Genomic DNA, 114,435 nt, shown 5'->3' on the forward strand with positions numbered 1-114,435 from the left:
GCCGCGGCCGTCGCGCTGCCGGAGCCGTTCCGGTTCGGCGCACCGGAGTTCCAGCCCGCCGCGATCGTCTCGCTCTGCCTGGTGATGCTGGTGCTGATGACCGAGAGCTCGGCCGGCATGCTGGCCGTCGGCGAGATCTGCGACCGCCCCGCCGACCGCGCCACCATCACCCGGGGCCTGCGCACCGACGCCTTCGCCACCCTCCTCGGCCCGCTCTTCGGCTCCTTCGCCACCAGCGCCTTCGCGCAGAACGTCGGCGTGGTCTCGCTCACCCGGGTCCGCAGCCGCTTCGTGGTCGCCGCCGCCGGCGCCACCCTGGTCGTGCTCGGCCTCTTCCCCAAGCTCGGCGCGGCCGTCTCGCTCGTCCCGATGCCCGTGCTCGGCGGAGCCGGCCTCGTGCTCTTCGGCACCATCGCGGTCGGCGGCATCCGCTCGCTGGTCCGCACCGACCTCGACTCGGCCCCCAACATCGTGATCATCGCCGTCTCGCTCGCCGTCGGCCTGGTCCCGCTGGTCGCCCCGGACGTCCGGGACGCCCACGGCACCCTGATCACCCCCGGCATCTACCACGACTTCCCCGCCTGGGCGCAGACCATCCTGGGCAGCGGGATCAGCGCGGGCGCCCTGACCGCCGTCCTGCTCAACCTCCTCTTCCACCACCTCGGCGCCCGCCGCCCGACCCCGATCCCGACCCCGGCCTTGGCCCCGGAGCAGGCCGTCGCCGTCCCCTGACGCCCGGTCTGCTCAGCCCTGGCGCAGCGGCGGCATCGGCACCCCGAAGGCCGTCGCCCCGGCGCCCACCCCGCCCTCGCAGCTGTTCGGCGGATCCGTGGTCACGCCCCGGGTGGACGGCCGCTCGGCCGCCCAGAACATGTAGCCCAGCAGCCCGGGCGTACTGCCCGCCCCGGCCGGGGCGGCCGACCTGGTCCAGCCCGCGGTGGCGTTCTGCACCGAACCGGCGAAGTTCGTGCACTCCGGCCGGATCTGCGAGCCCTCGGCGATGTACAGCCCGCCGGTGAACTTGGCCGGCGCCAGCGGCGGGATCGGCGGGCTGTAGGTCGGCTTGCCGGTCAGGTGCTCCTGCCAGTTGGACTCCGCGGTGGCCGCCGAGGGCTGCTTGCTCGGCACCATCGCGTTCGCGTAGTCGAGCACCGGCGCAGCGGTGGTGAGCCAGTTGGCCGTGGCGTACTGGTCGATGCCGGTCAGCCACCGGTCCCCGGCCGCCACGTCGATGGTGAACCGCGCCGTCGGGTCGGCCCCGCTCGGGTCGTACGGGTGGGCGGCCCGGTAGGCCGACACGAAGGCCTGCAGCCCGCTCAGGTTCGGGTTGGCGGCGTTCTCGTAGTCGATCTCGATCCCCACCCCGAGGCTGCCCGCCAGCGCCGCCGCCTTCTGCCCGAGCAGCGCGGCGTTCTGCCCCAGCGCGGTGTCCCAGTCATTCGCCGCTCCGGCTCACCGCCTCGCCCTCCCGCTCGGCGCCGAGTGCCCCCGGCGACGGTTTGGGCAGTCGCGGCTCCCGATCGCCGGACTCCCCGCCTCCGGTGTCACCGGGCGGCGGCGAGTCCGGTGCCGCATCAACAGGAGCTCCGGGCCGGAACTCGACCACCAGGGAACCCCGGTAGCGCATGGCCGAGCCGGGCGCGGGGTGCTGGGCCGTCACGGTCCACTGCCCGGGCCAGGTCAGTGCGCGCAGCGAGGGGCCGTCCGGGTCCGGCGGGGCCAGGACGACCCCGGCCTTCCCCGCCACCTCCCGTGCGGCGTCGATCTCCAGCCCGACCACGTCGGGCACCCGGACCAGCCTCGCGTTCTCCGGCCCCAGCCATGTCATGTCGACGCCCCCGTCCGAGTGTCGGCTCGACAGCCCCCGTGGGTCGGAGCGCACCGGGCGGGTACCCGGACGCCGCTGAGCAAGAGCCGAACCTCTGGACGATACCCAGCACCGGCCGTTTCAGTGCGAACACCGCCCACCACGACCTCAGGTCGACGCCCTCGCGGCCCAGCCGGCGCGGGTCAGGCCGTACTCCACGTCGCCGTGCTCGGCACCCGGGATCGGGTCGGGCCAGGTCTCGAAGAAGGTGCGGACCAGGGTGAGGCCGGCCTTCTCCATCACCCGTCTGGAGGAGGTGTTGACCGTCATCGTGGTGGCCACCACCCGATCGGCCGCCAGGGTGGTGAAAGCGTGGGCGACCATCGCCCTGGCCCCCTCGGTGGCCAGGCCCCGGCCCCAGGCCACCGGCAGCAGGCGGTAGCCGAGCTCGGTGCCGCCGCTCAGGCCGAGGCTGTGGGCCGGGCGGAGCGAGAACCACCCCAGGAACTCGCCCCCGGCCCGGGCCTCGGCGGCGAAACAGCCCTGGCCCGGCGGGAGTTCGGCGTACTCGTGCAGGATCGCCGGCAGCTGTCGCCCCGCCACCACGGCCCGCGGCACCGGCCGCCCGTCGTCGATGTACCGCATCACCTCCGGGCACCCGTGCAGCTGCGCCAGGCCGTCCAGGTCCGCCTCGGTGAAGCGGCGCAGCAGCATCCGCTCGGTCGTCAGCAAGGTCTCGTTCGCCACGCCACCGATTCGATCAACGCGCACCTCACCCTGGCAACCGGGTTTCCGTCGGCCCCACTGACCCCCCGTCGGCCCCGGCCGACGCGCCGTCAGCGTCGACCGCTGGCACTGTGGGGAGGAACGGCCCGACACAGCGCAGGGCCGAGCGCGGAGTAAGGAGCGGTCCATGACGACGGCAGGCAGCTGGAGCGTGCCCTCGGCGGGCGTGTCGGGTGAGGTGCTGCCCGAGGTGGACATCCCCGGCCCCAAGCAGCAGCGGCGCTGGACGGTGCTGCTGCGCCTGCTGCTGCTCATCCCGCACTACATCGGCCTCTTCGTGCTGGGCATCGTCGCCTGGTTCGTCACCGTCTTCGGCTGGTTCGCCGCCCTGGTGCTGGGCCGGCTGCCCGAGCCCTGCGCGCAGTACCTCACCGGGTACGTCGGATACGCCACCCGGCTGACGGCCAGCGGGATGCTGCTGGTGGACGAGTACCCGCCGTTCGCGCTCCAGGCCCCGCCGGAGTACCCGGTGCAGGTGAGCCTGCACCCGGGGCAGCTGAACCGGCTGGCGGTCTTCTTCCGGCTGATCCTGCTGATCCCGGCGGCGGTCGTGAACAGCCTGCTGACGGCCGGCTGGGGCGTGCTGGCCTTCTTCTTCTGGCTGATCACCCTGGTGCTCGGCCGGGTGCCGCAGCCGGTCTTCGAGGCGAGCGCGGCCACCCTGCGGTACGGGATGCGCTACACCTCGTACGTGCTGATGGTGACCTCGGCCTACCCCAAGCGGCTGTTCGGCGACGACCTCGCGCTCGGTGCGCTGGAGTCGCGCTCGGCCACCCGCCCGCTGCGGGTGGGCACGGCGGGCAAGGTGCTGATCGTGGTCTTCCTGCTGCTCGGCCTGGCGGGCAACGTCACCAGCAGTGTCTTCCGGGACGGCTACGACGACGGCAACACCACCGTCCAGTACTGAACCCCTCGGCGGGCCGCCGCCCAGCTGGCATACTCCGCGCATGACCGATCATCACACCGAGGGACCACGACTGACCCGGGGTGACCGCGACCCCGAGCTCAAGCAGCGGCTGAGTGACGAGCTCACCGCCTTCAACTCCGCCGCCTCCGGGGCCGGGGAGTACGGCTCCTTCTCGCTCAAGGTGACCGACGGGGCGGGTGAGCTGGTCGGCGGCCTGACGGCCTGGACCTGGGGCGGGCTCTGCGGGATCGAGCTGCTCTGGGTGCGGGCCGAGAGCCGCCGGGACGGCTGGGGGTCGAAGCTGCTGGAGGCGGCCGAGGAGGAGGCCCGCGCGCGCGGCTGCGACCGCGTCGCGGTCTCCTCCTTCACCTTCCAGGCGCCGGGTTTCTACCAGCGCCACGGCTTCGTGGAGACCGGCCGGATGCAGGGCATTCCCGGTGGTCACGCCGACGTCCACCTTTTCAAGCGGCTCGACTGGGGCACCGGCTCGGCACCCGCTGCCAACTGAAGTGGAATCAAGTGCTGGAAATCTTCACACCAGCTGACGTATCCTTGCCAAATCGGAGGGACCGGCGAGAGCCCCGCTGGTGAACCCCGGCGGTGCTCTCACCCCGGCCGGTCCACCTCCCCCGCCCGCCCTGCCCGGCGCATCCCACCCGGGCCGGGCGGGATGCGCCAGGTTCACGCCCCCTACGCGTCGACCTCCGCGAGGGCACTCCGCATCCGCCGCCGCACCTCCGCCACCACCGGCGAGCTGCCGAAGGCCGCCGCGATCTGCTCCAACCGCTCGGCCTCCTGGGCGAGTTCGGCCGACATCTCGGGCGCCCGGTAGCCGCTGTCGGGGTAACTGCGGCCGACGGCCGACGCCGCCAGCGCCACCGCGATCACCGCGGCCTCCAGCTCCGCGGAACCCGCCGCCGGACCCGCCCAGGCCATGACCTCGGGGTGGACGTGCCCGCGCAGCGCCAACTGGCCGTCCCGGATCTCGATCACCCGCCGGTAGAGCGCCAGTTGGGCGCTGCCCCGCCAGCCGGGCGGAGTCAGCGCGATGTCCGGCCGGGCCTCGTGCAGGGCGGCCCAGAGCGGGCCGAGCCGCCGGTAGCTGCGCCAGGAGCGCAGCCACCGCATCGGGGCCGCGGCCTGTCGCCCCCAGATCGCCAGCGTGGCCCCGCCCAGCCCGAGGGTCAGGGTCAGCACCCCGAACGGTGCCGAGTACGCGTCCTCGGCGTACTCCTGACGGCCGGTGAAGAGCTGGGAGAGCAGCGGGATGACCGAGAGCGCCGTCCAGACCAGCCCGGCCGCCCCGCCCGCCGCGACCAGCCGCATGCCCACCCGCAGCACACCGGGCGGCACTTGGCGCACCGAGCGGTGCATCACCAGCGTGAAGAGGCTCACGCACCAGATGCTGTAGACCAGGAAGAAGAGGTCGTACGCGACCAGCGCGGCCCGGCTGCCCGGGTCGGGGGCGGCCAGTTCGCTGCCCGTGGGGTCGACCCCAGCCGCCAGGTAGCTGACCGCCTCGACCGTGATCACCGCCGCCAGCAGCGCGAGTTGGCGCCGCTCCCGGCGGGCCGGGCCGCCACCCCGCACGCTGTACGCCATCAGCGCCACGCAGCAGAGCCCGGCGTTGCGGAACTCCAGGCCGAGCAGCGGCAGCACCCGGCAGAGCGGCTCCCAGAACTCGGCCGCCTCGGTGACCGCCGGGGAGAGCAGCGCCGAGGAGAGCGCCATGCAGACCGCGAACCCGAAGACCAGGCCGGGTCGGGCCCCCTTGCTCACCCAGAGCCGGCAGCCTGCGGCGGCCACCGCGATCACCACGGCCAACAGGCCGGCGAAGTCGATCACTGCTCGAAGTCCGGCCGTGCCGACGGGAGTTCACCATCGAGAGCACCACCGGGCACGGCACCGGGAGGGCCGCCGAGCACGCCCTCCACCCCGAGCAGCCAGCCGAACCGGTCGGCCGTGTCGTCGAGCGGCGCGGGCAGCGGCGCCCCGCCCCGGGAGCTGCGAGCGGCGACCAAGGTGGCGAACAGCTCCGCCTCCTGCTCCTGCGGCTCGGTGTAGCCGTCCCGGCCGAGCACCCGCCGCACCAGCTCCCCCGACAGGTGCGGCAGCAGGGTCCGCTCGGTGGCCGGGGCCAGCGCCGCCGCACCCCGGTGGCCGCAGAGCAGGTGGCCCACCTCGTGCAGCACGATGTGCCGCTGGTGCAGCGGCGTGGTGTCGGCCGGGTACCCGATGTACTCGGCCCGGTCGGTGCTGACCAGCACCCCGCAGGAGCCGAACGCCCCGGACGGCAGCGGCAGGAACTCCACCGGCCGGCCCAGCCGCTCGGTGAGCACCGCGGTCAGCGCCGCCGGCTCGAACGGCTCCGGCAGCGCCAGCTCCTTGGCCAACCGTCGGCACCGCCGCCACTGGGCCCCCCGGCCCCACCCCAGAAGTGTCACCTAGGACCTCTGCTCCGTCCTCTGCCGTTCGGCGGCCTCCCGTTCGCGCCGGGCGATCGCCTCGATCATGTCGGTGATCGTGCCCAGGCCGTCCGGCGACAGGGTCACGGCGCGCAGCGCCACCTCCCGCACACCCGCATCGCGCAGCGCCCCGAGCAGCGTCAGCTCCTCGGCGATCCTGTCCGCCGGGCCGTCCTCGAAGAAGTACGCGGGCGGCACCTCGAAGTACTGGGCCAGTGCCTCCAGGTGGCGCTTGGTCGGGTTGTCCCGCCGACCGGTGCGCAGCTGCCAGAGATAGGTGGTGGAGAAGCTCTCCCCACTCGCCTCGCGGCAGGCGCGGGCCACCTCCTCGTTGCTGTAGGCGTCGCCGTTCGGCCTCCGGACGATCTGGAACAGCCGCTCGATCCGAGCGGCGAGCGAGCCTCCCTCGGGCCCCTGGTTGGTCACCACGCGTCTCCCCGTCTGTCTGGTCCGCTCATCGTAGTGGCCAGCCCCGAGAAGGTGCAGTGGCCCGCCCCGGGAAGCCGCTCCCGCATCCCCAACGCCTCCAGGAACTTCGCCGGCAACTGCACCCGCCCGCCCAGCCCGCCTATGCTGGAACAGCGGTATCAGGCAGGCTGGTCATCGGGCATCTCCCGCTCTCAACTCGGTAGTGATCTGTCGCCGGCCGAACACAGCCGCCTCCGCCAACACCGCCAATGTGCACAACCCGGCCAAACCCAGCGCCTGCTGAAGCACCGGCATGACAGCCGGAGCCAACCCGGTGGCCACCGGAGAACCCACCATGGTGCTGAGGTCGACCGCAGGGCCGAGCAGCAGGACGGCGACGGCGGCTCCGGCAGCACCGACGGCCGTCGCGGTGAAGGCCTGCGGCAGCGCCTCGACCATGATCAGGGCCACCCCCTCACGCGGCTTCAACCCCATCGTCCGCAGCCGGGCCAGCAGCGCCGCCCGATCGGGCGCAGCCCGGACCAGCGCGAGCAGCACCGCCAGCAACGCGAAGCCGGAGGCGGCCAGCACCGAGGTCCAGAACATGGTCTCGGCGGCGTGCTGGAGCGGGTCGTGCGCGAGCACGTCGGCCGTCGCGGCGCTGGTGTGGATGGAGAGCGCGGTGTCGCTGCCGAGCAGGGGTCTCACCTGGGGTTCCGTCACCGGGCCGAGCGCGAACCACTGGTTGGGCTTGCGCACGTCCGGCGCCTGGGCCTTGGCGGGCTCGGCCGGGACGATCACCGTGGGGGCGGAGCCGCCGAGCACGGTGGGCGCGTGGTCCACCACGCCCTTGGCGACCACCCGCAGGTCCGGGCCCTCCTGGGTGCGGACGCCGAAGGTCCGGCCGTCCAGCCAGGCGAGGTCGGCGGTCACCAGGACAGGCACCGGATCGGCCGGGGTCCACCCCGCCGGGGTGGCGAGCACGGCCGGGTCGAACCGCCCGCGGCCGTCCGCTGCGGCCAGCGCGGCGTACCGGACCGGGTCGGCGACCACTGCGGTGACCCTGGGGACGGAGGTGTGGTCGGTGTCGGTCAGGGTCAGCTCGTCCTCGGACCAGGCGGTCATGCCGGTCCGGACCCCGGGCAGCGCGTCGGCCTTGGCCGCGAAGTCGGCCGGCAGCAGCGCGCCGTTGGTGCCGACCACGGCGACATCGGCCCCGACCGCCTGGCGCGCGGCCTGGTGCCGGGTACTGCGGACCCCGTCGATCAGGGTGGCGCCGAAGCCGGCCGTGGTGACGGCGAGCACCAGGGCCAGCAGCGGCAGCACCGACGGTCGGGCCTGCCCGCCGATGCCCCGGGCGGCCCGGGCCAGGCCCAGGAAGCCGATCACCCCGGGCCGGCGACCGGCCCAGCGGGCCAGCCCGCCGACCACCACCGGCTGCAGCCGGGCGAGCAGCAGGGAGGCGCAGAGCGCGACCATCAGTGGGGCGGAGACCAGCAGGAGGTCCAATCCCTGCCCGGCCGGAGCCACGCCTCGGCGGCGCAGCTCGTAGACGGCGGCGGCCGTGATCGCCAGCACCGTCAGCTCGCCCACGGCGCGCCGACGGCCGGGCCGCTTGCCCCGGCTCAGCCCCATGACGGCCACCCGGAGCGGGAAGGCCAGCAGGGCGACCAGCCCGACCAGCACGCCCAGCTCCACAGCGCCGCCCCAGCGCGAGGTGGGCAGCAGGAGCAGGGCCAGCCCGATGCCGAGCAGAGCGCCGGGCACCGTGGTGACCAGGCCCTCACCGAGCAGGCGGCGCAGCAGCCCGGTGCGGGAGGCACCCCGGGCGCTGAGCAACGTCAGCTCGGCGGCCCGCCGGTCGGCGGAGAGCGCGGCGGCCAGGCAGAGCAGCAGGGCGGCCACCCCGCCCGCCCCGGCCGGGCCGATGGCGGCCAGTGGGGCGGCGGCGGCCTGCCGGGCCCGGGCCTGGTTGAACAGGTCGGGCAGGGTGGAGGTGAAGCGCAGGTCCTCGCGGCCGGTCGCACCGCTCAGTCGGATGTTGGTGGTGCCGCCGAGGTAGGCGGCGGCCTGGGCCGCGAGCTGGTCGAGCTGGTCGGCCCGCAGCCCGGCGATTCGGGCCGGCAGCCGCCAGAAGTTCTCGGTGTTCTGGCTCCAGGCCCCGATCCTGCTGAGGCTTCCCACGTCCACCACCGGGGCGACCTCCCAGTACTGGAAAGGCGGCCGGTCGTCGGTGAACTCCCGGCACGCCTCGGTCAGGCAGCCCAGCCCGGCGAAGTACGGATCGGTCGGATCGGCCGTGTAGAGGCCGGTGACCACCAGCCGGTTCGCCGGGTCACCGCTCTCGAGCACCATGCCGATCTTGGCCTTGATGGTGCGGGCCCCGTCCTCGGAGATCGCCACCGGGATCGGAGCGCCCGGGGTGGCCACGCCGGGCCAGGCGCCGGCGGTGAGCTTGGCGTGCTCGGCGAAGTCGTGCAGGTAGTAGAGGTCGGCCCTGGGCGGGATGTCGTCCGGTCTGTCCAGCTCGGGGTTGATCAGCGGGCGAGGCTGTAGGCCGTGCCGGCCGTAGACCGGGCCGGTCGGACCGGGTGTGATCGGCCCTTGCATGCTGCTCGTGAGGATCGAGACGGTCTCGTCCAGCTCCTTGCCGGTCTCCGGTCCGCCGTTCCTGGCCTCCCCGATCGGGGAGCTGGCCATCAGGCTGGTGGCGGTCGGTCCGTTGGCGGTGAGGTACCGCTGGAGCGCCTGGTCGGCGCCCCGGTCGAGGGCGCGCGGCAGAGCGGTGGCCAGCAGCACCGTCACGAAGGCCAGCAGGAAGGCGACCACGGCGGCGGGCCGGGCGGCCCTCAACCGGGTACGGGTCCAGGGGGCACCGGGCCCCGGGGTGGTGGTCACATCTCCTCCGTGAACCGGAGTCGGGCGACGAGGTCGCGCTGACGGCGGCCACCGAACACGGCGGCGAGCAGGGGAACGACGGCGATCGCCAACGTGACGGCGAGAGCCTGACCGAGCGGGAGCGAGATGACGGCCTCCGGAACGGGCCGGCGCGCGGCCGGAGTGAGCAGGATCAACGGAATCACCAGGTGGAGCAGCACCGTGCCAAGACCGAGCCCCACGGCCGAACCGAGCACGACCAGCAAGCCCTGCTCCGCCGTGACCGTGCGGGCGAGCCCCCTGCGCGGTGCACCCATCGCGAGCAGCACCGCGAACTCCGCCGCCCGCTCGGCCCGGGCCGCGGCCGAGGCAGCCGCGAAGCCGATCGCGGCGAGCACCGCGGCGGCCACCCCCAGCGCGGCCAGCGCACTCTGCGGCGCAGCACTGACCGGGTCACTCAACAGCACCTCGGCGGTCTCCCGGTCGAGCTGCAGGGTCTGGGCGGCGGGCGAGCTCCGCAGTGCGGCGGCGGCCTGCCCGGGTACCGGATCCTCCGGTCCGGTGCCCGGCAGCCACCACTCGTTCGGCGCGGGCACGTCCTGGCCGTAGGTCGTCGAGACGCGTTCCAGGGTGGCCAGGTCCACCGCGATGCCGGTGCCGCCGACCACCGGGAGGGCCTTCACGGCAGCGACGATCCGCACGTCCACCCGGCCGTCGCCGAGCGGCAGCCGGAGGGTGGCACCGACGCCGGCGCCGACGGCCTCGAGGTAGTCCTCGGTGGCCACGGCGGGCGGCAGCGAGGCGGGGGCCGCCGCCGTCAGCACGTCGATGGCGTTGCCCAGGACGAGGTCGCCCTCGCCCGGTTCGTAGTCCAGCCGGACCAGCTGTCCGCCGGTCGCGGCCTCCTTGCCGAGCTTCACCAGCCTGTCCTGGCGGGCGTACTCGGCGCCGGTGTGGCTCTGCCAGGTGAGCCCGGCGGGCGGGCTCACGGGGCTGCCGGGGCCGTCCGTGGTCTGCGCGGCCGAGATCCCGTGCACCACCAGACCGCCGGGGACCAGACCGCCCTGGTCGCCGAAGGAGACCACCAGTCCGGCCAGCGTGAGTGGGGTCGCCGCCGATCCGAGCGGCTCGTCCAGGTACGAGCTGAGGTCCACCGAGAGGGTGGCGTCGCCGTCCTGCGGCAGCGGGGGCAGCGTCACGTGGTAGGTCACGCCGAACCGGTCCCGGATCAGCAGCATCAGGTCCGGCGGTCGCGACGGGACGACGAACCCTCGGGGAGAGACCTTAGGCGGAGCCTGATGGAGCGTCAGACCGACGTCCAACCGCGCCGGGTGGCCCGGCAGCGGCACCCCGGCCGCGGCCGGCGCGGGCTCCGCGAGCGGGGCGAACACCTCCCGGACCGTCCGGCCGTTCAGCAGGTCGGCGCGGAGGCTCAGGTGCTCGGCGGCCGTGGGTGCGGCGAGCGCGAGCAGCCGGCCACCGGACCGGCCGGGCAGCCGGATCTCGCTGTCCACCACCGGGATCAGCCGGTCCCCGCCGGGCAGGGCGCCGTAGAGGCCGCCCTGGCCCATCGAGGCCACCGAGGAGGCGGTGATCCGCAGACCGCCCGCCGTGCCGAACTCGGCCTGGTCCTGCTGCGAGGTCGACCAGGCACTCCGCTGACCGATCGCCAGCACCCCCATCGCCACCGCGAGCACCAACAGCAGCAGCGGACCACTCGCCCGGCCGGGCCGTCGCGCCAACTGCCAGCCGACCAGCGCACCCGTGAGCCCACTGCCCCGCGCGGCCAACCGGCCGCCGAGCCGGGCCGCCAGCGGCAGCAACCGCAGCACCAGCACCGTCCCGGCACAGAGCGCCAGCGTCGGCGCGGCCACCAACACGGGATCCACACTGAGCTGTCCACCGGAGCTGCCGGACAGACCCCCGGTGTAATGCGCGAGCTGCTGGTAGGCGAGCACCGCGAGCACCAGCAGCGCGAGGTCCCCACCGGAGCGGACGACGCCCGCGACCAGCGCCTGCCGACGGCCCGCCCGGCGCAGCGTCGCCGCCCCGACGCCGCGCAGCAGCGTCGGCACGGCGGTGAGCAGCACGCAGGCCAGCGCGCAGGCGGCGGCCACCGGCCAGGCGATCGCGGGCAGGCCGGTGTCCAACCGCACCCGGGCCAGCGGACCGTAGTGACCGAGCGCGGTGAGCAGTGGCGGGGTGAACAGCGGAGCGAGAGCAGCGGCGGGCAGCGCCAGCAGCAGGCTCTCCGAGGTGGTGAACGCGCCGAGCCGGCGGCGGGTGGCGCCGCGCGCGGTGAGCAGCGCGTTCTCCCCGGCCTGCCGGTCCGTCATCAGGTGGACGACCAGCAGCAGCGCCGCCCCGGCCAGCACCGTGAGCTGCAGCGCGCCGATCAACAGCGTGGAACGGGCCACCAGCTCGGCCGACTTGAGCTCGTCCAGCACCGGTATCAGATCACTGGTGCTCTGGATCTGGGTGGCCTTGAGGAAGGCGTTCTGCACCGGGTCGATCCGCTGTCGGAGCGCCTCGGCCTCGGCGGGGGTGATCTGGTGAAAGTCGGCCTCCAGCAGCCACGCCCGGCCGGCCTGCGGCAGCAGGCCGGCGGTGAAGACGGTGTCGTCGACCAGCATCGGGCCGTACGTGGTGAAGCCCATCACCTGCATCTCGCGGCCGCCCAGCGGGTCGAGCCGCCAGTACGGGTCGTCGCGGTCCTCGGCGCGGTAGACCCCGGTGATCCGCACCGTGACGGGCGAGCCGCCGAAGCGGTCGTCCAGGCGCAGGTCGGCGGGCAGCTTGGCGGCGGTGAGGCCGAGCCGCCCGAGCAGGCTCTGCGGCACGGCGGCCTCCGGCAGGCTGCCGGGAGTGGCGGCCGTGGGCCACTGACCGGCCAGCAGCTTGGTCCGGCTCCGGTCCACGCCGGCCAGCTGGGTCAGGTCCGGCTCCCTGCCGGACCTGACCCCGGGCAGACCGTAGGACCGACTCCGGGACAACTCCCTGACCGTGTGCGGCAGTTCTCCGTAGAGCTGGTCGGCGTAGCCGACCGCCGCGGCGTCGTCCTTGGCTCGGGCCGCCAGGTCGTGGTCGGCGGCGGCCACCATCAAGGTGCGGCCGTGGCCAGGGCCTTGCAAGGCCTCGCGCAGGCCGGCTTGGCCGACCGTGCGGTCGAAGGCGGCCAGGGCGGTCAGGGCCGCCGTGGTGATCAGCACCGTGAGCAGAACGGCCGCCGCCAAGGCCAGCCGTCCGCGCAGACGGTGCAGGACAAATCGGAGCATACGGTATCTCCCCGATCCCGGACTCTCCCGTCCGGGGATCAGTTGATCAGGCACAATCAAACATATGTGCGAATGGGAAGGCGTGAGCCGCACCTCAGGCGGCTGTTCAAGAGGAAAGTGCGCAGCGCTGCGCGAGTGTGGGGGTCCGTGCCCGGAAGGTGCGGACCCCCACCGACTCAGTGCTGGTCCGGATGCACCTTGATGTGATCAGGAGCCAGCTCCATCGCTACCCGCTCCCTCATCCCGAGCGCCTCCAGGAACTTCGCCGGCAACTGCACCCGACCCGTCCGATCCAGCATCACGTACTCCCGCTCGCTCACCTGCTCCTCACCGTGCTCGTCCGTCACCATCCGGCGCAGCACCTCACTGCTCGTGCGCCCGTCCCGGATCGCGACCGTGCGCCGCACCTCCCCCGCCACCATCGGATCGTGCGTCACGATCACCACCGTCGCCCCGAGCTCCCGATTCACCGTGCGGAACGCCTCGAAGATCCCCGCAGCGGTCTCCGAATCCAACTCACCCGTCGGCTCGTCAGCCAGCACCACCGCCGGGTTGTTCGCCATCGCCACCGCGATCGCCACCCGCTGCTGCTGACCACCCGACAACTGAGCCGGACGACGATGCGCCAGATCACCGATGTCCAACGCCTCCAGCAACTCCCCCACCCGAGCCGCCTGCCTCGCCGTCGTGGCCCTCGTCTTCCGACCCTGGGACAACTGCATCGGCAACGCGATGTTCTGCGCAGCCGTCAGGAACGGCAGCAGATTGCGGGCCGTCTGCTGCCAGATGAAACCCACCACCTCCCGCCGATACCGCAATCGCTCCTTCGCACCCATCGCCAACAGATCCCGACCAGCCACCGTCGCCCGACCAGCCGTCGGACTGTCCAAACCCGCCAGGATGTTCAACAACGTCGACTTCCCGCTACCGGAAGCACCCACCAGCGCGATCAGATCCCCCTGATCCACCAGCAGATCAAGCCCCTGCAGCGCCTGCACCTCGATCCGGTCCGCGGAGAAGATCCGCACCAACCGATCACAGGCAATCACCGCATCAGCCCCATACGAACTCGGCGCGGCAGCAGCCAACGCCCGCTCACGCAACTGCGCCAACGTCGGCTCGGCAACAGCAGTCTTGACATCAGGAAGGCTGGTCATCGGGCATCTCCCGCTCTCAACTCGGTAGTGATCTGTCGTCGGCCGAACACAGCCGCCTCCGCAAGCACCGCCAACGTGCACAACCCCGCTAGTGCCAGAGCCTGTTGGAGCACGGGTGCGGTGGCGAGGGCAAGCCCGGTGGGGACCGGGGAGCCGACCATGGTGGTGAGGTCGATGGCGGGTCCGACCAGCGACACGGCGAGCGCCGCGCCCACCGCGCCGATCGCCGTCGCGGTGAAGGCCTGTGGCAGCGCCTCCACCATGATCAGGGCCACCCCCTCACGCGGCTTCAACCCCATCGTCCGCAGCCGGGCCAGCAGCGCCGCCCGGTCGGGCGCAGCCCGCACCAGCGCGAGCAGCACGGAGAGCAGGGCGAACGCCATGGCGGCCAGCACCGAGGCCCAGAAGAGCAGTTCGGCGGCGTGCTGGAGCGGGTCGTGGGCCATCGCGCTCCCGATGGTGGCGCTGCTGCGGTAGAGCGCCTTGGCTCCGCCGAGCAGCGCCCGCACCTGCGGCTCGGTCGTCCCGCCCATCGCGTACCACGCGTTGGGCCGGCCGAGCACGTCCAGTTGGGCGGTGCCCGGCCCGACCGGGACGAGCACCGCCGGGGCGTCCCGGCCCAACACGGTGGGCGTGCCGTCGACCAATCCCCGGGCGGTGACGCGCAGTTCGCCGCCCTCCTGGGTCCGCATCCCGAAGGTCCGGCCGTTCAGGTAGGCGAGGTCGGCGGTCACCAGGACCGGCACCGGATCGGCCGGGGTCCAGCCCGCCGGGGTGGCCAGCAGGGCCGGGTCGAACCGCCCGCGCCCCACCGCTGCGGCCAGCGCGGCGTACTGGGCGGGGTCGGCGGCCACCCCGGTCACCCGGGGCACGGAGGTGTGGTCGGTGTCGAGCAGGTTGATCTCGTCCTCGGACCAGACGGCGGTGGCCTGCCGGGTGCCGGGCAGGGCGGCGGCCTTGGCGGCGAAGCCCGCCGGCAGCGGTCCGCCGTCGGCGCCGATCACCGCGGTGTCGCCGCCGACCGCCAGGCGGGAGACTTGGATCCGGGCCGCGTCGACCCCGGCGATCACGGTGGCGCCGAAGCCTGCCGTGGTGACGGCCAGCACCAGGGCCAGCAGCGGCAGCACCGACGGTCGGGCCTGCCCACCGGTCCCCCGGGCGGCCCGGGCCAGGCCCAGGAAGCCGACCACTCCGGGCCGGCGACCGGCCCAGCGGGCCAACCCGCCGACCACCACCGGCTGCAGCCGGGCGAGCACCAGCGCGCCGGTGAGCGCGACCGTCAGCGGGGCGGAGACCAGCAGCGTGTCCAGGCCCTCCCCGGTGGGGGCCACGCCTCGGCGGCGCAGCTCGTACACGGCCGCAGCGGTGACGGCGAAGACCAGCAGCTCGGCCATGGCCCGGCGGCGGCCGGGCCGCTTGCCCCGGCTCAGCCCCGCGACGGCCACCCGGAGCGGGAAGGCCAGCAGCGCGCACAGTCCGACCACGGTGCCCAGCAGCACGGCGCCGCCCCAACGCGGGGTGGGCAGCAGGAGCAGGGCCAGACCGATGCCGAGCACCGCGCCCGGCAGGCTGGTGACCAGGGCCTCGGTGAGCAGGCGGCGCAGCAGCCCGGTGCGAGAGGCACCCCGGGCGCTGAGCAGCGCGAGTTCGCCGGCCCGGCGGTCGGCGGTCAGCGCGGCGGCCAGGCAGAGCAGCACCACGGCCACCCCGATCGCCCCAGCCGGGCCGATCGCGGCCAGGGGGGCGGCGGCGGCCTGCCGGGCCCGGGCCAGCTCCAGCAGGCTGGGCAGGTCGGAGGTGAAGGTCAGGCTGGGCCGGCCGGTCGCCCCGACCATGTCCACCGCCGTGGTGCCGCCGAGGAAGCCCGTCACCGCCGCCTCGATCTCCTCCAGCCGGTCGGCCCGCAGGCTCTCGGCGCGCAGCGGCAGCCGCCAGAAGTCCTCGGTCGGCTGGGACCAGGCGGCGAGGTGGTCCATGGCGAGGTCCGAGAGGACGGCGGCGACCTCCCAGTACCGGGCGGGCGGGGAGCCGGGGGTGGTGGCCTGGCAGGCCTCGAGCGTGCAGCCGAGGCCGCTGAAGAACGGGTCCCCCGGGTCGTCGGCGCTGTAGAGGCCGACGATCACCAGCCTGACCGTCGAGTCGGCGCGGTACAGCTCCATGCCGAGCTTGGCGTGCAGGGTGCGGGCGCCGCTCTCGGAGATCGCGATCGGGACGGCACCGTCGGCTGCGGTGACCCTGCCGGGCCAGGTCCCGGCGGTGAGCTTGGCGTGCTCGGCGAAGGCGTGCACGTAGAGCAGGTCCAACCTGGGCTGGATCCCGTCCGGCTGGTCCAGCCCGGGGGTGGCCACGCTCCGCCCCTGCACGGTGCGCTTGCCGTACACCACACCCCGCCCGGCGAGGGCGAGCGGGTCGTGCAGGCTCTTGCCCAGGGTGTCGGCGGTCTCGGTCAATTCCTTGTCGCCCTCCGGCTCCTCACCCACACCCCGCGCGGGCCCGGCGGTGCCGAGCAGGCTGGCGGCGGTCGGGCTGTAGTCGGTGAGGTACCGCTGGAGCGCCTGGTCGGCGCCCCGGTCGAGGGCGCGCGGCAGAGCGGTGGCCAGCAGCACCGTCACGAAGGCCAGCAGGAAGGCGACCACGGCGGCGGGCCGGGCGGCCCTCAACCGGGTACGGGTCCAGGGGGCACCGGGCCCCGGGGTGGTGGTCACATCTCCTCCGTGAACCGGAGTCGGGCGACGAGGTCGCGCTGACGGCGGCCACCGAACACGGCGGCGAGCAGGGGAACGACGGCGATCGCCAACGTGACGGCGAGAGCCTGACCGAGCGGGAGCGAGATGACGGCCTCCGGAACGGGCCGGCGCGCGGCCGGAGTGAGCAGAATCAACGGAATCACCAGGTGGAGCAGCACCGTGCCCAGGCCGAGCCCCACGGCCGAACCGAGCACCACCAGCAGGCCCTGCTCCGCCGTGACCGTGCGGGCGAGCCCCCTGCGCGGTGCACCCATCGCCAGCAGCACCGCGAACTCCGCCGCCCGCTCGGCCCGGGCCGCGGCCGAGGCAGCCGCGAAGCCGATCGCCGCGAGCACCGCGGCGGCCACCCCCAACGCGGCCAGCGCACTCTGCGGCGCAGCACTGACCGGGTCACTCAACAGCACCTCGGCGGTCTCCGAGCTGAGTTGGACGTTCTGCGCGCCGGCCGAGCCGCGCAGTGCGGCGGCGGCCCGGGCGGGCACCGGGTCACCGGGGCCGGTCGCGGGCAGCCACCACTCGTTCGGGGCGGGCGGGTCCTCCCCGTAGCTGGTCATGGCCCGTTCCAGGGTGGCCAGGTCCAGCGCGATGCCGGTGCCGCCGACCACCGGGAGGGCCTTCACGGCAGCGATGATCCGCACGTCCACCAGGGATTCCCCGAGCGGCAGGCGGACGGTGGCGCCGACCTGGGCACCGGCGCCCTTGAGGTAGTCCTCGGTGGCCACGGCGGCCGGCACCAGCCGGGGCTCGGCGGCGGTCAGGGTCGCGTTGGCGCCGGCCAGCGAGATCTCTCCCGCGGCCTCCTTGTAGTCCAGCCGGAGCAGCTCGGTGGCGGTCGCGGGGTCCTTGCCCAGGGTCAGCAGTCGGTCCTGGGGGGCTCCTTCGGCTCCGGTGTGGCTCTGCCAGGTGAGCCCGGCGGGCGGGGTGACGGGAGTGCCGGGGCCGTCCGGGGTGTCGGAGACGGCGATCCGGTGCACCTGCAGGCTGCCGGGCACCTGGAGGCCGGACTGGCCGCTGAAGGTGATCGTCATCCCGGCCAGGGTGAGCGGCGTCGCCGCCGAGCCGAGCGGCGCGTCCAGGAACGGGGCGAGGTCCACCGAGACGGTGGCGTCGCCGTCCTTGGGCAGTTGGGTCGCCACCGCCCGGTACGTCACCCCGTTCCGGTCCCGGAGCAGCAGCAGGACGGCGGGCGGCAGGACCGCGTCGGACCCCATCCAGGCGAGCTCGGGCGGCATGGGCGACGGCTGCTGCTGCTGGATCGTCAGGCTGAGGTCCACCCGCACCGGGCGGCCCGGCAGTGGCACCCCGGCCACGGTCGGCGCGGGCGAGACGAGCGGCCCGAACACCTCGTTCGACTGTCGGCCGTTCAGCAGGTCGCTGCGGACGTGCAGGTGCGCGGCGGCCGCGGCCGCGTCCAGGGCGAGCACCTTGGCATCGGCCCGGTTGGGCAGCGAGACCGGGGCGGCCAGCACCGGGATCAACCGGTCGCCGCCGGGCAGCGCGGCGTAGTGGCCGCCCTGGCCCATCGAGGCGATCCCGGAGGAGGTGATCCGCAGGCCGCCCGCCGTGGCGAAGTCTGCCTGGTCGCGCTGCGAGGTCGACCAGGCACTGCGCTGGCCCACGGCCAGCACGCCCATCGCCACCGCGAGCACCAACAGCAGCAGCGGACCACTCGCCCGGCCGGGCCGCCGGGCCAGCTGCCAGCCGACCAGCGCACCCGTCAGCCCGCTGCCCCGCGCGGCCAACCGGCCGCCGAGCCGGGCGGCCAGCGGCAGCAACCGCAGCACCAGCACCGTCCCGGCGCAGAGCGCCAGGGTCGGCGCGGCCACCAGGACCGGGTCGACGCCGAGTCCGCCTTCGGAGCTGCCGGAGAGACCTCCGGTGTAGTGCGCGAGCTGCTGGTAGGCGAGCACCGCGAGCACCAGCAGCGCGAGGTCCGCGCCGGAGCGGGCGGCCCCGGCGACCAGCGCCTGGCGGCGCCCGGCCCGGCGCAGCGTGGCCGCCCCGGCGCTGCGCAGCAGCGTCGGCAGGGCGGTCAGCGCCACGCTGGCCAGCGCGCAGGCGGCGGCCACCGGCCAGGCGAAGGCGGGCAGGCTGGTGTCCAACCGCACCCGGGCCAGCGGGCCGTAGTGACCGAGCGCGGTGAGCAGCGGCGGGGTGAGCAGGGGGGCGAGAGCGGCGGCGGGGATCGCCAGCAGCAGGCTCTCGGTGGCGGTGAAGGCGCCGAGCCGGCGGCGGGTGGCGCCGCGTGCGGTGAGCAGCGCGTTCTCCCCGGCCTGGCGGTCGCTCATCAGGTGGACGACCAGCAGCAGCGCCGCCCCGGCCAGCACCGTGAGCTGCAGCGCGCCGATCAACAGCGTGGAACGGGCCACCAGCTCGGCCGACTTGAGCTCGTCCAGCACCGGGCCGAGTTCGCTGTTGGTCTGCAGGCCGCTGGCCTGGCGGAACGCGGCGTCCATGCCGTCCAGCCGGTCGCGCAGCGCCTGCGCCTCGCCGGTGCCGATGTCGTGGAAGTCGGCCTCCAGCAGCCAGGCCCGGCTCGCCTGGGGCACCAGGCCGGCGGTGAAGACGGTGTCGTCGACGAGCATCGGGCCGTAGGTGGTGAAGCTCATCACCTGGACCTCCCGGCCGTGCAGCGGGTCGAGCCGCCAGTACGGGTCGTCGCGGTCCTCGGCGCGGTAGACCCCGGTGATCCGCACCGTGACGGGCGAGCCGCCGTAGCGGTCGTCCAGGCGCAGGTCGGCGGGCAGCTTGGCGGCGGTGAGGCCGAGCCGCCCGAGCAGGCTCTGCGGCACGGCGGCCTCGGGCACGCTGCCGGGAGTGGCGGCCTTGGGCCACTGACCGGCCGTCAGCTTGGTCCGGCTCCGGTCCACGGCCGCGACCTGGGTCAGGTCCGCGTCCTTGCCCGCCCCGTGGCCGGGCAGGCCGTAGGACCGGCTCCGGGCCAGGGCCTGCACGGTGTGCGGCAGCCGGCCGAACAGCGTGGTGCCGTAGTCGGCCACCGTCTTGTCGTCCTTCGCCCGGGCAGCCAGCTCGTGGTCGCCGGTGGCCAGCACCACGGTACGGCTGTGGCCGGGCCCCTGCAGGGCCTCGCGCAGGCCGGCCCGGCCGACCGTGCGGTCGAAGGCGGCCAGGGCGGTCAGGGCCGCCGTGGTGATGAGCACCGTGAGCAGAACGGCCGCCGCCAAGGGCAACCGTCCGCGCAACCGGCGCAGCACAAATCCGAGCATTCGGTGTCTCCCCCGACCCCGGACTCTCCCGCACCGGGTATCAACTGATCAGGCACAATCAAACATATGTGCGAGTAAGGTGGTGTCAACCGCAGGTCAGGCGGCTCACTCTCGAAGAACTGCCAAGTACACGCGCCTCGGCCCCAGGGGGTTTCACGATGACGGCAGAAATTTTGGACCGGTCCGAAACGGCCGCTCCGATGGTGGTGGTGACGGAGCTCCAGCGCAGCTTCGGCGAAGGTGCGCAGGCCGTGCACGCGCTGCGCGGGCTCTCCTTCACCGCCCGGCGCGGTGAGCTCACCGCGGTCAAGGGCCGCTCCGGCTCCGGCAAGACCACCTTGCTCAACCTGGTCGGCGGCCTGGACACGCCCACCGGCGGCAGCATCTCGATCGACGGCCTCGAGCTCGCCGGCCTCGACGAGGCCGGGCGGCTCGCGCTGCGGCGCGAGCGGATCGGCTTCGTCTTCCAGTCCTTCGGGCTGATCCCGGTGCTCACCGCCGCCGAGAACGTCGGCGTGCCGATGCGGCTGCGCCGGGTGCCCGCCAAGGAGCGGGAGGAGCGCGTGCGCACCCTGCTCGCGCTGGTCGGCCTGGCCGACCACGCCGAGCAGCGCCCCGGCGAGCTCTCCGGCGGTCAGCAGCAACGCGTCGCCCTGGCCAGGGCGTTGGCCAACGAGCCGGCCCTGATCATCGCCGACGAGCCCACCGGCCAGCTCGACTCCGAGACCGGCCGCGCCGTCATGGAGCTGCTCCGCGCCGTGGTCCGCAGCGAGGGCGTCACCGCCCTGGTCGCCACCCACGACCCCAACCTGATGACCCTGGCCGACCAGGTCGTCGAACTCCACGACGGCCGCATCGCGGAGTGACCCCGCGGGCGCGCGGCCCGGCCCCACCACCCCCGCGCGCCCGCCCTCCCGCCCCACTCGCCTTGCCCACCGGGCCCGCATCCACTGCCCGGCGGGCCCACCCGCACGGCCCACGCGACGGCCCGGCGGGCCCTTCCCCTCGCGACCCGCGCGGAGTCCCCGTCGGGCCCGCCCTCGCGATCCGCCCAGCCGCCCCTGCAGGGCCGCCCGGCCTGCCTCGCCCGGGCCCACCCCCGCCCTCGTGAGCCCCCGTCGCCCGGCCCGCTCCGCCGCTCTTCTCTCCCTCTCCCTCTCCCCCTACTCCGCGAGCAGCGGCAGCAGCAGCGCCGCCGACCAGCTGAAGTTGGTCGAGTTGAGCGCCTGGCCGGTCAGCGGGTCGTAGTTCTCCATGATCGGCCCCTCCCCCGCCAGCCCCGCCGCGTTCGCCAGCAGCCGGTCCGTCAGCTCGGCGGCCTCCCGCCGGTAGCCGTACGCCCGCAGGCCCTCGATGCCGAAGTACGCCTGGTCGAGCCAGACCGGTCCGCGCCAGTACTCCTGGGCCGCGAAGTACGGCGAGCTCTTGGCCACCGTCGGGAACGGCACGGGGGTGGCGAACTCCCCCGGGTCGGTCAGGTGGGCGCGCGCGGCCGCCGCCTGCTGCGGCGTGGCCACCCGGGCCCAGAGCGGGACCACCCCCTCGATCCCCCGCCCGCGCGCCACCAGCGGTCCGCCGCCCGGTGCGGCGTCGTGGAACCACCCGCTCGCCGGGTCGAAGAACCGCTGCCGCACCTTCGCCGCCAACTCCTCCGCCGAGGCGGTCCAGCGCGCGGCCTCCGCTGCCAGGCCGAGCCGCCCGGCGATCAACGCGAGGTGGCGGCGGTCGGCCACCAGGTAGGCGTTCAGGTCCACCGACTCCTGGCCGAGCGAGTAGCCGACCTGCCTGCCCCCCGCGTCCCGGTTCTCCACCACCGTGGTGCCCAGCGCCGCGTCGAACCGCGGCGCGTTGTCCATCCCGCTCTCCCAGGCGGCGGCCTGCCGGGTGTCCTCGGTGTTGTCGTTGCCCGGGTCCACCGTGGCGCCGTACTCGGCCACCCCGTTCCCGTCGTGGTCCCGGCAGCGCGCCCACCAGGCCTGGTAGGCGGTCAACTTGGGGTAGAACTCGCGCAGCAGCGCGCCGTCCCCGCCGCGCAGGTAGACCTGCCAGACGGCCCAGGCGGCCAGCGGCGGCTTGGAGTTGCGCTCGTTCCAGTTGCCCCCGCCCTGCGCCGGGGCGTTGTAGAAGACGCAGTCCGGGATCATCCCGGCATCCTGCGGACGCTCCGCCGAGTCGGGCCGGATCTGGTGGTCGAAGACGGACCGCAGCTGCGAGGCCGCGAGCGCCGGGTCGAACCGGGCCGTGCCCACCGCCTGCTTCCAGGTGTCCCAGGCCCAGAGCCCGCCGGTGAACCACTTGTACGAGATCGAGGGTATGATCCCGTCGTGCTTCAACTGACCGGCCGCACTGCGCCAGTTGGTCACCAGGGTCTGCACGGCCTTGACCGCGAGCCGCCGCCGCCCTGCCGGCACCCCGGCGGTGGCGGAGGCCACGTACCGCCGCCAGCGCGCCGCGCCGGCGGCCAGCACCGGCTCGGGGCGGCGCAACAGCTCGGCCACGGCCGGCCGCTCGGCCGCCCGCTCGGCCTCGGTGAAGGTGTAGCTCTCCGCCCAGCCGAACCGCTGCCGCGCTCCGGGGGCGAGCTGCAGCGGCGCGGCCGTCTCGGTGCGGTAGGAGTCGCCGTCCACCGTGACCCGCACCGGCCGGTCGTGGCTGACCTCGAACCGCTCGGTGCCGTCGGTCAGGTAGCTCCAGGTGTTGCGCACCCGCCCGAACGCGACGGCAACCCCGCTCCCGGTCGCGCTCAGCACCGGTGCGCCGTGCATCGGTTCGGCGGCCGGCCGCAGCAGGGTGCCGCGCCAACCCACCGTGATCCGCCGGGCGTTGCCGCCCGCATTGGTCAGCTCCCCCCGCACGTAGGCCGTCCGGTGGCTGGTGAACCGCAGCTCCAGGCTCAGCCGCAGGCCGCCGCCCAGGTCGTACCGCTGCCGCAACAGGCCAGGCAGCGCGGTGAGTTCGGGCCTGCCACCGGCGGCCAGGTCGAGCACCCGGCCGCCCTCGGCCAGCTCCACCCGGGTGAACTGGCGGGCCAGCCACCAGGGGTACTCCTGAGCGATGTAGAGCGGGCCGGTGAAGCCGCCGTAGCCGGTCGGGTCCTCCGCCTTCGGCAGCGCGTACGCGTGCCAGGCGCCCTGGTCGGCGAAGACGTTCACCGGGTTGAGCTCGCCGGTCTCGGCGGCGGTCGGCGCGCCGTGCAGGTCGAGCACGTCGGCGTAGTCCTCGGCCCCAGCGGCCAGCGCGGGCGGGGCCACGGTCCAAGCGGCGGCCGGCACGAGGCTGGCAGCGGCGGCCCGTAGGAGGGTGCGGCGGTCGGTCACGGGGGAGTCCTCTGCTCAGAAGGGGTGGGGGGTCAGGGGTCGGGGGTCTACCGTCGGAGCACGGCCACGCCGAGCGGGTCGAGCCGCAGGGCGGGGTCGGGGGTACGAGCGGGGTCGAGCAGGTCGGCGGCCCGCTGCCAGCCCTCGGGGAGGGCCAACTCGACCGGTTCGTCGGTGTGGTTGAGCAGGAAGAGGTGCTCGGCCCCGTCGGGCGTGCGCCGCAGCGTGGCCTCCACCCCCTCGGGGGCGGCCAGCACCGGGGTGACGCCGGCCCGGTCGAGGATCGGGTCGAGCACGGCGCCGGTCTGCGGGCCGAGGTCGCAGCTCAGGTACCAGGCGGTGCCGTGCCGGGTCACGGCGGGACGGCCGGCCAGCGGGCCGGAACCGTAGCGGCCCACGGTCTCGGCGCCCTCGGTCTCCAGCCACTCCGTCCACCGGGTGGCCGTCACCCGCGCCCCGCCTTCGAGCACCACTTCGGCCTCGGCGCCCTCGGGCAGCGGCCACCACTCGTCCACCACCACTCCGAGCGCCTCGCGCAGCGGCGCCGGGTAGCCGCCGAGGTGGATGTGGTCGTGCTCGTCCACCACCCCGCTGAACGGGCCGCAGACCAGGTGGCCGCCGGCCGCCGCGTAGGCGGTCAGCCGCCGGGCGGTCGCCGTCCGCAGCAGGTACAGGTTGGGCGCCAACACCGCCTGGTAGTAGCCGAGTTCGCCATCGGGCGGCAGGAAGTCCACCGCGATGTTGCGCCGGTGCAGCGCCGCGTACCAGGGCCGCAGCAGCTCGCTCCAGCGCATCCGCGCCGAGGGGTGGTCCTCCAGCTCCAGCGCCCACCAGGAGTCCCAGTCCAGCACGATCGCCACCTGGGCGGTGCTGCGCCCGCCCACCACCGGGGCCAGCCGCCGGAGTTCGGCGCCGAACCGGACGGTCTCGCGCCAGCCGCGCGAGTCGGTGCCCCGGTGCGGCAGCAGCGCGCTGTGGTGCTTCTCGGCGCCCGCCCGGGAGGCCCGCCACTGGAAGTACAGGACGGCGTCGGCACCCCTCGCCACCGCCTGGAGCGACCAGAGCCGCTGCAGGCCGGGGCGCTTGGGCACGTTCACCGCCCGCCAACTCACCGCCGAGGGAGCCTGTTCGAGCAGCATCCACGGCGCTCCGCCCTTGAGCGAGCGCATCAGGTCGTAGTTGAGCGCGGCGCCCACCTGCGCCGTCGGATCGGCCGGGTCGGGGTAGGCGTCGTCGGCGACCACGTCCTCCTCGGCGGCCCAGGCCCAGTAGTCCAGCGCCTTGAACATCGACATGAAGTTGGTGGTCACCGGCGTGCCGGGGGCGAGCTCGTCCAGCACCACCTTCTCCGCCCGGTAACACTCCAGGAGCGCGTCCGAGCAGAACCGCCGCCAATCCAGCACCTGGGTCGGGTTGACCGGGCCGGGCGCGGTGCGCGGCGGCTCGATCTCGGTCCAGTCGCGGTAGTGCTGCGACCAGAAGCCGGTGCCCCAAGCCGAGTTGAGCTGCTCGACGGTGCCGTACCGGGTACCGAGCCAGCGCCGGAAGTGGGCGGCCGACTCCGCGCAGAAGCACTCGGTGACGTGGTCGCCGTACTCGTTGTGCACGTGCCAGAGCGCCACGGCCGGGTGCCGGCCGTACCGCTCGGCCAGCGCGCGGGCCAGCCGGACGGCGGCGGCCCGGTAGACCGGCGAGGAGGGGCAGTAGTGCTGACGGGAGCCGAACTCCAGCCGCACGCCGTCCGCCGTCACCGGCAGCAGCTCGGGGTGGGCCCGCACCAGCCAGGCCGGCGGCGAGGCGGTGGCGGTGGCCAGGTCGACGGCCACCCCGTGGGCGTGCAGCTGGTCGAGCAGGACGTCCAGCCAGCCGAAGTCCCACTCCTGCGGGCCGGGTTGGAGCCGCGCCCAGGCGAAGACGCCGAGCGTCACCATGGTGACCCCGGCCTCCCGCATCAGCTTGACGTCCTCGGCCCAGACCTCCTCGGGCCACTGCTCGGGGTTGTAGTCCCCGCCGTACCACAGGCCGCTCGCGCTCATCCCTTCACCGCCCCGCCGAGCAGGCCGGCGACGAACTGCCGCTGGAAGAAGGCGAACAGCAGGATCAGCGGCAGGGTGGCCAGCAGGGAGCCGAGCATCAGGCCGGAGTAGTCGACCCGGCTCAGACCGGTCAGGGTGTTCAGGGCTACGGGCACGGTGTACCTGTCTTCGGAGTTCAGCATCAGGAGGGGCCAGATGAAGCCGTTCCACTGGCCCATGAAGGTGAAGATCACCAGAGCACCCAACTGCGGCCGGACGCAAGGGAGCACCACCCGGTAGAAGGTGCGCAGATCGCCCGCGCCGTCGATCCGGGCCGATTCGATCAGCTCGTCGGGGAAGTCCAGGAAGGCCTGGCGCATCAGCAGGATGCCGAAGGAGTTGGCCAGGAAGGGCACGATGATCGCCTGGTAGCTGTCGATCCAGCCGAGGCCGGCCATCATCTGGAACAGCGGCACCAGCAGCACCTGGAACGGGATCATCATCGTCGCCAGCACCGCCCCCAGCAGCAAACCCCGCCCCCGGAACCGGTACTTGGCCAGCCCGTACCCGCACATCGCCGAGAGCAGCGCACTCCCGGCCGTGTACACCAGCGCGGTGGCCACGCTGTTGAGCAGCACCCGCCCGATGCCCACGCTCGCCTGCAGCCCGGCGATGTTGCGCAGCAGCCGCCCGCCCGGCAGGAACGGCGGCGGGGAGCGGAAGAGTTCGCTGGTGTCGTGGGTCGCGGCCACCGCCATCCAGAAGAACGGCAGCAGGCTCAACCCGGCCCCGACGGCGAGCGCGAGCAGGGCCAGACCCCGCAGCGGGAAGCGCCTCACCGGCCCCACCCCTTCCCGAGCAGCCGGTACTGCACGAGCGACACCACCCCGGTGAGCAGCACCACGGCCCAGGCGATCGCCGCGGCGTACCCGAAGTCGCTCTGCTGGAAGCCCACCTTGTAGAGGTAGAGCACCGGCGTCAGCGTGGCGTCACCCGGGCCGCCGCGCGTCAACACGTAGTTCTCGTCGAAGAGTTGCAGTGTCCCGATGGTCGAGGTGATCACGCAGAACAGCAGCACCGGCCGCAACTGCGGCAGGATCACCGACACATGGGTCCGCACCCCGCCCGCGCCGTCCACGGCGGCGGCCTCGTACTGCTCGCGGCCGATCGCCTGGAGCCCGGCCAGCAGGATCACGGCGTTGTAGCCCGTCCAGCGCCAGGTGATCGAGCCGATCAGCGCGATCCGGGCCCAGGTCGGGTCGTTCAGCCAGTCCACCGGGTGCAGGCCGACCAGGCCGAGCGCCTGGTTGGCCAGGCCGCCGTCGGTCTTGAGCAGCACCTGGAAGACCACGGCGTAGGCCACCAGCGTGGTGATGCCCGGCAGGAAGTAGAGCGCCCGCCAGGTGCCCCGGAAGCGGAGCCAGGACTGGTTGAGCAGGAAGGCCAGCGCGAGGGCCAGTCCGATCATCACCGGCACCTGGACGGCCAGCACCAGCGCGGTGTTGACCAGCGAGCGCAGGAAGACCGGGTCGGCCACCAGCCGGCGGTACTGGGCCAGGCCGACGAAGCTGGTGACGCCCTCGCTCTGGCTGGTGAAGCTCTGGTAGAGGCTGGCCACCAGCGGGTAGGCGAAGAAGGCGGTGAGCAGGGCGGCGGCCGGGCCCGCGAAGATCCAGCCGGAGCGCCGGAAGTCCGCGACCTGACGGGTCGTCATGCGCCGAGGACGGTGCGGCCGGTGGCGGTGGCGATCTGCTGGGCCGCCGAGGCCAGCGCCTTGGCCGGGTCCTGCCCGCGCAGCAGCACGCCGGAGACGGTGGAGTCCATGATGTCGCCCGCCTTGGCGCCGTCCTTGGTCTGCTCCACCGGCGGGATGGACTTGGCCAGGTCGGCGAAGACCCGGAAGGCCGGCCGGCCGCCGTAGTACTCCTGCGGGGCGTCCACGAACGGGTCGGCCAGCGCGGGCAGGTAGGCCGGGAAGAGGCCCTCGTTCTTCAGCATCGACACCTGGTTGGCCACCTCGGCCAGCATGAACTCGGCGAAAGCCCAGGCCAGTTGCGGGTTCTTGCTCTGCGCGGTGACGGCCAGCGTGGAGCCGCCCTGGTTGGAGGTGCGCACCCCGCCGGGCTCGAAGGCGGGCAGCGGCAGCACGTCGAACTTGCCCTTGAGCTCGGGCATTTCGCCGGTCAGCGTGCCCGACCACCAGGCGGCGGTGGGAGCGGTGGCGGCCCTGCCGGTCTTGGTGGCGGTGACCAGGCCGTCCCACCCCTTCTCGTAGTCCACCAGCCCCTGGTCGGAGAGCGTCTTGAGCAGGGTGAGCGCCCGCACGGCCTGCGGAGTGTCCACGGCCACCTTGCCGCCGCCCGCGAACAGCGACTGGCCCTGCTGCTGGAGCAGCATCCCGAGGGTGGAGTCCTGCACCGAGTCGAGCACCAGCAGCTTCTGCCCGGTGGCCGCCTTCAGCCGCACCCCGGCCTTCACGTAGTCGTCCCAGGTGGCGATCGCGGCGGGGTCGATCCCGGCCTGCCGGAACAGGTCGGAGCGGTAGAACAGCCCGCAGGGCCCGATGTCCCAGGGCAGCCCCCGCACCCGCCCCTGCGGGTCGGTCACCGTGCCCCAGGCGGCGGGCGCGTACTGCGCCCGGTACCGGCCGGCCAGCGCGGTCAGGTCGAAGAACCCGGCGGGGAAGCTGCCCAGGTACGAGGGCAGCCGGCTGCCCTCCACGGTGAGCAGGTCGGGCAGGCCGGTGCCCGCCTGCAGCCCGACGGTGATCTTGTCGTACGCGCTGTCGTACCCGATGTCCACCACCTGCACGGTGGTGCCCGGGTGCTGCTGCTGGAAGACCGGCGCCAGGCGCTTCATGGCCTGCGCGGCCACGTCCCAGGACCAGACGGTGACGGTGCCGGTCAGCGGCGCGGCACTGCCCGGCGCGAGGCTGCGCACCGGCTTGGCAGTGCCACCGGTGGCGCACCCGGTCAAGCCCAACAGGCTTGTGCCGGCCGCGAGTCCGGCGGTGAGGACGGATCGACGAGTGGGTCCGGTGAGCACTCTTGCCTCCGGGGGAAGTGATGCTGAATGCTGTATACAGCACACTGAATCCAGAGCGCGGCCGTCAAGAGTCCTGCGGCACAAAGCTCGAAAGCACCCGGCTCTGCGGCACCGCCAAGTAGCTTGCGAAGGATGGAAGATGACGCCCACTGGCCCGTCCGTCCACCCCTACGTCCCGAACTCCGTCCCGGCCGTCCGGGCCGCGATGCTGGCCGCCCTCGGCGCCTCGGACATCGAGGAGTTCTACGCCGACATCCCCGCCGCCCTCCGGCTCGGCCGGCCGCTCGACCTCCCGGCCCCGCTCCGCTCGGAGGCCGAACTCGTCCGGCACATGGACGAGTTGCTCGGCCGCAACACCAGCACCCGGCAGGCCCTCAGCTTCCTCGGGGCCGGCTGCTACCCGCACCACGTCCCGGCCGTGGTGAACGAGATCGTGGGCCGCAGCGAGTTCCTCACCGCCTACGCCGGCGAGCCCTACGAGGACCACGGCCGGTTCCAGGCGCTCTGGGAGTACCAGTCGCTGATGGCCGAGCTGCTGGCCACCGACATCGTCAACGTGCCGGTCTACGACGGCTTCCAGGCCGCCGCCACCGCCCTGCGGATGGCCGCCCGGCTCACCGGGCGGCCCGAGGTGGTGATCGCCGGCGCCGTCGACCCGGACAAGCTGGCCAAGCTCGCCGACTACCTGCGGCCCGACCACCGGCTCCTCCTCGTGCCGGTCGACCCGGCCACCGGTCTGGCCGACCTCCCGGCCGTCCGCGCCGCCCTCGGCCCCGGGACCGCCGCGGTCTACGCCGACGCGCCCTCCTACCTCGGCCTGGTCGACCCCGCCCTGCCCGAACTCGGCGCCCTGGCCCACGCGGTGGGCGCGCGCTACGTGGTCGGCTGCAACCCGGCTTCCCTCGGCGTGCTCAGCCCGCCCAGCGCGTACGGCGCCGACCTCACCTGCGGCGACCTGCAGCCGCTCGGCCTGCCGATGAGCTTCGGCGGCAGCCACGCCGGGTTCATCGCCAGTGCCGACGACCCCGTGCTGGTCGCCGAGTACCCCTCCCGCCTGTTCGGCCTGGTGCCCACCGAGGTGCCCGGCGAGCTCGGCTTCGGCGACGTGGCCTACGACCGCACCTCCTTCGCCCTGCGCGAGCAGGGCAAGGAGTGGGTGGGCACCGCCGCCGCCCTGCACGGCATCGCCGCCGGGGTCTACCTCGCCCTGATGGGCCCGGCCGGGATGCGCGAACTGGGCACCACCGTGCTCGCCCGCACCGCCTACGCGCTCCGGCGGCTCACCGAGGTCCCCGGCGTCGAGGCGCCGTACGCGGGCGCGGCGCACTTCGCCGACTTCTGCCTGCGCTTCACCGGCTCGCTCGGCGCCGCCGAGGTCAACCGCGAGCTGCTCGCCCGGGGCATCTTCGGCGGCAAGGTGCTCGGCGCCACCGACGCCCTCTACTGCGTGAGCGAGACGCACACCAAGGCCGACATCGACCGGCTCGCCGACACCCTTCAGGAGATCGTCAAGTGACCGCCCGTCAGGCCGTGCCCACCTCGGCCGCCGATGCCCTGATCGCCCCCAAACCCGCGCTGCGCCGCTACCACCAGGCCCGCTGGGACGAGCCCGCGATCTTCGACCTGCACACCCCCGGCGCCCGCGGCCTGCTCGTCCCGCTCCCCGAACCCGAGCTCGCCGAGGCCGTCGGCGACCCGCTCGCCGCCCTGCCCGCCGGCCTGGCCCGCGAGACCCCGCTGGCCCTGCCCGAGCTCTCCCAACTCCACGTGCTCCGGCACTACTTGCGGCTCTCCCAGGAGAACCTCGGGGTCGACCTCAACATCGACGTCGGCCAGGGCACCTGCACCATGAAGTACAGCCCCAAGGTGAACGACACCTTCGTCCGCGACCCGGCCGTCGCCGACCTGCACCCGCTGCAGGACGAATCCACCGTCCAGGGCGTGCTGGCGGTCATCCACCGGCTCGAACGGATGCTGGCCGAGATCTCCGGGATGGACCGGGTCAGCCTCCAGCCCGGGGCCGGCTCCGCCGCGATCTACACCAACATCGCGATGATCCGCGCCTACTTCGCCGCCCGCGGCGAGCTCGACCAGCGCGACGAGGTGATCACCACCATCTTCTCCCACCCCTCCAACGCCGCCTGCGCGGCCACCGCGGGCTTCCGGGTGGTCACCCTGCACCCCGACCCGGACGGCTACCCGGACCTGGCGGCCCTGCGCGCGGCCGTCGGCCCCCGGACGGCCGCGCTGCTGATCACCAACCCCGAGGACACCGGCATCTACAACCCCCGGATCGCCGAGTTCGTCGACCTGGTGCACCAAGCGGGCGGCCTGGCCTGCTACGACCAGGCGAACGCCAACGGCATCCTCGGCATCACCCGAGCCCGCGAGGCCGGCTTCGACCTCTGCCACTTCAACCTGCACAAGACCTTCTCCACCCCGCACGCCTGCGGCGGCCCGGCCGCCGGCGCCTGCGCCGTCACCGAGGCCCTGGCCCCCTACCTTCCGCGCCCCACCGTGGAGTTCGACGGCGAGCGGTACCGCCTGGACGACGACCGCCCCGACTCGATCGGCAAGATCCGCCCGTTCTACGGCGTGGTGCCCAACCTGGTCCGCGCCTACGCCTGGATCATGTCGCTCGGCCCGGAGGGCCTGCGCACGGCCGCCGAGACGGCCGTGCTCAACAACAACTACTTGATGCACCAGGTCAGTCGGATCCGCGGCGTCTGTGTCCCGTACGCCGCCGGCCGCCCCCGGCTGGAGCAGGCCCGCTACAGCTGGGCGCAGCTGGCCGCCGAGACCGGCGTGCACAGCGAGGAACTCGGCTACCGGGCGGCCGACTTCGGCACCCACTACTGGACCAGCCACCACCCGTACGTGGTGCCCGAACCGATGACCCTGGAGCCCACCGAGTCCTACTCCCGCGCCGACCTCGACGAGTACGCGGCCATCCTCGCCGAGGTGGCCCGCGAGGCCTACGAGGACCCCGACACCGTCCACACCGCACCCCACCGCTCCGCCGTCCACCGCGCCCGCCCCGCCACCCTCGACGCCCCCGCCCACTGGGCCGTCACCTGGCGCGCCTACCGCCGCAAGATCCTCGGCGAGCAGCTGTGACGCCGCCGGCGGGGGGCCCGCCCCCGGTCCTCGGGCTGATCGTCAACCCGGTGGCCGGGCTCGGCGGGCCCGTCGGCCTCGGCGGCAGCGACGGCGCGGCCGTGCAGCGGATGGCCCAGCACCTCGGCGCCCAGCCCCGGGCGGGCGAGCGGGCCGCGCTCGCGCTCGCCGAGCTCCGCTACCGCCACCCCGAGCCGTTCCGTCTCCTCACCCCCGCCGGCCCGATGGGTGCCGAGGCGGCCCACTCGGCCGGCCTCACACCCCTCCTGGTCCACCACCCGGCGGCCGAAACCTCCTCCGCCGACACGGCCGCCGCCGTCCGGGCGCTGCGGGCCGCCGGCGCGCAGCTGATCCTCTTCGCCGGCGGTGACGGCACCGCCCGCGACCTGCTCGACGCCGACCCGGGCTGCCCGGTGCTCGGCGTCCCGACGGGGGTCAAGATGCACTCGGCCGTGTTCGCCGTCCACCCCCGGGCCGCGGGCGAGACGGCCGCCGCCTATCTGCACGGCCTCGCCGCCACCGCCCCACCCGTCCCGACCCCCGAGCGCGAGATCCTCGACCTCGACGAGGAGGCCCACCGGGCCGGCCACCTCGGCGCCCGACTGCACGGCCAACTCCGTGTGCCTGAGCTCCCGTTGCGAATCCAGCAGCGCAAGACCGGCACCAGCGCGCCCGACCCGCCGAGCACCGGCGGCATCGCCGCCGAACTCCGCACCTTCCTCCCCCCGGGCGCCCTGCTCGTGCTCGGCCCGGGCTCCACCACCCAGGCCGTGGCCGCCGCGCTGGGCGCCGAGACCTCCCTGCTCGGGGTCGACCTGCTCCGCCGTGAGGGCGAGGGCCTGCAGACCCTCGCCACCGGCCTCGGCGTCGATCACCTGCGCCAGCAACTCGCCGGCCAGGCCCCCTGGATCGCCCTCTCCCCCACCGGTGGGCAGGGCTTCCTGCTCGGCCGGGGCAACCAGCAGCTCTCCCCGCCGCTGCTCCGCGCCGCCGGGCGCGAACGCCTGCTGATCCTCGCCACCGAGGCCAAACTCGCCGCCCTCGGCGGCCGCCCGCTCCTGCTCGACACCGGCGACGAGGCCCTCGACGCCGAACTCTCCGGCCACCACCCGGTGATCACCGGTTTCCGCCGCCGTACCGTCTACCGCGCCCAGTAGCCCAACACCCCATCTTCCGAGAGGAATCACCGTGATCGACCTCACCGGCCGCCGGGCCATCGTCACCGGCGGAGCCGCCGGCATCGGCCGCGCCACCGCCACCCTGTTCGCCGAGCTCGGGGCCCAGGTGGTGATCGCCGATCTGGACGCCGAGCAGGGCGAGCACACCGCCAAGGAGATCGGCGCCACCTTCATCCGCTGCGACGTGGCCAGCCGCGCCGACTGCGAGGCGGTGGTGGCCGCCGCCGTCGAGCTGCACGGCGGGGTGGACGTGCTGTTCAACAACGCGGGCATCATCCGCCGGTCCACCGTCTGCGAGATCACCGACGCCGACTGGGACCTGGTGATGGCGGTCAACGTCCGCTCGGTGATGGTGCTGAGCGGGCTGGTCATCCCGCTGATGGCGGCGAACGGCGGTGGCAGCATCGTCAACACCGGCTCCGGCTGGGGCATCAAGGGCGGCGAGCGGGCCGCCTCGTACTGCGCCTCCAAGGGCGCGGTGGTCAACCTGACCCGGGCGATGGCCATCGACCACGGGCCGCAGGGCATCCGGGTCAACTGCGTCTGCCCGGGCGACACCGCCACCGGCATGCTGGCCGAGGAGGCCCGCCAACTCGGCGCCAGCGTCGACTCGTTCTACAGCGACGCCGCCGACCGACCGCTCGGGAGGATCGGCCAGCCGCTGGACATCGCCCGCACGGTGGCCTTCCTCGCCAGCGAGGCCGCCGCCTTCGTCAGCGGCGCCGTGCTCGCGGTGGACGGCGCCGGGACGGCCTGAGCCACTGCGATACTGACGAGAGCCACGATGGGGAGAGGGAGCAGCGTCATGCCGATCGAGCGGCGTCCACTGCGCGAGCAGGTCAAGGACGAACTCCTGGAGCGCCTGGCCCGGGGCGAGTTCACCGCCGGGGAGCCGATCAACGAGGTCCACCTGGCGGCCGAGCTGGGGGTGAGCCGCACCCCGCTGCGCGAGGCGATGATCTCGCTCGAACGCGAGGGCGTCATCACCAGCGAGCGCGGCAAGGGCTTCCGCTTCGCGCTGCTGAGCGCCCAGGAGTTCCGCGATCTGACCACCATCGTGGCCGCCCTCGAGTCACTGGCCCTCGAACTCTCCGACCCGGCCCACCTGCGCGCCATCGCCCCGCGCCTGCTGGCCGAGGCCCGGGCGTTCAGCGCCCCGCAGGCGCCGTACGACGTGATAGAGCGCTACGACGACGCCTGGCACGACCTGCTGCTCTCCGGCTGCCGCAACGAGCGGCTGATGGACCTGATCACCTCGCTCAAGCTCACCATGCACCGCTACGAGCGCCTCGCCGTGGGCGATCAGGACGTGCTGGAGCGCACCGCCGCCGAGCACGAGCGGATCGCCGAGTGCCTGCTCACCGAGGGCGCCGGGGGCACCGAGGCCGCCGTGCTCGCGCTGCGCCACAACTGGACCAGCGGCATGGAGCGCATCCTGGAGCGCCTGCCCACCCCGTGAGCCCCACCCGGCCGACGGGCGGGCTCAGGCCCGCCCGTCGGCCAGCCGCTTCTCCAGGTCCGCCGTCCGCGCCTCGACCAGCTCCATCATCCGGACGGTCTCGTAGCCGAGGGTGTGGTTGACGCTGATCATGTGGGTGTTGACGGCCGCGGTCGAGGTCAGCACCCGGCTCAACTCCGGCCGCTCCACGGTGAGGTGCCGCATCATCGCGGCCTTCATCGCCCGCCCGAGCCCGTGCCCGCGGTGCGCGGCCACCACGGAGGTGTCGTAGACGAAGCCGAACTCCCTTCGGTAGGGCAACAGATGGACCACGTGCGTGCCGACCACGGCGCCGGTGCTCTGCTCCACCGCGACCACCACCCGCTGCTCCACTCCGTTCCCGGCCAGCTCCCGGTCGGCCTCCCGCACCCGCTCGGCCGTCCAGGCCGTGGCGCGGAAGCTGCTCCGGCCGCGCGGGGCGTCCTCGATCGCCTGCCGGGCCACCGCGTACGAGTCCACCAACTCCTCGGGCGTCGCCCCGGACCAGTCGGCCAGCCGGTAGCCGGCGGCCACCTGCACCTCCCACATCCGGGCCGGGGTGGCCGCGACCAGCAGCGCCTGCATCACCATCCGCTGGGTCACCTCGAACCCGTGCCGGGCGGCCCAACTCGCCGCCGCCGCTTCCGGCTTCATCGGCAGCCCGACCACCGTCTCCCGCCCGGACTCCCGGACGGCGCCCAGCACCGTGCGGAGCAGCCCGGTGCCGATGCCCTGCCGCCGCAGCTCCGGATGGACGTGCACCTCGACCCTGGCCACCGCGGCATTGGAGCCGTCCGGCAGCCCGAGCTTCGCCGTGCCGACCAGCCGCCCGGCCAGGTACCCGGCCCAGTACCGGCAGACGCCGTCCTCGAGCGGCGGCGCCTGGAGCCGGCCGATCGCGCTGTCGTAGGTCAGCGGCGGATCCTCGGGCCAGTCCACCAGCACGGCCGCCGCCCGCATCGTGTGGTACTCCACCAGCTCCCGCTCACCGGCCCCGGCCGGGTCGAACGGCCGGATCTCGAGCGCCACCGTTCTCTCTCCCTCATGCAGCACCGGGCCAGTTTATCGGCCCGGCCGGCCTTGGTCGGCGTCTTCCACCCGACTAGGGGACAGCCCGACCGAGGCGGCAGCCCGACCGACTGCGAGCCCGCCTCGAGAGCCGCGGCTGCGCCGTGCCCGACCGACCGACCCCACGGGACATACCGCCCACCCCGGGGCAACCCCACCCGGAACAGCCACCCGAAGCGGCCTTCTCACCCATCCCAACGGCCCGCGACAGCCCCTCAGTTCCGCGCCCAGGTGTACCCGGGCCGCCGCCAACCTGGCCGGCAGCCTCGGTTCGGTGGTCGCCGCAGTCGCCGTCCAACTCGACTCCCGGGCCGCCTACTCGGCCCTGATCCTGGCCAACGCGCTCAGCTACCTGCTCACCGCCGTGATCGCCGCCCGGCTGCCCCACCTCGCGCCCGTGCCCACCCCACCGGGCGCCTCGAAGCGGGTGGCCCTCCGAGACCGTCGCTACCTCGCCTTCACCGCGCTCTCCGCCCTCACCGGGCTCCAGGGCGACGTGCTGCTCTTCGTGCTGCCGCTCTGGATCGTCGGCCACACCGACGCCCCGCACTGGCTGGTCGGCGCCACGGCCCTGCTCAACACCCTGATGGTGGTGGCCCTCCAGGTCCGCACCGGTCGCGACGTCCGCACCGACACCGACGCCGCCCGCCTCTGGCGCCGGGCCGGCTGGGCCTTCCTGGCCGGGATGACCCTGACCGCCTTCGCCACCGGCCAGCCCGCCTGGCTCGCGGCCCTGCTCCTGCTGCTCGGCATGGCCGTCCACACCACCGGCGAACTCTGGCAGGCCGTCGGCTCCTTCGAACTCCGCTACAGCCTGGCCCCGGCCCACGCCCAGGGCGAGTACGCAGGCGTGCTCAAACTCGGCACCGGCATCGCCGACGCCCTCGCCCCCTCCCTCCTCGCCCTCCTCTGCCTCACCTGGGGCCGCCCCGGCTGGCTCCTCCTCGGCACAGTCCTCGCCCTGGCCGGCCACGCCGTCCCGCACCTCCTCCGCGAACCCCGCCCCGCCTAAAGGCCGTTCCGCCCCGCAAGCGCCTGCCACACCTTGTCCCGCAGGAACGGCGCCTCGGTGAACCGCACCCCGGTCGCGTCCCGCAGCGCCTTCGCGAACGCGGCCAGCCGGTACCGCCGGAAGGCCGCCGCGGTGACCTGACCGCCCTCGTCGAGCAGCACCCGCTCGAACAGCGTGGCCCCGAGCGCCTGCGCCACCCCGCCCTCCACCTGGCCCCGGCACTGGAGCGGGTTCATGGACCGCCCGAGCCCGTACCCCCGGAAGGCCCCGGCCGGTACGGCGTTGGTGTACACCGAGTACGCCTACACCTTCTTGTGCGGGGCCCGGTAGACCCCCATCGACTCCCCGATGCTATGGAACATCACCGCCGGCCTGTGGTTCCCGTACGCGCCGGTGTTCGACACCACCCAGGACTGCAGCGCCGTCAGCGTGCCGTCCTTGCGGGCGCCGAGCTTCACGGTGATCAGGAACGGGTGCCGGGTGGTGGCGCCGTGGAACTGCTCGGCCCGGGTGAACTCCAGCTTCACCGGCCGGTGCAGCCGCAACGCGGCGAACACCGCGATGTCCTCGGTGAGTATCTCCTGCTTGCTGCCGAACCCGCCCCCGACCCGCTCCCTCGGCAGGTCGTACAGCGCCCGCCGGGTGAGGAACGGCACCTGCGTGCTCGACCGCACCACGATCCGCTCCCCGCCCGCCTCCACGCTCTCCTCGAAGTACACGACACAGCCGTGCGTCTCCAGGCTGGCGTGCTGCACCCGCTGGGGCCGGTACGTCTCCTCGTAGACCAAGTCGGCTTCCGCAAAGCCGAGTTCGACGTCGCCCAGCTCGCCGTGCGCCTCCCCGCACACATTGGCCTCCGGTCGCGCGATCCGCGCCTCGGGCCCCTTCGGGTGGAGCACGGGCGCCCCGGGCAGCATGGCGAGCTCGGGGTCGAGCACGTACGGCAGCGGCTCGTACGCCACCTCGATCCGCCGGCAGCCCTCCTCTGTCGCCCCCTCGCTCTCCGCCACCACGGCCGCCACGCTCCCCCAGCCTTCGGCCGGGCGGTGCCGCCTCACCAACGAACCGCATCACCTCGTCCAGCACCCGGGTGTCGCCAGGGTCCTCGGTCGGGTGCTCGTGCCGGGCGGAGGAGTACAGCTTCGCCGGCACGTCCTCGTGGGATGTCGTCGAAGTACTCCTCCCACCCGATCCCCTCCGCCACCGCCGTCCGGACGGCGGCCTAGTTCGGCCCGGGCGGGAGACAGAGCCGGATCGGCCGCACCGTCGAGGCCGTCACCGTGATGCTCAGCGAACCGTCCACCGGATCCACCGCCCCGATCACCAGCACCCCGGACCGCCCGAGCCCGTACAGCGAGGCTTGCCGGAAGGCCATCCGCCCGGCCAACGCCCGCCCAGCCAGCGTCACCGACCGCAGCAGCTCCCCCCTCCGCAGCACGCCCCGCCCCGCCCCCGTGACGAACTCCGTCACCGGCACCCGCCGCAGCTCCCCGGTCTGCGCCCGCAGCAGGCAGACCCCGTCCAGCGCAGCGGTCAGCGAGATCATCGGCCCGGCCGGCAGCGAGTTGCACAGGTTGCCGCCCACGGTGGCCAGGTTACAGATCTTCCAGGAGGCCAGGAACGCCCGGCAGCACTGCTCGAACAGCGGCACCGCCGCCCACCTGGCCGGCTTCGGGTACCGCGACAGCTGGGCGATCGTGCAGGTGGCGGCGGTCTCCAGGCCCCCGTCGGCGGCTACGGTCAGCGGTGTCCAGCCGGTCCGGCTCAGATCGATCAGCCGCCGCAGGTGCGGCTGCGGCTCGGAGAACAGGTACGTCCCGCCGCCCAGCCAGGCGTCGCCCAGCCGCCACGCATCGCGACGCCGGGCGTCACGCACCTCCACCACCGTGTTCAGATCCACGTCGGTCCACCGTCCTCACCGGCTCGTTGTGCCGATTGAAGCCGCCGACCGACGCCGCCCACGAGTGGAGTCGTACACCGTCCCTCGCCATCCCGGCTGGAGGATGATCCAGCCCATTCTCAGCGTGGCCACATCAAGAACGGGCATGAACTCTCTGTTTCGAACACCCTCGCACCCCCGCCACCCGGTTGACGACCCACCGCCCACCCCACTGGGATGAACACCCGTCAGCCCAGCTCAGGGCGTGCCCACACCAACCAGGGGAGGACGGGGACATGCCCACCACGGCACCACACCAAGACCCACACCACTTCCCGGCCACCAGACTCCCCCTCACACCCGCCGCTGCGGCCCCGCACCTCCCTCCCGCCCCCTCCCCCATCCACCCCGCCTTCGCCCCCGCGCGCGAGGAGCTCCTCCGCTCGGCCGCCGCCCAGCTCGCCCGCCACCAGTCCCTCCTCCTCCACGGCCCCGCCGGCATCGGCAAGTCCACCCTCGCCCGCGCCCTCGCCACCCGCTCGGGCTTCACCCTCCTGCACTGCACCCCGGCCGAGCCCGAACGCCACCTCCCCTTCCTCGGCCTCGTCGACCTCCTCGGCCACCTCCCCGACAGCGCCCTCGCCGCCCTGCCACCGGAGCCCCGAGCCGCCCTCGACGCAGCCCTGCTGCGCACGGCACCCCCCACTACGCCGCACGACCAACTCGCCCTCCGCCTAGCCGTCCTGGCCCTGCTCCGCACCCTCTCCCTCACCCACCCCGTACTCCTGCTCGTCGACGGCCTCCAGTGGCTCGACCACCCCACCGCCGAACTCCTCGCCTTCCTCGCCCGCCGCACGGCCGGCACCCACCTCCACCTCCTCGCCACCGAGACCACCCCACCCACCGCGACGCCCCGTCACCACGCCCTCCTCGCCCCGGACACCCCGACCCTCCCCATCCCCCCGCTCACCCGCACCGGCCTCGCCCACCTCCTTGCCGACCCCACCCTCGAGCTCGCGGCACACCCATCCCCCGACCCCGCCGAACCCCTCTCCCCCACCCGTCTACGCGAACTCCACGAAGCTTCGGCCGGCAACCCCCGCTACGCCCTCGAACTGGCCCGCGCCAACCACCACCAGAACCCCGCCGAACCCCCCACCGCCCCGGAACGGCTCCGCACCCACCTCCTCCAGCCCCTCCACGGCCTCCCGTCCGCCGTCCGCCACGCCCTCCTACTCACCTGCGCGGCCTCCCATCCGACCCTCGACCTGCTCCGCGCCGCCGGCCTCCCCGACCCCGGGACCATCCTCGCGACGCCCGTCCACCGCGGTCTGCTCACCATCACCCCGGACGGCACGCTCCACCCCCACCACCGCCTCCTCCGTGCCGCCGTCCTGGCCGACGCCACCCCGACCGCCCGCCGCGACGCCCATACCGCCCTCGCCGCCGCCACCCCCGACCCCCTCGAACGCGCCCGCCAGCTCGCCTACGCCCACCCCGCCCCCGACGAACCCCTCGCCCAGGCCCTCACCGCCGCCGCCCAGCAGGCCCCCAACCCCCCGGCGGCCTACGAACTCGCCCTCCTCGCCGCCACCCGTACCCCACCCACCACCCCAGCCCACTGGGACCGCCACCTCGCCGCCGCCCAGCTGGCCCTCACCACCCCCACCCCCGAATCCGCCCGCACCCACGCCCACCACATCCTGCGAACGCCCGAGCCGAACGGCACCCACTCCGCCGTCCCTCCCTCGCCCCACCACCGCTCCGCCGCCGGCCTCGTCCTCCTCCACACCTACGCCGACTCCCTCACCACCTCCGTCCCGTCCACCCTCCTCACCCAGAGCCTGAACGAATCGCCCCCCACCCAAGACCCCACCCACCGCGCCGCCTTCCACTACTGGGCCGCCGCCCGCGCCACCCAAGCCGGCCACTCCACCCAGGCCCTCCACCACGCCGAGGCAGCCACCCACACCACCGACCCCCAGGCCCGCACCGCCGCCCTCACCCTCCTCGCCACCCTCCACACCACCCACGGCAACACCCCCGCCGCCCACCAAGTCCTCACCCGCGCCACCACCCCGCCATCCGCCCGCCTCGCCACCCACGGCAACACCGCCACCACTCACCAAGTCCTCACCCAGGCCCCCTCTCCCACCACCCCGCCATCGGCCCTCCTCCTCGCCACCCAGGTCACCCTCGCCCTCGAATCCGACGACCTCCCCACCGCCCGTCACCACCTCGCGCACGCCCCCCGACTCCTCGATCCCGCAACACTCCTCCCCACCCTCCGGCTCCACCTCGCCGCGGGCGACACCCAAGCCGCCCACCACCACCTCCACACCCACCTCCGCCTCACCACCCCCGCCCTCGACCCCACCGAGCCCCCGCCTCCGGACACCGCCTCCGACACCCTCCACGCCCTCGCCCTCCTCCACCTCCACACCGGCCCCCACCTCTCCGACGCAATCCACCTCGCCACCACGGCAGTTCACCGCAGCACCGCCACCAACCACCGACCCCACCTCCTCCGCTCCCTCGACCTCCTCGGCCGCGCCCACCTCCTCGACGAGGACCCGGCCAGCACGGCCACCGCCGTCGAGGTGCTCCAACTCGCCCGTAGCGTCGGCCAGTCGATACAGCACGCCGACTCGGCCACCCTCTGCCGCCTCGCCGCCCTCACCGAAGGCCTCGCCTCCCTCGGCGAACACACCGAGGCCGCCCACACCCTCGCCGAGGCGAAGGCCATCCGCCCCACCGGGCCGGTCACCACCGCCGTACTCCACCGCGCGGAGGCCCTCCTCCTCGCCGCCACCGGCCGGCCCGCCGAGGCCATCACCCTGCTCCAGTCAGCCGTGGCCCAACTCCGCTCCCATCAGCACCCGTTGGAGGAGGCCGCCGCCCTCCTGGCCCTCGGCACGGTCGAGCGCCGCGCCCGCCGCCGCGCAGCGGCCCGCACCACCCTCACCCAGGCCCACGCCCTCTGCGTCACCCACGGCGCCCACCCCCTCCGCCACCGGATCGAACGCGAACTCCACCACCTCGATCACCACCCCGCCACCCCCGGCCCCTCGAACGGCGGCAGCTCGACCCCACCCGCCCCCGAACTCACCGCCGCAGAGCGCCGGATAGCCGGCCTGGTCGCCGAAGGCGCCACCAACCGCGAGGTCGCCGCCACCCTCTTCCTCAGCGTCAAGACCGTCGAGGGCACCCTCTCCCGCATCTACCGCAAACTCGGCGTCCGCTCCCGGACCGCCCTCGCCCGCACCCTCCGCCCCCTCACCCCCTGAACCCGTACCCCCTGAACCCGTACCCCCTGAACCCTCACCCCCTTGCTCACCAAGTCCCCTCCATCCCCCGCCACTTCCGGCAACCTCACCGACACCGTCGGTTCACAGAGCAGGCAAGGGATACCCCGCTTATGACGAGGGCCCAGCCTTCCTAGAGTTGAGCGCATCGAGTCAAGCAGTACACGGCGCATCAGCCGGAACCCGGCAACCGCCGATCCCCGGCCTGTGCCCCTCACGCCTTGGAGGCCCCTGTGAAGCTCCGCCTTCGCCCCGTCATCGGCCTGCTCGCCGCCCCGCTCCCGGTGCTCGCCCTCGCGGCCACCCCGGTGTTCGCGGCGACCCCCGCCGACTCGACCGGTTCCCTCACGGCCGCCCGGTCGACGAACCTGCGCGGCGACCTCCTCCCGGCGGTCAGCCACTCCATCCGCACCGGCAAGGTCGCGGCCGACCGCCGGATATCCGTCGCGGTGAGCCTCAACCAGCGCGACACGGCCGGACTGGACACCTTCCTGGCCCAGGTCACCGACCCCAAGTCGACCCAGTACAAGCACTATCTGACGGTCAACCAGTTCGCCCAGCGCTTCGGTGCCACCCCGGCCACCGTCGCCAAGGTGACCGAGTACCTCAAGTCCCAGGGCCTGACGGTGAGTCCGGCCACCGCCAACCACCTCACCATCGAGGCCACCGGCACCGCGGCCCAGGTCGAGCGGGCCTTCGGCACCAGCCTCGCCACCTTCCACGACCCCACCACCCAGCGGGACTTCTTCGCCAACACCACGGCGCCCGCCCTGCCCGCCGAGATCGCCTCGGTGGTCAGCGACGTCTCCGGCCTGAACGACTTCGCCAAGTACAGCCACCACGCCACCGCCACCAAGCAGGCCGACCCGAACGCGGTCACCCGCGCCCCGAGCGGCCTGAGCCCGGCCAAGGCCCGCACCGCGTACAACGTCGGCTCGGCGATCAGCGCGGGCTACACGGGCAAGGGCAGCACCGTGGCCCTGCTGGAGTTCTCGGCCTTCAAGCAGTCCAACGTCACGGCGTACGACAAGTACTACTCGCTCACCCCGTCCACCCCGACGGTGGTCAGCGCGGGCGGCGGCACCACCGACCTCTCCGGCGAGGACGAGGTGGAGCTCGACATCGAGGTGGTCCAGGCGCTTGCCCCCGGCGCGGCGATCAAGGTCTACGAGGCGCCGAACAGCGACGCCGGCGAGACCGCGATCTACGCCAAGCTGGTCAGCGACAACGTGCCGATCATCTCGATCAGTTGGGGCATCTACGAGGCCGGCGAGACGGCCTCGAACCGCACCGCCGTCGACACCGACCTCAAGGAGGCGGCGGCCCAGGGGCAGTCCGTCTACGCGGCCTCGGGCGACAGCGGCTCGGACGACGCGGGCAACGGCGGCACCTCGGTCGACTTCCCGGCAGCCGACCCGTGGGTGACCGGCACCGGCGGCACCACCCTCAAGACCACCTCCACCAACGCCTGGAGCAGCGAGACCGCCTGGTCCGGCAGCGGCGGCGGGGTCTCCTCCTCCTTCGCCACCCCGAGCTACCAGTCCGCCGTCAACACCACGGGCCACCGCACCGTCCCGGACGTGGCGGCCGTCGCCGACCCGTCCACCGGCTGGGCCATCTACACCCAGGGCGCCTGGTACACCTTCGGCGGCACCAGCGCGGCCGCCCCCAACTGGGCCGCCTTCACCGCCCTCTACAACAGCGAGGCCGCCGCCAAGTCCAAGCCCGCCTTCGGCTTCGCCAACGGCACCATCTACAACCTGGCCGCCTCCGCCTCCCGCAGCACGGCCTTCCACGACGTCACCACCGGCAGCAACGGCGCCTACAGCGCCGCCTCCGGCTACGACAAGGTGACCGGCTGGGGCTCCTACAACGGCGCCAACTTCCTCAAGGCCAACCTCGGCTGACCCCACTCCCCGGTGCCCCGGCCCGCCTCGGCGGCCCGGGGCACCGACGCATTCCGTCCTTGCCCTGGGATCTCGCCCTACGAGGCGGCGAGATGGTCCAGCGTTCGGCCTGCGGCTTGCTCGCCTGACAGGAGGGCGCCGTAGGTGCTGGAGGGGCCGAAGTAGTCGCCGGCGAGCTGGATGCGGGGATCGGCAGTGCGGCGCCGGGCGTTGAAGGCGCGCAGGGCGGCGTAGCCGCCGACCGGACGGACGACGAGGGCGGGGTCGCGGCGGCTGACCAGGGTGGTGACCACGGTGGTCTCGATACCGGGCAGGATGGTGGCCGCGGCGCTCAGGAGTTCTGCGGTGATGGCGGTGTCGTCCTTGTCCCACCACTGTTCGGTGAACTCCTTGCGGGGGTGGACGGTGATCAGGCCCTGTCCGTGGGCGACTCGGCCCGCGATCTTGTTGTGGTGCAGTTCGATGCCGGCGATCTGCGGGTGGGTGGCACGGGCGGTGAAGACGGTCGGCGACGGCTCCGGAGGGCGTCGGGAGAGTCCGTAGGAGACGACGAGCCCGCGCGAGTAGGGGACCGAGCGGAGGTAGGCGGCCTCCTCGTCCGGCAGTTGGGGCAGGAGGCCGGGGACGTGGGGCGCCGGCAGGGCGACGATGACGGCGTCCGGGTGCTCGTCGGGCTGCGGGATCCCGCGGTGGGACCAGGAGAGCACGGTGCCCCGGTCCGTGGTGCGCACGGCGGTGACGGTGGCCTCGCAGGTGACGGGGAGGCGGTCGGCCAGGGTCCGGGTGAGGAGGCCGACGCCCTGGGCGGAGTTGAAGTGCGGGACGAGGAGCTTGGCGGCGTAGAAGAACATGTCCGCCGCGGCCAGTTCGGCCGGGTCGCCGAGCACGATGCCGCCGCCGAAGAGCGGCTCGCACAGGATGTCGTGGATCTCGGGGGTGAGCCGGTTCAGGGTGTACTCGGATGCGCTGACCCGGTCGAGTTCGGTGTTGCGGTCGGTGGTGTCCCAGTCGAGGTACTTGCGGTTGCGCACCAGGGTGGGCAGCACCTTGGCGAGGGAGAGCTTGGAGCGCAGACCGATCAACGGGGTGCGGACGAAGTCGGTCGGCGAGTCGGCGCGCAGCCGGTGCACCCGGCCGTCGCGCCAGAAGCCGCACTCGGCGGTGGCCCGGCCCCACTGGCCTTCGATGCCGAGTTCCTTGATCAGGTCGAGCATGCGGGTGTAGTTGGTGCCCAGGATGCTGGCGCCCAGTTCGATGCGGAATCCGTCCTGGGTCACGGTGCGCATCCGGCCACCGGCTTCGGGTTCGCGTTCGAAGACGCGCACGGTGACGCCCTGTTGCTGCAGGCGCCAGGCGGCGGTGAGGCCGGCGATGCCGGCGCCGACCACGTGGACGGTGCGGGATGCCGCTGGGGTCATGGCGTGCTCCTCTGGTTCGGGGTCGGCTCGGGTTCGAGGCTCAGGAAGTGGCGCAGGTACGGCTCGATCGCCGCCGCGCTGCCCGCGACCCAGCCGCCGACGGCGCGCACGAACGCCCGCTGCGGGTCACCGAGGGAGACGTCCGCGAGCAGCCGGTCGTGGTCGGTGTCGAACCGGTGCTTCTGGGCGGCGTGCAGGACGCCGGCGGCGCGGTGGGCCTCCGGCAGGTCGAGGTCGAACTCATGGGCGAGCACAGTGATCACGTTCACCGGATCGCCCTGTCGGGCTTCGACCGCAAATCCGAGCAGGTCGTTGGCCAGCGCGCCGATGAGGAAGGCCTGTTCGGCCAGTCCGACGGCGGCGCTGGGCAGCGGCTCGCCGAGCGGCGGCATGCCTGGCGCGAGAAGGTGCAGGTAGAGCGGGTGGCCGCCGGAGGTGTGGGCGCGGTCGTCGAGGTACCGGGCCAGCGTGGGCGGGGTGCCTCCGGCCCGCCAGGGGCCTTCGCTCGCGCAGCTCGCCAGGTACTGCCGCAGTCCGTGCGCGAGGCGCGGCAGCAACGCGGTGCCGCCCGCGTCCACGATGTCCCGGCGCACGGCGGCCAGGGCGAGCACGAGGGCGCCGCAGCGGCCGGGCGGGAGGGTGCCCGTCTCCAGCACCCGGGGCAGGTCCAGCGCCGCGTGGCGCTCCAACTGCTCCTGGTCCTCGGCGACCGTGTCGTCGAAGGCGAAGACCCACGTGAGGTACTGGGCGGTCAGTCGGACCACCGGGGTGGGGGCGTCGGGCATGCACCAGCCGGCCAGGTGGCCGATCCTGCGCCGCGCCAGCGCCTCGGTCCGACCTGGTTCGTACAGGCCCGTGGCGACCGCCCAGCCCGTCAGCCGGTCCTCCACCTCGGCGGCCTCCGGGTGCGGAGCCCCCGGCGGGGTGAGCCGCGCGAGGTGCCGGAATGCCCGCACCGAGAGCTCGCGAACGGTGTCCGGGTCACCGCTCATGCGCCGAACCTGCGATCGCGCGCGGCGTAGGAGGCGAGCGCCCGCCGGAAGGCGTCCTCGGTGAAGTCCGGCCACAGCTCGTCCGTGAAGTACAGCTCCGCCGGGACGCTCTGCCACAGCAGGAACCCGGACAGGCGCTGCTCCCCGGAGGTGCGGATCACCAGGTCGCAGTCGCCCTGGTGGCGGCGTTCCATCTCCTTGGTGAGGGCGTCGGCCTCCAGTTGAGCCGACGGGTCGTCGGCCAGCACGGCCCGGGCCGCCGCCACGATCTCCTCCCGCCCGCCGTAGGCGACGGCGAGGGCGACCTCGCGGACCGAGTCCTTCGGCGAAGCGGCTTCCAGCGCGCGCAGCGCCTCGGCGCACCGCGGGTCGGGGAGCCGGTCGAGGTCGCCGATGACGCGCAGCCGCCAGCCCTCCTCGGCGGCGACCGCGCCGGCCAGTTCGGTGATCGCGGTGAGCATCCCGGCCAGCTCCGGGCGGCGCAGCACGTTGTCCAGCGACAGCGCCCAGACGGTGACCCGCTCCACGCCCACCCGCGCGCACCAGCGCAACGCCGCCACCGTGACCTCGGCGCCACGTCGGTGGCCGTCCAGGACGGAGACACCGTGGACGCGTGCCCAGCGGCGGTTGCCGTCCGGGATGAAGCCGACATGGCGGGGCACCGCCGCGGCAGCGGCCTGCCCGCTCATCGCGCACCCGCCGCACCGGCACCAACACCCGCACCGGCACCGGCACCGGCCAGTGCCCTGCCCTCGGCTGCGGGGGCGAGGCGCTCGGAGAGGTGACCGAGCGCCAGCAGAGTGAAGATCTCCGGCAGCACCGGCACCGTGAAGACGAAGGGCCTCGGACCGATGGAGTCCGAGACGGCGTCCAGCCCGCCCTCCGCTGTCCGCCGCTTGACCAGGAAGCCGGCCGCGGCCAGCGCCGCCTCCGGATCGGCCCCGGGCAGCGCACACAGGGCGGTCAGGCCGTAGGCCGTGCTGATGACGTCGCTGGCATCGCCGGCCTGCTGTCCCCAGCCGCCGTCGCTGTTCTGCTGCGAGCACACCAGCTCAGCGCTGCGCCGCACCATGCGCTCGACCGCCGGGGCCGGGCTCGCCGCGCGCTGGGCCGCGAGCAGGACCCGGAAGACGGTGTGCAGCCGGGCGCTGCTCCAGTCCGGCGGGAACGACCCGTCCGGTCGCTGCTCGCCGGCCAGGAAGCGCAGAGCCTTGGCGATCGTCGGGCCGTGGGCCTCGGGGCGAACCGTCAGCGCGTCCACGGCGGCAGCGGTCATCGACGCCTCCGACGGCGCGCCGGTCGTGTAGGTCGGAAAGCCGCCGTCGGCCCCGTGCACCGACAGCAGCGACCGGATGCCCCGACTGATCGCCCCGGCGTACCGCTCGGCGTCCAGTACGTGGAGGAACTGGACCGCCACCGAGGTGTCGTCCACGTCCGTCTGGCAGGAGAGATCGGTGTAGGACCAGCCGCCCGCCGGCAGCTGCCGGCCGACCAGATGCCCGGCCAGGCGGTGCAGGACGTACGGCGCCGTACCGACCGAGGCCAGCGCCACCCCGGCCGTCGCAGTGCACCAGGTGTCGGTGTCCGAGACGAACGGCAGTCCGCCGTCCGCGCGCTGATGTGACACCAGCTTGGACAGGCCGCCCAGGACCAGTTCCTCCGTACCCGGCAGCCGGACCAAGGCGTGCAGGACGGACAGGTGCAGGAGCACGTTGCCCTCCCACACGTGCGGGGCCCGCTGGGTGTCCACCAGCCGGCGGACGTCCTCGTCCGTCACCTGCTCGGACCGTCCGGCGGCGACCGCCACGACCACCTTGACCGCCGTCATCTGCACCAGGGCCCAGCTGTGCAGCCCGGCCCGGTCGAAGGCGCGCTCCTCCCACACCGGCACATGACGGTCGTCGAAGACCACCGCGAGCATCTCCAGCAGCGCCCGCTTGCGGTCGGCCGTGAAGCCCGGTGCCCGGGTCAGCCACTCCGCCCCCGCGTCCCGCGCCAGTCCGCGGCCGCCCAGCGCCGCTTCGGCGAGCGTCCGCTCGACGCCCTCCAGCCCGGGCAACCGGTCCGCCAAGTACGTCCGAAGCCCGGTGGCGGACGCCGCGCCCCGGCCGAAGCGCTCCACCAGACGCAGGGCCAGCGCCGACTCCAGTGGACGGCTGCGGCAGGCATCGCGCACCGCCCCGCCGGATTCGACCCGGGCGATCACCCGGGACTCCAGCTGCCGGAGCAGCTCCGCTGCGTCCGCGGGCATGGGTGCCGCTGTCCACGACAGCGGCACGGACTGGTGTAGCAAGCGCATCGCGCCCCCCAAGAAGACATCATCAATGCCTACGAGGAAGCCGCATCACCACGGGACCTCACCAGACCGACAAGCAGAAGATCATCCCGGCGAGTGAAAAACCGAACGTTCAGCTGACAGGACACTGACAGTTGATCTAGCGAATTCAAGATCCGGCCGGCCACGCCACCCCTCCAGGCGTGCTGCACTAGGGTGTCCCGACGATGCTTCGACCGAGGGAGCCGGGTGGATTTCGAGCTTTTCGACCCGAACCTGGCCACCGACGACGAATGGCGCGAGGTCCACGCGTACTGGGTCATGTCCTCGCGGCACGACCGGCCCGAGCGGACCCCACCGACGCTCGACGCCATGACGAGCAGATTCCGCGATGAGGTCTCGGAGCGCAGCACCGACCTCCTGTGGCTGGCCCGTGAGCAAGGCCGGATCGTGGCCTCCGCCCGCTACGACATCTCCCACGAGGACGCCGACCACTACGTCCGCATCGCCTTCAGCACGATCTCCGTCCACCCGCAGCACCGGCAGCGGGGCATCGGCACGGAGCTGCTGCGTCTGCTGACGGCACAGGCCGGCGAGCACGGCAAGGACCGGATCTCCCTGGCCGCCATCCGGGGCGGCACACCGGCGGAGGCCTGGCTGGCGCGCCTCGGCTTCGAGCCGACCAGGCGGGTGGTGTCCCACCGGCTCGAGCTGGCAGCGACCGATGCGGCGCTCTGGGACCTGCCGATGCCCGCCGGGTACCGTCTGGTGTCCTGGGGCACTGCGGTGCCCGAGGAGTTCCTCGACCCCTACTGCCGGTACCTCGCCACCTCCTGGGGCTCGCCGGATGACTGCTTCTCGCCATCGGCGGTCCGGGCCCACGAGGCGCAGGCTGCGCTCGACGGCAGCGACCAGTTGGTGCTGGCCGTCCTCACCGGGGCCGACGGGGAGATCGTCGCGACGAAGACGGCACGGATCGAGCGAGCGGCCCGCCTCGTGGCCCACCCCGGCCCCTCGAAGATGACCCTGGACCACGGCGGCTCCCGTCTGAGCCGGGCACTGGAAGCAGCGATCCTCCGGACGCTGGCAACCGAGCGGCCGGAGGTGGCCGAGGCGGCCATCACGGGTCCCTCCTTCTATCTGCCGGAGGAACTCTCCGCCTACGAACGCGAGATGCGGCGCATGGCCGGTCTCGGCTACCGCACCGAGGAGTACCTGGACCTCTGGGCCGAGGTCGAACCGCTCACGGTCATCCTGGACGGCGACCACCGCACCCACCGCGCCTGACCGGCCCGGACGCCAACCGGGCGCCACTTCTCCCCACCTGACTTCCCGCCAGGTTCGCGACAGCTCTTGACACCCATAAGTAAGGAAGCTTTCCTAACAGTTGCTCGCCGCCCCCACGCGAAGGAGTCCCGAGTGCGCACCCGTTGGAAGCACCCCCTTGCCGCCGCCCTCGCCGCCACCCTGGTCGGCCTCTCCCTCACCGCCCTGACCACCACCCCGGCCCAAGCCCTCCAGGCCGCCGCGACCCACCCCTTCCCGACCCACACCACCTACAGGACCGGCGTCCTGCCCTCCGCCTCCCAGGCCACCCGCGACGCCGCCGTCCAGAAGCAGTACGACTCCTGGAAGGCCAACTACCTGGTCCACGGCTGCGCTTCGAACGAGTACTACGTCTCGACCAAGGGCGACGGCGACGCCACCAACAACGGCCCGGTCTCCGAGGGCCAGGGGTACGGGATGAACATCGTCCCGCTGATGGCGGGGTACGACGCCAACGCGCAGACCGAGTTCAACGGCCTCTGGCAGCTGGTCAAGGACCACAAGGACCAGTACGGGCTCATGCAGTGGCAACTCGACGGTGTCAGCTGCAAGTACTACAGCGGGGGCACCCCCGACGCCGCCACCGACGGCGACCTCGACATCGGCTACGGCCTGATCCTCGCCGACAAGCAGTGGGGCGGCTACAGCGCCGACGCGCTCGGCTGGCTCGGCTCGATCTACGCCCACGACGTCGCGCCCGACGGTCACCTCAAGTGCGAGGACGACGGGCCGAACACCGACACCCGGCCCTCCGACCACATGCTCGACCACCTGCGGGCCTTCGCCGCGTACGACACGGCGCACGACTGGAACAAGGTGATCACCCGCACCGAGGCGGTGATCAACGAGTTCACCGGCGCCTACTCCGCCACCGGCGGCCTGCTCTCCGACTTCGTGGTCGGCGCCGACACCACCGGCCCCAAGCCCGCGCCCGCCAACTACCAGGAGAGCCAGCCGGACAACATCGTCGGCTACAACTCCATCCGGGTGCCCTGGCACCTGGGCACGGACGCGCTGCTCTACGGCTCGCCCACCACCCTGGCGGTCGCCAAGAAGGAGTCCGCCTGCCTGAAGGGCGAATCCGGCGGCAACCCCCAGAAGGTCTACCCGCACACCAAATTGGACTGCACCGCCTACTCCACCGGCGACCAGGCCGAGGAGGCGGGCGACTCGGTCGGCCCGGCCGCGATGGCCGCCGGTGACCAGGCCTGGACGGACACCCTCTGGAACTACCTGGGCACCAACCCCTTCGGCGACCACTACTACGGCGAGACCATCAAGACCCTGGTCTACCTGGTGATGGCCGGCGACTACTGGAGCCCCACCGCCGCCTCCGCCCCCGGCAACGACTTCTCCCTCTCCGCGAGCCCGGCCGGCGCCACCGTCACCGCCGGCCAGTCCGCCAGCACGACGGTCGCCACCGCCGTCACCGCCGGCGCCGCCCAGTCCCTCACCCTCACCGCCACCGGCCTGCCCTCCGGCGCCACGGCCGCCTTCAGCCCGGCCACCGTCACCGCCGGCTCCGCCGCCACCCTCACCCTGACCACCAACAGCTCGACCCCGGCCGGGAGTTACCCCGTCACCGTGCAGGCCACCGGCGCCTCCGGCAGCCACACCACCAGCTACACGCTGACCGTCACCGCCATTGGCTCCACCTGCACCCCGGCCCAACTCCTCGGCAACCCGGGCTTCGAGGGCGGCACCACCAACGCCCCCTGGACGACCTCCTCCAGCCTGGGATTCAACCCGATCACCAAGGCCACCACCGCCGAACCGGCCCACGGCGGCAGCTGGATCGCCTGGTTCGACGGCAACAGCGCGGCCGACACCGACACCCTCGCCCAGACCGTCACCCTCCCGGCCGGCTGCACCGCCGCCACCCTCTCCTACTGGCAGCACATCGACACCACCGAGAACACCACCACGGCCAAGCCCGACACCTTCAAGGTGCAACTCCTCGGCAGCACCGGCTCCGTGCTCACCACCCTCGCCACCTACAGCAACCTCGACAAGAACACCGGCTACACCCAGCGCACCTTCAACCTGAGCCCCTACCTCGGCCAGACGGTCACCCTCAAGTTCACCGGCACCGAGACCGACGCCAACGGCGGCACCACCGACTTCACCATCGACGACGCCGCCCTCACCGTCTCCTGACCCCTCCCCGGGCGGCCCCGGCTCCCTTCCGGGCCGGGGCCGCCCCGTAAGCTGCGCGGTACGCACGGCCGCGTGCACCCGAACCCAGCGCCAGAGGAGCACCCATGGCCGACGCCCGCTCGCCCCGTACCTTCGCCGCCCTGGTCCTCACCACTCTCCTCCTCTCCGGCTGCTCGGCCACCACCGCCCACGGCCACGCCCGGCCCACCACCGCACCCGAGACCACCGCCGCACCCGAGACCACCGCCGACGACGACATCACCGACGCCGCCGACTCCACCGTCCCGCTCGCCGGCTGGAAGCTCACCCTGCCGGTGGACAGCGCCGGCCGGCCCAGTGGCACGGCGGTGGAGCTCGACCCGGCCAAGGTGAGCCCGCCCTGGCTGACCCGGGCCGCGGACGGCGCCCTCACCTTCTGGGCCCCGGTGGCCGGTGCCAGGACGCCCAACTCCGAGCACGCCCGCACCGAGCTCGTCTCCACCCACGACTTCGCCTTCGGCACCGGCCCCACCCACACCCTGGCCGCCACCCTGCGCGTCACCCAGGCCCCCGCCCAGACCGACGACGTCTGCGTGGGCCAGATCCACGGCGGCGGCCCGATCCGCTCGGTCGCCTTCGAGATGCTGCACTGGCGGGCCGGCGCCATCGTCTCGGTGGTCAAGCAGGCGCTCCAGGGCAGCGGTTCACAGACCGACACCGTGCTCACCGGCGTCCCGCTCGGCGCCCGGTTCTCCTACACCGTCACCGACCAGGGCAACGGCGACATCCTGGTCACCGCCACGTACAACGGCAAGACCCACCGGATCACCCAGCACACCACCGCCGCCTTCCACGCCACCGACCAGCGCTTCCAGGCCGGCGACTACCAGCAGGCCGTCACCAGCACCTCCTCCACCGACGGCGGCCGGGTCACCTTCTCCAGCCTCGCCACCTCCTGAGGCTCCACCGGAACGCAAAGATCCTGCGTTAGCCTGGCCACCATGACCGAGAGACCGCCCACGCCCTTCGCCACCCGCCCCGGCGGCCGCAGCGCCCGGGTCCAGCAGGCCGTCCACCGGGCGGTCCGCGACCTGGAAGCGGCCGAGGGCCGGGCGGGCCTGACCGTCCCCGCGATCGCCGCCGCCGCAGGGGTGACCCCGTCCACCGTCTACCGCCGCTGGGGCGACCTCGCGACCCTGCTCGCCGACGTGGCCGTGGAGCGCCTCAGGCCGGACGGCCCGCCGGCCGACCACGGCGGCCTCCGCGCCGACCTCGCCGCCTGGGCCGAGCAGTTCACCGAGGAGCTCGCCACCCCCGCCGGACGCCGCTACCTACGCGATGCCGTCGGCGGCGCCGATCCCGACGACACACCGGGCGCCGCCACGACCCCGAGCACCACCGCCGCCCACCGCTGCTCCGACCACGCCGCCGCCCAGCTGACGGCCATCGGAGTCCGCGCGGCCGGCCGAGGCGAAGCCGTCCCGAGCGTCGAATCCCTGCTGGACACCGTGGTGGCCCCCCTGGTCTACCGTCTGCTCTTCCGCCCGGACGGCCTCACCCCCGCCTACGCCCACGCCCTGGTCGAGGCCGCCCTACGCGACCACCCCTGACGGGCCATCACCCCCGCCTCACTAAAGCTAAATCTTTGCGTATATCCTCGGCTCCATGAGCGCACACCCCGCCGCCCCCTCCTGGAGCCTCGGCGACCTTCGCATCCACCGCATCGACGAGATCACCCTCCCCGCCGAGACCGGCAGCTGGCTGCTCCCCGAGGCCACCCCGGCCCTGCTCGCCGAACTGCCTTGGCTCCGGCCCGACTTCACCGAGGCCGACGCCCCGCTCCTGGTCAGTCACAGCTTCGCCGTCGAGGCCGACGGCCTGCGGATCCTGATCGACACCGGCATCGGGAACGGCAAGACCCGTGCCAACCCGGCCTGGCACGGCCTGGAGACCGACTTCACCGACCGCCTCACCGCCGCCGGGTTCGCCCCGGACACCGTCGACCTGGTCGTCACCACCCACCTGCACACCGACCACGTCGGCTGGAACACCCGTCTGCTGGAGGGTCATTGGGAGCCCACCTTCCCCAACGCCCGCTACCTGACCGCCCGCACGGAGTGGGACCACTGGGCCGCCACCGAGCTGGACCCGGCCCGGCAGCAGATGTTCGACGACTCCGTCCACCCGGTCCGCGACAGCGGGCAGCTCGACCTGGTCGACCTCCCGGAGTCCACCGGGACCACCCGCCGAGGCGTGGAGATCGCCCCCGGCGTCCACCTCCGCCCCGCCCCGGGCCACACCCCCGGCCAGCTCGCGGTCGAACTGCGCGGCAGCGCCCGCTCGGCCCTGATCACCGGCGACAGCATCCACCACCCCGTCCAGCTCGCCCACCCGCAGCTGACCAGCTGCGTGGACCTCGACCCCGCCCAGGCCGTCCGCACCCGCGCCCACCTGCTGGCCGAGCTCGCCGACACCGACACCCTGCTGCTCGGCACCCACTTCCCCCACCCCACCGGCGGCCTGGTCCGCACCGACACCACCGGCCGCTACCGCCTCCACCCCGAGCCACCCACCAAGACGACTCCGTGACCCCCACCCGGGAACACCGGAACGCCGGATACCGTTAGGTGCCTTCGGCGGCTCCCGCCGCCACCTGCCCGACCTGCCCGACACCGTTCACCCGGCCGACCAGTACACCGGCCGGTTTCCGAAGGGGACTCTCCGTGAGCCTGTACGACATCCCGCTCCGCACCCTCGCGGGCGAGCCCGCCACCCTCGCCGACCACAAGGGCAAGGCCCTCCTCCTGGTCAACGTGGCCTCCAAGTGCGGGCTGACCCCACAGTACGCCGGGCTGGAGCGCCTCCAGCAGCGCTACGCGGAGCGCGGCTTCACCGTCCTGGGCTTCCCGTGCAACCAGTTCCTGGGCCAGGAGCCGGGCAGCGCCGAGGAGATCCAGACCTTCTGCTCCACCACCTACGGCGTCTCCTTCCCGCTCTTCGAGAAGATCGACGTCAACGGCGACGACCGCCACCCGCTCTACGCCAAGCTCACCGAGACGGCCGACGCCGAGGGTGCGGCGGGCGACGTCCAGTGGAACTTCGAGAAGTTCCTGATCGCCGCCGACGGCACCGTGGCCGGCCGCTTCCGCCCCCGCACCGAGCCGGAGGACGCCGAGCTGATCGCCGCCATCGAGGCCCAGCTCCCCGCCTGACCCCAAGCCGCCAAGCCACCAAGGCCGGGTCCGAGGCCGGCGACGGTCAGAGCCCGGTCGGGTGCCGCCGCGCGGCCCGGGCCTGCCAGCGGCCGTCCTGCCGGTCGATCCGGATCGGGTGCGCGTAGCACTCGCTGATCAGCTCGGTGGTGATCACCTGGTCGGCCGGCCCGGCCGCCACGCACTCGCCGTCCCGCAGCAGCAGCGCGTGCGTGGTGGTCTCGGGCAGCTCCTCCAGGTGGTGGGTGACCAGCACGGTCGCCAACTCCGGGTACCGGCCGCGCAGTTCGTCCAGGCTGCCGAGCAGCACCTCACGGGCCGTCAGGTCGAGGCCGGTGGCCGGCTCGTCGAGCAGCAGCAGCCTCGGCTTGGGCATCAGCGCCCGTGCGATGAGCGCCCGGCCCCGCTCGCCCTGCGAGAGGGTGTCCCAGGTCGCCTCCGCCAGCTTGGCCATGCCCAGCGTCTCCAGCAACTGCTCGGCGTGGGAGGACTCTTCGGCGGTCGGCCGCCACCGCGGCAGCAGCTCGATGCTGTTGGTGAGCCCGGTCAGCACCACCTCCCGCACCGGCAGCGGCGACCGCAGCGGGTGCCGGGGGTTGACGTGCCCGAGGTGCGCGCGCAGCGCCCGGATGTCCACCCGGCCGAGCTGCCGGCCCAGCACGTGCACCTCGCCCCTGGTCGGGTGCGAGACCGCACCGAGCAGGCCGAGCAGCGTGCTCTTGCCGGCGCCGTTGGCGCCGAGCAGCGCCCAGTGCTGGCCCGCCTCGACGGTCAGCGAGATCCCCCGGAGCAGGTAGCGCCCGTCCCGGACGAAGTCGACCCCGCTCGCGCTCAGCAGCGTGCCGCTCGGCACCGGATCAGCACTGTTCATGCCGCCCGATGCTACGTCACCGGACGTTCCCCCCCTACAGTCGCCCCATGGACCCCGATCACCCCGCCGCGCCCACCCCCGCCGACGAGCTGCGCGAGCTGAACGAGCTGCTCCGCACCCGGCCCCCGATGGCCCGCCCGCTCCCCACCTTCGACCCGGCGACGGCCCCGGCCGACCCGGCCGAGCTGCACGTCTCCTGGCTGCTCGGCGCCCTGCGCGAGGGCGTCCCGGATGCCCAGGTGGTCACCCTCTCCACCGCCGGCCACGACGGCCGGACGGATGCCCGGGTGCTGGCGCTCCGCGGCATCGACCCGGTGCGCGGCGGCTGGTCCGTGCACGCCGACGCCCGCAGCCCGAAGGGCCGCCAACTGGCCGAGCGCCCCTGGGCCGCCCTCACCTCCTACTGGCCCGAGCTCGGCCGCCAGATCCGCGTCCGCGGCCCGGTCGAATCCGTCCCCCTCGCCGGGCTCCCCGCCGCCGAACGCGCCCTCAGCCCGGCCGGCGAACGGGCCCTCCGCGTCGGCCGCCAGAGCCAACCGCTCGCCGGCCTGACCGACTGCGAGGCGGCCTGGTCCGCCGCCGCCCCCGCGACCGGCGACGCCGACGGCCTCGCCGCCCACACCCGGTACACCGTGCTGGCCGAGGAGGTGGAGTTCTGGCAGGGCGACCCCTCCCGCCGCCACCGCCGCCTGGCCTACCGCCGCCGGCCCGACGGCGCCTGGGACCGCACCCTGCTCTGGCCCTGAAGGCCCTGACAGCAGCCGCTCACGCCTCACCCGGATGCCAGGCGGGCCACTCCCAGGGCCGGTCCGCCCAGACCACCTGCCCGGGGTCGTGCGGATCCACCTCCGGGAAGAGCTGCTTGATCCGGGGCTCCAGCTCCTCGGGGGCCAGCGGCTCCCACCCGGCGCCCCGGAAGTGCACCAGCCGGTACCGGCTGTCGGTCCGGTACTCGGCGATCTCCACCGCCGGCGCACCACCACTGCCTCCCGCGCCCCCCGCTGACCTGCTGTGATCTGACGCGCCGTGCTCTGACGTGTTGTCCATGTCCCCAGCATGTGACGTGCGCCCCCAATGCGCACCCCACGCGCGCCGCCCGGAGGGCGTTCCGCTCCCCCGGCTGGCTCGTTGAGCACGACGGCCCGCCACCCGTGCGGGCTACTGCGACCCGCCGGCCCGGCGGATCGCCACGGCCCGCCGTCCGGGCGGGCCGGACCGTGCGGGAGGCCGAGCGTGGAAGAGCAGTGGCAGGCGCCGTGGCAGTACGGCTGGGAGCAGCAGCCGCCGCCACCTCCGCCGACCCCGTGGGAGCCGCCGGTCACGCCGCTGCCCGCGCTCCGGCGCCGCCGGCGGCGCCGGCTGCTCTGGTCCTCGGCCGCCGCCCTGACCGGCGCCGTCACCCTCGGGGCGCTGCTGGCCACCTGCGGGGGCCCCGCCGACGCGGGCACCCCCGCACCCCCGCCCGAGCCCAGCACCGCGAGCCCGACGCCGAGCCCCAGCCCCTCGCCGACCCCGACCACCCCGAGCCCGTCGCCCACCCCACCGGCGTCCACGCCCCCGGCCGAGACCCACGCCCCGAGCCCCCGGCCCTCCCGCACCCCGAGCAGCCGCCCCCGCGCCTCGACCACGCACCACAGCACCACTCCGGCGGCCCCGCCCCCGAGCACCGACCCCGACCTGATGCCCTCCCTCCAGGTCTGCTCCGAGGCCGAACGCCTCGGCCAGTGGTCCCCCGGCTCCGACCAGGCCAAGCTCTGCCACAGCCTGTACGGCGAATAGCGCGCAGCCGCGCTCAGGCCGAGACGGCCTTGACCAGCTTCTCGAAGTAGAGGTCGGGCCGGCGCGGCACGCCGAACCGCTCCTCGCCGTAGGGGAAGGGCGAGCGCAGGCCGGTGCGCCGGTAGCCGCGGCGGACGTACCAGGCGATCAGGTCCTCGCGCTGGCCGATCACCGTCATCTCCACCTCGGCCGCACCCCACCGCTCGGCGGCGGTCCGCTCGGCCTGCTCGAGCACGGCCCGGCCGAGGCCACCGCCCTGGCGGTCGGGGCGGACCGAGAACATGCCGAAGTACGCGCTGTCGCCGCGGTGCTCCAGCAGGCAGCAGGCCAGCAGCTCGCCGGCCGCCTCGGCCAGCAGCACCACCGTGTCCGCCCGGGCGATCTGCTCGGCCACGGCCTCGGCATCGGTGCGCTGGCCGTCCAGCAGGTCGGCCTCGGTGGTCCAGCCGACCCGGCTGGCGTCTCCCCGGTAGGCGGACTCCACCAGTGCCACCAGCGCGGGCACGTCGGCCGGCCCGGCCGGGCGGAAGGTCAGCTCAGGGGTCTCGGACGCCATCCGGCACGCTCCAACTCGTCAACTCGTTCGACTGCTCGTTCGGCACTGCACTCCACCGGCGGGCCGTCGGGCCGCCGCCCCTGCATCGTGCCACAACGCCCCGAAACGCCCCAGGCCGCCCGCCGCCATGGCGTCCGCCCACACTCCGAGCGTTCATCTGATGTTGGGTCAACACCGTGGCGTACCTGTCGGGTCCATGACTAGCCTCCTCTCTGCGTCGGATCCGACGCCCCAGCCCCACCAGGACCAAGGAGCGCTCATGCCCGGCACCGCACCTTCGTTCCACCCTGCCCAGCCGCACCCGGCCCCGGCCCGCCGCCTGCTCGGCCGCGCCTCGGCCACCCTCGCCGCCGCCTCCCTGCTGCTCGGCGGTCTGGCCGCCGCGCCCGCACTGGCCGCCGCCGACTCCTCGAACGCCAAGCCCGGGACCACCTACCACTACGACCGCGACTTCGCCGGCTCCACCGTCGCGGCGCACGAGGGCAGACACGGCACCCCCGGGATGCAGCCGCTGGTCTCGCAGACCCTCGGCCAGGACGTCTCCAGCTGGCAGGGCAGCGTGAACTGGGGCGCCCAGGCCTCGGCCGGCTCGAGGTTCGCCTACGTGAAGGCCACCGAAGGCACCGGGTACACCAACCCCTCCTTCGCCCAGCAGTACAACGGCAGCTACAACGCCGGGCTGATCCGCGGCGCGTACCACTTCGCCCTGCCGAACAACTCCAGCGGCGCGACCCAGGCCAACTACTTCGTCAACCATGGCGGCGGCTGGTCCAGGGACGGCAAGACCCTGCCGCCCGCGCTCGACATCGAGTACAACCCCTACGGCGCCACCTGCTACGGCCTGAGCCAGAGCGGCATGGTCAGCTGGATCCGCGACTTCAGCAACACCGTGCTCAGCCGCACCGGCCGCTACCCGGTCATCTACACCACCACCGACTGGTGGTCCACCTGCACCGGCAACAACGGCGGCTTCGGCGCCACCAACCCGCTCTGGGTGGCCCGTTACTCCTCCTCCGTCGGCACCCTGCCGAACGGCTGGAGCTACCAGACCATCTGGCAGTACGCCGACTCCGGCACCCTGGCCGGCGACCAGAACTACTTCAACGGCGCCTACGACCGCGTCCAGGCCCTCGCCAACGGCTGAGCCGACCACTGAGCCGACGGCCAGGCCGATCGCCGGGTCGACGACTGGGCCGACGGCCGAGTCGACGGCCTGACACGCCCCACCGCCGACCGGCCCGCCGCACCGCGCGGCGGGCCACAGGCCACAATGGTCGCCATGAAGTGGATCTACACCCTGGTCGGCACGGTGCTGCTGCTCACCACCATCGCCAGCATCCTGCGCACCCTGGTCGTCCCCCGCGGGCTCTACTCCGCGCTGGTCTACCGGCTGTGGGCCGCACTCCGGGTGGTGCTGCGCCGCTTCGCCCCGGTCTCCGGCGGCTACCGCGCCCAGGACCGCGCGCAGACCTGGCTCGCCCCGCTGATCCTGGTCGGCATGCTGGCCAACTGGCTGCTCGCCATGCTGCTGGCCTACACCCTGCTGCTGCGCGGCACCTCCGACCTCAGCTGGGCGGTGGCCTTCCGGGAGGCGGGCTCCAGCCTCTTCACCCTCGGCTTCGCCAGCGGCGACCGCCTGCACCTCTCGGCGCTGGACTTCCTCGCCGCGGCCAGCGGCCCGCTGATCACGGCGCTGCTGATCGCCTACCTGCCCACCCTCTACGGCGCCTACAACCGGCGCGAGGTGGAGGTCACCCTGCTCCAGTCCCGGGCCGGCGAGCCCGCCTGGGGCCCGGAGCTGCTGGCCCGCCAGCAGCTGGTGGACACCGAGACCGCCCTGCCGCAGCTCTACCGGGACTGGGAGCGGCTGGCCGCCGACATCGGCGAGGGCCACTCCAACTACCCGGTGCTGCTCTCCTTCCGCTCCCCGCGCCCCAACCGCAACTGGGTGGTCGGGCTGCTCGCGGTGCTGGACGCCGCCGCCATGCAGCTGGCCCTCTGCCCGCGCAGCGCCCCGCCGGAGGCGCGGCTGGTGCTCCGCGCGGGCTTCACCGCCCTGCGCGACATCGCCCGCACCCTGCGGATCGACTTCGACCCGGATCCGGAGCCCGACGCCCCCGTCCGGCTCACCTTCGAGGAGTTCGACGCCGCCGTCGCTCTGGTCAGCGCCACCGGCATCGTGGTCGAACGCCCGATCCGCGAGGCCTGGTCGCACTTCAAGGGCTGGCGGGTCAACTACGAGGCCCTCGCCTACGAGCTGGCCCGCCGCACCGACGCCGTCCCGGCGCTCTGGAGCGGGCCGCGCGACTTCCCCGCCAGCCCGATCCCGCCCAGCCGCCCGGCCGACCGCCGCCCCAAGCCGCTCTGATCCCGAACGGCGCTACTCCGAGCGGCTGCCCACGGCCTCCTCGGAGACCGGCCGCCCGCCGCTGGTCTCCGGGTGCTCGGCCCGGGTCTTCGCCGCCCGCCGCTTCATGATCCAGGCCGACAGCAGCCCGCCCAGCGCGGCCACGATCAGCCCGATCCAGGAGAAGCTCTTCAGCCACTGCTCGGCCACCTTGCCGACCTGGTACACCAGCAGCGTGGTGCCGCCGGCCCAGCAGATCCCGCCCAGCACGTTGGCGATCAGGAACTTCCAGTACGGCATCCGCAGCGCGCCGGCCAGCGGCCCGGCGAAGATCCGCAGCAGCGCGATGAACCGGCCGAAGAAGACCGCCCACATGCCCCACTTCTGGAAGGACCGCTCGGCGCTGTCCAGGTGGTCCGGCCCGAAGTGCTTGGGGAACTTGCGCCCCAGCTTCTCGAACAGCGGCTTCCCGCCCTTGCGCCCGATCGAGTACCCGATCGAGTCACCCACGATCGCCCCGACGATCGCACAGACCGCCACCATCCACGGGTTCACCGACCCCGTGGTGGCCGCCATCACGGCGGCCGTCACCAGCGCGATCTCCCCCGGCAGCGGGATCCCGAGGCTCTCCACCCCGATGATCAACCCCACCAGCACGTAGACCAGGGTCGGCGGGACACTCTCGATCCACACGTCGATGTGCAAGGCGGTTTACCTCCGGGGCGGTACAGGACGGTCAGCAGGACGGACCACGGCAAAGAGCAGGTCAAGCCGCAGCCTAACCCGCCCCGGTAACGGCCAGTCGCCGTGAAGGGTTCCTACCGGTGGCTCAGACCAGGCCGGCGGTGCCCGCGAACTCCACCACGGCCACCGAGGGCCGCCGGGTGGCCAGTGGCGGGACGGTCAACGCCAGCGGCAGCAGCGCGCCGACCAGCCCGCGCCCGCCCACCGGCCGGACGTCGCGGACGGCCGCCACCGCCGGGCCGGCGGTGCGCAGCTTCTGCCGCTCCACGGCGTCCATGCCGAAGGGCATCACCGGGGCCTGGTAGCCGTGGCTGCGCAGCCGGCCCTCCGCCGAGAGCCTGGTCAGCCAGCGCGGCATCGCGTCCAGCACCAGCGACCCGCCGGGGAACCGCTCGGCGCAGCCGGCGATCAGCTCCCGGACCTCGCCCGGCCGCAGGTACATCAGCAGGCCCTGGGCGGTGATCAGCACGCCGTGCGCCGGGTCGACCTCCGCCATCCACCGGGGGTCGGTGGCCGAGCAGGCCACCGTCCGCTGCCGGGGCGCGGCGGGCAGCAGCCGCTCGCGCAGCTCCACGGCCTCGGGCAGGTCGACGGTCAGCCAGCTCATCCGGCCGTTGTCGACCCGCCAGTACTGGGTCTCCAGGCCCTCGCCGAGGGCGACCACGGTGCCGCGCGGGCAGCGGTCGAGGAAGTCGCGGACCTCGCGGTCGAAGCAGGCCACCCGCAGCGCCTGCAGCTGGGCGGCCGGGCCCCGGGCCGGGCCGAACCGCTGCTCGAACGGGAAGTCGATCCGGTCCAGCAGCTCGACGGCCATCGGGTCGGCCAGCACGGTGTCGGGCCGCCGCGCCTCCACGGCCCGGTGGTAGAGCGTCCAGAGGGCGGTCTCCGGTACGTCCGTCAGCCGGGGCTCGATCCGGTCGGCATCCATCGGTCTCTCCTCACCGTGCGACCCCCGTGGCCCCACCCGTCACCTCGGCCCATTCTGACACCACGTCAGCCCGTCCCCGCTCAGCCGAGACTGAACGCCCCGGCGGGTGGCGGCGGGGAGTCCACGGCGGAGGCGTCCGTCACCGGCGCGACCCCGCGCAGCAGCCGGGCCAGCTCGGCCCCCTCGCAGAGCCGGGCCGGGAAGGGATCGGCCGCCAGCTGCCGGGAGAGCCGCTCCACCGGCAGCGGCCGGTCCGAGCCGACCAGGAGCACGTTGCCATACCGGCGCCCGCGCAGCACCGAGGGTTCGGCCACCAGGCAGACCTCGGGGAAGACGGCGGCCACGGTGGCGGCCTGGGCCTTGGCGAAGGCCAGCGGCGGGCCGTCGGCCAGGTTGGCGGCGTAGCAGCCGCCCGGCGCCAGCGCGGCGGCGGCCAGGCGGACGAACTCCACCGAGAGCAGGTGGGCGGGGGTGCGCGAGCCGTGGAACACGTCCGCGACCAGCACGTCGGCCGCCCCGGCCGGGGCGGCGGCGAGCGCGGCCCGGGCGTCGCCGACCTCCACCTCGATGCCGGCCGGCCAGGGCAGCACCTCGCGGACCAGCTCGACCAGCGGTCCGTCCACCTCGACCACCCGCTGGCGGGAGCCGGGCCGGGCCTCGGCCAGGTAGCGCGGCACCGAGAGGGCGCCGCCGCCCAGGTGCAGGGCCGTCAGCGGCCCGTCCGGCTCTATCGCGTCGAGCAGGTGGGCGATCCGCCGGGTGTACTCGAACTCCAGGTGGGCCGGGTCGGCCAGGTCCACGTAGGACTGCGGGGTGCCGTCCAGGGTGAGCAGCCAGCCCTGCTCGTCGTCCAGGTCGGGCATCAACTTGGCGGTGCCGAGGGCCACTTCGCGCTCGACGGCACGTCGGTCGTCCCCGGTCGCGGGGCTCGTCCCGTCCACCCCGCCCGCCGGGAGGCCGGCGCTCACGCGGCGACCGGCAGGTAGGCGGCCAGCCAGCGGTCCAGCTCGGCGAAGACCTGGGCCCGGGCGCTCTCGCCGGAGAGCACCAGGTCGTGCACCCCGCCCTCGATCCGCACGGTGGTCACGTGCCGGCCGAGCCGGGGCGCGAGGTCGGCGATGTCGTCGGCGCGCAGCACGCCGTCGGTGCGGTGCAGCGCGTCGTCCCACTTGCTGGTGACGGTGGAGGCGGTGGAGGCCATCAGCAGCACCGGGCAGTCCACGGCCAGGCCGGCCCGCACCCGGCGCTGGCCCTCGTTGATCGCGGCCAGCCAGCCGGCGTACAGCGGGAAGCCCTCGGCGGGCTTGAGCGCGAGGTCGAAGTCCCAGCTGCCCCTGTGGTCGCGGTGCAGGCTGTGCACGTAGTGCGGGCTGAGCGGAGCGGGCAGCTTGGTGGTGGGCAGCAGCCTGCCGAGCACGTCCAGCGCCGGGCCGCCGACCGTCCGCACGGCCGCCGCGGCGGGCAGCGCGAGGAAGGGGCTGTTCAGGAACAGCCCGTCCACCCAGCCGCGCCCGGCCCGCCGGTCGGCCCAGAGCGCGGTGACCAGGCCGCCGGTGGAGTGCCCGTTGACCAGCAGCTCGGTGTGCCCGTCCTGCTCCCGCACGATCCGCACCGCCGCGTCCAGCTCCTCGTCGTAACTGCCGAGGTCGCGCACGTAGTTGGGCGATTGGTGCGGTCGCAGCGAGCGGCCGTACTTGCGCAGGTCCAGCGCGTAGAAGGAGTACCCGGCGGCGGCGAAGTGGTCGGCCAGGTGGGTCTGGAAGAAGTAGTCGGTGTACCCGTGCACGTAGAGCACCGCGCGGGTGGCGCCGGGGGTGAGCCGGCGCACCAGCGTGGCGCTGACCGGGCCCTCCTCGTCGGCGGCGAGCGCGAGCTCGGCGGATTCGTACGGTGCTCCCAGAATGTCCGTCCGGAACTCCACCTCTGTCACGACCGCCTCCGTGCCCCTTCTGCCGCCGATCACTGCTTACCGTTGGTGACAATACCGCCCGGTTCAGCTGCCGGCGCCACCGGTGCTCGGCTCCGGGCGCGGGTCGCGCAGGCCGCGGCCGCGCAGCACCGAGACGATGCCGAGCCCGGCGGCGCAGACCGGCACGGCGAGCAGGGCGCCGAGGATGCCGGCGATCCCGGAGCCGGCGACCACGGCGAACATGATGGTGGCGGGGTGCAGCTCCACGGTGCGGCTCTGGATCACGGGCTGCAGGATGTTGCCCTCCACGGCCTGCACGGCGAGCACCACGCCGAGCGTCCAGAGCGCGGTGCCGAGCCCGCCGTCGGCGAGGGCGACCAGCACGGCGACGGTGCCGGAGAGGAAGGCGCCGATGAACGGGATGAAGGCGCCGAGGAAGACCAGCGCGCCCAGCCCGGCGGCGCCGGGCACGCCGAGGATGACCAGGCCGATGGTGATGAAGGTGGCGTCGATGAGCGCGATCAGCGTGGTGCCGCGCATGAAGCCGGCCGTGGCGTTGAAGGCCTGCCGTCCGCAGGCGACCACCGTCTCGGCCTGGCCGGGCGGCAGCACCGAGCGCACCAGGTCACCGCTGCGGTGGCCGTCCCGGAGGAAGAAGAAGACCAGGGCGAGCGCGAGCACCCCGCCGGTGAGCAGCTCGGTGAGGAAGCCGAGGCCGGAGAGCACCCCGCTGGCCAGCTGGCCGATCAACGAGCTGGAGGCGGTGCCCCCGGCGCCGCTGGTGGTGTCGGAGATCGCGTGCTGCAGCTTCTCGCCGATCGGGCCCAGCCACTGGGCCAGCTGGGCCCCGGCCTGTTTGAGCGAGGAGGCGATCTGCGGGGCGCTGTGCACCAGCGAGTTGGTCAGTACGGTGAGCACCCCGCAGACCACGGCCACCAGCACCACGCAGGTCAGCCCGGCCGCCGCGCCCCGGCCGAGGCCGCGCTTCACCAGCCAGGGCATCACGGGGTAGAGCAGCGCGGTGCCGAGCACGGCGAGCGCCAGCGGGATGGTGGCGGCCCGCAGCTCGACGAAGGCGAAGACCACCAGCGAGGCCACCGTGATGAACAGGATCACGGCCACCGACCAGGCGGCCGTGGCCCGCACCACCGGTGGCAGCATCCGGTACGGCGCCCGCCGGTCCTCCGGCGCCGCCGCACCGTTGGTGGGGTCCACCGCCATGCCGCCTCCCACCGAGCCTCACGCTGAGCTGACGGACCATTATCACCACAATATCTGATGAAATGTCTGATTAGTCCCCGGTGATCGTCAGCCGCTCGCCGCCGTGGAAGGCCAGCAGCCGCTCCCCCTCCCCGGTCATCTCCCGCCGCTGCGCCGCCGTCGGCCGGCCGAACGGCTCCACGGTCAGCACGCCCGCCTCGTACCGCCAGACCCCGTCCACCACGCCGTCGAGCAGCAGCGTGCCCCGCACCAGCCCGTTCGGCGTCATCACCCGCCTCCGGTGCTCCTCGGGCAGCACCCGGGAGCGGTCGGCGTGCGAGAGCAGCAGGTTGTCGAAGGGCGCGAGCAGCCGGGCCGGCGCGGGCGCCTCGGCCCCCGGGCGCGGCGCCCCGGGCAGGTCGTACAGCACCTTGCCCTGCTCGTTCCGGTACTCCACCAGCTCGCCCGCGAGCCCGGCCACCACCCGCCCGAGCCCGGTCAGCCCGCACCACTTCTGCAGGTCCGCCACCGTGGCCGGCCCGAAGGCCGCCAGGTAACGCCGCACCAGCTCCGCGGCCGGGGCCGCCTCGAGCTCCCGCCCCAGCCACCGCTCCGCGGTGGTGTGCGCGGCCGGCCCGCTCCGGCCCCAGATCCCGCGCGGCGGCACCTGCACCAGCGCCAGCCCGGCCCGCACGGCCTGCGCCAGCGCGGCCTGGTCCCGCCCGGGGTACCCGGCCTCCAGCAGCTCGCCGAGCCGCTGGAAGGTCAGCGGCTCGGCCTCCACCAGCTCCCGCCCGCGCTCCACCACCTCACCGAGCTCCAGACCGGTCAGCCACTTCCCGTACGCGGAGCGCAGCGCCCGGTCCAGCACGGGCTGCACCAGCGGGCGCAGCCGCAGGCAGTCCTCGGCGGTGACCAGGTGGATGGTGCCGCGTTGGAGGCCCACCCGGACCACCCGGCGCTGCTCGATCAGCCCGGTCAGCTCCTCGGGCCGGAAGTCGGCGAGCCGCGACCAGAGCCCCAGGTACGGCGGCTCGGGCGCGGCCTGCGCCTGGAGCCCGACCAGGTGGGTGATCATCTCCGCCGCGCTGCCGCTGCCCCGCTCCAGCAGCTGCTGACGGGCCAGCAGTGCCCGACCGAGCTCGCGCCGGGTCAGCACCGGGGGCGCGGCGGCCGTCATCGGCAGCCCTCGGCCGGCACGGCGCTCAGCACCGCGCGCCCGTGCCTCCGCCGCACCGCGCCGCCGCTCACCACCACCCGCGCGCACTCCCGCCGCACCGCGACTCCGCTCACCCGCGCGCGTCCAGCGTGCGCCGCAGCAGGCCGATCCGGTTGCTGGTGATCGAGTCCACGCCCAGGTCGGCCACCTTGCGCATGGTGCGGCGGCGGTCCACCGTCCAGCAGCTCACGGCCAGGCCCAGCTCGTGCGCGCCGGCGGTGAAGGCCGGGTCCAGCAGGCCGAACGGCGGGTTCACGTACCGGGGGCGCAGATCGGCCAGCAACGCCGGGCCGGGCAGTCGGGGCTGCTTCCAGGTGAGCGCGAGCTCCGCCTCCGCCGAGAGCTCGCGGACGGCCAGCAGCGCCGCGATCGAGCCGCAGAAGGCCACCCGGGCCTGCGCACCGAGGTCGGTCACGGCCCGCCAGGTGGCGGCCACCGGGCCGGGCGTGTCGAGGTCGATCAGCAGCCGGGCGGCCGGGGTCTCGGCCACCGCCTTGAGCGCCTCGGCCAGGGTGGGCACCCGGACGCCGGGGCTGCCGAGCGCGCTCAGCTGCTCGGCGGTGACCGAGCCGACCGGGCGCGGGTCGGCCCAGAGCCGCTCCAGGGTGAGGTCGTGCAGCAGCACCGGCACCCCGTCCCGGGTCAGCTGCACGTCCACCTCGACGGCGTCGGCACCGGCGGCCAGCGCCGACTCGACCGAGGCCAGGGTGTTCTCGCGGTAGTGGAAGGGGTCGCCGCGGTGGGCGACGGCCAGGATCGGGCGGGGCGGCACGGCGGTGGTCACGGTCATCTCCGTCAGCTGCGCTCGATCACGACATTGGTCGACTTGATCACGGCCGTGGCCGGGGCGCCCGGCACCAGCTTGAGCTCCTCGGCCGAATCCCGGCTGATCAGCGAGACCACCCGGAACGGCCCGGCCTGGATCTCCACCTGCGCGGCCACGTCGCCGAGCACCACCTGGGTGACGATCCCGGGGAAGCGGTTGCGCGCCGAGGAGGGCCGGCCCTCGGCCTCGGCGTTCTCCGGGCGGGCCAGCTCGCGGGCGAAGGCGGCGAGCTCCGCCCCGGCGATGATCCGGTGCCCGTGCTCGTCCCGCTCGGCGGGCAGCCGCCCGGCGTCCACCCAGCGCCGCATGGTGTCGGCGCTCACGCCGAGCATGGCCGCCGCCTCCCCGATGCGGTAGCGGTTGACCGACCGGTCGGGCTGGCCCATGGAACGCTCCTGGCGGTAGCTCGTGATGTTGTCGCGGCCATCCTGCCGTACCGGGGGGCGGCGCGGCGAAGCGGACCGCCCGGCGCTGACCCCGGGTCAGGAAAATCTCCGGACTTCTCCGATTGATCCCGTTCCGATCGGGCACGATCGAACGGGTCGGCACGTTGTGCCCGCTGAACAGGTACCGAGAGAAGGAGCAGTCCGATGGCCCCCGGGGCAGAGTCCGTCCCGTTCGCGTTCGTCGCCGAGGCGGAGCGCTACCAGAGCAACGTCACCCCGCCCGAGCGCGCGCCGCTCTCCGTCAAGCGAGTGCTGGCCGGCTTCCTGATCACCGCCCTCCTCGCGGCCGGGCTGGCCACGGCGGTGCTGCTCGGCACTCCGGCGCTCACCGCCCCGGCCTCCTGACAGCGGTCTCCCGGCGCTTCCCGGCCCGCCCGGCGCGACACCTGACACCACACGCCCCTTGACGGGATATCCCATTGCCCACCGGCTCGGCAGGGCATGAGACTTGGCCCATGCTCGGATTCATCAGGACCGACCACGAGGCCCTCGTCGACGCTCTGGGCGACCCCCAGCGGACGGTCCCGGCCTACCGTGAACTGCTCAAGCGCGGCCGGCTCGCGCTCACCGCGATCCGGGCGGGGCTCGCCCACGAGCTCCCGGCCGTCCGCGAGGGCTGCTGCCGGCTGCTCGACCACCTGGTCGACACCGAGTCGATGGACCTGCTTCTCGGCATGACGGAGGACCCCGACGCCCGGGTCCGGGTGGCCGCCTTCCACGCCCTCGCCTGCGACCGCTGCAAGGACGACGCCTGCGCCCCGGGCGCCGACCGCGTCCTCCCCGCCGCCCTGCACCACCTCGCCGAGGACCCCGAGCCCCTGGTCCGCGCGATGGCCGCCGAACTCGTCGGCAAGTTCGTCCACACCGACCCCCGCGCCCTCCCCGCTCTCCTCACCTCCCACACCACCGACCCCAGCCCCGCCGTCCGCAAGAAGTCCGGCTGGTACACCCCCGGCGGCCCCATCCACACCCGCACCGCCCCCACCCACTGACGGCGGGCCGAGGCTCGGCCCCACCGGTCAGGGGCCGAGCCGGTCTGCCGTCAGTGCACCGTGATCGGGCCGCCGGTCTGGCCGGTGCCCTCCACCGAGGAGGCCGTCACGGAGAACCCGCCCGTGGCGCAGGCCATCGGAGCCGCGCCGCTCCACAGGCCGACCGGATTCACCGTGCTCAGGTCCTGCTCCCCGCAGTTGCTCCGCAGCTGGAGGTACGTCCTCAGCGTCGCCCGCGCGTTCACCGTCCAGTTCACCGTCGCCGACGATCCGTTGGCGGTCAGGCAGACCTGCACCGACGATCCGTCCGGCAGCCGGTACGACCCGCAGTCGGTGGCCGCCTGCGCGGCTCCGGCCCCGACCCCGATCACCCCGGCCGCCACCAGACCCACCACCGCCACGCTCGCCCCGAGCCGCTCGACGATACCCACCATGATCCCCACTCCCCGTTCGTCCCCGTTCCGGCCGCATGCCGACTGACCACGGCCACAAGGAGTTTCAACCCGATCCGCCGGTCTCCGCACCACCCCGGCCAGAAGAAGCGACCCGGCCTCCGCTTCCCGCCCCACCCGCCCAACCTCCGATAATTCGCTCGCCCGCCACTCCCGCTCCCACCTAGGCTGTCGCCGCCCTGACCCCGACGAACAGGAGCGACCGGCCGGGTGAGCAAGCACCTCGAATGGCGTGACCGCATCTTCGGCGACCAGCCACCCCTCGGCGACCGACTGCACGCGGAGCTCGGTGCGCCACGGCGGGCCCGCCGCCTGTTCAGCAGCCAACGCTCCCGGGTCTGGCAGGCCGAACTGGCCGGCGGCCCGGTGGTGGTGAAGCAGTTGCTGGACGGCCCGGCAGCGGCCGACCGGTACCGGCGCGAGGTCACGGCCCTCCGGCTCGCCGCGCCCCTCGACCCACCGCTGGTGCCCCGGCTGCTCGGCGCCGACGAGGACCGCCGCGTCCTGGTGCTCGAACACCTGCCGCACCACGACCACCGCCGGCTGCCCGAGGGCTGGCAGGTCGACTACGCCGCCGCCCTGGCCCGGCTCCACTCGGTGCGGGCCACCGAGGAGTTGCCGCGCTGGTCCGGCCCGACCGAGCGGGACGTGGACGCCTTCCTCCGGCTGGCCGAAGCCCTCGGCATCGCCGCACCCGCCACCGTCCGCTCCGAACTCGACGCCCTGCTCGACCGGTTGGGCGAGACCACGGCCACCGGCACCGACCTGCTGCACGGCGACCCGTGCCCGGGCAACGACCTGCACACCCCTGCGGGCGTGCGGTTCATCGACTTCGAGCAGGCCGCACGCGGCAGCGGCATCGTCGAACTCGCCTACCTCCGGATCGGGTTCCCGACCTGCGGGTTCGCCATGGCCCCGGCCCCCGGCCTGCTCGACGCCGCCGAAGCGGCCTACCGCTCCTCCTGGCGCGAGGCCACCGGCACCGACCTCACCGGCGACCTCACCGACGCCTGCGCCGCCTGGCTGCTCCGCGGCGACGCCCTGGTCCGGGGCGATCTGCGCGGCACCACCGACCAGTTGGCCCGCATCCCCACCGAGGACTGGACCTGGGGCAACGCCTCCGCCCGCCAACGGCTGCTGCACCGCCTCCGGGTGGTCGGCCACCTGGCGGGCCCGGCCCTGCCGACCTTCGGCCTGCTCGCCACCGCGCTGCACGCCGAACTGCTCCACCGCTGGCCGAAGCTCACCCCGCTCCCACCGGACCGGCCACACCCCTGAGCCGAAGAAGCACGACCCGGCCACCCCGGACGCACGAGAAACAAGGAGCCCGCATGACGACCACCACCGACCGACCCTCCGACGGCGAACGCAGCAGGGTGTTCGGCGAGGCAGCGGAGCAGTACGACGCCGCCCGCCCGGGCTACGCCACCGAGTTGGTGGACGAGGTGCTCGCCTACGCCCGGCTGGCGGGCCGCCCGGCCCTCGAGGTCGGGGCGGGCACCGGCAAGGCCACCGTCCCGTTCGCCGAGCGCGGGGTCCCGGTGCTCTGCGTCGAGCCCGACGACCGGATGGCCGCGGTGCTGCGCCGCAACACCGCGCCGTACCCCGGCGTCCAGGTGGAGGTGGCCGACTTCAATGAGTGGCAGCCGGGCGAGCGCCGCTTCGGCCTGCTCTTCGCGGCCACCTCCTGGCACTGGCTGACCCCGGGCCGGCGCTTCGAGCTCGCGCACGCGGCCCTCGAACCGGGCGGCGCCATCGCCCTGTTCTGGAACCCGCAGGGCATCATCGACCCCGCCCTGCACGCCGAACTCGCCGAGATCGACCGCCGCTACGGCGTCGACGGCTCACCCCACGCCCAACTCGGCTCCACCTACGGCGAGGTGCCGGGCAGCCGGGGCGGCGCCGAGGGCTGGCCGGCCGAGGAGTGCGCGGCGGACGGCCGCTTCACCGACTTCCGCGCCTCCCGCCACTGGCAGGAGGTCCGCTACGGCACCGAGCGCTACCTCGCCTTCCTCTCCTCGATCTCGGCCTACCGGATCCTCTCCGAAGAGAACCGCGCGGGCGCCCTGGCCGACACCGCCCGAGTGCTCGACCGCGAGGGCGGCGGCATCGACATGTGCCACCTCAGCGACCTCTTCCTGGCCCGCACCCGCTAACCCGGCCGGAGCCGGCCCGGGCACACGGTCCACCCGGGCCGGCCCCGCTCGGCTCACTCCGCCGAAGGCTCCGGCTCCGCGCACCAGTCGACCACCACCAGGTCGAACTCCCTTACCAAAGCCTCCAGTTCCGGGCTCTCCCCGGTCACGGCGGCCAGCCCGAGGACGGCGACCCGCCCCTCCCGGCTGGTGCCGTAGAAGGTCACCGGCCCGGCCTGGGCCGCGAAGGACTCGGCCACCCGCCCCTGGCCGTTGCGCAGCGCCACACCCGCGTACTCCCGCTCCACCGACAGCAGTTCGAAGAGCCGCTGCCGGGTCAGCCCGCCGGTGAGCGGCGCAGCGGGGCCCTGCCGCAGGTGGATCTCCTCGAACACCCGCACCGCGCCCTCGCCTTCACCGACCACCCGCGAGTGCTGCTCGTACACCTGCCGGATCTTCGCCAGCTCGGCGGCCACCTCGGGCCAGCAAGCCCGCTCCACCAACTCGGCCTGGCGCCAGTCGTCCTCGTGCAGCACCAGGTCTTGGGCGGTCTCGTCCGCCGGGGTGAGCGGCGGGAGTTCGGCGAGGATGGTCGGCAGCGTGAAGCCGACCTCGTTCGGGTCCACCGTCTGCTGCGCGGCGAGCGTCAGCACCAGCTGCCCGGCCGCCAGGTACCCGGCCCGGTCGGCCGGCTCGGCCGTGACCACGGCCCACGCGCTCTCACCGAGGTCGAGCACCATCCCGGCCTCGAAGCGCTCCGGCAGCTGCTCGGCCGGCTGCTCCGACCGGCCGAAGGGCCGACCGTCGGCGGCGTCGACCAGCAGGACGTCAATCAGAGTGTTCTCGACCATGCGCGCATGCTACCGGCCGGGCCGGCCCCTCCCCCGGCTCATTTCCCCGGCAGCAGCACCACCTTGCCGAGGTTGCGCCGCGCCTCGATCAGCTCGTGCGCCTGCGCGGCCTCGCCCAGCGGCAGCTCGGCGTGCACGCAGGTGCGCAGCGCCCCAGCCCGGTAGTCCGCCCACAGCTCCTCCCGCCACCGGGCGTACAGCTCCGGCTTGCCCCGGGCGATGGCAGCCATCTGAAAGCCCGTCACCGAGGCGCTCCTGACCAGCAGCTCGTAGGCGTCGACCGTCCCGCCGCCCGAGCTGAAGGCGACCAGCCGCCCGCCCGGCGCGAGTGCCCGGACCGCCGGGCCGCTGACGGCCGTCCAGTCCCTCCCCAGCTGGCTGATCGGCCGAGTCGCCTCCCGCGGCCGGGAGTTGGTGGCCGAGGCACTGGCCGCCGAGGGGCTTAAGCTGCCGCACCACGCGGTGCTCGCGGCCACCGCCGAGTACGGGCCGCTCGCCCAGGCCGATCTGGTCCGCCGGCTCGGCTTCGACCCCAAGGACGTGGTGCTGCTGCTCAACCACCTCGAAGGCGCCGGCCTGCTCCTCCGCGCCCCGGACCCGAACGACCGCCGCAAGAACGCGGTCACCGTCACCCCGGCCGGCCACCGCACCCTGACCCGCTGCACCGCCCTCGCCGAGCGGGCCAACACCGAGCTGCTCGCGCCCCTGACCGGCCCCGAGCAGGAGCAGCTGCTCGGCCTCCTCACCCGCCTCCACCAGGCCTGACGCCCCGGCCGACCGCTACGATCACCCCCCGAACCATCCGCACCAACAGGGGGAAGACCCACATGATCGAGCTCTCCGCCACACCGATGACCTGGGTGATGACCGGCGACAGCATCACCCAGGCCGTGCTGCACACCCACGGTGCGCGCGGCTGGGTGGAGCACGTGCACGAGCGCATCCGCTGGCAGCTTGACCGCCTCACCGACCTGGTGATCAACTCCGGCGTCTCCGCCTGGCGGGTCGGCGACGTGCTCGGCGCGTACGACCACCTGATCGGCCGGTTCGAGCCGGACGTGCTCTCGGTCTCCCTCGGCACCAACGACGCCGTGGCCGGCCGGGCCGGGCTGCCCGCCTTCCACGACGGCATGCGCGAGCTGATCGCCCGCACCCCGGGCGCCTGCATCGTGCTGCACACGCCCGTGCTGACCAGCCAGAGCGGCCGCGCCTACCGGTCCGAGCTGCCCGCCTACTGCGAAGCCGTCCGCGAGATCGCCGCCGAGACCGGCGCCCTGCTGGTCGACCACGAGGCGCACTGGCTGGCCAAGTTCGGCACCGCCGACCCGATCCCCTGGCTGGACGACCCGGCCCACCCCAACGCCGCGGGCCACCTGGCGATGGCCGACCACACCCTCCGCACCCTCGGCCTGGGCCCGCTCACCGACCTCTGAGCGCCCCTCCGCACCCTCGGCGCACTCACCGACCTCTGAGCGCCCCTCCGTCTGCGGCCGCCAGCAGGACTTCCGCCGCCTCGGTGCGGACGTAGAGCACATACCGGCCGCTGCGGTGGGCGTCGACCAGGCCGGCGGCGCGCAGGGCGGTCAGGTGCTGGGAGACGCCACCGGCGGTGATCCCGGTGCGGCGGGCCAGGTCGACGGTCGAGGCGGGGGTGTCGAGTTCGGCCGGCAGGCGGGCCCTGGAGCGGCCGATGATCGCCGCCAGGGCCTGCGGGAGGGCGGAGTGCCGTTCCCAGAGTGCGGCCACCCCGCGCGGCGGATAGCGCAGGGTGGGCTGCCAGCCCGGGCCGACCACCGAGAAGACCCTGGGCCAGACGAACACCGAGGGCACCAGCAGGAGACCGCGCCCGCCGAGTTGGCGACTGCCACGGACGTAGTGGTGCCCGACGTGGAGGGTGTCCTCGTCCCAGGTCACGGTGGACCCCAGGTCGCCCAGCAGCTGATCCGCTCCGTGTTCGGCGAACAGCCTGGCCCGGTGCAGCACGTCACCCTCCAGCAGGGAGCGCATCCGGGGCCAGTACGGCGCGAGCGCGATCTCCCAGTAGGCCCCGACGAGTTCGGCCAGCTCGGCGAGACCCCGGCGCGGGTCGCTGCGCAGCCGGTCGATCCGCTCGGAACCCGGCGCGCGTGGCCCGCCGAGGCCGGCCAGGACCTGCTCGGGCGGCGTGGCGCGCAGGACGGCCAGCTCCAGCTCCAGATCGGCGACCGAGGTCGTCGGCGGCGGTGCGACGAACACCGGTATCGACCGGGGCGGGTCCGGGACCAGATCCGCGAGCAGGCCCCAGTCCAGCTTCGAGGCGGTCAGCCGGTGCCCGACCTCGGCGGTCCACGGGCGGTACATCGGGTGCTCGGCCGGGCTCTTCAGGACCCTGACGCTGGCGACCACCTCCCACAGCGGCGACAGGGCGAACCGGGTGCGGGCCAGGTCACGGACGGAGAACGCCAGGTCCAGCACGGTGCAGCCCTTCGGTGGAGGAAGACCCCGCGGCCAACGGGACTGGATTCAGCACAGCCTGAATTCCTCGCTCGCCGACCGGTCCGGCGGGAACCTCGCGCCATGACCAGTACCGATCTCACCCACCAGCCGGGCGGGCCGCTCCGACACCCGGTCCCCACCCCGCCGCTCCGACACCCGGTCCCCACCCCGCCGCTCCGACACCCGGTCCCCACCCCGCCGCTCCGACACCCGGTCCGCATCCTCCGGCCCTGCGCGACCCGGGCTTCCGCCTGCTCGTCGGCGCCGCCGCGGTGAGCAAGCTCGGCACTGCGGTGAGTTCGCTGGCGATACCGCTGACTGCCGTCCTGGCCCTGCACCGCTCCCCCGGACAGGTCGGGCTGCTGGCGATGCTGAACACCCTCGCCTTCCTCCTGATCGGCCTGCCGGCCGGAGCCTGGGTGGACCGGATCCGCAAGCGGCCCGTGATGATCACCGCCGACCTGGTCAGGGCCGCGCTCCTCGGGTCGGTGCCGGCCGCCTGGGCGCTCGACTGCCTGACGATCCAACAGCTCTACCTGGTGGTGCTGCTGACGGGCGCGGCCACGGTCTTCTTCGACCTGGCCACCCTGAGCCACCTGCCCGACCTGGTCGGCCGTGACCGGCTCACCCGGGCCAACGCCCACCCGGTGACGGTGGACGCCCTCGCCCAGATCGGCGGGCGCGGCGCGGGCGGCCTCCTGGTGGCCCTGCTGTCCGCGCCGACGGCGGTCGTGGTCGACGCCGTCGGCTACCTGTGGTCGGCGATCCTCCTGCTGCGCATCCGCCGGCCGGAGCCGCGCCCGCGGCACCGGCGCGGAGCACGCCTGGGCGGCGAGATCCGCGAGGGCCTGCGCTTCGTGCTCGGCCACCCGACCCTGCGCGCGACCGCGCTCGCCGGAGCACTGACGAACCTCTCCATCCAGCTGTGCCAGACCATGCTGCCCGTGCTGTTCGCCCGTGAACTCGGCCTCTCCGACGGCGTCATCGGCCTGTACTTCGCCGTCGGTGGGCTCGGCGTGTTCATCGGCTCGCAGTCGGCCCGGTGGCTGGCCCACCGGTTCGGTGCCGGGCGGGTGCTGTGGCTGATGAGCCTGGCCGTCGCGCCGTTCGGCGTCCTCCTGGCGCTGGTCGACCGCGGGCCGGCCCTCTGGCTCGCCGCGGCTGCCTGGCTGATCACCACCTGCAAGGTCGGCGTCGACAACGTGCTCAGGGTCAGCTTCCGGCAGAGCGTGACACCGGACCGTCTCCTCGGCCGGATGAACGCCACCATGCGGGTCCTGCTGACCGGCTCCCTCGCGATCGGCGCCGCCCTGGCCGGCCTGCTGGGCGAACTCGCCTCCGTCCGGACGGCCCTGTGGGTCGGCGCGGCAGGGCTGGCCACGGTCTGGGTGCCGATCTTCTTCTCCCCCTTGCGCACCCGACGCGACCTGGCCTCCTGACCGAGCACCCGGCCGGGATCCCGCGGCTCGTTCAGCCCCGGGCCCGCGCCTCGATCATCGGCGCGACCCCGTCCAGCATCCGCTCCAGGCCGAACTCGAACAGCGAGTCCAGGTCGAAGTCGTACCCCACCTCGGCCACCCGAGCGAAGGTGGGGTAGGCCCCGGTCGCCAGCAGCGCCAGCACGTCCGGCTCTTGACTGTCCATCCACTGGTCCTGGTCCAGCCCGGTCCGCGCCTCCGACTCGGCCTCCGACTCCAGGTTGATCGCGGTGCCCCGGACGAAGTTGAGGATCACCAGATAGGTGGTCAGCGCCGTCTCCAGGTCCAGCCCCTCGGCCGCCAGCGCGGCCAGCACCCACTCACCGATCGGGATCGCGTTGGTCAACGGTTGCGGCCGGGTCACCGAGAGCGCAGAGGCCAGCCAGGGGTGCGCGCGGAACATCCGCCAGATGAGCCGGGCCGCCAGCCCGACCCGGTCCCGCCAGCCCCCGGCCGGCTCGGCCGGCAGCGGCCACTGCGCGAAGACCTGGTCCATCATCCGCAGCAGCAGGTCGTCCTTGTCGGTCACGTGCCGGTACAACGACATGGTGGCCACGCCGAGTTCGGCCGCGACCCGCCGCATCGACACCGCCGCGAGCCCCTCCCCGTCCGCCACCGCGACGGCCGTCACCACGATCCGCTCCAGCGTCAGCGCCTGCTCCACCCCGGCCCGCCGCCGCGTACCGCTCCGCTCCCCGCCCTCCCCCGGCTGCCCGCCCCCGGCCGGCCGCTCCCGCTCGGCCACCACCGTCCCCACTCCGGGCACGGCCCGCACCAACCCCTCCCGCCGCAGCTCCGCGAGCACCTTGGTCGCGGTGGCCATCGCCACCCCCCACTGCCGCGTGATGTCCCGGGTGGACGGCACCCGCTCCCCCGCCCCGAGCTCCCCGGACTCGATCCGCCCCCGCAACTCGGCGACGATCTCCCCCGACTTCCCCGCACCCGCCCGCTCCATCACCCTCCGCCTTCCCCTCCGCACTAGTGCACCTCGGCGCGCACCACCCTAGCCGCCTGCTGTGCAGACGCTCGTCGACCGGCCGCGCTACCACCGAAAACGCCGCACCGCACTAGTGCACCACCCATCCTGATCAGCGGAAATACCCGCCCAGGACTGGTTGCACTAGTCAATGCGTACAGCGTACATTCGAGCCATGGAACCCACCGCGAACACCGCCTCGACCGCCACCGAGGTCCTGATCTCCGGCGCCGGCATCGCCGGCCCCGCCCTCGCCTACTGGCTCACCCGCGCCGGCTACCGCACCACCGTGGTCGAACGCGCCCCGGATCTCCGCCCCGGCGGCCAGACCGTCGACCTGCGCGGCGCCGGCCGCACCGTGATGGACCGGATGGGCCTGCTCGACCGGGCCCGCGAGCTGAGCGTCGACCAGCGCGGCCTGGCCCTGGTCAGCCCGAAGGGGCGGATGCTGGCCGAGGTGCCCGAGGACGCCTTCGGCGGCGAGGGCATCGTCTCCGAGATCGAGATCCTCCGCGGCGACCTCGCCCGGCTCCTGTACGACGCCTCGCTCCCGCAGACCGAGTACCTCTTCGACGACACCGTCACCGCCCTGCACGAGGACGAGCACGGCATCACCGTCGGCTTCGAGAAGGCCGCCCCGCGCCGCTTCGGCCTGGTGATCGGCGCCGACGGCTCGCACTCGGTGGTCCGCTCGCTGGCCTTCGGCCCGGAGTCCGAGTACGCCCGCCCGCTCGGCATCTACAACGCCTGGTTCACCCACGACGCCCTGGAGCTCGACGGCTGGTTCCAGATGTGCAACCTGCCCGGCGGCCTGGTCGCCTCCGCCCGGCCCGGCCGGCTGCCCGGCGAGATCAAGGCCGGGCTGAGCTTCCGCTCCGGGCCGATCTCCTACGACCGCCGCGACACCGCCGCCCAGCGCGAGCTGGTGGCGGCGCGCTTCACCGACCACCGCTGGGAGGTCCCGCGCCTGCTGCGCGCGATGCAGACCGCCCCGGACTTCTTCCTCGACTCCATGTCCCAAGTGGTGATGCCCGGTTGGACCAAGGGCCGGGTCGCCCTGGTCGGCGACGCCGGCTACTGCCCCTCCCCCCTCACCGGCCTCGGCACCAGCCTCTCCCTGGTCGGCGCCTACGTCCTGGCCGGCGAACTCGCCACCGCCCGCGGCGACCACCACCGCGCCTTCCGCCGCTACGACGACCTGATGCGCCCGTACGTCACCCAGGCCCAGGAACTCCCCCCGGGCGGCGCGGCCGGCTATGCCCCCCGCAGCGCCCTGATGATCCGCCTGCGCGCCCTCTCCATGCGCACCATGACCCACTGGCCCATGCGCCCCATCCTCGCCGCCCAGTTCGCCAAGGCCGCCGCCATCGCCCTCCCCGACTACCCCGCCCTCCACGCCGCCCTCACCCACTGACCGGCCCGGCCGCCGGGCCCGAAAACCGAATGCGAACGAACTGCACTGCACCCCATACTCGTGCCAGTTCACGAACGAGGAGGTGGAGACGGTGAAGCTCGCCGAGGCCCTGGCCGAACGCGCGGAGGCGACGCGCCGCGTAGAGCAGCTGCGGGAGCGCGTCGTCGGCAACGCGCGGTACCAGGAGGGCGAGACGCCCGCCGAGGACCCGGCACTGCTGCTGGCCGAGGCCGACGAAGTGCTCGACGCGCTGGAGACGTTGATCCGTCGGATCAACCGCACCAACGCGACCGTGCAGATCACGCCGGACGGCACCCTCACCGACGCCCTCGCCCGCCGGGACGTCCTCCGGCTGCGCCACTCCCTCCTCACCGCCGCGGCCGACGCGGCGGCGGGCAAGGGCGACCGCAGCTACGGCCGCCAGCTCCGCTCCGAGCTGCTGGTGCTCTCCGCCCTCCCGGTCGCCGAACTGCGCACCCGGACGGACGCGCTCGCCCGCGAGATCCGCGAGGTCGACCTGCGCATCCAGCGCACCAACTGGGAGGTCGACCTGCTGGACTGACCACCCCGGCAGCATCCGACGATGTGGAGCAGGTAGCGGCTCCGGAGGCGTGCACACACCGAGGGCCGGCGGTTCTTCCAGCCCACTCCTGGCGCGTGAAGAGCAACGCAGGGGTTCGATTCCCCGTCAACAGTGCAGCTCAGCACCGCGTACAGGTGAAGGTGCACACCGCACAACACATCACCACGTGCAGATCCGGAGCCGCGAGGGCGGGTTCGGGGCTTCCCACACCGTCGCACCGTGCCCAGTCCCGTACGGTCACCGCACCACCTCGGCAACGACTCCACGCAGGCGCAGCCGGGCCTTCAGGTACTCCATCTCCGGCAACGTTCCCACTCGCACGACGGCCCCGACGAGCGAATGCTCCCCTCAGCCACCGAACAGCTCCCGCCGGGCGGCGTCGCCGGCCGTCAGCACCGCCCCCGTCAACACCGCCGCGCCGCCCGCCGTCCCGGCCCGGACCTCGGTGCGCAGGGGGGAGAGCCGGGCCAACCGTTCGGCCACCAGACCGGCCAGGACCTCGCCGCCGGCCCGGCCGAGCTCGCCGCCGAGCACCACGCAGCCCGGGTCGACCACCACGCACACCGCCGCCGCCCCGATCGCGATCCGCTCGGCCAGGTGGGTCAGGAACGGCATGCCCGCGGGCCCGGCCGCCAGCGCCGCCCGCACCACCACCTCGGCCCGCGCCACCGGCCCGAGCCCGACCCCGCCCCGACGGCCGGCCGCACCCGCACCCGCCGCACCGGCGGCCCCGCCCGGACGGCCCGTCAGCCCGGCGCCCAAGCCGACCTCGGGCACCGGCCGCCCGTGCGCCCTGGCCAGTTCACAGACCGCCTCGCTCCCCACGAGCGAGTGGAACCCGCCCTCGCTCGCCGTCGAGGTCGGCAGCGCGCCGGTGCCGGGCACCGGCAGGTAGCACAGCTCACCGGTCCCGCCGGAGACCCCGCGCAGCAGCCGCCCGTCCAGCATCAACGCCCCGCCCACGCTGTGGCCGAGCCAGAGCAGCGCGAAGGTGTCCCGGTCCCGGGCCGCCCCGAGCCGGTGCTCGGCGATCCCGGCCAGGTTCACCTCGTTCTCCAGGATCACCCGGGTACCCGCGAGCACCGGCTCCCCGGACCCCGCGATCCCGCCCGTACCGTCCCCGCCTGCCCCGCCTGCCCCGCCGCTGCTCCGCAGTGCCGCGATCAACTCCGCGTGCCAACCGGGCTGCCCGTCCGAGTGCTGGCGGCCGGTCGCGGGGTGGACCATGCCCGGCGCGCCGACCGCCACGGTGTGCAGGCGGGCGGCGCCGGCGCCACGGGCGGTCTCGCCCAGCGCGCGGACCGTCCGTGCCACCAGGTCGGGGCCCTCGGCGGGGAGTTCGGCGGTGGCCAGGGTGCGACCGGTCAGGTCGGCGACCACCATCCGGACGCCGGTGGCGCGGATGTCGATGCCGGCCAGGTGGGCCCGGTCGGGGACGATGCCGTACAGGCGGGCGTTCGGGCCGCGCCGCAGTTCGGCGCTCTCCCCGGCCACGGCGACCAGGCCGCTGCGCTGCAGGCGGTCGAGCAGGTCGGCGACGGTCGGACGGGAGAGGCCGGTGAGGTCCCGCAGCTCGGCGGCGCTGAGGGGGCCGCGCTCGACCAACAGGTCCAGCGCGCGCCGGTCGTTGATCGCTCGGGCGGTGCTCGGCGTGGCCGGTCCGGCCGGCTTGGGGGCTGCTGGGCGCGCGATGGTCATAGAGGGACATCTTTCCTGACGGATATTCGACTGGGGCCGTATCTATCAGGGTCCCTTCCTGATAATTTACAAGCCTGTCGCATCCGGGAGGGGACCCCACAGCCATGACCACGCTCGACAGCCGACCATCGACCACCACCGCGGGTGCCCCCGGTCCCCGCCGAGACCCCGTGCGGCGGGCCCGGATCGCGGTCTCCCTGGTGTTCGTGCTGCACGGCTCCGTGACCGGCACCTTCATCACCCGGATCCCCTGGCTCCAGCACCACCTCCACCTCAGCCCGGCCCAGCTCGGCATCGCCCTGCTCTGCCCGGCCGTCGGCGCCTCCCTCGCGATGCCGCTCGCCAGCCGCCTGGTGCACCGCTTCGGCAACCGGGTCGCCACCCAGGGCCTGCTCACCCTCTGGTGCCTCTCCGTCGGCCTGCCCGCCCTGATGCCGAACCTCTACCCCCTGATGGCCGCCCTGCTCGGCTACGGCGCCGTGGCCGGCATGGCCGACGTGGCCATGAACGCCCAGGGCGTCGAGGTCGAGCAGCGCCTGGGCCGCTCGATCATGTCCGGCCTGCACGGCATGTGGAGCGTCGGCGTGCTGGTCGCGTCCGGCTTCGGCGTGCTCGCCGCACACCAGCAGTTCGACCCACGGCTCCAACTCGGCATCACCGCCCTGGTGCTGGCCGGTCTGGCCCAGACCGTCTGCACCGGCCTGCTCGACCTCTGCCCGGCCGCCACAGCCGAGGCCCCGCCGCGCTTCGCCCTGCCGCCCCGCTCGGCCCTGGCCGTCGGCCTGCTCGGCTTCTGCGGCGTCTTCGCCGAGGGCGCCAGCCTCGACTGGAGCGGGATCTACCTGCGCGACGTCACCGGCGCCTCCGCGAGCATCGTGGCCGCCTGCTCCACCGCCTTCGCCGCCACCATGACCCTCGCCCGGCTCACCGGCGACCTGGCGATCCGCCGGTTCGGCCCGGTCACCACCGTCCGGGCCGGCGGCGCCGTCGCCACCCTCGGCAGCACCCTGGTCGTGCTGGCCGACCGACCCTACCTCGCCATCACCGGCTTCGCCCTGATCGGCATCGGCATCGCCACCATCGTCCCGCTGGCCTTCGCCGCCGCCGGCCACAGCGGCCCCAACCCCAGCCAGTCCATCGCCGGCGTGGCCACCATCACCTACATCTCCGGCCTGGTCGCCCCGGCCGTGGTCGGCGGCATCGCCCAGGCCACCTCCCTCGCCGTCTCCTTCGGCGTGGTCACCGCCCTGGCCGCCTGCCTGGTCCTCGGCGCCACCGCCCTCCGCCCCAAGCCCGGCCCGGCCACTGGCCCGGCCACCGGCCCCACCGAAGACTGACCCCCCGCCCCGGCAGGCCGGCCGCTCCCTCCCACGCAACGCCACCCGACACAGCGCCCGGCACACGGCACACGGCACACGGCACACGGCCACCCTGCACCGGGCCAGGTACCTGCGTAGCCTCGGCCGACCCACCGTCAGTCCCCGATCCGCGCCCGGTCCCCGCCCCCACCACTCCCGTCGGGTAGCTTTTCTCCCTGGTGTCCCCGTAGGGGCTGTCCCACAGCCCCTCCCCCCGTTCGCCGTCGCCCGGGAATCCGATCCGCCCCGCAGGAGCCAACCCATGAGCGATGCCGCGATCGTCGGCACCGGCCCGAACGGCCTCGCCGCCGCCGTCACGCTGGCCCGGGCCGGACTGCGCGTCACCCTGTTCGAACTGGCCGACACCATCGGCGGCGGCCTGCGCACCGACCCGCTCTTCGACTCCGAGGTCGGCCACGACGCCTGCGCCGCCGTCCACCCGATGGCCGCCGCCTCGCCGTTCTTCCGCGAGTTCGACCTGGCCGGCCGCGGCGTCCGGCTGCTCCAACCGGAGATCCCGTACGCCCACCCGCTCCCGAACGGCCGGGGGGCCGCCGCCTGGCGCAGCCTCGGCCGCACCGCCGCACACCTCGGCGCGGACGGCGAACGCTGGACCAAGCTGATGGCCCCCCTGGTCGCCCGCTCCCGCCGGACGGTCGACCTGCTGCTCTCCGATCTGCGCACCCCGCCGGCCAACCTGGCCGTGCCACTGCTGCTCGCGCCCCGGGTGCTGGCCCACGGCACCCCGCAGAGCCCGTTCACCACCGCCGAGGCCAAGGCCCTGCTGACCGGGGTGGCCGCACACGCCGTCGGCCGGCTGCCCACCCTCGCCTCGGCGGCGGTGGCCCTGCTGCTCGGCCACACCGCGCACAGCTCCGGCTGGCCGCTGCCGGAGGGCGGCAGCGGCCGGATCGCCGAGGCCCTGGCCGCCGACATCACCGCCCACGGCGGCACCTTCCACACCGGCCACCGCATCCGCGACCTGGCCGAACTCTCGGCCTTCCCCCTGGTCATGCTCGACCTGGGCGCGAAGGAGTTCCTCTCCGTCGCGGGCCACCGGCTGCCGGCCCGCTACCGGCGCGGCCTGGAGCACCTGCGCTACGGCCCCGGCGCCGCCAAGGCCGACTTCCTGGTCTCGGGCCCGATCCCCTGGCGCAACCCGCTGATGGGGCAGGCGGGCACCGTCCACCTGGGCGGTACCCACGAGGCGATCCTCCGTCAGGAGAACGCGGTGGTCTCCGGCGACCCCGGCACCGTCCCGTTCACCCTGGTGGTCGACCCCGCCGTCACCGACCCCTCCCGCGCCACGGCCGACGGCAAACGTCCGGTCTGGGCCTACGCCCACGTCCCGCACGGCGACACCCGCGACCCCGTCCCGCTCATCCGCGACCACATCGAGCGGTACGCCCCGGGGTTCACCGACACCATCCTGGCGGCCCGGGGGCGGACGGCGGCCGCGTACGAGGAGTACAACCCCAACTACGTCGGCGGCGACATCGCCTCGGGTGCGATGACCCTCAAGCAGAGCCTGCTCCGCCCCACCCCCCGGTGGGACCCGTACCGCACCCCGCTCCCGGGCGTGTACCTCTGCTCCGCCGCCACCCCACCGGGCCCGGGCGTCCACGGCATGTGCGGCCACTTCGCCGCCCGCTCCGCCCTCCGCCACGAACACGGCCTCACCACCCTCCCCGACCTTGCCCCCAAGGCAACTCCCTAGAGTTCCTAGGAAGCCCCTGCCTAAAGCCCCTAGGCAATCACCTACGCCACCAACCAGTCTGCCTAGGCCGCTCGGCCCCCCAGCCCGGCCCTCAGCCCGGCCCCCAGCCCGGCTCCCGCCACCGCCGTGACATCCTCGTCCCCATGACCGCCGCAGCTCAGACCGCCTCCGTCCCCTCTCCGGCCACCCGCCGCAACCCCGTCGGCGCCCACGTCCCGGTGGCCGGCCGCGGCCTCACCGGCACCGGGCTGGCCTACGCGGAGCGGGTCGGCGCCGAGGCGGTCCAGGTCTTCGTGGCCAACCCGCGCGGCTGGGCCACCCCGGCGGGCGATCCGGCCAAGGACGCCGAGTTCCGCACGGCCTGCGCCGAACGCGGCATCCCCGCCTACGTGCACGCCCCCTACCTGATCAACTTCGGCTCGGACAGCACGGCCACCCGCGAACGTTCGGGCGAGTCCCTGCGCCACTCCCTCCGCCGCGCCCACGCGATCGGCGCCCTCGGCGTGGTGGTGCACACCGGCTCGGCCGTCGGCCGGGCGCCGGACGGCGGCTCCCGCTACCGAGCAGCCATGGCCCAGGTCCGCGAGGACGTGCTGCCGCTCCTTGACGAGCTCGACGCCCTCGGCCCGGACGCCCCCTGGCTGCTCCTCGAACCGACCGCCGGCCAGGGCAGCTCGCTCTGCTCCCGGATGGAGGACCTGGCCGCCTACGCCGAGGCCCTCGACCACCACCCGAAGGTCGGCGTCTGCCTCGACACCTGCCACGCCTTCGCGGCCGGCCACGACCTGGCCGAGCCCGGCGGCACCACCAAGGCCCTGGACCTGCTCGCCGCCGCCATCGGCCCCGGCCGCCTCCGCCTGATCCACGCGAACGACTCCGAGGACGTGGTCGGCGCCCGCAAGGACCGCCACGCCAACATCGGCGCCGGCCACATCGGCGCCGAGGCCTTCGCCGAACTCTTCACCCACCCCGAGACCGAGGGCGTGCCGCTCATCATCGAGACCCCCGACGGCCGTCACGACCCGGCCCGCGTCGAGGGCGCCCGCCACACCGCCGACCTCGACCTGCTCAAGCGCCTCCGCTCTCGCTGACCCCCCGCTGTCCCGCTCCTCCCCACCCCCGCTGTCCATCCCTCCCACCACCTGCGGACAATGGTCAGCCTCAGTCCGTTCCCGAGGAGGTCCAGGTGTTCCGCCGCTGGTGGTTCGTCAAGCTGCTCCGTGGCGCCGAGCCGCAGCCGGGCCGTCCGCGCGGCCGGCTCTCCCGCGAGCAGCAGGAACTGGTCCTGCGTGAGTGGGAGGTGCTCCGCGACCGCCTGGCCGCGTACGCGGGCGAGCGGGTCACCACCGCCGGTGAACTCTTCCGGGCCGCCGAGCTCCAGCTCCCGCCCGAGGAGGACGGGCCGCGCCGCGACTACCTCTGGGCCCTGGAGGCGTACGAGGCCTCCGGCCGCCTGCTGGACGAGGCCGCCGACCTGCCCGACCTCGCGGCGGCGGTCGTACTGGCCGAACGCGCCGTCGAACGCCTCGCCGCCGCGCACGCCGCCCACGCGGGCGCGCGCCCGCACCCGCCCGCCCTCCGCTGCTTCTACAACCCCCTCCACCCGCCGGTGCCGGCCGCCCCTGCCCCGCGCACCGGCAAGAAGGCCCGCCAGCGCCCCCACCACAGCGCCCGCGAGGCCGCCGCCGACCGCCGACCGGCCTGCCACGACTGCCGCAAGGCCATCCTGGCCGGCCAGCAGCCCGACATCCTCCCCGCTCTGCTGCCCGCCGGTGCCACGGGCCGCCGCTCCCCCCGCGTGCTGGTCCCGTACTTCGCCGTCCCGCAGCAGTGGTCACCCTGGTCCGCCACCGCCTGCGGCGCCTACGACGACACCGCCCCGGCCCTCGTCCTCCGCGGCGAACACCGCCGCCGCACCACCGCCCCTTCCCCCTGACCGGCCCCCACCCTCAGCGCCAAGGCACGGCCCACCGGCTCCCCGCTCACCGATCGGTAGGCACCAGGTACCGCCACCCCGGCCGCCAGACCCTCGGCTCCGTCACCAACTCCTCCAACTCGGCGCCACTCAGCAGGCACTCCAAGGCCCACCGGGTCGCCGAGTGCCCGATCACCAGCACCCGCCGCCCGTCCCACTCCGCCACCACCGCCCGCAGGAAACCCTCCATCGCGGCCACCACCTGCCGGTAGCTCTGCCCGCCGGGGAAGGGCACCGTCACCCGCCGCGCCCGCTCCGCCTCGATCCGCGCCATCGGCGCGCCGTTCCACTCCCCGTAGTCGCACTCCCGCAGCCGGACGTCCTGGCGCAGCGGCGGCTCACCGCCGGGGAAGGCCAGCCGCGCCGTCTCCACCGCCCGCCGCAGATCGGAGCTGTACACCACCGCCAAACCCTCCCGCCCCCGCCGCTCCCCGAGCTCCACCGCCTGCCGCCGTCCCAGCTCCGAGAGCCGCCCCGGCAGCCAACCGGTCGCCACCCCCGCCTCGTTGTCCGTCGTCGTCGAGTGTGTCTCGAACACCAACTCCACCGCCACCGCGCCCCCTGAACCGTTCCGCTCCCCGGGTGGAGCTGCCCGCCCACCAGTCTCCTCCCGCGCCCCCGCTCGTTGGGCCCGGCATGCGCACCCTCCGACGCCTCCCCGTCCTCCTCGCCGTCGCAGCCCTGGCCGCCTCCGCCCCGGTCGCCGCCACCACCGCTGCGGCCGCCGCACCGGTCAACCAGGGCTACAGCATCCCGGTCGGCCAGATCACCGACCTCGGGGCACTGCCCGTGCTCGGCGGGCTCGGCTACGACCTCACCCGCCTGACGGGCGGCGGGGCGGCCTTGACCTGACGGACCGACGGGTCATCATGGGCGGCATGAAGGTCGCGTTGATGACGGCGGGCTCGCGGGGCGACGTGGCGCCGTACACAGGGCTCGGTCACGAACTCGCCCTGGCGGGGCACCAGGTGACCCTGGTCACCCACGCCCGGTTCCGGCCGCTGGCCGAGGCGGCCGGGCTCGGCTTCCACCCGCTGGCGGTCGACCCGCGCGAACAGCTCGCCTCCGCCCGGGGGCAGGGGCTGCACCGCAGCAGGGGCTCGGTGGGCAAGCTCGCCCGGGTGGTCTCGCTGGCCCGCGGCCTGGTCGCCGACCTGGCCGAGGACCTGCTCACGGCCGCCCGCGGGCACGAGGTGCTGCTGCTCTCCAGCTCCCTGGCGCCGCTCGGCCACACCATCGGCACCGGCCTGGGCCTGCCCACCCTCGGCCTCTACCTCCAACCCCTCACGGCCACGGCCGAGTTCGCCCCACCGGTGCTCGGCGCCCACTCCTGGGGCGCCACCCCCAACCGGCTGGCCGGCCGCGCGGTGAGCGCTGCCGTGGACGCCATCTTCGCGGACACCAACCGTGCCATGCGGGCCCGCCTCGGCCTGCCGCCCACCTCCCTCCGCGCGGCCCGCCACACTCGCGAACACCAGGACTGGCCCGTCCTGCACGGCTTCAGCCCCTTGGTCGTCCCCCGTCCCCGCGACTGGCGCCCGGGCCTCCGACTCGCGGGCTACTGGTGGCCCCACGACTCCCCCGGCACCCAACTCCCACACCAGCTAACCGACTTCCTCGCCGCCGGCCCGCCTCCGGTCTACCTCGGCCTCGGCTCCGCCACCGTCCCCGACCCGGCAGCGGTCAGCCGCACCTTCGTCCAGGCCCTCCGCACGGCCGGGCTGCGCGGCATCCTGCAGCGCGGCTGGAGCGAACTCCACGCCGAGGGCGAAGACCTCCTCACCATCGACGAGGTCCCCCACCGCCTCCTCTTCCCCCACCTCGCCGCCGTCGTCCACCACGCCGGCGCGGGCACCACCGCCGCCGGCCTCCGCGCCGGCGTCCCGGCCGTCCCCCTCCCCGTCCAGTTCGACGCCGGCTTCTGGGCCCAGCGCCTGGTCACCCTCGGCGTGGCCCCCCGCGCCCTCCCCCTCCGCCGCCTCACCCCCACCCCGCTGGCCGCCGCCCTCCGCGAAGCCACCACCAACCCCACCTACACCCAGCGCGCCCGCACCCTCGCCACCCACCTGGCCACCGAGGACAGCACCGCCCCGGTCCTCAGCGCCCTCACCCACCTGCCTGGCTGAGCTCCCCCAAGCCCGCCACCGGCCGCCCCGCCCACTCGCCTGCCCGAATCCGACCGGCCCGCGACCGGTTAAGCTCACTCGGTGCCCACCGAGACCACCCCGCCCGCCGCCGCCCGCCTGCCTTGGCTGCGGCTCGGCGTGCTGGTGCTGGTCCTCGCGGCAGCGGCTGCCTCGCTCCTGCTCTGGCAGCCGACCGAACTGCTCACCCAAGGTGGCGCGGGACCCTGGCGGCTGCCGGTGTTCGTCGCCGTCTACGCGCTCGGCACGCTGGCCTTCATGCCCAAGCCCGCCCTCAACGCGGCGGCCGGCCTGCTGCTCGGCAGCCGTCTCGGCATCCCGCTGGCCGTCCTCGGCACCACCCTCGGCGCCCTGCTCGCCTTCGGCCTGGGCCGCTCCCTCGGCCGTGACGCCCTCCGGCCCCTACTCAAGGCCCGTGCCCTCGCCGCCCTCGACCGCCGCCTCACCGAACAGGGCTTCCGCAGCGTCCTGCTGCTCCGCCTCATCCCCGGCATGCCCTTCCAGGCCGCCAACTACGGCGCCGCCTTCTCCGGCGTCGGCCTGCTCCCGTTCACCGCCGGCACGGCCCTCGGCATCCTCCCCGGCACCGCCGCCTACGTGATCGCGGGCGCCAGCGCCACCTCCCCCACCTCCCCGGCCTTCCTCCTCTCCGGCGGCGTGATCGCCGCCATGGGACTGCTCAGCCTGCTCTCCCTCTGGCGCACCACCCGCCGCGACCGCCACCAGCCGGCCACCCCCCAGCTCCAGCCCCTCCCCTGAGAGGACGTTCTGAGCCACTTTGCCCGGTTCGGCTGTTGGCTCAGGTCAGGAGGGCTGGTGAGCCGGGGAGCCCGGGTGGGGCCGCATCAGTAGCAGGTCCTCGCCCCAGGCGTCCAGCACCGCCCTGTGGCCGGCGGCCCGGGCAGCCGCCTCGACCCGGGCGAAGAGCCGCTGCTGCGGCGCCACTTCGCCGGTCGCGGTGATCCGGGCGACGGTGTCCAGCAGTGCGGCGCTCTCCCAGCCGGGCAGCGGGAACCGGTCCAGCTCCCAGGCCAGATACTTGTTGTAGGGGCGCGGTCGGCGGTCCAGGGCGAAGAGCAGGTCGAGCAGGAATCCGACACTGGCGGCTGCGTCGAGGTGGCCGGCGAGCGGGTTGCCATCGCGGTGGTTCTTGACCGAGCGGTAGAGCGCGTTGGCGTAGGCGTCCAGCAGGGCGGCGCCGGACCGGAAGGCCTCCTCGGCGCCGAGCCGTCCCATCGCGGCGACGATCCGGGTGACCTCCCCGTCGCGGCGGTCGACCAGCACCCGGGAGCGGGCGATGGCGTACCGCTCCCAGTCGGCGGGCCGGCGGAACCGTTCGAGGGTGGTGACGACCAGGTCGAGCCGCGCGGAGCGGTAGCCGTCGAGCGCAGCCAGTTCGCTCGCCGCGTCGTCGGCGAGGATGACGTAGAGGTCGTGGTCGGAGTGACGGGTGGTCATGCCGTCGTGGGCCCGGGAGCCCTTGAGGACGAGCCCGACGACGGCAGGGTCGGCCGTCGCATCGGCGACAAACGCCGCGAAATCCAGCGTCACGCCAGGTCCTTGCGCATCAGCGTGCACATCGTCTCGTACCGCTGGAGCGAGCCGTCCTCGGCCTCCACGTCCCAGGAGTCGAGTTCGCGGCCGAAGGCCTGGTAGCCCAGGCGTTCGTAGAGGGCGCGGGCGCGCGGGTTGCTCTCCTCGACGGCGAGTTCGGCGCGGGTCAGGCCCCGGGCGCTGATCCGCTGCTCGGCGGAGCGGATCAGCAGCGTGCCGATCCCGCAGGACTGCAGGGCCGGGTGGACACCGAGTTGCCAGAGCGTGCCGGCGCCGGGCTTGACCGTGTAGTCGATGCCGCCGACCGCCACCGGTCGCCCGACCGGCGTGCAGACCGCCAGGTAGTCGATCTCGCCCGCCTCGGCGCGGCGGATCTGGTGGACGAGTTCGCGCACGTGCTTGGGGGAGCCGGCCCAGACGCAGGCCGGCAGGTCCGCGTCGGTGAGGCCGCGCACCGACAGGTGCAGCCTGATCACGGTCATCGCCGCATCCCTTCGACTCCGACAGCGGCCGTCTGCCATTTCAGCAGTCGGGCCCCGTGCCGTCCAAGGGGTTTCGGCTCAGGGCCGTGTGCCCCGAGCCGGTTCCCGCTTGCTGCCAGTGGTCAGCACCATGGGCTGGTCCGCGGGACAGGTTGCGGACGTACCAGTCGAACCGGTTGCCGTCCGGGTTCAGGGCTTGTTTGACGTAGGTGAAGTTCGCCCTGCGGGCGACCGCGGCCGAGCCTGGGTTCTCCGGAGCTACCTGGATCACCGCCTGATCTGCTCCTTCGCCTGTCGCGTATCGGCAGACCAGGAGGACCGCGCGGGTCGCCAGGCCCCGTCCGCGCCAGGCGGGGTAGAGCCCGTAGGCGATGTTCACCTGCCCAGCGGCAAGGCCGGGCATCTCGAACCGGAGGTCGATCGTTCCCGCGAGGGTTTGCTCGGCGCCCACTCGGATTCCGAAGGCGCGCAACGGTCCCTTGGTGGCCCACTGTTCCATGCAGTGGCGGATGTATTTCTCGGTGCCGGCCCGAGTGCCCGGCCCCCCGTTCAGCCAGCGCACCAAGAGGTCGTCCTCGCCGGCCAGGTGGGCGTTGACGTCGGCCAGGCTCAGGGGCGACAGGGTGAGATCGCCGACGGTCAGCTTCAGATCACGCATCCGCCGACTCTCGGTCCTTCCACGGTGGCCAGGCAATCCAATATCCAGGTGGTGCCACCGATTCAACTGTCGACTTGGGTCGAGTGCGCTGGTGGTGCGGAGTTGCTCGGGCGGTGCTGGGCGAACAGGCCGGGTTCGGGCTCGGTGAGGATGCCGAGGCTGACCAGGCGCTTGAGCTTGTGCCGGGTGCTCTCGATGTTCTTCGGCATGATGGCGAGGTCGAGGCGCTCGCACAGGTCGCGGGCGCGCATCGGCCCGGCGGCGTCGGCGTAGACGGTGAGGATCTGCTGGTAGGCCGGGTGGGCCGGCAGGACGGGCGGCGATTCGGCTGGCTCCGGGGCCGTCGGGGGGAGGGCGAGGAGCGTCTTGCGGGCCACCGCCAGGTTCTCCATCTCCTCGTCGAGTTCACGCAGGCGCAAGGTGAGGTCGTCGATCTGGACGCGGAGCTGTTCCGCGGCGGTAGCGAGCCCCCGCTCGCGTGCGTCGATCCGCTCCAGGAGCGGCGTGATCTGGGCGTCCATGCGGTCACCCGCGCCAGGTGGGCGTGGTCTGACCGGTCAGCCGGCGCGCCATCACGTCGATCATGGCCCAGCGCACCCTGGACTCCGAGGACTTCGGCCTGCTCTCGTAGTCCCGCACGAGCCGCCGGAACAGCATGAGGATGCCGAGCGTCTGCTCCACGATCCATCTCTTGGCCTGCGGGACGAAGCCGACGCCCTTGTCGGCGGGGTTGCGTTCGACGATCTCGACGTCGATGCCGACCGTGGTGCCGTGCTCGACGACGGTCTTCTTGAAACCTTGATCCACCAGCGCCTTCTTGATGGTGCCGATGGGGGCGACCTGGCCGAGGAGGGCGATGCCGAACGCGTTGTCGTGCGCGCTGGCCGCCAGCACGGTCACGGCGATGACCAGGCCGAGGACGTCGACCGCCAGCCCGCGCTTGCGGCCGGGCACCTTCTTCGCCGCGTCCTTCCCGGTCGTGGCCGCGGGCACGTTCACCGCGGCGTGGACGCTCTGCGTGTCGAGTACGACCAGGCTCGGATCCTCCGACCTCCCGGCCTTCTCCCGGACCTGCCAGCGCAGCAGGTCGTTGATCTTCACGTCCGTGCCGTCGTCGCGCCAGGCCGCGAAGTAGCAGTAGACGGCCGACTTCGGCGGCAGGTCGTGCGGGAGGTAGTCCCACTGGCAGTCGGTCCTACCCTGATACAGGATCGCGTTGACGATCTCCCGTATCTCGTAACGGCCCTGGTGCTCCGTCGGAGACGGATGGTCGGCCTTCCAAGCCGCGATCACCGGCTCGATCAACGCCCACCGCTCATCGGACAAGTCGCTTTTGTAGGGCTTGCGGTCACTCACCCTGAAAGCCCAGCAGGACCAAGCCGCGCGACCGGCCTGAACCGCCCAAGCCCACACGATCAGGTGACCACAAGACGTTCATACCGGCTCAGAACGTCCTCTGAGACCCGCCGACCCCACGCGGGGCCCAGCCAGGCGACTCAATCCCCAGCGGCGAATTCGACGATCCGCGCCAACGACGGCTGCCAGCCCTGAGCGGTGTCCACGACCAGGCACGGGACGTCGAGCGCAATCGGAACCCACAGCTCGATCGGCCTCCTCCCCTCCGCGATGCGCTCCAAGAGCTCGGCGTCAGCGTGCACCACCCGCGAGGGCTCTTCGACGGCCCGGCGAGCGATGCGGACGCGGGCGAGTTCGGGATCGACCGTGCAGCGCACCACACGGATGTCGGCCAGCTCCGCGAGCGGCTCCAGGCCCGGACGCCACAGCCGGTCCTGGAAGGCCGCCTCCGCCACCAGGCTCGCTCCCGACCTCAGGAGCTCCCCGATGGTGCGGAAGAACTCCTCCAGGGTCTTCAGGTCCAAGGCACGATCGGCAGGATCCGCACCGCCGGCCATCCGCTCCTTGATCTCGTCCCGGCAGACGACCGGCCACCCGAGTGCCTCGGCCAAGGCATGCGCCAGCGTCGTCTTACCCGCCCCGGGCGGGCCACTGACAGCCACCATCATCGGGCGTCGCGTCATGCCACCGCCTCCCGCTCGTACACCACGCCGCGCACGAACGCTCCTTCCCGCCCCGCGCTGCGAACGCGAGCCTACTCGACGACCCCCACGAATCATGCGGGAAGATCCGCCCTCCCCGTGCTGCTCCACGGGTCTTGAGCATGGTGCTCCACTCCTTCCGGCGGTGTGGCGGTCTCCCCTCGACACGCCTGGACGCCGGCACCGACCGACTGTCCCCCTGGGACCGATGCGGCTTGACGAGCCTCCTGAGGTGCTGCGATCTTGAGCACTCGTCACACCGACTGAGGGGGAGTCAGCAATGACGGAGACCACGCGACGCCGGGCGCTGTTCGCCGGGGCGATAGCCGGGCTGGCCGGGGCCGGGGTGGTGGGCGCGGCTGGGGAGGCCCAGGCCGGCAGCGCCACGGGGCCGGACTGGTTCAACGTGAAGGACTACGGCGCCATCGGGGACGGGACCACCGACGACACGGCGGCCGTGCAGCGGGCGCTGGACGCGGCGGCGGCCGGCGGGGGCGGGACGGTGTACTTCCCCGTCGGGCAGTACCGCGTGGTGCCGGGCACCGGCACGCCCGCCCTCGCGCTGAAGGGCAACGGCATCAAGCTGCTCGGGGCCGGCGCCAAGGCGGCCACCCTCGTGAAGGGCGGCAACGGGACGCTGCTGGCGATCTCCGGGCCCGCGACCGACCCGAGCGGGGCGACCCACCGGCGGTACTGCTCGGTGGAGAACCTCGGCTTCAACGGCAGCGGCCGCACCGGCCTGCTCCTGGAGCTCTACTACAACGACGACACGTACGTGCGCGACGTCTACATGTCCAGCAACAACGACATCGCCATCGACGCCGTGGAGTGCTGGGACTCGCGGTTCTACAACCTCGTCATCGAGTCCTGCACCGGGACCGCCGACAGCACCGGCCAGCCGAACATCTACCTGCGCAACTCGGCCGCCGCCTCCGGCTACGGCTACAGCGGGGACAACAACAACCAGCTGCACTTCGTCGGCTGCCGCCTGGAGGCCTTCGGCACCGGCGCGATCTGGATCACCGCCGGGGTCAACAACTCCAACAACCCGAACGGCATCTACCTCACGGACTGCAAGTTCGAGTCCTCGCAGATGCAGGGCGGCCCGCACCTGAAGACGGACGCCTCCTGCCGCCACGTGTACGCGAGCAACATCTACTGCTACGCGGGCAACTTCGCGAGCAGCTACACGAGCCGGAAGCCGCAGAACATCATCGCCTGGGCGGCCAGCTTCAGCGCCCTGGAGAACGTCCTGATCACCAACGGCAGCGTCGCCACCGTCAACGCGGGCGTCGACCTCTACTCGGGCCCCGGCTCGACCGCCGTGGTCCGCAACGTGGTCGGCCAGTACACGACGGCTCCCACCGGGCCGCACATCTACTACGAGCCCAGCACGGGCGACTTTCGCGTCGAGGCCTCCTGGGGGACAACGGGCGCCCAGGCCTCGGGCACGGTGCCGACGAAGAACGCGCCGAACCCCCCGCTCCGCCTGGTGGCCGGCCCGGTGAGCGACGCCTCCTTCACCCACCCGCCCCTGGACGGCACGATGGCGGTGGACACCACCGACAACCGCCTGTACGTCCGCGTGGGCGGCGTCTGGTGCTGGGCCACCCTGAACTAGTCACCCCTCCACTAGGCGTACACCCCGCCGAGCTGCCGGATCTCCTCGGCGGGGTACCGGGTCTCCCGGCTCTCACGCTGGAACTCCCGGTTGAACCCGGACACCAGGGCGGCGACCGGCGCGTGCCGGGCGAGCAGCGCCGCGACCCCCGCCGGGACGCCCGTGGGGCGCTCGCCCTCCGCGTAGGCGCGCACCCGCGCGTACCGTCCCTCCCGGTCCTCCGGCCGGTGGCCGTACAGGTCGGTGAGCAGCCAGTTCACCAGGTAGGTGGCGGTGTAGGCGCGGTCGTAGCTCCGGTGCCGCTCGAAGAACCCGGCCTCCTCCCGGGACAGCTCGAAGCTGCTGGACAGGGCGAGCCCGTAGTCCGCGAAGTAGAGGCGCCGACCGTCGGTCAGGATGTTCTCGAAGTGGGCGTCGAAGTGCAGGAGCCCGTGGCTGTTCATGAACGAGACACCGGCCGCCAGCTCCTTCTCCACCATCGCGCAGGCCAGCTCGGTGCTCTGGTCACCGGCCTCCGTCCGGGCGCCCAACCACTGGTGCAGGCTCTGCGGGATGTACTCCAGGAACAGCGCGATGCTCGCGGAGGAGTCGCGGAGCCCCTCGATCCGACGGCGCACCTGTGCGCCCCCGCCCCAGTAGGACACGGCCCGATCCACGTCGGCCAGCTCCTCCGGCAGGGGCGTCGAATCCGGCAGCACCCGCCAGTGGTGCATCAGCGGGAAGCCCTCGTACTCTCCCTTGAGCACCCAGTCCGTGGTCATGGTGTGCACGGCCAACTCGCGCCAGGCCCCGAAACCCGGCCCGCCGAGGAGACCGACACCGTACTGGCAGAACCCCGGCAGCTCGAACACGTTCGCCGTGGACCGGAGGTGCTCCGTCTCCCGCTCCAGGTCGGTGAGCGGCACCCGCTTCACGAAGACCTGGGTGCCGGCCACCTCGAGCAGCACGGTCTTCCCGCCGATGCCGGCGCCGATCGGCACGGCCGCGCCAACGAGGTCGCGCAGCGCACGGTCGCTGCAGCGGGCCAGGGCGGTGGAGACGGCGCCGTGGGCAGCCAGCCGCGCACCGCGCGACATGTCGGGGTTCTGCACTGTACGACCTTCACCTGCCGACCGGCCGGCCGCCGTTCCGGAGCCGGACCCTACGTAGTGATCGACGAGGAGCACCGACCCGTCGTTCCCCCCAGCTACCCGCGAACTGATCCTCGATCAGGCGGGAGGTGGCTGGCCGCCGCGACGGGCGGGTGCCGCCCGGCCCGGCAGGCGAGTACCGGTTCAGTAGTAGACCGCGCCCATCGCCTCCCGGACCTCGCGGAGCGTCGTCTCGGCCACGGCCGTCGCCCGCTCGTTGCCCTCCCGCAGGATGCGCCGGAGACTGGCCCTGTCCTCGGCGTACTCCGCGCGGCGGGCCCGGATCGGGGCCAGCCGCTCGTTGACGGCCTCCGTCACCAGGCGCTTGAGCGCCGACGCTCCGCCGTTGCCGATCTCCTCGGCGACCTGGTGCGGATCGGCCTCCAGGCAGAGGGCCGCGAGCAGCACCAGGCTCGACACCCCGGGGCGGTGCTCGGGGTCGTAGCTGATCCGCCGCTCGGCGTCGGTGGTGGCGCCCTTGATCAGGCGGGCCGTCTCCTCGGCGGTGGCGGCCAGGGCGATCGAATTGCCCCGGCTCTTGCTCATCTTGCCGCCGTCGGTGCCGAGCAGGAGCGGCGCGGTGGAGAACAGGATGTCGGGCTCGGGGAAGACCGGGGTGGCGCCGGGGCCGCTGCTGAACCGGTCGTTGAACCGGCGGGCGATGGTGCGGGTCAGCTCCAGGTGCGGGGCCTGGTCCAGGCCGGCCGGGACCAGGTTGGCCTTGCAGAACAGGATGTCGGCCGCCTGGTGCGCCGGGTAGGTGTACATCAGACCGCTCACCGCGGCCTGCTTGGAGTGGGCGATCTCGTCCTTGACGGTGGGGTTGCGCCCCAGCTCGGCGACCGAGACCAGACTGAGGAAGGGGAGCAGCAGCTGGTTGAGCGCCGGGATCGCGCTGTGGGTGAAGACGGTGCTGCGGGACGGGTCGATGCCGATCGCGAGGTAGTCGAGCAGCAGTCCCTCGACGTGCTCGGCCAGCCGGTCGGCCACGTCCCGGTCGGTGAGCACCTGGTAGTCGGCGATCACCACGAAGGACTCGACGCCGAGGTCTTGGAGGCGGACCCGGTTCTGCAGGGTGCCGAAGTAGTGGCCCAGGTGGAGCCGACCCGTGGGGCGGTCTCCCGTGAGCACCCGGAACCGCCCGGGTTGACGGTGGATCAGCTGCTCCAGCTCCGCGCTGCGCAGCTGCTCGGCGGCGGAGGGTGCGAGCGCGGGGGCAGGGGCGAGGGTAGGAGCAGCGGCGGGCGCGGCGGTGGGGGCGGCGGCGGCGAGGACGGTGGTCGTCATGGGGATCGGTCTCCTGATCGTGTGAGGGGGATGAGCACGCTGCCGGAGAGCGGCCCCGCACGATCGGGAGAGATGGCGTCGCATCTGAGGCCGTCCGTCCGAACGGCCCAAGGTCATGCCTGCTGAGTGGCCGCTCCTACTGGGAGCGCCACCAGCTCAGACAAGACGAGTGCGACATGTCTCCACCGTAGCGCAGGCCCACGGCCCCTTGGCAAGCACCTTCTCCGGGCGCCTGCAGGGGCTCACCTCCCCCACCGGGCGGGCCACTGCCTGGCCGGCAGGGCGACCGCCCGGTCGAAGGCCGAGTCCTTCCCTTGGGCGTACTCCTCCTCCGTGAAGACCGGTGTGCTGATGTCGGGTGGGATGCCGGGGCCGTCATAGCTGGTGCCCGTGCGGGTGAGCAGCTCCTCGTTGGGCAGCGAGAAGGACCAGCCGTTGGGCAGAGCACGGTCGAGGGTGTCGGAGAAGACGCCCTGGGTCGGCTGGCCGATCAGGGTGGCTCCGGTGGGGCGGGCGAGCAGCGCCTGGGTGAAGCTCTCGCCCGCGCTGACGGTGCTGCCGCCGATCAGGACGGCCAGCGGCCCGGTGTAGCGCGGAGCGTCGGCGGGCCGGACCGGGATCGGCTGCGGGGTGGTGAAGTGGCTCGGCTCCTCGGGCCTGTCCCGGGCCCGCTTGGCGTAGGCGACGTACGGCCGGTCGGTGAGCCGGGCGGCGACCTGCAGACCAAGGGCGTCGTACCCGCCGCCGTTGATCCGCAGGTCGAGGATCAGACCGCCCAGGGTGGACACCCGCTCGGCCGTCAGCACCTCGCTCAGCGCTTGCTCCAGGAGGCGGCTGTTGGTCTGGTAGCTGTCGTCACCGCCCGGGCCGGCGTAGCCGCCGAAACCCGAGATCCGCAGGTAGCCCTGACCGCCCGGCAGATCCGCGTAGCTGATCCGCCCCGCCGCGTACTCGTGGACCACCAGACCGGCCAGATCCCGACCGACCACGAAGGACTTGGCGCGGTCGTCCACTGCCGGGGACGGTGGCACGGTGCCCGGGCGGCCCTCCGCGAAGAACCCGACGGACGGAGCCTCGAGCACCACGTGGGCATCGTGCAGCGGCTCGACCATGCCCCGCAGGACGGCGAACAGCTCCGCCGGGCTGCTGTCGGCCCGGACCAGTGGTCGCGTCCGCTCCCGGACGGCCTGCCAATCCACGCCCTTGGCGGCGAAGAACGGGTAGTTCTCCGCGAAGGTCTGCCAGAAGACGTCGTAGACCCCCTGCGGATCACCGGCCTGCGCCGGACCGCCGGGCACCGCTGCCTCGCCCGCGCAGCGGGCCGGAAGTGCGGGCAGCCGCCGGAGCGTACGGTCACCGACCGCCCCGTCCACGTGCAGCCCGGCCCGATCTCGGAACCCGGAACCACCACGGCCCGGCAGCAGGGTGAAGGCCTGCCCGTCCTCCGCTCCGTACCGGAGCGGCCCACCCGTCGCGCTCAACCCCTTGAGGCAGCTGATCGCCGTGGTCTGGTACTCCTGCATCCGCCCGTGCTCGATCGCCAGCACAGTGCCGTACCCGACCGTCTGCCACACCCCCTCCGGCCCGGCCGGCCCACCCCGGGCCACCGCCGCCGGCCCCGTGGCCACCAGCCCGCCCGACATCGCCACCACAACTGCACAGCTCAATACCCACCGTCGCGACCGCGCCCCGACCGCACTCCCCACCACACGACCCCGCATGACCCCACTCCTCCATCTGGACCTCGACCGACCCCCTCATCCTCGTCTCGCCCCACTCCCCCTCAACAGCGTGTCAGCACGAGACTTCACTGCGTGCTGCCACCCTCGTGCTAGCCCCACCCCACAGACCCCCACCTCACAGCCCCCCTCACAGGCGCCCCACCCCACAGGCCCCGGCCTCCCCGCCACCGGCCTCCCCGCCACCGGCAGAAAATCGGTGCCGCCCGCGCCGTCCCTCCGCCAGGATGGCCGCATGACCACGACTCGGATCGACCCCTCCCTCACCGCCGACGAACTCCCCATGCTCAAGCAGTGGCTGGACTACCACCGCGCCACCCTCGCGCTGAAGTGCGAGGGCCTCACCGACGAGCAGCTGAAGCTCCGCCCGATCGCCCCCTCCACGCTCTCCCTGCTCGGACTGGTGCGGCACCTGGCCGAGGTGGAGCGCTGGTGGTTCCTCCAGGTCCTGGACGGCCAGGCCACCACCGAGGAGGGCCTGTACTGGACCAAGGAGGACGAGGACGCCGACTTCAACGACACCGCCGACGCGGACGCCGCAGCCGACCTCGCCACCTGGCGCGAGCAGATCCGGCTGGCGGACGCCGTCACGGCGGGCCTGCCGCTGGAGACGGTGGCCAAGCGGGACCGCCGGGGCGAGCCGGTGACGCTCCGCTGGATCATGGTGCACATGATCGAGGAGTACGCCCGGCACAACGGACACGCCGATGTGATCCGGGAGCAGATCGACGGCGCGACCGGGGAGTGAGGATCGCCACGGACGGGTGAATCTGTTACACGTCCGTTGACCAATCGTCAACTCAACCCTGACGTACGCCGATAGGGTCTACGCGCGCAACCGTACAGCGACCTGCGGCGTCACAGCTGACATCCGGTTTGTCCCGGATCGCGGCTCGCCACAACTCGTACGGCGGTCGCGAGCGGGCATCGAAGCGGTGATCAATGCGATACTCGGACAGTTCCGACGAGTGGATGACGTGTCAAAAGGACACGGACACCCGGGGGGACGAGTACGGGACGAGGCAGGGAGGCGCGGCATGGGAGCACTTCGCGACGAGCACCACAACGGGTGGCTGATGCCCTCCGGCAACTACCCAGCCGCGGTGTACGACGATCCATGGGCTACGCAGGCGACGGCTCCGGCCGTGCAGCATTCGCCCGCCCCCGCACGGATCGTCTCCCTCAAGCCGACCGGCTTCGAGGCGGCCCGCACGGTCGGCGAGCACATCCGCGCCGCCACCCCGGTGGTCATGGATCTCACCGAGATGACTGACGCCGAGGCCAAGCGGATGGTCGACTTCGCCTCCGGGCTGGTCTTCGGCACCTGCGGCGGCATCGAGCGGATCGCCCGTCGGGTGTTCCTGCTCACGCCGGCGGACGTGGAGGTGACGGTCATCGACCGTCCGCTGGACGACTCCGGTTTCTACAACCAGAGCTGAGCACCACGCACCGACGAGCCCGGGAGCGACCAGTCGCCCCCGGGCTCCTTCATGCCCGCCCACCGCCGCAGCCGCCGACGCAGCACCCCGGCACCCCGCCACCCGCCCGACCACCAACCCGCCATCACCCCGTCACGCTGTCATACCGTCATACCGTCATACCGACCCGCCGAGCACCCGCCCGACGTACGCCGCCAGCTGCGCCCGCAGCTCCTCCCGCGGCACCTCCCCCGCACCCGCCAGGTGCTCCACCAGGTCGGCCCGGGTGGCCGCCAGCAGCGCGTGCGCGGCGAACTCGGCGCCGTCGAGCCCGGGGACCCGCTCCAGGAGGCCTCGGAGCAGGGCGTGCCACTGGCCGTAGTGCTCCGCCTGGTACGGGCTGTCCGACCCCGTGCCCTCCAGCGCCAGCGCCAGGTGGCGGTGGTCGAGCTTGAAGCAGAGCAGGGCATCGAGCAGGGCCGGCACCCGTTCCAGCGGCGGGGTGTCGGGCCCGAGCGGCGGCGGCCCGTCCGTCACGGCCCGGGCGAGCGGCTCGAGCCGCGCCCCGTACAACGCCCGGATCAGGCCCGTGCGGTCGCCGAACGCCCGGAAGAGCGTGCCCTTGCCGACGCCGGCCGCCGCCGCGATGTCCGCCATGGTGACGTCCTCGGTGCTCGCGCACCGCGCGAAGAGCGTGTCGGCCGCCGCGAGCGCAGCCGCCCGGTTCCGGACCGCGTCCTTGCGGGGCTGGCGCTCCGTCAGCGGCCGGCGTTCCGCCGGCGACCCACCCTCCTCCGGCGACCGCCGTCCGACCAGCGACCGCCGTTCGACCAGCGAAGGCCGTTCGACCGACACGTGCCCGTCGACCGACGAGTGCCGTTCAGCTGCCGGTTCGCGCTCCGTCATGCGACTCCTCCGATTGCAAAGCGGACCAGCGGTCCGTATCTTCGTTGAAGCGGACCGCTGGTCCGTATCGTACGGGACGGAGCACACCCATGCCTGCGCACGCCTCACCTGCGGAGCTGTACCGACACAGCCTGCGCCTCCTGCTCGACAAGTCCATCCCCGCCTGGGTCGACCTCTGGGCGGCGGACGGCGTCATGGAGTTCCCGTTCGCGCCGCCCGGCTGGCCGCGGCGGCTCGAGGGCCGGGAGGCCGTGGCCGCCTACATGCGCGACTACCCCGACCACATCGACCTGCACGGCTTCCCCGAGCTGCGAATCCTGGACACCACCGAAGCCGGGACGATCGTGGTCGAGATGCGCGCCGTGGGCCGCCTGGTCCGGACCGGTGACCCCTTCGAGCTCGACTACATCGCCGTGGTCACCGTCCGGGACGGGCGGTTCACCTCCTACCGCGACTACTGGAACCCACTCGCGGCCCAGGAGACCGGCGCCACCTTCACTGGGAGCGTCGCCCGATGAGCAGCGCTCCCGACTCCCCCACCGGCCCCGGCGCCGTCCTGGTGATCGGCGCCACCGGCACCACCGGCCGCCGCACCGTCGCGCGGCTCGCCGCCGCCGGGCACCGCGTCAAGGCCGCCGGGCGCAGCGCCACTCCCCTCGCCGGCGCGGAGGCCGTCCACTTCGACTGGTTCGATCCCACCACTCACGACGGCGCCTTGACCGGCGCCGACCGCGTCTACCTGGTGCCACCGGTCGGCGAACCGGATCCGGCCAGGGTGATGCTGCCGTTCCTCCGCCGGGCCCGGGCCTCCGGCGTGCACCGCGCGGTGCTGCTGAGCTCCTCGGCCGTGCCGGCCGGTGGCCCGGCCGTGGGCCAGGTGCACCAGGCGCTGCCCGAGCTGTTCGACCAGTGGGCGGTGCTGCGGCCGTCCTGGTTCATGCAGAACTTCACGAGTGACCACCTCCACGCCGAGGAGATCCGCACCACGGGCGCCTTCCGGACGGCCGCCGGCGCCGGTCGGGTCGGCTTCGTCGACGCCGAGGACATCGCCGCCGTCGCCGTGCACGCGCTCATCGACGACCACGCGCCCGACCGCGACCTGATCCTGACCGGCCCGGAGGCGCTCGACCACGACGAGGTCGCCGCCGTCCTCTCGGCGGTCACCGGCCGACGGGTGGCGCACCACCGCCTGACGTACCGGGAGCAGCGCGACCGACTGGCCGCGCTGATGCCCGCGGAGTTCGCGACCCTGCTGGCCCAGATGGATCTCGCCATCGCGGCGGGCGCCGAGGACCGCACCACCGACACCGTCCGACTCCTCACCGGCCGCCCACCGCACGACTTCCGCCAGGTCGCCGTACGGGAACTGAACCGCGACCGTTGAAGCGACACCCACGCCCCGCTCGGCTCTCCGCTCCCATCTCACCTGAGATCCGGATAATAAGAATGAGACATGAACGTCTCATCTGCTCTACACTCGGTCCATGGCCACTGACCGCGACGCCGTTCTCGAAGCCGCCGTCGGCGTGCTCTCCCGCCGCCCCACCGCACACCTCGACGAGATCGCCCGCGCCGCCGGGATCAGCCGGGCCACACTGCACCGGATCTTCCCGGGCCGCGAGGCGCTGATCCGCGAGGTCGGCGCCACCAGCCTGCGGCGGCTCGCCACCGCGCTGGACGCGGCCGAGATCGAGAGCGGCGATCCGGAGGCCGCGCTGCGGCGCCTGATCGCCATGGTCGTGCCCGACGCCGCGCTCTGCGCGTTCCTCGCCGGGGAGAACCAGCTCTTCGACGACCCCGAGATCAACGACCTGTGGGAGGTGCAGGACGCCCGCGTCCGGGCGCTCTTCCTCCGGGGGCAGCAGCAGGGGGTGTTCCGGATCGAGCTGTCCGCCGGCTGGCTCAGCGAGGCCTTCTTCGACCTCGTGGCCGGCGTCGGCTGGGCCGTCCAGGACGGCCGACTCGCCCCTCGTGACAGTGCCTTCTCGCTCGCCGAGCTGCTGCTCGGCGGTGCCCTCCGGAGACCCGAACAGCGATGACCACCACCGCCCCTGCCACCACCGCCCACACCTCCCACCCCCGCCGCTGGATCGGCCTGGCCGTCCTCGTGCTGGCCGTCAGCCTGGTCGCCATCGACGCGACCGTGCTCTCCCTGGCCATCCCCTCGATCAGCGAGACCCTGCGCCCCAGCGGCACCCAGCTGCTCTGGATCGGCGACGCCTACTCCTTCGTCCTGGCCGGCCTGCTGGTCTCGATGGGCGCGCTCAGCGACCGGATCGGCCGCAAGAAGCTGCTGCTGATCGGCTCCACCGCCTTCGGCGCGGCCTCGCTGCTGGCCGCCTACGCGCCCGGCCCGGGCTGGCTGATCCTGGCCCGCGCCCTGCTCGGCGTGGCCGGCGCGACCATCATGCCCTCCACCCTCTCGCTGATCCGCAGCCTCTTCCCGGACGACCGGGAGCGGGCCACCGCGATCGGCATCTGGGGCGCGGGCGCCACCGCCGGCGCCGCGCTCGGCCCGCTGGTCGGCGGCGCGCTGCTCGAGCACTTCTGGTGGGGCTCGGTCTTCCTGCTCAACCTGCCGGTGCTCGCTCTGCTGCTCGTGCTCGGCGCCTGGCTGCTGCCGGAATCCCGCGACCCGAAGCCGGGCCGCTGGGACGTGCTCAGCGTGGCCCTCTCGATGGCGGGCGTGATCGGCGTGGTCTACGCGATCAAGGAGGCCGCAGCCGGCTCACTCGGCCACTGGTACGTGCCCGCCGCCTTCCTGCTCGGCGCCGCCGCGCTGGTGCTCTTCGTCCGGCGCCAGCTCCGGCTGGACACCCCGCTGCTGGACGTGCGGCTGTTCCGCGACCCGCGCTTCACCGCCGCCGCGCTCAGCTCGCTCTGCGCGCTGATCGGTCTCTCCGGCGTGATCTTCTTCATGTCGCAGTACCTCCAGCTGGTCCGCGGCTACCAGCCGCTGACCGCCGGTGTCGCCGAGCTGCCCGCCTTCGCCGGCGCGGTGATCGGCGGTCTGCTCACCGCCCGGCTGGCCCGCCGGATCGGCACCCGGGCCACCCTGACCATCGGCCTGCTCGTGATGGGGCTGGGCATCGGGGTGCTCGGCTGGGTGCACGAGGACAGCACCTACCTGCTGCTCGGCACGGCCTTCCTGGCCGTCGGCGCGGCCGAGGGCGTCGTCTACACCCTCGCCGCCGACCTGGTCCTGACCGCCGCCCCCGCCGACAAGGCCGGCGCCGCCTCGGCCGTCTCCGAGACGGCCTACGAACTCGGCACCGCCCTCGGTATCGCGCTGGTCGGCTCCGTGGTCACCGCCATCTACGCCGGCACCCTCACCGTCCCGGCCGGCACCGACCCGGCCTCGGCCGCGGCGGCCAAGGAATCGATCGGCGCCGCCGTCGAAACCGCCCACACCCTCCCGGCCGAGCTCGGCACCTCCCTCCTCACCAACGCCAACCACGCCTTCGTCCACGGCATGAACATCGCCGCCCTGATCGCCGCCGCCCTCCTCCTCGCCGCCGCAGCCGCCGCCTGGCGCCTCCTGCGCACCAAGCGCTGACCGGCCGGCCGACCGACCGGCGACGCACAGCGCAGCGGTCGAGGCCCGGGCCTCGACCGCTCCCGGCCTCCTGCCGTCAGCGACGCGCTGCCGCCACGATCCGGCCCAGGATCGCCGTCGCCCGCGCACCGTCGGCACGCAGCCAGGCGGTCAGCTCCTCCCGGACGGCGTCGGCGACGCACCCGCGCACCGGCTCGTTGCCCAGTCGGCCACGGGTGGCTCCCTCGAACCACGGCCGGTCGAGCTTCACCGACACCACCGCCGTCAGACCCGCGCCGAGCTGCGCGCACGTGAAGCCGGGGTCGGTCGGGGCGAGCAGCAGCCGTTCCCGCGCCTGAGCGGTCACCGCCGCCGCCAGGCCCTCCCGGAACCCGAGCTCGTGAGCACCGCCTTCGGTGGTGGGGTGGCTGTTGGCATAGCTGACGACCTGCTCAGCACCGGGCTCGCACCAACGGAGCGCCACCTCGACCGTCCCCTCCATCTCGGGGCACTCGCGCTCGAAGCCGAACACGTCCGGATGCACCGGAGCGCCCAGCCCCGCGATGTGGTCCCGAGGCCCACCGGGGAAGTGGAAGCGGAGGGACCGGGGCGCGGCCGAACCGCGCTCGTCCGTCAGCGTGATGTCCAACTCCCGGTACAGGAAGGCCAACTCCCTGAAGCGCCCGGCCAGCACCTCGAACGAGAACTCCACCGTCTCGAAGACCTCGCCATCGGGCCGGAACGTGATCACAGTCCCAGGACGCTCACCCGCCCCCCGCGCCACGGGCACCGCCACGGCCACACCTCGCTCGTACCCGAGCACCCGGCAGGCACCGTCGCGCCACACCTCGGCCGTCAGACGCTCCGACAGGGCATTGACGACGGCCGGCTCCGTCCCGAAGGACGGACCGAGGAGCAGACGCCGGCCTGCGCCCGCTCCCCCACAGTGGAACCGGGTCAGCCGATCCTCCAGTGCCGCCTCCTCCTCGGTACCGGACCGACGATCGGTGCCGTGCTCCGCCACCCGCACGCAGCCGTCGGCGGCAAGGGTGATCTCCACGGGGTGGACAGGCCCCCCGAGTCCGCGCTCCAGCACCCACCCGGCCAGCTCGAACACCAGGTGGTGCAGGCCCCGTTCGCCGGTCGATCCGATGTACATCCCCGGCCGCCTGCGAACGACCTCCGGCCACTCCAACACGACGATGTGTGAAGCGTCGTACGCCGTGTGATCCTTGCTCATGATGCCCCCTCCGAGAGTGTCCGGCTGAGCTCCCCACCCTAGGCGATTTCCCGAGAAACACCAGGTCAGAGCGGGTTTGACGAAGCCACAGGCGAGCGTCTGACGGGCTCTCGGAAGCGCCCGGCCGGGACGGGTTCGTGCCCGCGCCGCGACGCGGGCACGCCACTCCGCAGAGCGCCTGCGGCACCGTTCCGGACGGCCTCCAGGTCACCGGTTCCACGAATTTTCCGGCCGCTCGTGTAACGCCTCGCCGCCGCCGAGCCAAGGAGTGGTGCAAGGCAGTGCGCTCCAGCACCGCCCGTCTGGGAGAGATCACTTGGGAATCACCACTACCGTCCGCCGTCGGCTCGGCAAGTACGAGATACCGGCGGCCGAGCTCTACCGGTCGGTGTTCATCGACCTCGACAGCCTGACCACCACCCTGCTCAGCCTGGGCCGGCCCGGGCGGATCCTCGAGATCGGCTGCGGTGACGGTGCCGTGGCCGAGCGGCTGGTCGGCGCGCTGCCGGACGCCGAGTACGTGGGCATCGACGTGATGGCCGCCCCCGGGCGGCTCTTCCGGGGCGACCGGGCCCGGGCCGAGTTCCGTTCCGTCTACTCGCACGATCTCCGCGCCGAGGGCCCGGCGCTCTTCGACCTCGTGCTGGTCGTGGACGTGCTGCACCACGTCCCGCCGGCCCAACGCGAGGCGCTGCTGCGCGACGCCGAGGCCCTGCTCGCCCCCGGCGGGACGCTGATCGTCAAGGAGTGGGAGCGCCGCTCCGACCTCGCGCACCTGATGGCCTACACGGCCGACCGGTACCTCTCCGGCGACCGGAACGTCGACTTCGGCGACCGGGCGGAGCTGCTCACCACCATCTCCTGCGCCCTGCCCGAGCTCTCGGTGGTCTGCGAGGCCCGCGTGCCCCCGAACCGCAGCAACATCCTCTTCGCCCTCCGCCGAGCCCGCACCTGACGCTCCGACGCGCGAACGGCGGACGGGCCCGCACCCCTCCGCCGGGGGGTGCGGGCCCGCACTACCTACCGGGCGTCACTTCAAGGCGCTCGCCATCGCGTTCAGCAGGGTCGCCGAGGCGTCGTCGTTCTCCAGGGAGAAGGCGAACATGCCCGCCAGGCCGTGGGACTTGGCGTAGGCGCCGCGGGCCTGGATGGCCTGTGGGGTGTCGCCCGTCCAGAAGTTGGTGCCGTCGTAGAGCCAGGAGGTCTCCGTGGTGGCGTCCCAGTGCAGGGTCGAGGCCGTCGGGGTGAGCTCCTTCCAGGCGGCCAGGCCGGCCTCCTGGCTGAGCTGCTTGGCGGCCGTGGGGCCGGTGGCGCTCTGGTAGAGGCCGTAGTTCGAGCCGGCCGGGACGCCGGTCCAGCCGCGCCAGTAGAACGGGATGCCGAGCACGATCTTGCCGGCCGGGAAGCCACCGACGATGCCGTACTCGGGCAGGCCGGTGGTGTAGGCGGTCAGGGTGGTGTCCACGTTGTACTTGCGGGTGCCCGGGGTGATCGGGGTGGTGGGGTCGGCCGGGGAGTCGTGCAGCGGGTCCTGGAGGTTGGTGGGGCCGGTGGCGTCCCAGGAGCCGTGCATGTCGTAGGTCATCACGTCGGCGTAGTCGAGGTAGCTGCCGATCCTGTCGGTCTCCAGGTACTGGATCTTGTCCTGGCCGCTCGGCAGGGCCGCCGTGAGCAGGAAGTGCTTGCCCAGCGGTGCGCCGAGCGCGTCCAGCTGGCTGCGGAACTCCTGGAGCAGCAGCGTGTAGTTCGCCTTGTCGGCCGTCGAGGTGTGGTTGCCGACGTGGCCGCCGGGCGAGCCGGGGTACTCCCAGTCGATGTCGATGCCGTCGAACAGGCCGGCGATGCCCGCCGCACCGCCCGAGGGGTCGCCGGAGACGTTGGTCGGCAGGTCACCGGTGAGGAACATCTTGAGGCAGGAGGAGACCAGCGCCTTGCGCGAGGCGTCGGTGGCGGCGGCGTCCGAGAAGTACTTGGAGTAGGTCCAGCCGCCGATCGACATGGTCAGCCGCAGGTTCGGGTACTTGGCCTTGAGCTGGCGCAGCTGGTTGAAGTTGCCCTTGATCGGCTGCTCGTAGACGTCGGTGGAGCCGTCCACGCTGTTCGCCGAGGTGTAGTCCATCTGGTAGTCGGCGTACGCGTCGCCCGCGCCGTCACCGGCGTTCGGGTCGTTCTCGTTGGCCGCGTCGGAGGCCTTAACCGCCTCGAAGCAGGTGTGCGAGGTGGGCGAGACGTTGGCGAAGGCGTAGGAGATCACGTCCAGCTTGGCCGCCGCGCCGCTGGTGTCGACGTTCTTGGGGAAGTAGCCGTTCTCGTACACCCCCCATTGGTCGAAGTAGGCCGAGCGATACGGGCTCGCGGCCGGGGCCGCCGCCGTGCTCGCCGTCACCGGGGCGGACTGGCCCGAGGCGTGGCCGGCCTTGTCGTAGCCCTGGACGGTGAAGGTGTGCGCGGTCGCGGGCAGCAGCGAGCTGACGGCCACCGTGGTGCCCATCGAGGTCGCCACCAACTGCCCGCTCCGGTAGACCTTGTACGCGGCCGCGTTGCCGGTCGAGTCGGTGGCGGCCTGCCAGCTGAGCACCACGGCGTTGGCCGTGGTGGCCACCACCTTGAGCCCGGTCGGCGTGCTCACCTTCCCGTCACCACTCGGCCCGGTCGGCGTGCCCGTGGGCGTGCCGGAAGGGCTGGACGAGGGACTCGACGAGGGGCTCGACGAAGGCGAGGAAGACGACGAGGAAGACGTCGAGGACGAAGACGGCGAGGACGTGGGCGAGCCGGACGGGGAGGCCGAGGGCGAGGGCGAGCCGGTGGAGCCGGTCGGGCCGGTGAGGGTGAGGTCGTCGGCGCGGTAGGTGCCCTGGCCGTACCAGCCGTGGGTGTAGACCGTGACCGAGGTGGTGCTCGTGCCGGTGGTGAAGGTGGTGCTGAGCTGCTGCCAGGCGGTGGCGGCGGGTGTCCAGGTCTGGGCGTTGACGCCGGTGCCGGTGGCGCCGAGGTAGACGTAGCTGCCCTGGACCCAGCCGGAGAGGGTGTACTTGGTGTTCGGCTGCACCGTCACGGTCTGGCCGCACTGGGCCGTGTCCGAGGCGCTCGCGGCGGCGCTCAGCGCCCAGGAGCCGCCGTGCACCGGGGTGCTGACGACGCTTCCGCTGTTCGCGGTGCAGCTCCAGCCGGTCAGACTGCCGGCCTCGAAGTCGCCGTTGCCCAGCAGGTTGACGGCGGCGGCGCCGGCGCTGGCGGTGTTGAGCGAGGCGACCAGGGCGATGCTGCCCGTGGTGAGGGCGGTGGCCAGGGCCAGCGCGCCCGTTCTGCGCCGTGCACTGGCCCTGGGCGTGACGGGGCGCCCGGGCGTGGCTCGTTCGAGCATGGGGGACGGTCCTCCGGATGAGTGGGGGTTCCGGCGGTGCACAGCGACCCTGCGCCGCCGCGCGGGCAAGGCGCGGCTGCGTCGGGGCGCCCGGTGTGGGGGTGGGAGCCCTGAGCTCACAGATTGGACTGGACCACTCGACCGGTCAAGCCCGGCCGCCGAGATGCCGTCAGATCCGGATCACGGCAGGCGCGTCACCGGCCGAGCGGCAGCTCCAGCTCGGCCCAGACCACCTTGCCGCCCCGGGTGGGGCGGGTGCCCCAGCGGTGGCCCAGTTCGCTCACCAGGTGCATGCCGCGGCCGCCCTCGTCCTGCTCGGCCGAGCTCCGCAGCTGCGGGGCCTGGCCCCCGGAGTCGGCCACCTCGATGGTGAGGGTGCGGTCGCGGAAGAGCCGCAGCCGCCTGGGGGCCTCGGCGTGCAGCAGGGCATTGGTGACCAGCTCACTGACCATCAGCTCGGCGATGTCGGCCACCGAGCCGATCCCCCACGCCTTCAGGGTGGCGCGGGTGAACCGCCGGGCCAGGCCCGGCACCGAGCCCTCGCCCTCCAGGGGCAGGGTGGCGATCCGGTCCTCGGCCACCGGCAGCGCCCGGGCCATGATCATGGCGATGTCGTCCTCGGTACCGTCGGTGACCAGCGCCGCCAGCGCCGCGTCGCAGCTCTCCTCCAGAGTGCGGGGCCGCCCGGCCAGCACCCCGCACAGCTGCCCGATCCCGTGGTCGATGTCCTGCCCGCGCCGCTCGACCAACCCGTCGGTGTAGAGCGCCACCAGCGCGCCCTCCGGCAGGGTGAACTCGATGGAGCGGAAGGCCACCCCGCCGACGCCCAGCGGGACGCCCGGCGGCAGCTCGACCACCTCGGCGGTGCCGTCGGCGGCGACCATGATCGGCGGCAGGTGGCCGGCCGAGGCCACCGTGCAGGTGCGGTCCACCGGGTCGTAGACCGCGCAGACGCAGGTGGCGTACTGGCCCTCGCCGATCCCGGTGGCCGTCTCGTCCAGCCGGGTGAGCACCTGCTCGGGCGGCAGGTCCAGGGTGGCCAGGGTGCGGGCCACCGTGCGCAGCTGACCCATCGTGGCGGCGGCCCGGATGCCGTGGCCCATCACGTCGCCGACCACCAGCGCCACCCGTCCGCAGGAGAGCGGCACCACGTCGAACCAGTCGCCGCCCACCTCGCTGACCACGCTGCTCGGCAGGTAGCGGTAGGCGATCTCCAGGCCGAGGGTGCGGTGGATCTCCTGTGGCAGCAGGCTGCGCTGCAGGGTCAGCGCGGTCTCCCGCTCCCGGCGGTAGAGCCGGGCGTTGTCCAGCGCGATGGCCGCCCGGGCCACCAGTTCCTCGGCCAGCGCCACGTCGGCGGTGCTGAACGGCTCGGGGTTGCGCATCCGGACGAACTCGGCGCCACCCAGCACCATGCCCCGGGCCATGATCGGCACCATCAGGTAGGAGTGGATGCCGGCGTCTATCCCGGGCTTGACCCGGGCCTCGTCGGAGACCAGCCCGGCCAGGATCTGCTCGTCCACGTGGCTGCGCACCAGCGGCCGGCCGCTGCGCAGGCACTCGGTGTAGACCCGTCTGGAGTCGTACTCGGTGGTCTCGCCCACGCTGTCGGCCGCCGAGGTGAGCCCGGAGTCGTACGCCTCGCCGACGGCCACGGCGCGCAGCTTGACGCCCCGGTCCACGGCCAGCTCGGCCGGCTCCTCGCCGCGCAGCACCGGGTCGAGCAGGTCGACGGTGGCGAAGTCGGCGAATCGCGGCACCACGGCCGCCATCAGCTCCTCGGCGGTCTTGGTCAGGTCGAGCGTGGTGCCGATCCCGGCGGTGGCCTCGGCCAGCAGGGCCAGCCGCTCCTGGGCACGGGAGGCGCGGGCCTCGGCCTGGAACCGCTCGGAGACGTCGATGATCGAGGAGCTGACCCCGAGCACCCGCCCGCCGGTGTCCTCCAGCCGGAAGTACGAGGCCGACCAGGCCCGGTCCCGTCGCGGGTCGCCGGGGGTGCGGCCGTGCGAGCGGGCGTCCACCACCGGGCGGCCGGTGGCCAGCACCTGCCGCATCACGGTCTCGATCTCGGCGCTGTTGAGGCCGGGCAGCACCTCGCTGATCCGGCGCCCGATGTGGTCGGCCACCGGCACGCCGTTGATCCGGGCCAGCGCGTTGTTGAGCCGCACGTAGCGCAGCTCGGTGTCGTACACGGCCATCCCGATCGGCGACTGGGTGAAGAAGCCGTCCAGCACCGCGAGGTCGCCCTCGACCTGGCGGACGGCCTGCACGGAGGAGGCGGTGGCCAGCAGCATCGGCACCCCGCCCGGGCCGCTGATCGGGTAGGTCCGGAATTCCAGCTCGACCAGTCGGCCGTCCCGGTGCCGCACCGAGAAGACCCCGGACCAGCCGCGGCCGGCCATGATCTTCTCGAACATGGCGAGCACCCGGGGTTGCTCGGCCTCGGGCACGAGCAGCGGCGCGGCGTACCGGCCGACGGCCTCCTCGGCGGGGTAGCCGGTGAGCGCCTCGGCGTCCTCGCTCCAGTGCAGGACCCGCCCGGTGCCGTCCACCAGGGCGGTCGCCAGCGGTACCAGCGGGTGTCCGTCCAGGCGTGGCGGGGCTTCGCCGGTCGCCCCCTGGCGGGCTCGGTCGGCGTCGGGCCGCTGGAATCCGTGCATGGTCAGGACATCACCTGCCGAGTACCTTCCCGGTCGTGGCCGGGCGAATCCGGCTCCCCCAAGACTGCACGGAGCAGCCTGCCACGGCTACTCCTCGTATTGGATCAATTTCCGGTCACGGGCCGGACTCGGGGCGGATGTCGGAGTCGTTCGGGCCCGGCTCAGGCAGCGGCGAGGGCGGTGTCCAGCAGCCGGGCCCACTGCCGGATGACGTGGGCCCGGCGCGGGCCGTCGTCGGTGAGCAGGTTGGCCAGGCCCAGGCCACGAGCCATGTCGAGGGTCGCCTGCACGGTCTCCCGGACTCCGGCGGTGCGCTCGTCGGCGCCGAGGAACTCCACGGCGGCCCGGTGCGACTCCCGGCCGACGTGGTTCTCCAGCGCCACGATCCGCTCCCGGAGCGACTCCTCGGTGGCGGCGGCCACCCACAGGTGCAGGGCGGCCCGGAACAGCTGGCCGGTGTAGAGCCGGACGATCAGCTCCACCACGGCCTCGGTCCGGGCCGGCCCGGCGGGCGGCAGCTCGCCGGCCGCCGCCTGGACGGCGGCCAGCCGCTCGGCGGCCACGTGCTCCACGGCGGCGGTGAACAGGTCTTCCCGGGTCGGGAAGTGGTGCTGGGCCGCGCCCCTGGTCACCCCGGCCCGCTCGGCCACCACGGCCACCGTGCTGCCGTTCCAGCCGAGCTCGGCCAGGCACTCGACGGCGGCCTCCAGCAGCTTGCGCCGGGTGGCCCGGCTGCGGTCCTGCTGCGGCGCGCGGGCGGCCCCGGGAGCGGCGGGGGCACTGGGCATGGTGGGCGTACCGGTACGGGTCGTCATGGCGCTCCGATCTTCCCAGACACCTCCGCCGCCCTCTCTCACCGCCCCTCGCGCTCCGCCGGCTGCAGCGCCGCCGCGTGCAGGTCCGCGGCCCGCGGATCCGTCACCTGTCGGCCTGCCGCATTCCGGTCCGGCGCCTGCCGGTCCGCCCCCTGCGGCTCCGGTGCCTGCCGGTCCGCCCCCTGCGGCTCGGGCGCCTGAGCCTCGGCCGCCGCGCGGTCACGCAGCTCGCGCCGCAGGATCTTGCCGCTGAGCGACTTCGGCACGGCCTCGATGAACTCCACCGCCCGCACCTTCTTGTACGGGGCCACCCGCTCGGCCACGTACGCCATCAGCTGCTCCCCGGTCAGCGCGCTGCCGGCGCCGCGCACCACGAAGGCCTTGGGCCGCTCGACCCCGTCCGCGCCGGTGACGCCGACCACGGCGGCGTCCTGCACCTCGGGGTGGCCGAGCAGCAGCGCCTCCAGCTCGGCGGGGGCCACCTGGTAGCCCTTGTACTTGATCAGCTCCTTCACCCGGTCGACCACGAAGAGGTACCCGCGCTCGTCCACGTAACCCACGTCGCCGGTGTGCAGCCAGCCCTCCTCGTCGATCATCGCGGCGGTCTCCGAGTCCCGGCCGAAGTAGCCCCGCATCACCTGCGGGCCGCGGAACAGCAGCTCCCCGCGCTCGCCCGGCCCGAGGTCGGCGCCGCTGCCGTCCAGCGCGCCGATCCGCAGCTCGGTGGAGGCGACCATCCGGCCGACCGTGCCGCGCGGCGGGTCCGCGTCGTCCAGCGGGACGGCGTGGGTGACCGGCGAGAGCTCGGTCATGCCGTAGCCCTGGAGCACCCGGGGCAGCCCGAGCCGGGCGGCGCAGGCCTCGCCGAGCTCGGCGTCCAGCGGGGCGGCCGCGCAGAGCAGGTACTTGATCGAGGAGAGGTCGAAGTCCGCCACCAGCGGGTGCTTGGCCAGTGCGAGCACCACCGGCGGGGCGACGAAGACGCCCTCGATTCGCTGCTCCTGGATGGTCCGCAGGAACTGCTCCAACTCGAACCGGGGCAGCACCACCACCGTCGCCCCGCAGCGCAGCGGCTGGCTGAGCAGGGCGGCGAGTCCGTAGATGTGGAAGAACGGCAGCACGGCCAGGATCTTCTCGCCCTGCTCGGGGCGGCGCACCGAGTCGGACTGCAGCAGGTTGCTGGCGATGTTGCGGTGGCTGAGCATGACGCCCTTGGGCAGGCCGGTGGTGCCGCTGGAGTACGGCAGCACGGCGATGTCCTCGCCCGGGTCGAAGTCCAGCTCGGGCTCGGGGCCGCCGGCCGCCGCCAGGTCGGTGAGGGTGCGGTGGCCGTTCGCACTCGTCTCGTCGCAGAGTACGATCTCACGCAACGGCCGGCCCTCCGCAGCGAGTTCGGCGGCGGCGGCCTCAGCCACCGGGAGGAAGGCGGCGATCGTGACCAGCCAGCGGGCACCGCTGTCGCGCAGCTGACCCGCCAACTCCCCGGCGGTGGCCAGCGAGCTGACCGTGGTCACCGTGGCGCCGGCCCGACTGGCGGCGTAGAAGGCGACCGGGTAGGCGATGGTGTTGGGGCTGTACAGCGCGAGCACGTCCCCCTTGACCAGGCCCGATCCGGCCAACCCGGCCGCGACCAGGCGGACGGCGCCAGCCAGCTCGCCGTAGCTGAGGCTCCGTCCGGTGATCCCGTCGACCAGCGCCGGGGTGTCCCGGTACGCCTCCGCGCCGCCCAGCACCGCCTCGTGGATCGGCAGGTCGACGGGCGTGATCTCGGGGAAGTCACTGCGGAACACCATGTACGCCTCCGGCGGGGGTCGGGGTGGAACCTCCAAGGGTGGCCGGTGCCGGGCGCCTTGAACAGAAGGCGACCGGCACCGGGCCTCACTGCTTCCGCTGCTGGTGCGACCTCTCGTGCGGCCGCTCGTAGGCCGCTCGTACGACCGCTTGTACGGCCTCTAGTACGACCGCGGCAGGCCGAGGCTGTGCTGGGCGACGAAGTTGAGCACCATCTCCCGGCTGACCGGCGCGACCCGGCCGACCCGGGTGGCGGTCAGCAGCGCGGCCAGGCCGTACTCCTGGGTCAGCCCGTTGCCGCCGAGGGTCTGCACGGCCTTGTCCACCGTGCGGCAAGCCGCCTCGCCGGCCGCGTACTTGGCCATGTTGGCGGCCTCGCCCGCGCCCAGGTCGTCACCCGCGTCGTAGAGCTCGGCGGCCTTCTGGGTCATCAGCCGGGCCAGCTCCACGTCGATCGCGCACTGGGCCAACGGGTGGGCGATGCCCTGGTGGGCGCCGATCGGGGTGTCCCAGACGGTGCGGGTCTTGGCGTACTCGACGGCGGTGTCCAGGGCCTGGCGGGCCATCCCGAGCGAGAACGCGGCCGTCATGATCCGCTCCGGGTTGAGCCCGGCGAAGAGCTGCAGCAGCCCGGCGTTCTCGTCGCCCACCAGGGCGTCGGCGGGCAGCCGCACCTCGTCCAGGAAGACCTGGAACTGCCGCTCTGCGGTGAGCAGTTCCATCGGGATCGGCTTGTACTCGAAGCCGGGGGTGTCGCGCGGCACGATGAA

At 73.6% G+C, this 114,435-nt stretch carries 100 protein-coding genes and 3 pseudogenes (2 of these 103 only partly in view); 46 read left to right on the top strand and 57 right to left on the bottom strand.

Translation table 11 applies throughout. From position 1 onward, the window contains the following. Nucleotides 1–732 carry the end of a nucleobase:cation symporter-2 family protein gene (locus CFP65_RS00790; RefSeq protein ID WP_104814272.1) on the top strand. 777 nt of this gene lie to the left of the window's left edge, so only the last 732 of its 1,509 coding nucleotides appear in the window; its start codon lies off the left edge, out of view; the stop codon is at nt 730–732. A 12-nt stretch (nt 733–744) separates the two neighbouring features. On the opposite strand, the gene CFP65_RS00795 is transcribed toward CFP65_RS00790, so the two are convergent. The 3 genes from CFP65_RS00795 to CFP65_RS00805 form a co-directional block, all read right to left on the bottom strand. Continuing rightward, nucleotides 745–1,362: a hypothetical protein gene (locus tag CFP65_RS00795; RefSeq protein ID WP_174805487.1), complete on the bottom strand. Its 618-nt coding sequence runs from the start codon at nt 1,360–1,362 to the stop codon at nt 745–747. Nucleotides 1,363–1,435: 73 nt separating this feature from the next. After that, nucleotides 1,436–1,828, bottom strand: a complete 393-nt coding sequence (locus tag CFP65_RS00800; RefSeq protein ID WP_104814273.1) for a PASTA domain-containing protein — start codon at nt 1,826–1,828, stop codon at nt 1,436–1,438. Between the two features lie 147 nt (nt 1,829–1,975). Next, a complete protein-coding gene (locus tag CFP65_RS00805; protein ID WP_371682341.1) occupies nt 1,976–2,554 on the bottom strand; it encodes a GNAT family N-acetyltransferase in 579 nt (192 codons plus the stop codon). 166 nt (nt 2,555–2,720) lie between these two features. On the opposite strand from CFP65_RS00805, the gene CFP65_RS00810 reads away from it, so the two are divergent. Both CFP65_RS00810 and CFP65_RS00815 read left to right on the top strand, forming a co-directional pair. Further along, nucleotides 2,721–3,500: a DUF4389 domain-containing protein gene (locus CFP65_RS00810; protein WP_104814274.1), complete on the top strand. Its 780-nt coding sequence runs from the start codon at nt 2,721–2,723 to the stop codon at nt 3,498–3,500. A 40-nt stretch (nt 3,501–3,540) separates the two neighbouring features. After that, complete coding sequence (locus CFP65_RS00815; protein ID WP_104814275.1) at nt 3,541–4,008, top strand: N-acetyltransferase; 468 nt, start codon at nt 3,541–3,543, stop codon at nt 4,006–4,008. A 182-nt stretch (nt 4,009–4,190) separates the two neighbouring features. Here CFP65_RS00815 and CFP65_RS00820 read toward each other — a convergent pair whose 3' ends face one another. The 8 genes from CFP65_RS00820 to CFP65_RS41970 form a co-directional block, all read right to left on the bottom strand. Beyond that, a complete protein-coding gene (locus CFP65_RS00820) occupies nt 4,191–5,345 on the bottom strand; it encodes an MAB_1171c family putative transporter (protein WP_104814276.1) in 1,155 nt (384 codons plus the stop codon). Next, nucleotides 5,342–5,893 carry an ImmA/IrrE family metallo-endopeptidase gene (locus tag CFP65_RS00825; protein WP_254552147.1) on the bottom strand — a complete coding sequence of 184 codons (552 nt, stop codon included), beginning with the start codon at nt 5,891–5,893 and terminating at the stop codon, nt 5,342–5,344. Before CFP65_RS00825 ends, CFP65_RS00820 begins: the two co-directional genes overlap by 4 nt. Nucleotides 5,894–5,944: 51 nt before the next feature. Next, nucleotides 5,945–6,391 carry a helix-turn-helix domain-containing protein gene (locus CFP65_RS00830; protein WP_104814277.1) on the bottom strand — a complete coding sequence of 149 codons (447 nt, stop codon included), beginning with the start codon at nt 6,389–6,391 and terminating at the stop codon, nt 5,945–5,947. 174 nt (nt 6,392–6,565) lie between these two features. Then, nucleotides 6,566–9,271, bottom strand: a complete 2,706-nt coding sequence (locus CFP65_RS00835; protein ID WP_104814278.1) for a hypothetical protein — start codon at nt 9,269–9,271, stop codon at nt 6,566–6,568. Then, complete coding sequence (locus CFP65_RS00840) at nt 9,268–12,525, bottom strand: FtsX-like permease family protein (RefSeq protein WP_158701954.1); 3,258 nt, start codon at nt 12,523–12,525, stop codon at nt 9,268–9,270. Before CFP65_RS00840 ends, CFP65_RS00835 begins: the two co-directional genes overlap by 4 nt. Before the next feature lie 176 nt (nt 12,526–12,701). After that, nucleotides 12,702–13,682 carry an ABC transporter ATP-binding protein gene (locus CFP65_RS00845; RefSeq protein ID WP_104814280.1) on the bottom strand — a complete coding sequence of 327 codons (981 nt, stop codon included), beginning with the start codon at nt 13,680–13,682 and terminating at the stop codon, nt 12,702–12,704. After that, nucleotides 13,679–16,387: an FtsX-like permease family protein gene (locus CFP65_RS00850; protein WP_104814281.1), complete on the bottom strand. Its 2,709-nt coding sequence runs from the start codon at nt 16,385–16,387 to the stop codon at nt 13,679–13,681. The genes CFP65_RS00845 and CFP65_RS00850 overlap by 4 nt, the downstream gene beginning before the upstream one ends. Then, nucleotides 16,384–19,656 carry an ABC transporter permease gene (locus CFP65_RS41970; protein ID WP_158701955.1) on the bottom strand — a complete coding sequence of 1,091 codons (3,273 nt, stop codon included), beginning with the start codon at nt 19,654–19,656 and terminating at the stop codon, nt 16,384–16,386. Before CFP65_RS41970 ends, CFP65_RS00850 begins: the two co-directional genes overlap by 4 nt. Nucleotides 19,657–19,814: 158 nt before the next feature. Here CFP65_RS41970 and CFP65_RS00860 point away from each other — a divergent pair, with 158 nt between their 5' ends. Then, on the top strand, nt 19,815–20,522 hold the full coding sequence (locus tag CFP65_RS00860; RefSeq protein WP_104814283.1) for an ABC transporter ATP-binding protein: 708 nt from the start codon (nt 19,815–19,817) through the stop codon (nt 20,520–20,522). Nucleotides 20,523–20,819: 297 nt separating this feature from the next. On the opposite strand, the gene CFP65_RS00865 is transcribed toward CFP65_RS00860, so the two are convergent. Genes CFP65_RS00865 through CFP65_RS00885 form a run of 5 tightly spaced genes read right to left on the bottom strand, consistent with a single transcriptional unit; the run spans nt 20,820 to nt 27,964 of the window. Beyond that, a complete protein-coding gene (locus CFP65_RS00865) occupies nt 20,820–22,973 on the bottom strand; it encodes a trehalase family glycosidase (RefSeq protein ID WP_168219569.1) in 2,154 nt (717 codons plus the stop codon). Nucleotides 22,974–23,020: 47 nt separating this feature from the next. Further along, a complete protein-coding gene (locus CFP65_RS00870) occupies nt 23,021–25,009 on the bottom strand; it encodes a beta-galactosidase (protein WP_104814284.1) in 1,989 nt (662 codons plus the stop codon). Further along, a complete protein-coding gene (locus CFP65_RS00875) occupies nt 25,006–25,827 on the bottom strand; it encodes a carbohydrate ABC transporter permease (RefSeq protein WP_254552149.1) in 822 nt (273 codons plus the stop codon). Before CFP65_RS00875 ends, CFP65_RS00870 begins: the two co-directional genes overlap by 4 nt. Next, nucleotides 25,824–26,702: a carbohydrate ABC transporter permease gene (locus tag CFP65_RS00880; RefSeq protein ID WP_104814285.1), complete on the bottom strand. Its 879-nt coding sequence runs from the start codon at nt 26,700–26,702 to the stop codon at nt 25,824–25,826. Before CFP65_RS00880 ends, CFP65_RS00875 begins: the two co-directional genes overlap by 4 nt. Then, complete coding sequence (locus tag CFP65_RS00885) at nt 26,699–27,964, bottom strand: sugar ABC transporter substrate-binding protein (RefSeq protein ID WP_217368117.1); 1,266 nt, start codon at nt 27,962–27,964, stop codon at nt 26,699–26,701. The genes CFP65_RS00880 and CFP65_RS00885 overlap by 4 nt, the downstream gene beginning before the upstream one ends. 208 nt (nt 27,965–28,172) lie before the next feature. Between CFP65_RS00885 and gcvPA the strand changes: the two genes are divergently transcribed. Genes gcvPA through CFP65_RS00910 form a run of 5 tightly spaced genes read left to right on the top strand, consistent with a single transcriptional unit; the run spans nt 28,173 to nt 33,787 of the window. Next, a complete protein-coding gene (gene gcvPA, locus CFP65_RS00890; RefSeq protein WP_104814287.1) occupies nt 28,173–29,549 on the top strand; it encodes an aminomethyl-transferring glycine dehydrogenase subunit GcvPA in 1,377 nt (458 codons plus the stop codon). Next, entirely contained in the window at nt 29,546–31,150 is a 1,605-nt protein-coding gene (gene gcvPB / locus CFP65_RS00895; protein ID WP_254552151.1) for an aminomethyl-transferring glycine dehydrogenase subunit GcvPB, read from the top strand. The genes gcvPA and gcvPB overlap by 4 nt, the downstream gene beginning before the upstream one ends. Then, complete coding sequence (locus tag CFP65_RS00900) at nt 31,147–32,307, top strand: ATP-NAD kinase family protein (protein WP_104814288.1); 1,161 nt, start codon at nt 31,147–31,149, stop codon at nt 32,305–32,307. Before gcvPB ends, CFP65_RS00900 begins: the two co-directional genes overlap by 4 nt. Nucleotides 32,308–32,338: 31 nt before the next feature. Continuing rightward, entirely contained in the window at nt 32,339–33,085 is a 747-nt protein-coding gene (locus CFP65_RS00905) for an SDR family NAD(P)-dependent oxidoreductase (protein WP_104814289.1), read from the top strand. Between the two features lie 48 nt (nt 33,086–33,133). Continuing rightward, nucleotides 33,134–33,787, top strand: a complete 654-nt coding sequence (locus CFP65_RS00910) for a GntR family transcriptional regulator (protein WP_104814290.1) — start codon at nt 33,134–33,136, stop codon at nt 33,785–33,787. 24 nt (nt 33,788–33,811) lie between these two features. Here the strand turns inward: CFP65_RS00910 and CFP65_RS00915 are convergent, their stop codons facing one another. Beyond that, the gene (locus CFP65_RS00915) at nt 33,812–34,834 is read right to left on the bottom strand and encodes a GNAT family N-acetyltransferase (protein WP_104814291.1); all 1,023 of its coding nucleotides are present in this window, start codon (nt 34,832–34,834) and stop codon (nt 33,812–33,814) included. 313 nt (nt 34,835–35,147) lie between these two features. On the opposite strand from CFP65_RS00915, the gene CFP65_RS00920 reads away from it, so the two are divergent. Next, the gene (locus tag CFP65_RS00920; RefSeq protein WP_104814292.1) at nt 35,148–35,885 is read left to right on the top strand and encodes a hypothetical protein; all 738 of its coding nucleotides are present in this window, start codon (nt 35,148–35,150) and stop codon (nt 35,883–35,885) included. A 74-nt stretch (nt 35,886–35,959) separates the two neighbouring features. On the opposite strand, the pseudogene CFP65_RS00925 reads toward CFP65_RS00920, so the two are convergent. Together CFP65_RS00925 and CFP65_RS00930 are read right to left on the bottom strand one after the other, a co-directional pair. Next, a pseudogene (locus tag CFP65_RS00925) lies at nt 35,960–37,049 on the bottom strand (molybdopterin cofactor-binding domain-containing protein); the annotation flags it as partial. Then, a pseudogene (locus CFP65_RS00930) lies at nt 37,048–37,785 on the bottom strand (FAD binding domain-containing protein); the annotation flags it as partial. The pseudogenes CFP65_RS00930 and CFP65_RS00925, both read right to left, overlap by 2 nt. 275 nt (nt 37,786–38,060) lie before the next feature. Here CFP65_RS00930 and CFP65_RS38605 point away from each other — a divergent pair. Together CFP65_RS38605 and CFP65_RS00950 are read left to right on the top strand one after the other, a co-directional pair. Further along, nucleotides 38,061–41,051, top strand: coding sequence for a LuxR family transcriptional regulator (locus CFP65_RS38605; protein ID WP_158701956.1), 2,991 nt, complete (start codon nt 38,061–38,063; stop codon nt 41,049–41,051). Between the two features lie 251 nt (nt 41,052–41,302). Continuing rightward, complete coding sequence (locus CFP65_RS00950) at nt 41,303–42,976, top strand: protease pro-enzyme activation domain-containing protein (RefSeq protein WP_104814296.1); 1,674 nt, start codon at nt 41,303–41,305, stop codon at nt 42,974–42,976. Nucleotides 42,977–43,053: 77 nt separating this feature from the next. Here CFP65_RS00950 and CFP65_RS00955 read toward each other — a convergent pair whose 3' ends face one another. The 4 genes from CFP65_RS00955 to CFP65_RS00970 are packed head-to-tail and all read right to left on the bottom strand — an operon-like array spanning nt 43,054 to nt 47,637. After that, nucleotides 43,054–44,394, bottom strand: a complete 1,341-nt coding sequence (locus CFP65_RS00955) for an NAD(P)/FAD-dependent oxidoreductase (RefSeq protein WP_104814297.1) — start codon at nt 44,392–44,394, stop codon at nt 43,054–43,056. Then, a complete protein-coding gene (locus tag CFP65_RS00960; RefSeq protein ID WP_104814298.1) occupies nt 44,391–45,386 on the bottom strand; it encodes a terpene synthase family protein in 996 nt (331 codons plus the stop codon). The genes CFP65_RS00955 and CFP65_RS00960 overlap by 4 nt, the downstream gene beginning before the upstream one ends. After that, on the bottom strand, nt 45,383–46,075 hold the full coding sequence (gene uppS, locus CFP65_RS00965) for a polyprenyl diphosphate synthase (protein WP_104814299.1): 693 nt from the start codon (nt 46,073–46,075) through the stop codon (nt 45,383–45,385). The genes CFP65_RS00960 and uppS overlap by 4 nt, the downstream gene beginning before the upstream one ends. Then, nucleotides 46,072–47,637 (bottom strand): prenyltransferase/squalene oxidase repeat-containing protein, encoded by a 1,566-nt coding sequence (locus tag CFP65_RS00970; RefSeq protein WP_104814300.1) that lies wholly within the window; start codon nt 47,635–47,637, stop codon nt 46,072–46,074. The genes uppS and CFP65_RS00970 overlap by 4 nt, the downstream gene beginning before the upstream one ends. Nucleotides 47,638–47,910: 273 nt before the next feature. Between CFP65_RS00970 and CFP65_RS00975 the strand changes: the two genes are divergently transcribed. The 6 genes from CFP65_RS00975 (at nt 47,911) to CFP65_RS01000 (ending at nt 54,335) form a co-directional block, all read left to right on the top strand. Next, nucleotides 47,911–48,948, top strand: a complete 1,038-nt coding sequence (locus tag CFP65_RS00975) for a GNAT family N-acetyltransferase (protein ID WP_104814301.1) — start codon at nt 47,911–47,913, stop codon at nt 48,946–48,948. A 132-nt stretch (nt 48,949–49,080) separates the two neighbouring features. After that, nucleotides 49,081–51,144, top strand: coding sequence for a glycosyl hydrolase family 8 (locus CFP65_RS41975; RefSeq protein ID WP_104814302.1), 2,064 nt, complete (start codon nt 49,081–49,083; stop codon nt 51,142–51,144). 104 nt (nt 51,145–51,248) lie between these two features. Further along, entirely contained in the window at nt 51,249–52,082 is an 834-nt protein-coding gene (locus CFP65_RS00985) for a polysaccharide lyase family 7 protein (RefSeq protein ID WP_104814303.1), read from the top strand. 132 nt (nt 52,083–52,214) lie between these two features. Next, nucleotides 52,215–52,733 carry a TetR/AcrR family transcriptional regulator gene (locus tag CFP65_RS00990; protein WP_371682510.1) on the top strand — a complete coding sequence of 173 codons (519 nt, stop codon included), beginning with the start codon at nt 52,215–52,217 and terminating at the stop codon, nt 52,731–52,733. Nucleotides 52,734–52,788: 55 nt separating this feature from the next. Continuing rightward, nucleotides 52,789–53,712 (top strand): MBL fold metallo-hydrolase, encoded by a 924-nt coding sequence (locus CFP65_RS00995; RefSeq protein ID WP_104814305.1) that lies wholly within the window; start codon nt 52,789–52,791, stop codon nt 53,710–53,712. Between the two features lie 134 nt (nt 53,713–53,846). Then, nucleotides 53,847–54,335, top strand: a complete 489-nt coding sequence (locus CFP65_RS01000; RefSeq protein ID WP_104814306.1) for a glutathione peroxidase — start codon at nt 53,847–53,849, stop codon at nt 54,333–54,335. A gap of 46 nt (nt 54,336–54,381) precedes the next feature. Here the strand turns inward: CFP65_RS01000 and CFP65_RS01005 are convergent, their stop codons facing one another. After that, nucleotides 54,382–55,206, bottom strand: coding sequence for an ABC transporter ATP-binding protein (locus CFP65_RS01005; RefSeq protein ID WP_104814307.1), 825 nt, complete (start codon nt 55,204–55,206; stop codon nt 54,382–54,384). A 47-nt stretch (nt 55,207–55,253) separates the two neighbouring features. Here CFP65_RS01005 and CFP65_RS41980 point away from each other — a divergent pair, with 47 nt between their 5' ends. Next, complete coding sequence (locus tag CFP65_RS41980; RefSeq protein ID WP_305778245.1) at nt 55,254–55,952, top strand: pyridoxine 5'-phosphate oxidase C-terminal domain-containing protein; 699 nt, start codon at nt 55,254–55,256, stop codon at nt 55,950–55,952. Nucleotides 55,953–55,971: 19 nt separating this feature from the next. Here CFP65_RS41980 and CFP65_RS01015 read toward each other — a convergent pair whose 3' ends face one another. Then, the gene (locus CFP65_RS01015) at nt 55,972–56,172 is read right to left on the bottom strand and encodes a hypothetical protein (RefSeq protein WP_104814308.1); all 201 of its coding nucleotides are present in this window, start codon (nt 56,170–56,172) and stop codon (nt 55,972–55,974) included. Nucleotides 56,173–56,439: 267 nt separating this feature from the next. Here CFP65_RS01015 and CFP65_RS01020 point away from each other — a divergent pair, with 267 nt between their 5' ends. Continuing rightward, nucleotides 56,440–56,985 carry a hypothetical protein gene (locus CFP65_RS01020; protein ID WP_104814309.1) on the top strand — a complete coding sequence of 182 codons (546 nt, stop codon included), beginning with the start codon at nt 56,440–56,442 and terminating at the stop codon, nt 56,983–56,985. 13 nt (nt 56,986–56,998) lie between these two features. Here CFP65_RS01020 and CFP65_RS01025 read toward each other — a convergent pair whose 3' ends face one another. Beyond that, the gene (locus CFP65_RS01025) at nt 56,999–57,541 is read right to left on the bottom strand and encodes a GNAT family N-acetyltransferase (protein ID WP_104814310.1); all 543 of its coding nucleotides are present in this window, start codon (nt 57,539–57,541) and stop codon (nt 56,999–57,001) included. Nucleotides 57,542–57,800: 259 nt separating this feature from the next. Here CFP65_RS01025 and CFP65_RS01030 point away from each other — a divergent pair, with 259 nt between their 5' ends. Both CFP65_RS01030 and CFP65_RS01035 read left to right on the top strand, forming a co-directional pair. Next, on the top strand, nt 57,801–58,685 hold the full coding sequence (locus tag CFP65_RS01030) for a lysozyme (protein ID WP_104814311.1): 885 nt from the start codon (nt 57,801–57,803) through the stop codon (nt 58,683–58,685). A 135-nt stretch (nt 58,686–58,820) separates the two neighbouring features. Further along, complete coding sequence (locus tag CFP65_RS01035) at nt 58,821–59,909, top strand: hypothetical protein (RefSeq protein WP_174805488.1); 1,089 nt, start codon at nt 58,821–58,823, stop codon at nt 59,907–59,909. 12 nt (nt 59,910–59,921) lie between these two features. Here the strand turns inward: CFP65_RS01035 and CFP65_RS01040 are convergent, their stop codons facing one another. The 8 genes from CFP65_RS01040 to CFP65_RS01075 form a co-directional block, all read right to left on the bottom strand. After that, on the bottom strand, nt 59,922–60,593 hold the full coding sequence (locus tag CFP65_RS01040; protein WP_104814312.1) for a DedA family protein: 672 nt from the start codon (nt 60,591–60,593) through the stop codon (nt 59,922–59,924). 124 nt (nt 60,594–60,717) lie between these two features. Continuing rightward, entirely contained in the window at nt 60,718–61,560 is an 843-nt protein-coding gene (locus CFP65_RS01045) for a class I SAM-dependent methyltransferase (protein ID WP_104814313.1), read from the bottom strand. A gap of 80 nt (nt 61,561–61,640) precedes the next feature. Next, nucleotides 61,641–62,423, bottom strand: a complete 783-nt coding sequence (locus tag CFP65_RS01050) for a spermidine synthase (protein WP_104820547.1) — start codon at nt 62,421–62,423, stop codon at nt 61,641–61,643. Nucleotides 62,424–62,524: 101 nt separating this feature from the next. Further along, nucleotides 62,525–63,490 (bottom strand): alpha/beta hydrolase, encoded by a 966-nt coding sequence (locus CFP65_RS01055; RefSeq protein WP_254552152.1) that lies wholly within the window; start codon nt 63,488–63,490, stop codon nt 62,525–62,527. A gap of 63 nt (nt 63,491–63,553) precedes the next feature. Continuing rightward, entirely contained in the window at nt 63,554–64,690 is a 1,137-nt protein-coding gene (locus CFP65_RS01060) for an AI-2E family transporter (protein ID WP_254552153.1), read from the bottom strand. Nucleotides 64,691–64,760: 70 nt separating this feature from the next. Then, on the bottom strand, nt 64,761–65,849 hold the full coding sequence (locus CFP65_RS01065; protein ID WP_104814315.1) for a winged helix DNA-binding domain-containing protein: 1,089 nt from the start codon (nt 65,847–65,849) through the stop codon (nt 64,761–64,763). A 109-nt stretch (nt 65,850–65,958) separates the two neighbouring features. Continuing rightward, nucleotides 65,959–66,678, bottom strand: a complete 720-nt coding sequence (locus CFP65_RS01070; RefSeq protein ID WP_104814316.1) for a glycerophosphodiester phosphodiesterase — start codon at nt 66,676–66,678, stop codon at nt 65,959–65,961. Between the two features lie 5 nt (nt 66,679–66,683). Then, on the bottom strand, nt 66,684–67,100 hold the full coding sequence (locus CFP65_RS01075; protein ID WP_174805489.1) for a molybdopterin-binding protein: 417 nt from the start codon (nt 67,098–67,100) through the stop codon (nt 66,684–66,686). Between the two features lie 204 nt (nt 67,101–67,304). On the opposite strand from CFP65_RS01075, the gene CFP65_RS01080 reads away from it, so the two are divergent. Both CFP65_RS01080 and CFP65_RS41745 read left to right on the top strand, forming a co-directional pair. Then, complete coding sequence (locus CFP65_RS01080; RefSeq protein ID WP_104814317.1) at nt 67,305–67,505, top strand: hypothetical protein; 201 nt, start codon at nt 67,305–67,307, stop codon at nt 67,503–67,505. A 110-nt stretch (nt 67,506–67,615) separates the two neighbouring features. Beyond that, nucleotides 67,616–68,152, top strand: a complete 537-nt coding sequence (locus CFP65_RS41745; protein ID WP_104814318.1) for a HEAT repeat domain-containing protein — start codon at nt 67,616–67,618, stop codon at nt 68,150–68,152. A 50-nt stretch (nt 68,153–68,202) separates the two neighbouring features. On the opposite strand, the gene CFP65_RS01090 is transcribed toward CFP65_RS41745, so the two are convergent. Then, a complete protein-coding gene (locus CFP65_RS01090) occupies nt 68,203–68,586 on the bottom strand; it encodes a hypothetical protein (RefSeq protein ID WP_104814319.1) in 384 nt (127 codons plus the stop codon). 228 nt (nt 68,587–68,814) lie between these two features. On the opposite strand from CFP65_RS01090, the gene CFP65_RS01095 reads away from it, so the two are divergent. Then, a complete protein-coding gene (locus CFP65_RS01095) occupies nt 68,815–69,882 on the top strand; it encodes an aminoglycoside phosphotransferase family protein (protein WP_254552154.1) in 1,068 nt (355 codons plus the stop codon). 53 nt (nt 69,883–69,935) lie between these two features. Further along, nucleotides 69,936–70,760, top strand: a complete 825-nt coding sequence (locus CFP65_RS01100; protein WP_104814320.1) for a trans-aconitate 2-methyltransferase — start codon at nt 69,936–69,938, stop codon at nt 70,758–70,760. A 53-nt stretch (nt 70,761–70,813) separates the two neighbouring features. On the opposite strand, the gene CFP65_RS01105 is transcribed toward CFP65_RS01100, so the two are convergent. After that, nucleotides 70,814–71,590, bottom strand: coding sequence for a hypothetical protein (locus CFP65_RS01105; RefSeq protein ID WP_104814321.1), 777 nt, complete (start codon nt 71,588–71,590; stop codon nt 70,814–70,816). Nucleotides 71,591–71,628: 38 nt separating this feature from the next. Then, nucleotides 71,629–71,934 (bottom strand): annotated as a pseudogene (locus tag CFP65_RS01110) (zinc-binding dehydrogenase); the annotation flags it as partial. Between the two features lie 4 nt (nt 71,935–71,938). On the opposite strand from CFP65_RS01110, the gene CFP65_RS01115 reads away from it, so the two are divergent. Together CFP65_RS01115 and CFP65_RS01120 are read left to right on the top strand one after the other, a co-directional pair. Beyond that, nucleotides 71,939–72,355 carry a MarR family winged helix-turn-helix transcriptional regulator gene (locus CFP65_RS01115; RefSeq protein ID WP_371682511.1) on the top strand — a complete coding sequence of 139 codons (417 nt, stop codon included), beginning with the start codon at nt 71,939–71,941 and terminating at the stop codon, nt 72,353–72,355. Between the two features lie 62 nt (nt 72,356–72,417). Next, nucleotides 72,418–73,023 carry a GDSL-type esterase/lipase family protein gene (locus CFP65_RS01120; protein ID WP_104814323.1) on the top strand — a complete coding sequence of 202 codons (606 nt, stop codon included), beginning with the start codon at nt 72,418–72,420 and terminating at the stop codon, nt 73,021–73,023. Between the two features lie 25 nt (nt 73,024–73,048). On the opposite strand, the gene CFP65_RS01125 is transcribed toward CFP65_RS01120, so the two are convergent. Next, nucleotides 73,049–74,044 (bottom strand): DUF5937 family protein, encoded by a 996-nt coding sequence (locus tag CFP65_RS01125; protein WP_104814324.1) that lies wholly within the window; start codon nt 74,042–74,044, stop codon nt 73,049–73,051. A gap of 293 nt (nt 74,045–74,337) precedes the next feature. Between CFP65_RS01125 and CFP65_RS01135 the strand changes: the two genes are divergently transcribed. Then, entirely contained in the window at nt 74,338–75,504 is a 1,167-nt protein-coding gene (locus CFP65_RS01135; protein WP_254552155.1) for an MFS transporter, read from the top strand. Between the two features lie 31 nt (nt 75,505–75,535). On the opposite strand, the gene CFP65_RS01140 is transcribed toward CFP65_RS01135, so the two are convergent. Beyond that, entirely contained in the window at nt 75,536–76,498 is a 963-nt protein-coding gene (locus CFP65_RS01140) for a TetR/AcrR family transcriptional regulator C-terminal domain-containing protein (RefSeq protein ID WP_104814327.1), read from the bottom strand. A 196-nt stretch (nt 76,499–76,694) separates the two neighbouring features. Between CFP65_RS01140 and CFP65_RS01145 the strand changes: the two genes are divergently transcribed. Then, complete coding sequence (locus CFP65_RS01145) at nt 76,695–77,933, top strand: FAD-dependent monooxygenase (RefSeq protein ID WP_104814328.1); 1,239 nt, start codon at nt 76,695–76,697, stop codon at nt 77,931–77,933. Nucleotides 77,934–78,024: 91 nt separating this feature from the next. Beyond that, a complete protein-coding gene (locus tag CFP65_RS01150) occupies nt 78,025–78,495 on the top strand; it encodes a DIP1984 family protein (protein WP_104820552.1) in 471 nt (156 codons plus the stop codon). 369 nt (nt 78,496–78,864) lie between these two features. Here CFP65_RS01150 and CFP65_RS01155 read toward each other — a convergent pair whose 3' ends face one another. After that, the gene (locus tag CFP65_RS01155) at nt 78,865–80,214 is read right to left on the bottom strand and encodes an ROK family transcriptional regulator (RefSeq protein ID WP_104814329.1); all 1,350 of its coding nucleotides are present in this window, start codon (nt 80,212–80,214) and stop codon (nt 78,865–78,867) included. A 104-nt stretch (nt 80,215–80,318) separates the two neighbouring features. On the opposite strand from CFP65_RS01155, the gene CFP65_RS01160 reads away from it, so the two are divergent. The 4 genes from CFP65_RS01160 to CFP65_RS01175 all read left to right on the top strand — a co-directional run bounded on the left by CFP65_RS01160 (nt 80,319) and on the right by CFP65_RS01175 (nt 85,225). Beyond that, nucleotides 80,319–81,551: an MFS transporter gene (locus CFP65_RS01160; protein WP_104814330.1), complete on the top strand. Its 1,233-nt coding sequence runs from the start codon at nt 80,319–80,321 to the stop codon at nt 81,549–81,551. Nucleotides 81,552–81,834: 283 nt separating this feature from the next. After that, nucleotides 81,835–83,289, top strand: coding sequence for an NAD(P)/FAD-dependent oxidoreductase (locus CFP65_RS01165; protein WP_104814331.1), 1,455 nt, complete (start codon nt 81,835–81,837; stop codon nt 83,287–83,289). A gap of 143 nt (nt 83,290–83,432) precedes the next feature. After that, nucleotides 83,433–84,380 carry a deoxyribonuclease IV gene (locus CFP65_RS01170; RefSeq protein ID WP_104814332.1) on the top strand — a complete coding sequence of 316 codons (948 nt, stop codon included), beginning with the start codon at nt 83,433–83,435 and terminating at the stop codon, nt 84,378–84,380. 95 nt (nt 84,381–84,475) lie between these two features. Continuing rightward, nucleotides 84,476–85,225 carry a hypothetical protein gene (locus CFP65_RS01175; RefSeq protein WP_104814333.1) on the top strand — a complete coding sequence of 250 codons (750 nt, stop codon included), beginning with the start codon at nt 84,476–84,478 and terminating at the stop codon, nt 85,223–85,225. Between the two features lie 46 nt (nt 85,226–85,271). On the opposite strand, the gene CFP65_RS01180 is transcribed toward CFP65_RS01175, so the two are convergent. After that, entirely contained in the window at nt 85,272–85,802 is a 531-nt protein-coding gene (locus CFP65_RS01180; protein WP_254552156.1) for a histidine phosphatase family protein, read from the bottom strand. Nucleotides 85,803–85,900: 98 nt separating this feature from the next. On the opposite strand from CFP65_RS01180, the gene CFP65_RS01185 reads away from it, so the two are divergent. From CFP65_RS01185 to CFP65_RS01195, 3 genes are all read left to right on the top strand, one after another. Further along, the gene (locus CFP65_RS01185; RefSeq protein ID WP_104814335.1) at nt 85,901–86,116 is read left to right on the top strand and encodes a hypothetical protein; all 216 of its coding nucleotides are present in this window, start codon (nt 85,901–85,903) and stop codon (nt 86,114–86,116) included. Nucleotides 86,117–86,142: 26 nt separating this feature from the next. Continuing rightward, nucleotides 86,143–87,390: a glycosyltransferase gene (locus CFP65_RS01190; RefSeq protein ID WP_254552157.1), complete on the top strand. Its 1,248-nt coding sequence runs from the start codon at nt 86,143–86,145 to the stop codon at nt 87,388–87,390. Between the two features lie 81 nt (nt 87,391–87,471). Continuing rightward, entirely contained in the window at nt 87,472–88,167 is a 696-nt protein-coding gene (locus CFP65_RS01195; protein WP_104814336.1) for a TVP38/TMEM64 family protein, read from the top strand. 45 nt (nt 88,168–88,212) lie between these two features. On the opposite strand, the gene CFP65_RS01200 is transcribed toward CFP65_RS01195, so the two are convergent. The 6 genes from CFP65_RS01200 to CFP65_RS01225 all read right to left on the bottom strand — a co-directional run bounded on the left by CFP65_RS01200 (nt 88,213) and on the right by CFP65_RS01225 (nt 92,141). Then, the gene (locus tag CFP65_RS01200) at nt 88,213–88,959 is read right to left on the bottom strand and encodes a hypothetical protein (protein ID WP_104814337.1); all 747 of its coding nucleotides are present in this window, start codon (nt 88,957–88,959) and stop codon (nt 88,213–88,215) included. After that, a complete protein-coding gene (locus CFP65_RS01205) occupies nt 88,956–89,444 on the bottom strand; it encodes an N-acetyltransferase (RefSeq protein ID WP_104814338.1) in 489 nt (162 codons plus the stop codon). The genes CFP65_RS01200 and CFP65_RS01205 overlap by 4 nt, the downstream gene beginning before the upstream one ends. A 40-nt stretch (nt 89,445–89,484) precedes the next feature. Next, nucleotides 89,485–90,102, bottom strand: a complete 618-nt coding sequence (locus tag CFP65_RS01210) for a GNAT family N-acetyltransferase (protein ID WP_104814339.1) — start codon at nt 90,100–90,102, stop codon at nt 89,485–89,487. Between the two features lie 62 nt (nt 90,103–90,164). Further along, nucleotides 90,165–90,623: a hypothetical protein gene (locus tag CFP65_RS01215; RefSeq protein WP_104814340.1), complete on the bottom strand. Its 459-nt coding sequence runs from the start codon at nt 90,621–90,623 to the stop codon at nt 90,165–90,167. A gap of 4 nt (nt 90,624–90,627) precedes the next feature. Further along, entirely contained in the window at nt 90,628–91,458 is an 831-nt protein-coding gene (locus CFP65_RS01220; protein WP_104814341.1) for an IS5 family transposase, read from the bottom strand. Between the two features lie 140 nt (nt 91,459–91,598). Further along, a complete protein-coding gene (locus CFP65_RS01225; RefSeq protein WP_104814342.1) occupies nt 91,599–92,141 on the bottom strand; it encodes an ATP-binding protein in 543 nt (180 codons plus the stop codon). A 298-nt stretch (nt 92,142–92,439) separates the two neighbouring features. Here CFP65_RS01225 and CFP65_RS01230 point away from each other — a divergent pair, with 298 nt between their 5' ends. After that, complete coding sequence (locus tag CFP65_RS01230; protein WP_104814343.1) at nt 92,440–93,780, top strand: glycosyl hydrolase family 28-related protein; 1,341 nt, start codon at nt 92,440–92,442, stop codon at nt 93,778–93,780. 11 nt (nt 93,781–93,791) lie between these two features. Here the strand turns inward: CFP65_RS01230 and CFP65_RS01235 are convergent, their stop codons facing one another. From CFP65_RS01235 to CFP65_RS01245, 3 genes are all read right to left on the bottom strand, one after another. Further along, nucleotides 93,792–94,856, bottom strand: coding sequence for a serine/threonine-protein kinase (locus tag CFP65_RS01235; RefSeq protein ID WP_104820554.1), 1,065 nt, complete (start codon nt 94,854–94,856; stop codon nt 93,792–93,794). A 198-nt stretch (nt 94,857–95,054) separates the two neighbouring features. After that, entirely contained in the window at nt 95,055–96,197 is a 1,143-nt protein-coding gene (gene trpS, locus CFP65_RS01240) for a tryptophan--tRNA ligase (RefSeq protein WP_104814344.1), read from the bottom strand. Nucleotides 96,198–96,439: 242 nt separating this feature from the next. Then, nucleotides 96,440–97,840, bottom strand: a complete 1,401-nt coding sequence (locus tag CFP65_RS01245) for a S41 family peptidase (protein ID WP_371682512.1) — start codon at nt 97,838–97,840, stop codon at nt 96,440–96,442. Nucleotides 97,841–98,171: 331 nt separating this feature from the next. Here CFP65_RS01245 and CFP65_RS01250 point away from each other — a divergent pair, with 331 nt between their 5' ends. Next, a complete protein-coding gene (locus tag CFP65_RS01250) occupies nt 98,172–98,684 on the top strand; it encodes a DinB family protein (RefSeq protein ID WP_104814346.1) in 513 nt (170 codons plus the stop codon). Between the two features lie 289 nt (nt 98,685–98,973). Beyond that, nucleotides 98,974–99,375 carry a cell division protein SepF gene (locus CFP65_RS01255; RefSeq protein ID WP_104814347.1) on the top strand — a complete coding sequence of 134 codons (402 nt, stop codon included), beginning with the start codon at nt 98,974–98,976 and terminating at the stop codon, nt 99,373–99,375. Nucleotides 99,376–99,531: 156 nt separating this feature from the next. Here CFP65_RS01255 and CFP65_RS01260 read toward each other — a convergent pair whose 3' ends face one another. Then, complete coding sequence (locus tag CFP65_RS01260) at nt 99,532–100,116, bottom strand: TetR/AcrR family transcriptional regulator (protein WP_104820555.1); 585 nt, start codon at nt 100,114–100,116, stop codon at nt 99,532–99,534. 233 nt (nt 100,117–100,349) lie between these two features. On the opposite strand from CFP65_RS01260, the gene CFP65_RS01265 reads away from it, so the two are divergent. The 4 genes from CFP65_RS01265 to CFP65_RS01280 all read left to right on the top strand — a co-directional run bounded on the left by CFP65_RS01265 (nt 100,350) and on the right by CFP65_RS01280 (nt 103,816). After that, nucleotides 100,350–100,778 carry a nuclear transport factor 2 family protein gene (locus tag CFP65_RS01265; protein ID WP_104814348.1) on the top strand — a complete coding sequence of 143 codons (429 nt, stop codon included), beginning with the start codon at nt 100,350–100,352 and terminating at the stop codon, nt 100,776–100,778. Continuing rightward, nucleotides 100,775–101,644, top strand: a complete 870-nt coding sequence (locus tag CFP65_RS01270; RefSeq protein ID WP_104814349.1) for an NAD(P)H-binding protein — start codon at nt 100,775–100,777, stop codon at nt 101,642–101,644. The genes CFP65_RS01265 and CFP65_RS01270 overlap by 4 nt, the downstream gene beginning before the upstream one ends. Nucleotides 101,645–101,744: 100 nt before the next feature. Beyond that, nucleotides 101,745–102,299, top strand: a complete 555-nt coding sequence (locus tag CFP65_RS01275) for a TetR/AcrR family transcriptional regulator (RefSeq protein WP_104814350.1) — start codon at nt 101,745–101,747, stop codon at nt 102,297–102,299. Next, nucleotides 102,296–103,816 carry an MFS transporter gene (locus CFP65_RS01280; protein WP_104814351.1) on the top strand — a complete coding sequence of 507 codons (1,521 nt, stop codon included), beginning with the start codon at nt 102,296–102,298 and terminating at the stop codon, nt 103,814–103,816. The genes CFP65_RS01275 and CFP65_RS01280 overlap by 4 nt, the downstream gene beginning before the upstream one ends. Nucleotides 103,817–103,892: 76 nt before the next feature. Here the strand turns inward: CFP65_RS01280 and CFP65_RS01285 are convergent, their stop codons facing one another. Beyond that, on the bottom strand, nt 103,893–105,035 hold the full coding sequence (locus tag CFP65_RS01285; RefSeq protein ID WP_104814352.1) for a DNA gyrase subunit B: 1,143 nt from the start codon (nt 105,033–105,035) through the stop codon (nt 103,893–103,895). 316 nt (nt 105,036–105,351) lie between these two features. Here CFP65_RS01285 and CFP65_RS01290 point away from each other — a divergent pair, with 316 nt between their 5' ends. Further along, nucleotides 105,352–105,990, top strand: coding sequence for a trans-aconitate 2-methyltransferase (locus CFP65_RS01290; protein WP_158701958.1), 639 nt, complete (start codon nt 105,352–105,354; stop codon nt 105,988–105,990). 75 nt (nt 105,991–106,065) lie between these two features. Here CFP65_RS01290 and CFP65_RS01295 read toward each other — a convergent pair whose 3' ends face one another. The 5 genes from CFP65_RS01295 to CFP65_RS01315 all read right to left on the bottom strand — a co-directional run. Further along, nucleotides 106,066–108,399 (bottom strand): glycosyl hydrolase family 18 protein, encoded by a 2,334-nt coding sequence (locus CFP65_RS01295; protein ID WP_104814354.1) that lies wholly within the window; start codon nt 108,397–108,399, stop codon nt 106,066–106,068. Between the two features lie 194 nt (nt 108,400–108,593). Beyond that, nucleotides 108,594–111,059 carry a SpoIIE family protein phosphatase gene (locus CFP65_RS01300; protein WP_104814355.1) on the bottom strand — a complete coding sequence of 822 codons (2,466 nt, stop codon included), beginning with the start codon at nt 111,057–111,059 and terminating at the stop codon, nt 108,594–108,596. A gap of 161 nt (nt 111,060–111,220) precedes the next feature. Next, nucleotides 111,221–111,874, bottom strand: coding sequence for a TetR/AcrR family transcriptional regulator (locus CFP65_RS01305; protein WP_371682342.1), 654 nt, complete (start codon nt 111,872–111,874; stop codon nt 111,221–111,223). Nucleotides 111,875–111,912: 38 nt separating this feature from the next. After that, complete coding sequence (locus CFP65_RS01310; RefSeq protein WP_168219570.1) at nt 111,913–113,667, bottom strand: 4-coumarate--CoA ligase family protein; 1,755 nt, start codon at nt 113,665–113,667, stop codon at nt 111,913–111,915. A 159-nt stretch (nt 113,668–113,826) separates the two neighbouring features. Then, a protein-coding gene (locus tag CFP65_RS01315) for an acyl-CoA dehydrogenase family protein (RefSeq protein WP_104814357.1) crosses the window boundary here: on the bottom strand, nt 113,827–114,435 show its 3' portion. The gene runs 555 nt beyond the window's last position; the window shows 609 of its 1,164 coding nt (coding positions 556–1,164); its start codon lies beyond the right edge, outside the window — the gene reads right to left on this strand; it ends in the stop codon at nt 113,827–113,829.

Origin of the sequence: Kitasatospora sp. MMS16-BH015, from assembly GCF_002943525.1 — a bacterium.
In the GTDB taxonomy this organism is placed as follows: Bacteria; Actinomycetota; Actinomycetes; order Streptomycetales; family Streptomycetaceae; genus Kitasatospora.

Excerpts from the sequence above, each read along its gene's own strand:
- CFP65_RS01030 (WP_104814311.1), top strand. The coding sequence starts at position 57,801 with ATGCCCGGCACCGCACCTTCGTTCCACCCTGCCCAGCCGCACCCGGCC.
- CFP65_RS00955 (WP_104814297.1), bottom strand. The coding sequence starts at position 44,394 with ATGACCCCAGCGGCATCCCGCACCGTCCACGTGGTCGGCGCCGGCATC.
- CFP65_RS01060 (WP_254552153.1), bottom strand. The coding sequence starts at position 64,690 with ATGGCGGTGGACCCCACCAACGGTGCGGCGGCGCCGGAGGACCGGCGG.
- CFP65_RS01105 (WP_104814321.1), bottom strand. The coding sequence starts at position 71,590 with ATGGTCGAGAACACTCTGATTGACGTCCTGCTGGTCGACGCCGCCGAC.
- CFP65_RS00870 (WP_104814284.1), bottom strand. The coding sequence starts at position 25,009 with ATGAGCGCGAGCGGCCTGTGGTACGGCGGGGACTACAACCCCGAGCAG.
- CFP65_RS00845 (WP_104814280.1), bottom strand. The coding sequence starts at position 13,682 with ATGACCAGCCTTCCTGATGTCAAGACTGCTGTTGCCGAGCCGACGTTG.
- CFP65_RS01140 (WP_104814327.1), bottom strand. The coding sequence starts at position 76,498 with ATGGAGCGGGCGGGTGCGGGGAAGTCGGGGGAGATCGTCGCCGAGTTG.
- CFP65_RS01065 (WP_104814315.1), bottom strand. The coding sequence starts at position 65,849 with ATGACGGCCGCCGCGCCCCCGGTGCTGACCCGGCGCGAGCTCGGTCGG.
- CFP65_RS01210 (WP_104814339.1), bottom strand. The coding sequence starts at position 90,102 with ATGCGTGATCTGAAGCTGACCGTCGGCGATCTCACCCTGTCGCCCCTG.
- CFP65_RS01070 (WP_104814316.1), bottom strand. The coding sequence starts at position 66,678 with ATGACCGTGACCACCGCCGTGCCGCCCCGCCCGATCCTGGCCGTCGCC.
- CFP65_RS01170 (WP_104814332.1), top strand. The coding sequence starts at position 83,433 with ATGACCGCCGCAGCTCAGACCGCCTCCGTCCCCTCTCCGGCCACCCGC.
- CFP65_RS01295 (WP_104814354.1), bottom strand. The coding sequence starts at position 108,399 with ATGCTCGAACGAGCCACGCCCGGGCGCCCCGTCACGCCCAGGGCCAGT.
- CFP65_RS01080 (WP_104814317.1), top strand. The coding sequence starts at position 67,305 with ATGGCCCCCGGGGCAGAGTCCGTCCCGTTCGCGTTCGTCGCCGAGGCG.
- CFP65_RS01275 (WP_104814350.1), top strand. The coding sequence starts at position 101,745 with ATGGCCACTGACCGCGACGCCGTTCTCGAAGCCGCCGTCGGCGTGCTC.
- CFP65_RS00880 (WP_104814285.1), bottom strand. The coding sequence starts at position 26,702 with ATGACGACCCGTCAGGTCGCGGACTTCCGGCGCTCCGGCTGGATCTTC.
- CFP65_RS01035 (WP_174805488.1), top strand. The coding sequence starts at position 58,821 with ATGAAGTGGATCTACACCCTGGTCGGCACGGTGCTGCTGCTCACCACC.
- CFP65_RS01190 (WP_254552157.1), top strand. The coding sequence starts at position 86,143 with ATGAAGGTCGCGTTGATGACGGCGGGCTCGCGGGGCGACGTGGCGCCG.
- CFP65_RS01090 (WP_104814319.1), bottom strand. The coding sequence starts at position 68,586 with ATGGTGGGTATCGTCGAGCGGCTCGGGGCGAGCGTGGCGGTGGTGGGT.
- CFP65_RS01235 (WP_104820554.1), bottom strand. The coding sequence starts at position 94,856 with ATGTCGCGCGGTGCGCGGCTGGCTGCCCACGGCGCCGTCTCCACCGCC.
- CFP65_RS01100 (WP_104814320.1), top strand. The coding sequence starts at position 69,936 with ATGACGACCACCACCGACCGACCCTCCGACGGCGAACGCAGCAGGGTG.
- CFP65_RS00800 (WP_104814273.1), bottom strand. The coding sequence starts at position 1,828 with ATGACATGGCTGGGGCCGGAGAACGCGAGGCTGGTCCGGGTGCCCGAC.
- CFP65_RS00985 (WP_104814303.1), top strand. The coding sequence starts at position 51,249 with ATGGCCGACGCCCGCTCGCCCCGTACCTTCGCCGCCCTGGTCCTCACC.
- CFP65_RS01270 (WP_104814349.1), top strand. The coding sequence starts at position 100,775 with ATGAGCAGCGCTCCCGACTCCCCCACCGGCCCCGGCGCCGTCCTGGTG.
- CFP65_RS00815 (WP_104814275.1), top strand. The coding sequence starts at position 3,541 with ATGACCGATCATCACACCGAGGGACCACGACTGACCCGGGGTGACCGC.
- CFP65_RS01255 (WP_104814347.1), top strand. The coding sequence starts at position 98,974 with ATGGGAGCACTTCGCGACGAGCACCACAACGGGTGGCTGATGCCCTCC.
- CFP65_RS01075 (WP_174805489.1), bottom strand. The coding sequence starts at position 67,100 with ATGGGCCAGCCCGACCGGTCGGTCAACCGCTACCGCATCGGGGAGGCG.
- CFP65_RS01280 (WP_104814351.1), top strand. The coding sequence starts at position 102,296 with ATGACCACCACCGCCCCTGCCACCACCGCCCACACCTCCCACCCCCGC.
- CFP65_RS01185 (WP_104814335.1), top strand. The coding sequence starts at position 85,901 with ATGCGCACCCTCCGACGCCTCCCCGTCCTCCTCGCCGTCGCAGCCCTG.
- CFP65_RS01050 (WP_104820547.1), bottom strand. The coding sequence starts at position 62,423 with ATGCCCGACCTGGACGACGAGCAGGGCTGGCTGCTCACCCTGGACGGC.
- CFP65_RS01285 (WP_104814352.1), bottom strand. The coding sequence starts at position 105,035 with ATGAGCAAGGATCACACGGCGTACGACGCTTCACACATCGTCGTGTTG.
- trpS (WP_104814344.1), bottom strand. The coding sequence starts at position 96,197 with ATGACGACCACCGTCCTCGCCGCCGCCGCCCCCACCGCCGCGCCCGCC.
- CFP65_RS41970 (WP_158701955.1), bottom strand. The coding sequence starts at position 19,656 with ATGCTCGGATTTGTGCTGCGCCGGTTGCGCGGACGGTTGCCCTTGGCG.
- CFP65_RS00960 (WP_104814298.1), bottom strand. The coding sequence starts at position 45,386 with ATGAGCGGTGACCCGGACACCGTTCGCGAGCTCTCGGTGCGGGCATTC.
- CFP65_RS00970 (WP_104814300.1), bottom strand. The coding sequence starts at position 47,637 with ATGCCCGCGGACGCAGCGGAGCTGCTCCGGCAGCTGGAGTCCCGGGTG.
- CFP65_RS01245 (WP_371682512.1), bottom strand. The coding sequence starts at position 97,840 with ATGTCGGGCGGGCTGGTGGCCACGGGGCCGGCGGCGGTGGCCCGGGGT.
- CFP65_RS00910 (WP_104814290.1), top strand. The coding sequence starts at position 33,134 with ATGCCGATCGAGCGGCGTCCACTGCGCGAGCAGGTCAAGGACGAACTC.
- CFP65_RS01025 (WP_104814310.1), bottom strand. The coding sequence starts at position 57,541 with ATGGCGTCCGAGACCCCTGAGCTGACCTTCCGCCCGGCCGGGCCGGCC.
- CFP65_RS01205 (WP_104814338.1), bottom strand. The coding sequence starts at position 89,444 with ATGACCGTGATCAGGCTGCACCTGTCGGTGCGCGGCCTCACCGACGCG.
- CFP65_RS01250 (WP_104814346.1), top strand. The coding sequence starts at position 98,172 with ATGACCACGACTCGGATCGACCCCTCCCTCACCGCCGACGAACTCCCC.
- CFP65_RS01155 (WP_104814329.1), bottom strand. The coding sequence starts at position 80,214 with ATGACCATCGCGCGCCCAGCAGCCCCCAAGCCGGCCGGACCGGCCACG.
- CFP65_RS01005 (WP_104814307.1), bottom strand. The coding sequence starts at position 55,206 with ATGAACAGTGCTGATCCGGTGCCGAGCGGCACGCTGCTGAGCGCGAGC.
- CFP65_RS01160 (WP_104814330.1), top strand. The coding sequence starts at position 80,319 with ATGACCACGCTCGACAGCCGACCATCGACCACCACCGCGGGTGCCCCC.
- CFP65_RS00810 (WP_104814274.1), top strand. The coding sequence starts at position 2,721 with ATGACGACGGCAGGCAGCTGGAGCGTGCCCTCGGCGGGCGTGTCGGGT.
- CFP65_RS41745 (WP_104814318.1), top strand. The coding sequence starts at position 67,616 with ATGCTCGGATTCATCAGGACCGACCACGAGGCCCTCGTCGACGCTCTG.
- CFP65_RS01165 (WP_104814331.1), top strand. The coding sequence starts at position 81,835 with ATGAGCGATGCCGCGATCGTCGGCACCGGCCCGAACGGCCTCGCCGCC.
- CFP65_RS01215 (WP_104814340.1), bottom strand. The coding sequence starts at position 90,623 with ATGGACGCCCAGATCACGCCGCTCCTGGAGCGGATCGACGCACGCGAG.
- CFP65_RS00840 (WP_158701954.1), bottom strand. The coding sequence starts at position 12,525 with ATGCTCCGATTTGTCCTGCACCGTCTGCGCGGACGGCTGGCCTTGGCG.
- CFP65_RS01305 (WP_371682342.1), bottom strand. The coding sequence starts at position 111,874 with ATGACGACCCGTACCGGTACGCCCACCATGCCCAGTGCCCCCGCCGCT.
- CFP65_RS01300 (WP_104814355.1), bottom strand. The coding sequence starts at position 111,059 with ATGCACGGATTCCAGCGGCCCGACGCCGACCGAGCCCGCCAGGGGGCG.
- CFP65_RS01265 (WP_104814348.1), top strand. The coding sequence starts at position 100,350 with ATGCCTGCGCACGCCTCACCTGCGGAGCTGTACCGACACAGCCTGCGC.
- CFP65_RS01225 (WP_104814342.1), bottom strand. The coding sequence starts at position 92,141 with ATGACGCGACGCCCGATGATGGTGGCTGTCAGTGGCCCGCCCGGGGCG.
- CFP65_RS01310 (WP_168219570.1), bottom strand. The coding sequence starts at position 113,667 with ATGGTGTTCCGCAGTGACTTCCCCGAGATCACGCCCGTCGACCTGCCG.
- CFP65_RS01145 (WP_104814328.1), top strand. The coding sequence starts at position 76,695 with ATGGAACCCACCGCGAACACCGCCTCGACCGCCACCGAGGTCCTGATC.
- CFP65_RS00995 (WP_104814305.1), top strand. The coding sequence starts at position 52,789 with ATGAGCGCACACCCCGCCGCCCCCTCCTGGAGCCTCGGCGACCTTCGC.
- CFP65_RS01045 (WP_104814313.1), bottom strand. The coding sequence starts at position 61,560 with ATGGATGCCGACCGGATCGAGCCCCGGCTGACGGACGTACCGGAGACC.
- CFP65_RS38605 (WP_158701956.1), top strand. The coding sequence starts at position 38,061 with ATGCCCACCACGGCACCACACCAAGACCCACACCACTTCCCGGCCACC.
- gcvPA (WP_104814287.1), top strand. The coding sequence starts at position 28,173 with ATGACGCCCACTGGCCCGTCCGTCCACCCCTACGTCCCGAACTCCGTC.
- CFP65_RS01120 (WP_104814323.1), top strand. The coding sequence starts at position 72,418 with ATGATCGAGCTCTCCGCCACACCGATGACCTGGGTGATGACCGGCGAC.
- CFP65_RS00860 (WP_104814283.1), top strand. The coding sequence starts at position 19,815 with ATGACGGCAGAAATTTTGGACCGGTCCGAAACGGCCGCTCCGATGGTG.
- CFP65_RS41980 (WP_305778245.1), top strand. The coding sequence starts at position 55,254 with ATGGACCCCGATCACCCCGCCGCGCCCACCCCCGCCGACGAGCTGCGC.
- uppS (WP_104814299.1), bottom strand. The coding sequence starts at position 46,075 with ATGAGCGGGCAGGCCGCTGCCGCGGCGGTGCCCCGCCATGTCGGCTTC.
- CFP65_RS01230 (WP_104814343.1), top strand. The coding sequence starts at position 92,440 with ATGACGGAGACCACGCGACGCCGGGCGCTGTTCGCCGGGGCGATAGCC.